The 89,872-nt window shown below is 67.4% G+C and carries 81 protein-coding genes; 41 read left to right on the top strand and 40 right to left on the bottom strand.

The genetic code is table 11. The features are described 5' to 3' along the window. Nucleotides 1-687 precede the first annotated feature (687 nt). The 5 genes from ACFWP0_RS00635 to argB all read right to left on the bottom strand — a co-directional run bounded on the left by ACFWP0_RS00635 (nt 688) and on the right by argB (nt 5,823). Nucleotides 688-1,737 (bottom strand): Ldh family oxidoreductase, encoded by a 1,050-nt coding sequence (locus ACFWP0_RS00635; RefSeq protein WP_377839022.1) that lies wholly within the window; start codon nt 1,735-1,737, stop codon nt 688-690. A gap of 12 nt (nt 1,738-1,749) precedes the next feature. Next, nucleotides 1,750-3,243 (bottom strand): DASS family sodium-coupled anion symporter, encoded by a 1,494-nt coding sequence (locus tag ACFWP0_RS00630; protein WP_377839021.1) that lies wholly within the window; start codon nt 3,241-3,243, stop codon nt 1,750-1,752. A gap of 303 nt (nt 3,244-3,546) precedes the next feature. Beyond that, nucleotides 3,547-4,122, bottom strand: a complete 576-nt coding sequence (slmA, locus tag ACFWP0_RS00625; protein ID WP_377839019.1) for a nucleoid occlusion factor SlmA — start codon at nt 4,120-4,122, stop codon at nt 3,547-3,549. A 52-nt stretch (nt 4,123-4,174) separates the two neighbouring features. Beyond that, nucleotides 4,175-4,921 carry a pyrimidine 5'-nucleotidase gene (locus ACFWP0_RS00620; protein ID WP_377839018.1) on the bottom strand — a complete coding sequence of 249 codons (747 nt, stop codon included), beginning with the start codon at nt 4,919-4,921 and terminating at the stop codon, nt 4,175-4,177. After that, a complete protein-coding gene (gene argB / locus ACFWP0_RS00615; RefSeq protein ID WP_057285706.1) occupies nt 4,921-5,823 on the bottom strand; it encodes an acetylglutamate kinase in 903 nt (300 codons plus the stop codon). Before argB ends, ACFWP0_RS00620 begins: the two co-directional genes overlap by 1 nt. Before the next feature lie 275 nt (nt 5,824-6,098). Between argB and ACFWP0_RS00610 the strand changes: the two genes are divergently transcribed. After that, the gene (locus tag ACFWP0_RS00610) at nt 6,099-6,887 is read left to right on the top strand and encodes a MetQ/NlpA family ABC transporter substrate-binding protein (RefSeq protein ID WP_377839016.1); all 789 of its coding nucleotides are present in this window, start codon (nt 6,099-6,101) and stop codon (nt 6,885-6,887) included. A gap of 111 nt (nt 6,888-6,998) precedes the next feature. Here the strand turns inward: ACFWP0_RS00610 and ACFWP0_RS00605 are convergent, their stop codons facing one another. From ACFWP0_RS00605 to ACFWP0_RS00590, 4 genes are all read right to left on the bottom strand, one after another. Further along, nucleotides 6,999-7,493 carry a peroxiredoxin family protein gene (locus tag ACFWP0_RS00605; RefSeq protein WP_377839015.1) on the bottom strand — a complete coding sequence of 165 codons (495 nt, stop codon included), beginning with the start codon at nt 7,491-7,493 and terminating at the stop codon, nt 6,999-7,001. Beyond that, the gene (locus ACFWP0_RS00600; RefSeq protein WP_377839013.1) at nt 7,490-8,227 is read right to left on the bottom strand and encodes a BON domain-containing protein; all 738 of its coding nucleotides are present in this window, start codon (nt 8,225-8,227) and stop codon (nt 7,490-7,492) included. The genes ACFWP0_RS00605 and ACFWP0_RS00600 overlap by 4 nt, the downstream gene beginning before the upstream one ends. Continuing rightward, nucleotides 8,224-8,817, bottom strand: a complete 594-nt coding sequence (locus ACFWP0_RS00595) for a phosphoheptose isomerase (protein WP_013396736.1) — start codon at nt 8,815-8,817, stop codon at nt 8,224-8,226. The genes ACFWP0_RS00600 and ACFWP0_RS00595 overlap by 4 nt, the downstream gene beginning before the upstream one ends. 83 nt (nt 8,818-8,900) lie before the next feature. After that, nucleotides 8,901-9,383, bottom strand: coding sequence for a YraN family protein (locus ACFWP0_RS00590; RefSeq protein ID WP_377839012.1), 483 nt, complete (start codon nt 9,381-9,383; stop codon nt 8,901-8,903). A gap of 66 nt (nt 9,384-9,449) precedes the next feature. Between ACFWP0_RS00590 and rsmI the strand changes: the two genes are divergently transcribed. After that, the gene (gene rsmI / locus ACFWP0_RS00585; protein ID WP_377839011.1) at nt 9,450-10,385 is read left to right on the top strand and encodes a 16S rRNA (cytidine(1402)-2'-O)-methyltransferase; all 936 of its coding nucleotides are present in this window, start codon (nt 9,450-9,452) and stop codon (nt 10,383-10,385) included. Between the two features lie 3 nt (nt 10,386-10,388). Next, nucleotides 10,389-10,973: a methylated-DNA--[protein]-cysteine S-methyltransferase gene (locus ACFWP0_RS00580; protein WP_377839009.1), complete on the top strand. Its 585-nt coding sequence runs from the start codon at nt 10,389-10,391 to the stop codon at nt 10,971-10,973. Nucleotides 10,974-11,003: 30 nt separating this feature from the next. Here the strand turns inward: ACFWP0_RS00580 and ACFWP0_RS00575 are convergent, their stop codons facing one another. Both ACFWP0_RS00575 and rapZ read right to left on the bottom strand, forming a co-directional pair. Further along, a complete protein-coding gene (locus ACFWP0_RS00575) occupies nt 11,004-11,966 on the bottom strand; it encodes a septal ring lytic transglycosylase RlpA family protein (protein WP_377839008.1) in 963 nt (320 codons plus the stop codon). Further along, on the bottom strand, nt 11,963-12,835 hold the full coding sequence (gene rapZ, locus ACFWP0_RS00570) for an RNase adapter RapZ (protein WP_377839627.1): 873 nt from the start codon (nt 12,833-12,835) through the stop codon (nt 11,963-11,965). Before rapZ ends, ACFWP0_RS00575 begins: the two co-directional genes overlap by 4 nt. 185 nt (nt 12,836-13,020) lie before the next feature. On the opposite strand from rapZ, the gene ACFWP0_RS00565 reads away from it, so the two are divergent. Together ACFWP0_RS00565 and ACFWP0_RS00560 are read left to right on the top strand one after the other, a co-directional pair. Beyond that, nucleotides 13,021-13,779 carry a c-type cytochrome gene (locus ACFWP0_RS00565; RefSeq protein WP_377839006.1) on the top strand — a complete coding sequence of 253 codons (759 nt, stop codon included), beginning with the start codon at nt 13,021-13,023 and terminating at the stop codon, nt 13,777-13,779. A gap of 12 nt (nt 13,780-13,791) precedes the next feature. Next, on the top strand, nt 13,792-15,075 hold the full coding sequence (locus ACFWP0_RS00560; RefSeq protein ID WP_377839005.1) for a c-type cytochrome: 1,284 nt from the start codon (nt 13,792-13,794) through the stop codon (nt 15,073-15,075). A 12-nt stretch (nt 15,076-15,087) separates the two neighbouring features. Here ACFWP0_RS00560 and ACFWP0_RS00555 read toward each other — a convergent pair whose 3' ends face one another. The 9 genes from ACFWP0_RS00555 to ACFWP0_RS00515 form a co-directional block, all read right to left on the bottom strand. Next, nucleotides 15,088-16,521, bottom strand: a complete 1,434-nt coding sequence (locus tag ACFWP0_RS00555) for a PLP-dependent aminotransferase family protein (protein WP_377839004.1) — start codon at nt 16,519-16,521, stop codon at nt 15,088-15,090. A 25-nt stretch (nt 16,522-16,546) separates the two neighbouring features. Further along, nucleotides 16,547-17,473 (bottom strand): HPr(Ser) kinase/phosphatase, encoded by a 927-nt coding sequence (gene hprK / locus ACFWP0_RS00550; RefSeq protein ID WP_006216298.1) that lies wholly within the window; start codon nt 17,471-17,473, stop codon nt 16,547-16,549. A 19-nt stretch (nt 17,474-17,492) separates the two neighbouring features. Then, nucleotides 17,493-17,948 (bottom strand): PTS sugar transporter subunit IIA, encoded by a 456-nt coding sequence (locus ACFWP0_RS00545; protein ID WP_377839002.1) that lies wholly within the window; start codon nt 17,946-17,948, stop codon nt 17,493-17,495. 342 nt (nt 17,949-18,290) lie between these two features. Further along, complete coding sequence (gene hpf / locus ACFWP0_RS00540; protein WP_006216296.1) at nt 18,291-18,629, bottom strand: ribosome hibernation-promoting factor, HPF/YfiA family; 339 nt, start codon at nt 18,627-18,629, stop codon at nt 18,291-18,293. Nucleotides 18,630-18,850: 221 nt separating this feature from the next. Next, entirely contained in the window at nt 18,851-19,645 is a 795-nt protein-coding gene (lptB, locus tag ACFWP0_RS00535) for an LPS export ABC transporter ATP-binding protein (RefSeq protein WP_377839001.1), read from the bottom strand. Between the two features lie 33 nt (nt 19,646-19,678). Next, nucleotides 19,679-20,317 carry a lipopolysaccharide transport periplasmic protein LptA gene (gene lptA, locus ACFWP0_RS00530; RefSeq protein ID WP_377839000.1) on the bottom strand — a complete coding sequence of 213 codons (639 nt, stop codon included), beginning with the start codon at nt 20,315-20,317 and terminating at the stop codon, nt 19,679-19,681. Further along, the gene (gene lptC / locus ACFWP0_RS00525) at nt 20,314-20,946 is read right to left on the bottom strand and encodes an LPS export ABC transporter periplasmic protein LptC (RefSeq protein ID WP_377838998.1); all 633 of its coding nucleotides are present in this window, start codon (nt 20,944-20,946) and stop codon (nt 20,314-20,316) included. Before lptC ends, lptA begins: the two co-directional genes overlap by 4 nt. Nucleotides 20,947-20,983: 37 nt before the next feature. Continuing rightward, complete coding sequence (locus ACFWP0_RS00520) at nt 20,984-21,592, bottom strand: KdsC family phosphatase (RefSeq protein WP_377838997.1); 609 nt, start codon at nt 21,590-21,592, stop codon at nt 20,984-20,986. Further along, on the bottom strand, nt 21,589-22,578 hold the full coding sequence (locus ACFWP0_RS00515) for an SIS domain-containing protein (RefSeq protein ID WP_377838996.1): 990 nt from the start codon (nt 22,576-22,578) through the stop codon (nt 21,589-21,591). The genes ACFWP0_RS00520 and ACFWP0_RS00515 overlap by 4 nt, the downstream gene beginning before the upstream one ends. A gap of 105 nt (nt 22,579-22,683) precedes the next feature. Between ACFWP0_RS00515 and purT the strand changes: the two genes are divergently transcribed. The 8 genes from purT (at nt 22,684) to ACFWP0_RS00475 (ending at nt 31,831) form a co-directional block, all read left to right on the top strand. Further along, nucleotides 22,684-23,901: a formate-dependent phosphoribosylglycinamide formyltransferase gene (purT, locus tag ACFWP0_RS00510; RefSeq protein ID WP_377838994.1), complete on the top strand. Its 1,218-nt coding sequence runs from the start codon at nt 22,684-22,686 to the stop codon at nt 23,899-23,901. 327 nt (nt 23,902-24,228) lie between these two features. Further along, complete coding sequence (locus tag ACFWP0_RS00505) at nt 24,229-24,774, top strand: GbsR/MarR family transcriptional regulator (protein WP_377838993.1); 546 nt, start codon at nt 24,229-24,231, stop codon at nt 24,772-24,774. Nucleotides 24,775-24,899: 125 nt separating this feature from the next. Beyond that, a complete protein-coding gene (locus ACFWP0_RS00500) occupies nt 24,900-26,474 on the top strand; it encodes a cytochrome ubiquinol oxidase subunit I (protein ID WP_377838992.1) in 1,575 nt (524 codons plus the stop codon). Nucleotides 26,475-26,486: 12 nt separating this feature from the next. Then, nucleotides 26,487-27,641 (top strand): cytochrome d ubiquinol oxidase subunit II, encoded by a 1,155-nt coding sequence (gene cydB / locus ACFWP0_RS00495; protein WP_377838991.1) that lies wholly within the window; start codon nt 26,487-26,489, stop codon nt 27,639-27,641. A 16-nt stretch (nt 27,642-27,657) separates the two neighbouring features. Then, nucleotides 27,658-27,783, top strand: coding sequence for a cytochrome bd-I oxidase subunit CydX (gene cydX / locus ACFWP0_RS00490; RefSeq protein WP_377838990.1), 126 nt, complete (start codon nt 27,658-27,660; stop codon nt 27,781-27,783). A 77-nt stretch (nt 27,784-27,860) separates the two neighbouring features. Further along, on the top strand, nt 27,861-29,528 hold the full coding sequence (gene cydD, locus ACFWP0_RS00485) for a thiol reductant ABC exporter subunit CydD (RefSeq protein ID WP_377839625.1): 1,668 nt from the start codon (nt 27,861-27,863) through the stop codon (nt 29,526-29,528). Then, nucleotides 29,525-31,222, top strand: coding sequence for a thiol reductant ABC exporter subunit CydC (cydC, locus tag ACFWP0_RS00480; protein WP_377838988.1), 1,698 nt, complete (start codon nt 29,525-29,527; stop codon nt 31,220-31,222). Before cydD ends, cydC begins: the two co-directional genes overlap by 4 nt. Nucleotides 31,223-31,276: 54 nt before the next feature. After that, entirely contained in the window at nt 31,277-31,831 is a 555-nt protein-coding gene (locus tag ACFWP0_RS00475) for an adenine phosphoribosyltransferase (protein WP_377838986.1), read from the top strand. Between the two features lie 10 nt (nt 31,832-31,841). On the opposite strand, the gene ACFWP0_RS00470 is transcribed toward ACFWP0_RS00475, so the two are convergent. Next, nucleotides 31,842-32,732, bottom strand: coding sequence for a LysR family transcriptional regulator (locus tag ACFWP0_RS00470; RefSeq protein WP_377838984.1), 891 nt, complete (start codon nt 32,730-32,732; stop codon nt 31,842-31,844). Nucleotides 32,733-33,113: 381 nt separating this feature from the next. Between ACFWP0_RS00470 and ACFWP0_RS00465 the strand changes: the two genes are divergently transcribed. Beyond that, nucleotides 33,114-33,494 carry a DUF4148 domain-containing protein gene (locus tag ACFWP0_RS00465; RefSeq protein ID WP_377838983.1) on the top strand — a complete coding sequence of 127 codons (381 nt, stop codon included), beginning with the start codon at nt 33,114-33,116 and terminating at the stop codon, nt 33,492-33,494. Between the two features lie 446 nt (nt 33,495-33,940). Then, entirely contained in the window at nt 33,941-35,053 is a 1,113-nt protein-coding gene (locus tag ACFWP0_RS00460; RefSeq protein WP_377838982.1) for a porin, read from the top strand. Between the two features lie 160 nt (nt 35,054-35,213). Here the strand turns inward: ACFWP0_RS00460 and ilvA are convergent, their stop codons facing one another. Next, nucleotides 35,214-36,722, bottom strand: a complete 1,509-nt coding sequence (gene ilvA / locus ACFWP0_RS00455) for a threonine ammonia-lyase, biosynthetic (protein ID WP_377838980.1) — start codon at nt 36,720-36,722, stop codon at nt 35,214-35,216. Between the two features lie 97 nt (nt 36,723-36,819). On the opposite strand from ilvA, the gene ACFWP0_RS00450 reads away from it, so the two are divergent. The 4 genes from ACFWP0_RS00450 to ACFWP0_RS00435 all read left to right on the top strand — a co-directional run bounded on the left by ACFWP0_RS00450 (nt 36,820) and on the right by ACFWP0_RS00435 (nt 42,529). Continuing rightward, nucleotides 36,820-37,356 (top strand): YqaA family protein, encoded by a 537-nt coding sequence (locus ACFWP0_RS00450; protein WP_377838979.1) that lies wholly within the window; start codon nt 36,820-36,822, stop codon nt 37,354-37,356. 130 nt (nt 37,357-37,486) lie between these two features. Continuing rightward, nucleotides 37,487-41,446, top strand: coding sequence for a DUF3683 domain-containing protein (locus ACFWP0_RS00445; RefSeq protein ID WP_377838978.1), 3,960 nt, complete (start codon nt 37,487-37,489; stop codon nt 41,444-41,446). Nucleotides 41,447-41,656: 210 nt separating this feature from the next. Further along, nucleotides 41,657-42,100 (top strand): Hsp20 family protein, encoded by a 444-nt coding sequence (locus tag ACFWP0_RS00440; RefSeq protein WP_377838976.1) that lies wholly within the window; start codon nt 41,657-41,659, stop codon nt 42,098-42,100. Nucleotides 42,101-42,133: 33 nt separating this feature from the next. Beyond that, nucleotides 42,134-42,529: an Hsp20/alpha crystallin family protein gene (locus tag ACFWP0_RS00435; protein WP_377838975.1), complete on the top strand. Its 396-nt coding sequence runs from the start codon at nt 42,134-42,136 to the stop codon at nt 42,527-42,529. Between the two features lie 97 nt (nt 42,530-42,626). Here the strand turns inward: ACFWP0_RS00435 and ACFWP0_RS00430 are convergent, their stop codons facing one another. Both ACFWP0_RS00430 and ACFWP0_RS00425 read right to left on the bottom strand, forming a co-directional pair. After that, nucleotides 42,627-43,595, bottom strand: coding sequence for a Bug family tripartite tricarboxylate transporter substrate binding protein (locus ACFWP0_RS00430; protein ID WP_377838974.1), 969 nt, complete (start codon nt 43,593-43,595; stop codon nt 42,627-42,629). A gap of 72 nt (nt 43,596-43,667) precedes the next feature. Next, on the bottom strand, nt 43,668-44,423 hold the full coding sequence (locus ACFWP0_RS00425; protein ID WP_377838972.1) for a YggS family pyridoxal phosphate-dependent enzyme: 756 nt from the start codon (nt 44,421-44,423) through the stop codon (nt 43,668-43,670). A 200-nt stretch (nt 44,424-44,623) separates the two neighbouring features. Between ACFWP0_RS00425 and ACFWP0_RS00420 the strand changes: the two genes are divergently transcribed. After that, nucleotides 44,624-45,865 carry a PLP-dependent aminotransferase family protein gene (locus ACFWP0_RS00420; protein ID WP_377838971.1) on the top strand — a complete coding sequence of 414 codons (1,242 nt, stop codon included), beginning with the start codon at nt 44,624-44,626 and terminating at the stop codon, nt 45,863-45,865. A gap of 182 nt (nt 45,866-46,047) precedes the next feature. Further along, nucleotides 46,048-47,064 (top strand): amino acid ABC transporter substrate-binding protein, encoded by a 1,017-nt coding sequence (locus tag ACFWP0_RS00415; protein ID WP_377838970.1) that lies wholly within the window; start codon nt 46,048-46,050, stop codon nt 47,062-47,064. Nucleotides 47,065-47,265: 201 nt separating this feature from the next. Here ACFWP0_RS00415 and ACFWP0_RS00410 read toward each other — a convergent pair whose 3' ends face one another. The 3 genes from ACFWP0_RS00410 to dprA form a co-directional block, all read right to left on the bottom strand. Continuing rightward, complete coding sequence (locus ACFWP0_RS00410) at nt 47,266-47,739, bottom strand: hypothetical protein (RefSeq protein WP_377838968.1); 474 nt, start codon at nt 47,737-47,739, stop codon at nt 47,266-47,268. Beyond that, on the bottom strand, nt 47,736-48,644 hold the full coding sequence (locus ACFWP0_RS00405) for a hydroxymethylglutaryl-CoA lyase (protein ID WP_377838967.1): 909 nt from the start codon (nt 48,642-48,644) through the stop codon (nt 47,736-47,738). The genes ACFWP0_RS00410 and ACFWP0_RS00405 overlap by 4 nt, the downstream gene beginning before the upstream one ends. A gap of 143 nt (nt 48,645-48,787) precedes the next feature. Further along, complete coding sequence (gene dprA, locus ACFWP0_RS00400) at nt 48,788-49,897, bottom strand: DNA-processing protein DprA (protein ID WP_377838966.1); 1,110 nt, start codon at nt 49,895-49,897, stop codon at nt 48,788-48,790. 217 nt (nt 49,898-50,114) lie between these two features. Here dprA and def point away from each other — a divergent pair, with 217 nt between their 5' ends. Beyond that, the gene (def, locus tag ACFWP0_RS00395) at nt 50,115-50,627 is read left to right on the top strand and encodes a peptide deformylase (protein WP_377838965.1); all 513 of its coding nucleotides are present in this window, start codon (nt 50,115-50,117) and stop codon (nt 50,625-50,627) included. A 105-nt stretch (nt 50,628-50,732) separates the two neighbouring features. Continuing rightward, nucleotides 50,733-51,674 carry a methionyl-tRNA formyltransferase gene (gene fmt / locus ACFWP0_RS00390; protein ID WP_377838964.1) on the top strand — a complete coding sequence of 314 codons (942 nt, stop codon included), beginning with the start codon at nt 50,733-50,735 and terminating at the stop codon, nt 51,672-51,674. Nucleotides 51,675-51,679: 5 nt separating this feature from the next. Here fmt and ACFWP0_RS00385 read toward each other — a convergent pair whose 3' ends face one another. From ACFWP0_RS00385 to ACFWP0_RS00365, 5 genes are all read right to left on the bottom strand, one after another. Then, a complete protein-coding gene (locus tag ACFWP0_RS00385) occupies nt 51,680-52,201 on the bottom strand; it encodes a class IV adenylate cyclase (protein ID WP_377838963.1) in 522 nt (173 codons plus the stop codon). Nucleotides 52,202-52,216: 15 nt separating this feature from the next. Beyond that, nucleotides 52,217-52,843, bottom strand: a complete 627-nt coding sequence (locus ACFWP0_RS00380) for a pyridoxamine 5'-phosphate oxidase family protein (RefSeq protein ID WP_377838962.1) — start codon at nt 52,841-52,843, stop codon at nt 52,217-52,219. Nucleotides 52,844-52,858: 15 nt separating this feature from the next. Then, a complete protein-coding gene (locus tag ACFWP0_RS00375) occupies nt 52,859-53,485 on the bottom strand; it encodes an HAD hydrolase-like protein (protein WP_377838961.1) in 627 nt (208 codons plus the stop codon). Between the two features lie 63 nt (nt 53,486-53,548). Next, nucleotides 53,549-54,115, bottom strand: a complete 567-nt coding sequence (locus ACFWP0_RS00370) for a hypothetical protein (protein WP_377838959.1) — start codon at nt 54,113-54,115, stop codon at nt 53,549-53,551. Between the two features lie 14 nt (nt 54,116-54,129). Next, nucleotides 54,130-54,744 carry a TIGR00730 family Rossman fold protein gene (locus tag ACFWP0_RS00365; protein WP_377838958.1) on the bottom strand — a complete coding sequence of 205 codons (615 nt, stop codon included), beginning with the start codon at nt 54,742-54,744 and terminating at the stop codon, nt 54,130-54,132. 234 nt (nt 54,745-54,978) lie between these two features. Between ACFWP0_RS00365 and ACFWP0_RS00360 the strand changes: the two genes are divergently transcribed. Then, on the top strand, nt 54,979-55,539 hold the full coding sequence (locus tag ACFWP0_RS00360; protein WP_377838957.1) for a bacterioferritin: 561 nt from the start codon (nt 54,979-54,981) through the stop codon (nt 55,537-55,539). 73 nt (nt 55,540-55,612) lie between these two features. Here ACFWP0_RS00360 and rimO read toward each other — a convergent pair whose 3' ends face one another. After that, nucleotides 55,613-56,941 (bottom strand): 30S ribosomal protein S12 methylthiotransferase RimO, encoded by a 1,329-nt coding sequence (gene rimO, locus ACFWP0_RS00355; RefSeq protein ID WP_377838956.1) that lies wholly within the window; start codon nt 56,939-56,941, stop codon nt 55,613-55,615. A gap of 347 nt (nt 56,942-57,288) precedes the next feature. Here rimO and ACFWP0_RS00350 point away from each other — a divergent pair, with 347 nt between their 5' ends. Further along, a complete protein-coding gene (locus tag ACFWP0_RS00350; RefSeq protein WP_377838954.1) occupies nt 57,289-65,163 on the top strand; it encodes an autotransporter domain-containing protein in 7,875 nt (2,624 codons plus the stop codon). Between the two features lie 36 nt (nt 65,164-65,199). On the opposite strand, the gene ACFWP0_RS00345 is transcribed toward ACFWP0_RS00350, so the two are convergent. Continuing rightward, nucleotides 65,200-65,832, bottom strand: a complete 633-nt coding sequence (locus tag ACFWP0_RS00345) for a LysE family translocator (protein ID WP_377838953.1) — start codon at nt 65,830-65,832, stop codon at nt 65,200-65,202. A 94-nt stretch (nt 65,833-65,926) separates the two neighbouring features. Here ACFWP0_RS00345 and rsmB point away from each other — a divergent pair, with 94 nt between their 5' ends. The 7 genes from rsmB to ACFWP0_RS00310 all read left to right on the top strand — a co-directional run bounded on the left by rsmB (nt 65,927) and on the right by ACFWP0_RS00310 (nt 75,377). Continuing rightward, nucleotides 65,927-67,264, top strand: a complete 1,338-nt coding sequence (gene rsmB, locus ACFWP0_RS00340) for a 16S rRNA (cytosine(967)-C(5))-methyltransferase RsmB (RefSeq protein WP_377838952.1) — start codon at nt 65,927-65,929, stop codon at nt 67,262-67,264. 39 nt (nt 67,265-67,303) lie between these two features. After that, on the top strand, nt 67,304-67,894 hold the full coding sequence (locus ACFWP0_RS00335) for a DUF4390 domain-containing protein (RefSeq protein WP_377838950.1): 591 nt from the start codon (nt 67,304-67,306) through the stop codon (nt 67,892-67,894). Next, on the top strand, nt 67,891-70,206 hold the full coding sequence (locus tag ACFWP0_RS00330; RefSeq protein ID WP_377838949.1) for an ATP-binding protein: 2,316 nt from the start codon (nt 67,891-67,893) through the stop codon (nt 70,204-70,206). The genes ACFWP0_RS00335 and ACFWP0_RS00330 overlap by 4 nt, the downstream gene beginning before the upstream one ends. Nucleotides 70,207-70,217: 11 nt before the next feature. After that, nucleotides 70,218-70,910: a response regulator gene (locus ACFWP0_RS00325; protein WP_377838948.1), complete on the top strand. Its 693-nt coding sequence runs from the start codon at nt 70,218-70,220 to the stop codon at nt 70,908-70,910. Next, complete coding sequence (gene trkA / locus ACFWP0_RS00320; protein WP_377838946.1) at nt 70,907-72,286, top strand: Trk system potassium transporter TrkA; 1,380 nt, start codon at nt 70,907-70,909, stop codon at nt 72,284-72,286. The genes ACFWP0_RS00325 and trkA overlap by 4 nt, the downstream gene beginning before the upstream one ends. A 52-nt stretch (nt 72,287-72,338) precedes the next feature. After that, nucleotides 72,339-73,808 carry a TrkH family potassium uptake protein gene (locus tag ACFWP0_RS00315; protein ID WP_377838945.1) on the top strand — a complete coding sequence of 490 codons (1,470 nt, stop codon included), beginning with the start codon at nt 72,339-72,341 and terminating at the stop codon, nt 73,806-73,808. Nucleotides 73,809-74,138: 330 nt separating this feature from the next. Then, nucleotides 74,139-75,377, top strand: coding sequence for a YbdK family carboxylate-amine ligase (locus ACFWP0_RS00310; protein ID WP_377838944.1), 1,239 nt, complete (start codon nt 74,139-74,141; stop codon nt 75,375-75,377). A 24-nt stretch (nt 75,378-75,401) separates the two neighbouring features. Here the strand turns inward: ACFWP0_RS00310 and ACFWP0_RS00305 are convergent, their stop codons facing one another. Continuing rightward, complete coding sequence (locus tag ACFWP0_RS00305; protein ID WP_377838943.1) at nt 75,402-76,337, bottom strand: methyltransferase domain-containing protein; 936 nt, start codon at nt 76,335-76,337, stop codon at nt 75,402-75,404. Between the two features lie 50 nt (nt 76,338-76,387). On the opposite strand from ACFWP0_RS00305, the gene ACFWP0_RS00300 reads away from it, so the two are divergent. Both ACFWP0_RS00300 and ACFWP0_RS00295 read left to right on the top strand, forming a co-directional pair. Next, entirely contained in the window at nt 76,388-77,137 is a 750-nt protein-coding gene (locus ACFWP0_RS00300) for a ComF family protein (RefSeq protein ID WP_377838941.1), read from the top strand. A 109-nt stretch (nt 77,138-77,246) separates the two neighbouring features. Next, a complete protein-coding gene (locus ACFWP0_RS00295; RefSeq protein ID WP_377838940.1) occupies nt 77,247-77,717 on the top strand; it encodes a tRNA (cytidine(34)-2'-O)-methyltransferase in 471 nt (156 codons plus the stop codon). An 87-nt stretch (nt 77,718-77,804) separates the two neighbouring features. Here ACFWP0_RS00295 and ACFWP0_RS00290 read toward each other — a convergent pair whose 3' ends face one another. Genes ACFWP0_RS00290 through ACFWP0_RS00270 form a run of 5 tightly spaced genes read right to left on the bottom strand, consistent with a single transcriptional unit; the run spans nt 77,805 to nt 81,253 of the window. Continuing rightward, complete coding sequence (locus ACFWP0_RS00290; protein WP_377838939.1) at nt 77,805-78,797, bottom strand: Bug family tripartite tricarboxylate transporter substrate binding protein; 993 nt, start codon at nt 78,795-78,797, stop codon at nt 77,805-77,807. A 57-nt stretch (nt 78,798-78,854) separates the two neighbouring features. Then, entirely contained in the window at nt 78,855-79,934 is a 1,080-nt protein-coding gene (locus ACFWP0_RS00285) for an NAD(P)H-dependent glycerol-3-phosphate dehydrogenase (RefSeq protein ID WP_377838937.1), read from the bottom strand. 17 nt (nt 79,935-79,951) lie between these two features. Further along, nucleotides 79,952-80,485: a protein-export chaperone SecB gene (secB, locus tag ACFWP0_RS00280; RefSeq protein ID WP_377838936.1), complete on the bottom strand. Its 534-nt coding sequence runs from the start codon at nt 80,483-80,485 to the stop codon at nt 79,952-79,954. 37 nt (nt 80,486-80,522) lie between these two features. Continuing rightward, the gene (gene grxC, locus ACFWP0_RS00275; RefSeq protein ID WP_377838935.1) at nt 80,523-80,780 is read right to left on the bottom strand and encodes a glutaredoxin 3; all 258 of its coding nucleotides are present in this window, start codon (nt 80,778-80,780) and stop codon (nt 80,523-80,525) included. Between the two features lie 50 nt (nt 80,781-80,830). After that, complete coding sequence (locus ACFWP0_RS00270; protein ID WP_377838934.1) at nt 80,831-81,253, bottom strand: rhodanese-like domain-containing protein; 423 nt, start codon at nt 81,251-81,253, stop codon at nt 80,831-80,833. A gap of 185 nt (nt 81,254-81,438) precedes the next feature. Between ACFWP0_RS00270 and gpmA the strand changes: the two genes are divergently transcribed. From gpmA to ACFWP0_RS00235, 7 genes are all read left to right on the top strand, one after another. Next, the gene (gene gpmA / locus ACFWP0_RS00265; protein WP_377838933.1) at nt 81,439-82,191 is read left to right on the top strand and encodes a 2,3-diphosphoglycerate-dependent phosphoglycerate mutase; all 753 of its coding nucleotides are present in this window, start codon (nt 81,439-81,441) and stop codon (nt 82,189-82,191) included. 7 nt (nt 82,192-82,198) lie between these two features. Then, the gene (locus ACFWP0_RS00260; protein WP_377838931.1) at nt 82,199-83,791 is read left to right on the top strand and encodes a peptidoglycan DD-metalloendopeptidase family protein; all 1,593 of its coding nucleotides are present in this window, start codon (nt 82,199-82,201) and stop codon (nt 83,789-83,791) included. A gap of 103 nt (nt 83,792-83,894) precedes the next feature. Beyond that, nucleotides 83,895-85,340: a S41 family peptidase gene (locus tag ACFWP0_RS00255; protein ID WP_377838930.1), complete on the top strand. Its 1,446-nt coding sequence runs from the start codon at nt 83,895-83,897 to the stop codon at nt 85,338-85,340. After that, entirely contained in the window at nt 85,337-86,095 is a 759-nt protein-coding gene (locus ACFWP0_RS00250) for a HesA/MoeB/ThiF family protein (protein WP_377838929.1), read from the top strand. Before ACFWP0_RS00255 ends, ACFWP0_RS00250 begins: the two co-directional genes overlap by 4 nt. Nucleotides 86,096-86,199: 104 nt before the next feature. Then, complete coding sequence (locus ACFWP0_RS00245) at nt 86,200-87,390, top strand: diguanylate cyclase domain-containing protein (RefSeq protein ID WP_377838927.1); 1,191 nt, start codon at nt 86,200-86,202, stop codon at nt 87,388-87,390. Nucleotides 87,391-87,488: 98 nt separating this feature from the next. Then, nucleotides 87,489-88,208, top strand: a complete 720-nt coding sequence (locus ACFWP0_RS00240; RefSeq protein WP_377838926.1) for a FadR/GntR family transcriptional regulator — start codon at nt 87,489-87,491, stop codon at nt 88,206-88,208. After that, nucleotides 88,205-89,617: an FAD-binding oxidoreductase gene (locus ACFWP0_RS00235; protein ID WP_377838924.1), complete on the top strand. Its 1,413-nt coding sequence runs from the start codon at nt 88,205-88,207 to the stop codon at nt 89,615-89,617. Before ACFWP0_RS00240 ends, ACFWP0_RS00235 begins: the two co-directional genes overlap by 4 nt. Nucleotides 89,618-89,872: the final 255 nt, after the last annotated feature.

Here is an 89,872-nt window from a genome sequence, read left to right as displayed (position 1 = left end):
TCATGGGTGTCAGACACCTATTCTGTGCGAGCCGCTTACGCCTGTAGACCTGTACGCGCGCGCCGCCCATCGGGCATTGGAGTTGAAATGGCGATTGGTGGCGGGCCAGAAAATTCTGGGCCTGTCACTGCTCTGCCGGTCTGCCGGTGTCTGACACCCGTGTGAGACGATCTCCAACTTGAGCCGCCGTCTCATGGGTGTCAGACACCTATTCTGTGCGAGCCGCTTACGCCTGTAGACCTGTACGCGCGCGCCGCCCATCGGGCATTGGAGTTGAAATGGCGATTGGTGGCGGGCCAGAAAATTCTGGGCCTGTCACTGCTCTGCCGGTCTGCCGGTGTCTGACACCCGTGTGAGACGATCTCCAACTTGAGCCGCCGTCTCATGGGTGTCAGACACCTATTCTGTGCGAGCCGCTTACGCCTGTAGACCTGTACGCGCGCGCCGCCCATCGGGCATTGGAGTTGAAATGGCGATTTGTGGCAGGCCGAAAATTCTGGGCCTGTCACTGCTCTGCCGGTGTCTGACACCCGTGTGAGACGATCTCCAACTTGAGCCGCCGTTTCATGGGTGTCAGACACCTATTCTGCTCGGCATCATCCATCGCAGGACATCGCCAAAGCCCCGGCCCGCCAGGCGTCTTGAGAACCCAACAAGAACGCCCACGAAAACACAAACCCTAAAGCGTCAAGGCAAAGCCTCAGGCACCCCAAGGTCCACCGCCAGCTTCGTCAAGCCATCCCAAATCCGGCTGTCGAACTCGACCGAGTCCGCATTGACCGCCCGATTCCGGGCCTCGTATTCGCCCGGATACTGCACCCCTTCAACACCAGGCTGCGGCTTGCAGGCATGCAGGTAGTCGATGAAAGCGCCCACCTCCATCGTCCGCCAATCCGTATTGAAGTCCACCTGCGGATCCAGCAGCAGCGCGAACATGTTGTTCGTTGCCACGCCGATGCGGGGATGTTCGGGCTGGATCGTGCCGCCGCCGGAAAGAACGCCGGCCAGCAGCTCGGCCACCAGGCCCAGCGCGTAGCCCTTGTGGCCGCCGAACGGCAGCAGGGCGCCGGGAGGATCCGAGAACAGGGCATTCGGGTCCGTCGTGGGATTGCCGTCGGCGTCGATCAGCGATCCCGGCGGCGCCTGCTCGCCTTTGGCGGCCAGCACCCGCGCCTTGTTCACGGCGATCGAGCTGGTGGCCATGTCCACGATGAAGGGCGGGCGGCCGCCCGGCAGCGGGCCGGCGAAGCACAGCGGGTTCGTGGTCAGGCATGCCTGGGCGCCGCCGAACGGGGCGACGGTCGGCGAGCGGTTGATCACGTTGGTGAAGGCCAGCAGGATCAGCCCCTTGGCCGCGACCATTTCCCCGAAGTGGCCCATGCGGCCCAGGTGATGGCTGTGGCGCAGGGTCAGGATGCACTGGCCGTGCTCCTGCGTGCGTTCGATCGCTTTTTCGATGACGACCTTGCCGACGTACTGGCCCAGGCCGTGGTGGCCGTCGTAGGCCAGCATGGCGCCCCGGTCATTGACCAGCTCGGGCCGGCCATCGGCCTGCGCCAGGCCCTCGGACAGCACGCGGCGGTAGTTCGTCAGGATGGACAGGCCGTGGCTGGTGTAGCCGACCCGGTCGGACTCGACCAGGTGCTCGGCTACATCGCGGGCGATGTCTTCGGGCACGCCTTGCGCCATCAGCACGCGGCGGCCGTATTCGTTGGCTTGGGCGATCGTGATTCTCATGATGCGATCTCCTTAGAGCCAGCCGAGCCAGCGCCAGTAGGTCATGCCCATCAGCAGCATCAGCAGATAGCCCACGATGGTGACGATGATGCCGACCTTGGCGAACTGCTTGGCGTTGAAGGTTTCCGTGCCCAGGCACACCATGTTCTGCGGCGCGTTGATGGGCAGGATGAAGCCATAGCTCACCACGAAGCCCAGCAGCATCGTCATGCCCAGGCGGCTGAAGTCGCCCGGCAGGGTGGCCAGCACCGAGATCAGGATGGGAAGCATGGCCGACGTCAGCGCGGTGGCGCTGGCAAAGCCCAGGTGGATGATGATCAGGAAGGCCGCCAGGATGGCGAAGATGGCCAGCGGTCCCAGGTGGTCCAGGCCGGTATGCATCACCACCTGGTTGCCCAGCCATTGGCCGGCCTGCGTCGTCAGCAATGCGGTGCCCAGGCTGATGCCCACGCCGAACACGATCACGGTGCCCCATGGGATGCGCGATTGCACGTCTTTCCAGGTCATCACGCCAAAGCGCGGCAGCATCAGCAGGACCAGGCCGAAGTAGGTGGTCGAGGTGGTGTCGAACTTGTGCAGCTTGCCTTCGGTCGACCAGAACAGCAGCAGCATGACCGACACGGCCATCAGGCGCTTTTGCGCGCCCGTCATGGGGCCCAGTTCAAGCAGCGACTTCTCGACCGCTTCCTTGCCTCCGGCGATGCTGTCGCTTTCCGGCGGCAGCATCTTGAGCACGATGATGATCAGCACGGCCGACATGATCAGCGACCAGGGGGCGCCGGCGATCAGCCAGTCCGACCACGCCACGCGTTCGCCCAGCATCTTTTCCATGAAGCCCACTGTCAGCAGGTTCTGCGCGGCGGCGGTCTGGATGCCGACGTTCCAGATGCTCGTGGCTTGCGCCACGATGATCATGATGCCGGCGGCGATGTTCGAACGCTTGTCCACGCCGAAGGCCGCGATGACGCCCATCATGATGGGCACCACGGCCGCGCTGCGCGCGGTGGCGCTGGGCACGACCAGGCTCAGCACGATCGTCACGGCGATGCATCCCACCAGGATGCGGCGCGTGCTGGTGCCCACCCTGGTCAGCGTCACCAGCGCGATGCGCCGGTCCAGTCCGGTGAACGTCATGGCCGCCGCAATGAACAAGGCGCCGGTGACAAGCGCCAGCGCCGAGTTTGCGAAGCCGGTCAGCGCCATGCTGATCGCGGCCGAGGTGCCGTAGAGCACTTGCGGGTCTTTGATTGTCGGAGCCGTGCCCAGCAGGAAGGCCATCAGCGTCGTGATCATGATCGCGCTGGCTTCGTAAGACACGGCTTCGGTAATCCAGACCACCACGGCGAACGCCAGGATTGCCAGCATGCGGTGGCCGGCGACCGGCAGGTCCGCGGGCAGAGGCATCATCAGCACGCCGATCATCACCAGGATGCCGGCGACGAGTCCGATGGGAATTTTGGCTTTCTTGGGGGCTTGCGAGGCAGGGACTGCGGTTTCCGCGGCCATATCCTTCTCCGGTTGAGGTCAAACTGACGAGACACCGCCCGCGAGCACGGGATCAATCAAAACGGTGTATCGACGCTACAGGATGATCGTGACGGCATTGAGGAAAACCCGTATTGATATAGGTCAAGCCGGTGGAGATTTGCGCTTGTGGAAAACCCATCTCGGGCATTATGCTCGTCGCCCCGCCCGGGCCGCAAGCCTTGGAATGTTGCATGGATGCACACCAATTGCGCCCGAGACTGGGCGGTTTGGGGGCGTTCCGGCGTTAATTCGCCCGCGCCATGCAGCGAATGATGGGCATCTTCAGCCCAGGGCCAGGCGCAGCTGTTCGTCCAGATGCAGCGTGGGCGCGACGCGCCAGCCGCTCTGGGCGTAGCGCAGCCAGCGGCCCAGCACCAGGTGCGTCAGCAGGCTGGCGTGCGCGGCCACGTTGGCCTCCTGAGGCAGGCCGCCGTCGGTGACGGCGATGCGCAGCGACTGCTTCAGCGACGCTTCGATCCGGTCGTTGATATGGTTGATGCGTTCCTGCAGCCGGTTGTCTTCCGTGACGAGCGCGTCGCCCGTCAGCACCCGCGTCATGCCCTTGTTGCGTTCCGAGAAGGTCAGCAGCATGGCGACGGTCTTGTGGGCCTGGACCAGGCCGTAGGGTTCGGCGGTGGCGATCTGGTTCACCAGCGTGAAGATGCTGGTCTCGATGAACTCGATCAGCCCTTCGAACATCTGCGCCTTGCTGGCGAAGTGCCGGTAAAGCGCGGCTTCCGAGACCTCAAGGCGCGCGGCGAGGGCGGCCGTCGTGATGCGGGACGCATGCGGCTGCTCCAGCATCTCGGCCAGGGTCTGCAGAATCTGGGTCTTGCGCTCGCCGGGTTTGCTCGCCATGGAAGGGTCTGCTCTGCGCAGGCTGACGGTGAAGGGGGGGAGGAGCGCGCCGCTACCCCCGCAAGGGGCGCCGGCGTAACAACAAATCACTGACGGAGTTTACCCGCAAGTCCACGTATGCCGGTCGATGGGACCGGCCGCGAGCGAAGGGCGTGCCGGGATGATACACATGGACGGTGCGCAAGCCCGCCTGGCGCGCGCCGCGCAGGTTGGCCAGCGTGTCTTCCACCAGCACCGCGCGGTGGGCCGGCACGCCTTCGCGGGCCAGCACGTAGCGCAAGAGGGCGGGCGAGGGCTTGGGCCGGAACTCGCCATGCAGCCGCATGTGCTCAATGGCCCACAGGCTGTCGAACTGGCGCAGGATGCCCAGGCGGGCAAGCACGGCGCGGGCGTAGTGCAGCGGCGCATTGGTCAGCAGCACCTTGCGGCCGGGCAGTTGCCGCAGCTTGTAGGCCAGCGCCTTTTCCGAGCGCACCAGCGGGTTGACGTCGAAGTCGTGGCTGCGGTGCAGGAAGTCATGGGCGTCCACGCCGTGATGCCGGACCATGCCGATCATCGTGGCGCCGTAGCGCTTCCAGTACTGCGAGCGCACGCGGTTCGCCGTGTCGATGTCGACGTTCAGCGCCTCGGCCACGGCCATGGTCATGCCGTGGTCGATCTTGGGGAAGATGGCGTGCGAGGTGTCGTGGAGCGTGTTGTCGAGATCGAACAGCCACAGGCGTTCGGAAACGCCCGTGGCGATGCGGCGGGAGCGGCGCAGGCGCACCGCCGGCCGCAGCAGGCAACGCTGCGCCCGCATCAGTGCGAGCTGATCATCGTGCCCACGCCTTGGTCGGTGAGGATTTCCAGCAGCAGGCAGTGCGGCACGCGGCCGTCGACGATGTGCACCGAGTTCACGCCGTTCTTGGCGGCGTCCAGCGCCGACGAGATCTTGGGCAGCATGCCGCCGGAGATCGTGCCGTCGGCGAACAGTTCGTCGATGGTCTGCGCCGACAGGCTGCGCAGGAGCTTGCCGGCCTTGTCGAGCACGCCTGGGGTGTTGGTCAGCATCAGCAGCTTTTCGGCGCCCAGCACTTCGGCCATCTTGCCGGCGACGACGTCGGCGTTGATGTTATAGGCCGTGCCGTCCTCGCCATAGCCGATGGGCGAGATGACGGGGATGAACTGGTCGTCCTGCAGCGCCTTCACCACGGCCGGCTCGACCATGGTGATGTCGCCGACGAAGCCGATGTCGATCGGTTCGGCGGGATTGTCCTTGTTGGCCATCAGTTTCTTCTGGGCCTGGATCAGTCCGCCGTCCTTGCCGGTCAGGCCCACGGCCTTGCCGCCGACCTCGTTGATCATCATGACGATGTCCTGCTGGACCTGGCCGCCGAGCACCCATTCCACCACTTCCATGGTTTCGGCGTCGGTGACGCGCATGCCCTGGATGAAGGTGCCCTGCTTGCCGATGCGGCGCAGCGCGTCGTCGATCTGCGGACCGCCGCCGTGGACCACCACCGGATTCAGTCCGACCAGCTTGAGCAGCACGACATCGTGCGCGAAGCTGCGCTGCAGGCGTTCTTCCGTCATGGCGTTGCCGCCGTACTTGACCACGATGGTCTTGCCGTGAAATCGTCGGATATACGGCAGTGCTTCAGACAGCACAGCGGCTTTTACAGCAGGAGACGAAACGGCGGCAGGGTCGGGGGTGTCGGTCATGGCAGCTAAGTCGGCAAATAAGTAGTCAGTAAGTTGATGGGCGGTAAAAAAATGCCTGCACAAAAACGCGTTCGGGACGCGGTAGCGCAAGCATACGACGGATTGTAGTACCCACGCGTTTCTTATGCTTTAAACCCATGTTCATATGCCCGACAAATAACCGGCATTCAGGTAAATTGGGGGCGTTTTCGCAACGGAGCGCTCCGCAAAAGGGGGCGAATCCGCACCGGCGGGGCATCGATCCCTGTTTTTTTTACCTATAAAAGAGGCAAGACATGCGTTTGAACTTCGTCCGTTCCGCCCTGGCGGCGTCGGCCTTCCTGGTGGCGGCCAACGCTGCCCATGCTGAGAAAGTGGTGGTGGGCGCCACGCAAGTCCCGCACGCCGAGATCCTGGAAGTGGTCAAGCCCCAACTCGCCAAGGACGGCGTGGAGCTCGACATCAAGGTGTTCAGCGACTACGTGCAGCCGAACCTGCAGCTGGCCGACAAGCAGCTGGACGCCAATTTCTTCCAGCACAAGCCCTATCTGGACTCCTTCAACAAGGACCGCAAGGCCACGCTGGTGCCGGTTGCCCTGGTCCACGTCGAGCCGTTCGGCGGCTACTCCAAGAAGATCAAGAGCCTGTCCGAACTCAAGGACGGCGCCACGGTGGCGATCCCCAACGATCCCTCCAATGGCGGCCGGGCGCTCGTGCTGCTGCAAAAGCAGGGCGTGCTCAAGCTGAAGGACCCGTCCAACATTCTGGCCACCGCCGCGGACGTGGTCGAGAACCCCAAGAAGCTGAAGTTCCGCGAACTGGAAGCCGCGATGCTGCCGCGCTCGCTGGATGACGTGGACCTGGCGCTGATCAACACGAACTACGCGCTGGAAGCTGGCCTGGTCCCGACCAAGGACGCGCTGTTCATCGAGGGCGCCGATTCGCCGTACGCCAACATCCTGGTGACCCGCAGCGACAACAAGGACGCGCCTGGCATCAAGAAGCTGGTCAATGCGCTGCACACGCCCGAGGTGAAGAAGTTCATCCAGGAAAAGTACAAGGGCGCGGTGATTCCGGCTTTCTGACGCCAGGTCCGATACTGCCCCCCGCGAACCGCCCGTTGACCGGGCGGTTTGTTTTTGGCGGGGCGAAAAAAACCGCCCTGCCGGGCGGTCTTTGGGCGGCGTGCCGGCGGGTTAGCCTGCTGCCAGGGCCTTTTCCACGGTCGCGTGGAACTCAGCCTTGTCGTATTCGCCCAGATAGCGCTTGATTATGCGTCCCTGTTTGTCGATCAGGAAGGCGGTGGGCGTGAGGCGGATGTCGCCGAAGGCGCGGGCGATCTCGCCCTTGGTATCGAGCGCGACGGGAAACGGCAGCTTGCGCGTTTCGGCGAAGTTCAGCACGAAGTTCGGGGGGTCGTAATTCATGGCGACCGCGATCGCCTCGTATCCCTTGCCTGCGTATTCCTTGTAGGCCGAGATCGTGTCCGGCATCTGCTTGACGCAGGTGACGCAGCTGGTTGCCCAGAATTTGACCAGCACGACCTTGCCGCGCAGATCCTGCATGGAGAAGGTCTTGCCTTCCAGGGTGGTGAAGGTGACGTCGGGGGCGGTCTGGGCGGGGCGCAGGACGAACCAGGCGCCGATGCCGACCGCCACCAGGACGGCCAGGGCTACGATGGCTTTCTTCATTTGATGGGCATGGCCTCTACGCCGCCGCTCGTGCCGGACGCGCTGTCGCTTGCCGCGCCGGCGCCGCTTTCGATGGGCGCCTTGGTTTCCGTGGAGTTGGACTTGGAGCCGCTGCCCGACAGCCGGATGGCTTCTTCGCGGCTGATGGTCTCGAACAGCTTGACCACCTTGGCCACGCCGCCGACATCCGCGGTGGCGTTGGCGGCGTATTCGCCTTCGGCCTGCGTGACCTTGCCCATCAGGTAGACGACGCTGCGGTCGGTCGTCAGCGCGATGGTGCCGGAGGGCACGTACTTGGTATTGATCAGCGCGGTCTTGACCTTGGAGGTGAGCCAGGTGTCGTTGGAGCGCACGCCGAACGAGGCGATGGGACCCACGTTCAATTGGTTGATGACCTGTTTGACGTTCTCGATGCCCTGGGCGATGGCGGTGGCCTGGCTCTTGGCTTCCTCGGTCGGCACGTCGCCGGTCAGCAGCAGGTGGCCGCCGTAGGCCATCGCGTTGACGCGGGCGGTGTCGCCCAGCTTCTGCGAGATCTGGCTTTGCGCCTTGAACGCCATGTTCTGGTCTTCGAGCTGGACGCCGGACGTGCGGCGATCCGTCACGACGACCGCCGTGGTGGCGGCGGCGCCGCCCACGATCAGGGGCGCGCAGGCCGACAGCGAGAGCGCCGCGGTGGATAGCGCGGCGGCGAGCATCAACGGGCGGACTGCGGTTCTGACGTCAGAAATCATTCGGTGTCTCCAAGCAGAAGAGCGTCTATGCCGTCGCACAGCGCGTGCAGCAGCAGAATGTGGACTTCCTGGATGCGCATGGTGCGATCGCTGGGAACACATAGATGGACGTCCATGGGCGTAATGAGTTCCCCCATGACCCCGCCGCCCTTGCCGGTCAGGGCCAGCACGTGCATTTCGCGCGCGCTGGCGGCTTCCATGGCGCGGACCACGTTGGGGGAATTGCCGCTGGTGGAAATGGCCACAAGCACGTCGCCGGCCTGGCCGAAGGCGTTGACCTGCCGCTCATAGATCTCGTCAAAGCCGTAATCGTTGCCGACCGCCGTGAGGATCGAGGTGTCGGTATTGAGCGCGATGCCGGCCAGGGGCAGGCGTTCGCGCTCGAAGCGGCCCACCAGTTCGGCGATGAAATGCTGCGCATCGGCGGCCGAGCCGCCATTGCCGCAAGCCAGAATCTTGCCGTTGTTTGCCAGGGCGCCGAATAGTACGTCCACCGCCACTGCCAGCGGTTCGGCCAGGACGTTCATACTTTGTTCGCACGCAGCCATGGCGTCGCGAAAGTGCGACGTCATACGAGAGGTCATATCCATGGGCGCGATTATCTCACGGGGCAGGGCTGCTGTTCTGTCCATGCGTAACGAGGCTGCGGCGGGGCGTTACGGGGGCGGCCAGGTCAGGGCAGCCAGAACGCCCCGCGCAGCCATTGGGGCTGGCCGGCGTCGAAGACGACAGCGTCGAACCGGGCGGCGGGCAGGGTGCCGCGCCAGTGCCGCCTTGCCAGTTCCGGCAGCCAATGCGCCGCGGCGCGGGCCAGCCGGGCCTGTTTTTCGCGGCCGATGCTGGCGGCGGCGCCGCCGAAGCGGGTCCGGGCGCGCGCCCGGACCTCGACGAAGACCAGCGTGTCGCCGTCGCGCATGGCCAGGTCGATCTCGCCCGCGCGGCACCACAGGTTGCGCGCCAGCAGCGTCAAGCCTTGGGCCAGCAGCAGGCGCAGCGCGGCCGCTTCGTGCTGGTCGCCGCGGCGCTGCGCGGGCGAACGCCGGGGAGGGGGGCGGTCGGCGGCCACGGCGCGGCTTGCGCGCCGCCGCCGCTTGTTGGCGCGGCGCCGGGCGGCCAGCGCCAGTTCGCAGGCCAGGCGCAAGGTGTCATCCGTCATGGGGGTTCCGAAAGCAGCGGGCATAGGCGGCTACACTGACATGGTTTTCCGTGTCAGTAGGCTGCAATGAATCAAAACGTCTCACCTCCGCCTGCCGGCGATGCCTGGTCCCGCGTTTCCGAACGCGTGGCGGGGCAGCATTGGCCCGTCTCGACGCTGTACGTCGTGGCAACGCCGATCGGCAATCTGGGCGATCTGGGGCTGCGGGCCTGGCATGCCCTGCAACGCGCCGATGTGATCGCCGCCGAAGACACGCGCGCCAGCCGCACGCTGCTGGACGCCTGGGGCGTGACTACCCCGCTCATGGCCGCCCATCGCCACAATGAGGCCGCGGCGGCCCAGGCCATCTGCGAGCGCCTGGCGCAGGGCCAGACCGTGGCGCTGGTGTCCGATGCGGGCGCGCCCGCGGTCAGCGACCCCGGCGCGCGCGTGGTGCGGGCGGTGCGTGCCGCGGGGTTCGCGGTGGTGCCGGTGCCCGGGCCCAGCGCGGTGATCGCGGCCCTGATGGGCAGCGGCGTCACCACGGATGAGAATCCCGCCTATGCCTTCGCGGGCTTTCCGCCTTCCAAGGCGGTGGCCCGGCAGCGCTGGCTGCGCAAGTGGTGCGCCTTGCCCGCGCCGGTCGTGATGTTCGAATCGCCGCACCGGCTGGCGGCCACCCTGGCGGACTTGCTGGAAGTCTGCGGGCCCGACCGCCAGCTGACCGTGGCGCGCGAACTGACCAAGCGCTTCGAGGAGATCGCCACCTTCGCGATGGGCGACGGGGCGGCCTGGCTGGCGGGGGATTCGCACCGCGAGCAAGGCGAATTCGTGCTGATCGCGCATGCCCAGGCCGGGCAGGAAGAGGACGAGGACGCGGACCCGCGCACCGATGTCTTGCTGGACGCGCTGCTGGAGTCGCTGTCGGTGCGCGACGCCGCGCGCGTCGCCGCCAAGGTCACCGGCCAGCCGCGCGACGTGTTGTACAACCGGGCCCTGGCCCGCAAGAAGCCGCTGGAATAAGACATGGTGTATTCAACGGTCGTGTCGAACAAGCCCGCCGATCCCCACGAGCCGATCGCCTACCGGGACATGCCCACGCCGCTGGGCGAGATGCGCCTGGTCGCCAGCCCCAAGGGCTTGCGCGGCGCCTGGTTTACCGACCAGTCGCTGCTGCCGTCCCCGGAGGGCTGGACGCACACGGAATCCGATCCCATCCTGGAGCAGGCGCGCCGCGAACTGGACGAATGGTTCGCCGGAAAGCGCCGCACGTTCGACGTCGCCCTGGACCCCGTGGGCACCACGTTCCAGCACGAGGTCTGGCATGCGCTGTGCGCGCTGGATTTCGGTGTGCTGACCAGCTATGGCGAAATGGCGCGCACGGTGGGGCGGCCCAAGGGCGCCCAGGCGGTGGGCGGCGCCGTCGGCCGCAATCCGATCATCATCATCATTCCCTGCCACCGCGTGATCGGCGCCGATACTTCGCTGACCGGCTTCGGCGGCGGGCTGCCGCGCAAGCAGGCGCTGCTGGCGCACGAAGGCAACCGCTACCTCAGCCGCAACCCGCGCGCGCGCCGCGTTTGCGATGGCCAGGCCGAACTGCCCTGGTAGGCCGGGCCGCCTTGCGGCGGGCGCAGTTCTTTACTGCGAGGCGATGCTGGGCAGGATGCCGATCCGGTCCGAGACCATCGGCACGGCGTTCAAGGCGCTTTGCCGGTCGGGGTAGGGCCCGATCCTGACGCGGTACAGGTTGTTGGCTTGTTCGACGGATGCCGGGGGCGCGCCTTCCGCGCCCAATTGCGTGTTGATACGGCTGACCAGCGACTGCGCGTTGGCGGGCTGGCTGAACGCGCCCACCTGCAGATAGATGCTGCCGGCGGCGCCGGCCGGCATTTGGCGAACCGGCGCGGAGCCGGGCGCGGGCGCGGTCGGCGGCTCTGCCAGCAGCGCCACGGGCACGGCGGCCGCGGGCGCCAGGACCGGCGTGGAGCCGGTCGCCGATGCCGGCTCCGGCGCGGGCGCGGCGGGCGCGCCCTGCGAGGCCAGGCGGCGGATCTCGTCTTGCGGGATGGCTTCCACGACCACCTGCCCGCTGCCCGGGCCGATGATGCCCAGCTTGTAGGCCGCGACATAGGACAGGTCCATGATCCGGTCGCTATGGAACGGCCCGCGGTCGTTCACCCGCACGACGATGGTCTTGCCGTTGACCAGGCTGGTGACCCGCGCATAGCTGGGAATCGGCAGCGTGGTGTGGGCGGCCGTCATGGCGTACATGTCGTAGGACTCGCCGATGGACGTGGAATTGCCGTGGAACTTCTTGCCGTACCAGGACGCGATGCCGCGCTTTTTGTAGGGCTGGCCGCTGGTGTCGGGCACATAGCGCTGGCCGAACACCACGTATGGCCGGTTCGCGCCGCTGGCGTAGGGTTCGATCCGGGGCACCGCGTCCGGCACCTGGTCCAGATTCGACGGCGGGTTGGCGTCCGGCCCATCGTCCTTGTAGTAGCCGCCGCCTTTCTTGCGCCCGCCGGTGGAAGAACAGCCGGCCACGGCAATGGCCAGCAGCAACATCAGGATCAGGTGGAGCGGACGGGACAGGGTCATGCGGATTCGTCGGGCAGTTGGGTGCGATGGCGCACCAGCAGCGGGTCGTGGTCGGCAAAGCGCAGCGCCAGTTGTTCGACCACATAGACCGAGCGGTGCTGGCCGCCGGTGCAGCCGATGGCGACTGTCAGGTAGTTGCGGGTGTCTTGCGTGTATTGCGGCAGCCAGCGGTTCAGGAAGCCGGCGATGTCGTCGATCATCTGGCCCACCTTCTCGTACCCGGCCAGCCACGTGGCCACGGGCTCGTCGCGGCCCGTCAGCGGGCGCAGGTTGCGGTCGTAGTGCGGGTTGGGCAGGCAGCGCACGTCGAACACCAGATCGGCGTCGCCGGGCACGCCGCGCTTGTAGGCGAACGATTCGAAGGTCAGCACCAGCGGCGCGCGGTCGGCCTTGATCAGGTCGCGGATCCAGGCGCGCAACTGGCCGGGCGTCAGGTCCGAGGTGTCGATGACGTGCTCCTGCTCGCGCAGCGGCGCCAGCAGTTCCCGTTCAAGGGCGATGCAATCGGTGAGCGAGGGGGCGGTGCCGCCGCGCTGCAGGCGGTCGGTCAGCGGGTGGCGGCGCCGGGATTCGGAGTAGCGCTGCACCAGCGTCGCCGTGCTGGCGTCCAGGAAGACCACGCGCAGGCTGGTGCCCATGGCGCGCAGCGCGGTGACCACGTCGGGCAGTTCGGCCAGTTCGCCGGGGGAGCGGACGTCGATGGCGACGGCTACCCGCTCCATGCCGTCATCGCGGGCGTTGGCGATGAACTCGGTCAGGAACCGGACGGGCAGGTTGTCGACGCAGGTGTAGCTGGAATCCTCGAGCATCCGGAGCGCGACGGATTTGCCTGAGCCTGAGATGCCGGTGACAAGGACGACTTTCAACATGGACATGATTGTGGCACGCTTTTCCAGGACGATGCCGGCGGGATGACATCTGATATGGCCATAAACTCGGAATCTGCGCCTGTACCCTTTCGCCCGGCCTGGCGTAAGCTGGGGGCCGGATACTTCACAGATTCACTTTACGCGCCCCGCCGTCATGCGATTCGGGGGATGGGAATTCGACCTAGATGTTAGCCCTCATTTCCTTTCGTCGTGTTTCACCGCCGCGGTTTTGGGCAATTTCCGGGTGGTTGGCGGTCGTGATCGTTGCCTTTTGGGCCGCGCCGGCGCTGGCCCAGCAGGCGCCGCAAGAGACCTTGCGGCCGGACACCATGGCCGCGCGCGTGGCGGCCTGTACGGCCTGCCATGGCGCGCAGGGCAGGGCTGGCGCCGACGGCTACTACCCGCGCCTTGCCGGCAAGCCGCAGGACTATCTGTATCACCAGTTGCTGAATTTTCGCGACGGCCGGCGCCAGTACCGGCCGATGACGCATCTGCTGGCCGGCCTGCCCGATGACTACCTGCGCGAGATGGCCGCGTATTTTTCCGGGCAGCGCGCGCCCTATCCCGCGCCGGCGCGCGCCGATGTTTCCAGCGCCACGCTCGAGGCCGGCCGCAAGCTCGCCATGGACGGCGACGCCGCGCGCGGCCTGCCCGCCTGCGCGTCCTGTCACGGCGCCGCCTTGGGCGGGATGCTGCCGGCCATCCCCGGCCTGCTCGGCCTGCCACGCGACTACATCGGCGCGCAGATCGGAAGCTGGAAGAACGGCCTGCGCCGCGCGGCCGCGCCGGACTGCATGGCGGACATCTCCAACAAGCTCACCCCCACCGACATCGGCGCCCTGGCGGCGTGGCTGTCGTCGCAACCCGTCGTCGAGCCCTACGCGCCCGACGCCGCGGGTTCGGTCCGGCTGCCTGCGGAATGCGGCAGCCAGGCGCAACGGTAAACGGGGGCCCGGATGAAGCTCATGAAGAAAGTCCTGTGGGTCCTGCTGCTGCTGGCGATCGTGGCGGCGGGCAGCCTGTACTGGCTGGGTACGCGCGACGATTCCAGCACCGGCCCCGCTGCCGCCGCGGCCGATGGCGCGACGCTGGTCGAGCGCGGCCGCTACCTGGCGCTGGCCGGCAACTGCATGGCCTGCCACACCAGCCGGGGCGGCAAGGCGCTGGCGGGCGGCACCCCTATCCCCACGCCGTTCGGCACGGTGTACGGGCCCAATATCACGCCCGACGACAAGACCGGCATCGGCGCCTGGACGGCCGACGATTTCTGGCAGGCGCTGCACAACGGCAAGTCCAGGGATGGCACGCTGCTGTACCCGGCGTTCCCGTACACCGAATACACCCGCGTCACGCGCGCCGACTCCGACGCGCTGTTTGCCTACCTGCGCAGTGTGACGCCCGTTAGCCAGCCCAGCCGGCCGCCCGAACTCGATTTCCCCTACGACCAGCGCGCCTTGCTGGCCGCCTGGCGCGCGCTGTATTTCAAGCCGGGCGTGCAGGAGCCCGACGCCAGCCAGTCGGTGCAGTGGAATCGCGGCCGCTACCTGGTCGAAGGCCTGGGGCATTGCGCCGCTTGCCACGCGCCGCGCAACAGCCTGGGCGCCACGCGCTCGGCCGACGCGCTGACCGGCGGCCTCATCCCGGGGCTCGACTGGTATGCGCCGCCGCTCACCAACGACATGCAAACGGGAATGGGACGCTGGACGGCGCAGGATATCGCCACCCTGCTCAAGACGGGCATCTCCAAGCATTCCACGGTCAGCGGACCCATGGCCGAAGTCGTGCTGGGCAGCACCCAGCACCTGACCGACGAGGACGCGCTGGCCGTCGGCGTCTATATCAAGTCCCTGCCGGCTACCCCAGCCACGACGCAGCGTCCGACGGCTGCCGCCGCGCCAGCGGCAATCGAACTGGGCGGCAAGATCTATCGCCAGCAATGCGTCCAATGCCACCAGTCCGAAGGCGAGGGCAGCGGCACGGCTTGGCCCGCGCTGGCAGGCAACCCCACGGTGACGGCGCCGTCGCCGGTAAACGCCATCCGCATGGTGCTGGATGGCGGCTATGCGCCTGCCACCGCCGCGAATCCCCGGCCTCACGGCATGCCGCCGTTCGGACAGGTGCTCAATGACAATGACATCGCAATGCTGGTGTCCTACATCCGCAACAGCTGGGGCAACGAGGCCGGCGGTGTGACGCCGCTGGAGGTCAAGCGCGCGCGCGCCTCATCGACGCTGAATTAGCGTGCGCGGGCGCTAACGCGCCTGCATGGCCTGCGCGCAGGCCTTGCGCGCCAATTCGCCCAGCACGCGGATGGCGGCCTCGGCGCCGGCATCCCAGGGGTGTCCGTAGTTCAGGCGCAGCGCGCTGCCGAACTGTCCGCTGGCGGAAAAAATCGGACCCGGCGCCACGCTGATGCCGCGCGCCAGCGCTTCGCGATGCAGCGCCAGCGCATCCACGGCTGCGGGCAATTCCAGCCACAGGAAGAATCCGCCTTGCGGGCGCGTTACGCGCGTGCCCGCCGGAAATTCATGAGCGATCGCGTCGGCCATGCGTTCCTGCTGCGCCTGCAGGGTTTCGCGCAGCCGGCGCAGATGGCGGTCGTATCCGCCTTGCTCCAGATACTCCGCGATGGCGCCCTGCGCGGGACCGGACGCCGACAGCGTCGACGACAGCTTCAGGCGCTGCACGCGCTGCGCATAGCGTCCCGCGCTAGCCCAGCCGATGCGGTAGCCGGGCGCCAGGCATTTCGAGAACGACGAGCAATGCAGCACCAGCCCCTGCGTGTCGTAGGCCTTGGCAGGCACCGGCCGCGCCGATCCGAAGTACAGCTCGCCGTAGACGTCGTCCTCGATCAGGGGAATGCCGTGGCGGGTCAGCAGCTGGACCAGCCGTCGTTTGTTGTCGTCGGGCATTAGGCAGCCCAGCGGATTCTGGAACTGCGTCATCACCCAGCAGGCGCGGGGCGCGTGGCGTTCGATGGCGGCTTCCATCGCGTCAAGGTCGATGCCGGTGCGCGGATGGGTGGGCACCTCCAACGCCTTCAGCCCCAGCCTTTCCAGGGCCTGCAAGGCGCCGTAGAACGTGGGCGCCTCGACCATGACGGTGTCGCCGGGCTGCGTCACCGCCTGCAGGCAGAGGTTCAGCGCTTCCAGCGCGCCGTTGGTGATGACGATGTCGCTGGCGGGGACAGTGATGCCGCCGATCAGATAGCGCAGGGCGATCTGCCGGCGCAGCCGCGGGTTGCCGGGCGCCAGGTCCTCCACCGTGTCCCGCGGGTCCTGGCGCTTGAGGTGCGCGGCCATGGCTTGCGCCAGCCGGGGCAGCGGAAACAGCAGCGGGGAGGGGAAGGCGGAGCCCAGCGGCGTCACGTCGCGGTTGCGCACGGACCCTAGGATGTCGAAGATCCGCTCGCTGATCGCGAGCTCCGTCGATTCGCCGTCGGGACACGAGGCGCCGGGTTCCGGCGGCAGCGATTCGGCGGGGGCGTTGACGTAGTAGCCCGAACGCGGCTGCGCGCGGATCAGGCCGCGCGCTTCAAGCAGGTAATAGGCCTGGAACACCGTGGAGGGGCTGACGCCCCGCGCGGAGCAGGCGTCGCGCACCGAAGGCAGCTTGTCGCCGGCGCGCAGCACGCCGGCGGCGATCGACTTGGCGATCTCGTCGGCCAGGGTCTCGTAAAGGCTCACGATGCCGCAGGGCGACGACCCGGGATCATTTGCTGCTTTGGAGGATCGCCATGGCCTGGCGCTCCATGAACTCGCCCAGCGTATCGATGCCGCGCAACTTCAGTATCGTGTTGCGCACGGCGGCCTCCACCAGCACCGCCAGGTTGCGGCCCGCGGCCACCTGCAGCATCACCTTGCGCACGGGCAGGCCCAGCATGTCCTGCGTGATGTCCTGCAGCGGCAGGCGTTCGAACTTGTCCTGCGCGGTGGCCCGCACCAGGTGCACGATGAGCTTGAGCCGCATCTTCCGGCGCACCGAGGTCTCGCCGAAGATGGTGCGGATGTCGAGCAGGCCCAGGCCGCGCACTTCCAGCAGGTTCTGCAGGAGCTGCGGGCAGTGGCCTTCGATCATGTTGGGCGCGGTGCGCGAGAATTCCACGGCGTCGTCGGCCACCAGGCCGTGGCCGCGCGAGATCAGTTCCAGCGCCAGTTCGCTTTTGCCCAGGCCCGATTCGCCGGTGATCAGCACGCCCAGCCCCAGCACGTCCAGGAAGACGCCGTGCACGGTCGTGGTGGGCGCCAGCTTCTTGCCCAGGTAGATGCGCAGCAGGTCGATCAGCTGCGCGGCGGCCACCGGCGTGGACAGCAGCGGCACCTGGTGCTGGTCGCATTGGTCGACCAGGTCTTGCGGCGGCGTCAGGCCGTCGGCCAGCAGGATGGCGGGCACGCCGCCGATCAGCAGCTCGTCCATGTGGTGCATGCGGCGGCGCAGATCGAAGCGCGTGTAGTACGCCAGCTCTTCCTGCCCGAACACCTGGATGCGGGATGGGTGGATCAGGTTCAAGTGGCCGACGAGGTCGGCGGCCGCCATGCCGTCATCGGGGATCGCGCGGTCAGCGGCGCCTTGGCCCGATATCCAGTTAAAGGGGATTTTGTCGGCGTTGTCGTCGACGAGTTCCTGCACCGTGAGCATGGCAGCGTTTCCGCGTGGGTCAGAGTTGGCCGGTCGTGAGCATCTTGTGGACGATGGCCGGATCGGGCTCCGTGGCCAGGGCCTCGCGCAATGCCTTGTTGGACATGAGCTGGGCGAGTTCGGCCAGGATGTCCAGGTGCTGCTGCGTGGCCGTTTCCGGCACCAGCAGGCACAGCAGCATCGACACGGGCTGCCCGTCGGGCGCGTCGAAGGAGATGGGCTGAGCCAGGCGCACGAATGCCGCCAGCGCCTGCTCCAGGCCCTTCACGCGGCCGTGCGGGACGGCCACGCCCTGCCCAAGGGCAGTGGAGCCTAAGCGTTCCCGGGCAAACAGGCTGTCGAACACGAGCGCGCGCGCCAAGCCATGGTTGTTTTCAAAAAGCAGGCCGGCCTGTTCGAACGCACGTTTCTTGCTCGTTGCGAGCATATCGAGCACGACGTTGCCGGCGGGTAGGATGCGCGACAAATGATTCATCGGATCATTATATGGTTTTATGACGCACTGCAATAATTGGCCTCCAGGGCGGTCCCGCGACAGGACGCCAAGGTAGCGGCAAGAGCGACAGCATAGACCGATAGCGCCCGATTGTGGGCATTCTCGCGCCGGGAGCGGCGTTGCGGTTCGGGAAATGCGTGGAAAAGGCGGATCCGCCGGCAGTGGCCAGGGATTTTGGGGTAGATACGGGGGAGGGGTACGGCAGGAGGGAGTTTGCCGATGCCCCGGCTGGACGTGAGGTCTAGCGGGACACCGGGACTTAGGCAGGATCCTAGGATCGCTGTTTAGCTCGTCGCTCAGGGCGAGTGGTCATGAAGCGCGTTACTGCTGGGGTGGCGAGAGGCTCGCCGCTTGCCGCTTCACGGACTCCGCTGAGTGACTTCTTACCTTGTCCTTGTGCTTGATGACCTGACGGTCGACTTTGTCAGCAAGAAGGTCTATCGCTGCATAGAGGTTTTCATCGGTTGCTTCACAATGAATGTCCTTACCGCTTAGACGCATGGTGATTTCGGCTCTATGCCGCAGGGGCTCTACCGAGAGCATGACCTGGGTATCGATGACGTGATCGAAATGCCGCAGCACTCGCGCCAATTTGTTCATGACATATTCCCGGATTGCCGGGGTGACGTCGAGGTGACGACCGCAGATGCTCAGGTTCATAGTGTGCTCTCCTTCTAAAAGAGGAAAAAAGTTGCGCAAAAGGCGCGTTCGATTCGTTAGGCGTTCTCCTTCAATAAGCAGGTTCGTTTAGTACTAGTGTATAGACTCGGGCCGATAAAACAAGCTGACCTAGCGCAAGAACATGGCATTTTTATGGCTGAACCCCTAGGGCGTATGAGCCCCGTCCGCCCAGGGCGCCTAGGGGTCTTCCCCAGGGCCTGTTACATGCGGAAGTGCTCGCCCAGATAGACGCGGCGCACGGCCGGATCGCCCACGATTTCCTCGGGATGGCCGTCGGTCAGGACCTTGCCTTCGCTGATGATGTAGGCGCGGTCGCAGATGCCCAGCGTTTCGCGCACGTTGTGGTCGGTGATCAGCACGCCGATGCCGCGGCCCTTGAGGAAGCGGACGATGCGCTGGATCTCGATGACGGCGATGGGATCCACGCCGGCAAAGGGTTCGTCCAGCAGGATGAAGCGCGGGCTGGTGGCCAGCGCGCGCGCAATCTCCACGCGGCGGCGTTCGCCGCCCGACAGCGAGATCGCGGCATTGCTGCGGATGTGGCCGATCTGGAGCTCTTCCAGCAGGGATTCCATCTGCTCGTTGATCTTGGGCGTCGACAGCGGGCGGCCATCCGGCCCCAGCTGCAGTTCCAGCACGGCGCGGATGTTCTGTTCGACCGTCAGGCGGCGGAACACGGACGCGTCCTGCGGCAGGTACGACAGGCCCATGCGCGCGCGCTTGTGGATCGGCATCGCGGTGATGACGGCGCCATCGATCTCGATGCGGCCGGCGTCCGCGGGCACCAGGCCCACGATCATGTAGAAGCTGGTGGTCTTGCCCGCGCCGTTGGGGCCCAGCAGGCCGACGACTTCGCCGCTGACCACGGACAGGGACACATCCTGCACGACGGTCCGGCCGTTATAGGTCTTGCGCAAACCGGTTGCGCGCAGGCTGCCCTGCTTGACGCCCGAGGGGGCGGAGGTCACGGGTGTCGGCACTGAGGGTTGGTTCATCGTGGCTGCGAGTGGTGTTGCATGGGAAGCGCTTTAGCGCCCTTTCTTGGCTGCCTGCTGCTTGCGGCATTCGGCGACGGCCGCGTCCGCCTTGGCGCGCGGTTCGGCCACCGAGCGCACCCGGCCGCCCGCGGCGGCGGAGTTGGGGCCGCCCTGGGCTTCGTACGTGCCGGTCTTCTCGTTGTAGCGCACCCGCTCGCCTCGAATGGTGTCGAACGGTTTCCCGCAGACGTAACGGACCACGACCGCCTGGCCGATCAGGTCGAAGGTGCTCTTGGTGCCGTCGTATTCGGCGCGCAGGCCCTTGCCTTCGATGAGTTCGAAGGTGTCCGGGCGCTCCTGGCGGATGGTGACGACCTTGCCCTTGTTGGCGGTGGCCGTGCCGTACTGGTTGCCCTGCGCGTCCTCGGTCATCTGCAGCGTGTCGGACGACAGGGTCATGAGGCCCCGCGTCAGGTTGACGTTGCCCGTGAACACGCTTTGCTTCTTCACGTCGTCGTAGTGCAGGGTGTCCGACAGGATCAGCGTGCTTGGCTCTTCGGCCGGCGTGGCGGGCGTGGCCGCCTTGGGCGCCGGGTCCGCCGCGTAAGCCGGCGCAAGCGCCGAGGCCGTCAACAGGACGGCGCCGATCAGGCGCGTTGTCGGGGCGAGGAGAATCCGAAGGTCGGTCATGGTTTCTTCTTGTCAGTGTTGTTGGCTGGAATCTCGGTCCGGCGCTGTTGCTTGCCTTCCGAACCGGCAATTTCCACATCGGTCGATGCCGATACCTGCAATTGGCGTGTCTTGTTGTTGTAGTGCATGCCCTTGCCGGTCATGCGCGAACGGCCCTTGAGGACGACCGCGGGCAGGTCGGTGTAGACCACGTCCTCGTCGGGCAGGATGATCAGTTGCTGGCTGCGCACGTCCAGCATGTCGTTGTTGGCGTCGGGCTGGCGCAGCACATGCGCGTCGCCGTCCATGACGATGCGCTTGCCGCCTTGCTCCATGACGGCCGTCTTCGAGACGGCGACCGTGACGGGGTTGGTCTCGCGCTGGCCCACGGCGCGCGGCGCGGTGATGTGATACGAATCGTCGTCGGGGAAGTGCTCCGCGTACGCGCCCTCCAGCCGGTTGATGGGCTTGCCGGTGGGGTCGGTGCGCAGCATGACGAAATTACGCGACCACGCGTCCATCTCGTGGGTGATGCGGCGCGGCGGGTCCACCTTGATGGCCCGCTGCGCGTAATCGGCCGCCCACCAGGAGCTGGAAACCAGCACCAGCAGCAGGAACAGCGCGATCAGTGAGGGAAAACGTTCTTTCATCAGGTTCGCCGCAAGGGCGTGTTCGTTGAGGGGACGATCATTGGATCGCCCCGGGGCCAAGCAGCCCCGGCGCCGCCAGGAACGCGCCGAGACGTCCTTGCGCGGCCAAGAGGAGGTCGCAGCATTCGCGCACGGCTCCGCTGCCGCCGGAGAGCGTGGATACCCAGTGCGCGGCCTGGCTGACATAGCCGGGGGCATTCGGCACGCTGGCCGCGAAGCCTGCGCGCTGCAAGGCCGGCAGGTCGATGACGTCATCGCCCATGTAGCCGGTCTGATTCAGTTGGACACCGGTGCGCTGCGCAAGTTCGGCCAGGGCTCCGCCTTTGTCGCGCACGCCCTGCATGACCTCGGCAATGCCCAGCTCGGCGGCGCGGCGCGCCACGATCGGGCCCGCGCGGCCGGTCATCAGCGCCACCTTCAGCCCGCCCTCCATGAGCAGGCGCAGCCCGTGGCCGTCCAGCGCGTTGAAGCGCTTTTGCAGTTCGCCGCTTTCGCCATAGTAGAGGCTGCCGTCGGTCAGCACGCCGTCCACGTCGAAAACCATCAGGCGCACGGCGGCGGCGCGTTCGCGCACGGCGGGGGAGATGCGGGCAAGCACCAGCGCTTCGGCCGGGTGCGTCACGGAAGCAGAAAGAGTCATAGTCATACCACTTTAGCGGCCATCAGATCATGCATATGCAGGGCGCCCAGCAGCGCGCCGTCATTGTCCATCACCAGCATCTGATTGAGCCGTTGTTCGTCCATCAGCCGGGCGGCCTCGACGGCGAGCGCGTCGGGGGTGATGCTGCGGGGCGACCGCGTCATGCCCGATTCGACCGTCAGGCTGCGGATATCGCCGTGCCGCGCGATCAGGCGGCGCAAGTCGCCGTCGGTGAAGATGCCCAGGGGGCGGTGCTGCGCGTCGGTCACGACTGTCATGCCCATGCCCTTGGCGGACATGACCTCCAGCGCCTGCGACACCGGGGTGCCGGCAATGACGATCGGCAGGGCGTCGCCCTGGCGCATGACGTCGCGCACGTGGGTGAGCAGGCGCCGGCCCAGCGCGCCGCCCGGATGCGAGCGGGCGAAATCCTGCGGACCGAAGCCGCGCGCTTCCAGGCAGGCGACGGCCAGGGCGTCGCCAAGGGCCAGGGCCGCGGTGGTGCTGGCCGTGGGGGCCAGGTTCAGCGGGCAGGCCTCTTGGGCCACGCTGGCGTCCAGGTGGATATCGGCCTGCTGGGCCAGTTCGGATTGCGGGTTGCCGGTAATGGCGACCAGCCCCGCGCCCATGCGGCGCACGACGGGCAGGATGGTCAGCAGTTCCTCGCCGGAGCCCGAATAGGAGATGGCGATGAGCACGTCGTCCCGGGTGATCATGCCCAGATCGCCGTGGACGGCCTCGGCGGCATGCACGAAGAAGGCGGGCGTGCCGGTCGAGGCCAGCGTCGCGGCGATCTTGCGGGCAATGTGCCCCGTCTTGCCGATGCCGCTCACGACCACGCGGCCGCGGCACGCCAGCAGCAGTTCGACGACCCGCACGAAGCTGTCGTCCAGCCTTGCGGAGAGGTCGATCAGGCCCTGGCTTTCAATTTGCAGCGTTCTGCGCGCAGATGCCAGCGCGGTGTCGGACGATGTGGTGGGATGGTCAGTCATGCATGGATTTTAATATCAGTATGCGGGTTTGCCCCGGGCGGGGGGGTATGGCATGCTGGCGGATCATTTCAACGGCTTTCAAACTTTCCTTTCCAGGCCCGCTCCATGTCCAGCATTCCCAGCCCCGTCCTTGGCACGCCACTGTCTCCCCTGGCCACCCGCGTCATGCTGCTAGGCTCGGGAGAATTGGGCAAAGAGGTCATCATTGCCCTGCAGCGGCTGGGCGTGGAGGTCATTGCGGTGGACAGGTATGCCGACGCCCCGGGCCACCAGGTGGCGCATCGGGCGCATGTGGTGTCGATGACGGACTCCGAAGCCCTGCGAAAGATCATCGAACAAGAGCGGCCGCACGTTATTGTCCCCGAAATCGAGGCCATTGCCACCAGTTTGCTGGTTGAACTGGAAGCGGCGGGCGTGGCGCGGGTGACGCCCACCGCCCGGGCCGCCCAGCTCACCATGAACCGCGAGGGCATCCGCCGCCTGGCGGCCGAGACCCTGGGGCTGCCCACTTCGCCCTACCGTTTTGTCGACACCGAGGAAGAACTGCGCCAGGCCATCGATGGCGGCATCGGTTATCCCTGCGTCATCAAGCCGGTCATGTCCTCGTCGGGCAAGGGCCAGTCGGTGATCAAAAGCGCCGACGACGTGGCCTCCTCGTGGCGCTACGCCCAGGAAGGCGGCCGGGTGGGCGGCGGCCGCGCCATCGTCGAAGGGTTCATCCGCTTCGACTACGAAATCACCCTGCTGACCGTGCGCGCGCGCGGCGCCGACGGCCAGGTCGAAACCCGCTACTGCGAACCCATCGGCCACAAGCAGGTCGACGGCGACTACGTGGAAAGCTGGCAGCCGCATCCGATGTCGCCCGCCGCGCTGGAGCGCGCCCGCGACATCGCCCTGGCCGTCACGTCCGACCTGGGCGGGCTGGGCATCTTCGGCGTCGAGCTCTTCGTGGCCGGCGATCAGGTCTGGTTCTCGGAAGTCAGCCCGCGCCCGCACGATACCGGCATGGTCACCATGATCACCCAGGCGCAGAACGAATTCGAGCTGCACGCCCGCGCGCTATTGGGACTGCCGGTGGACACCGGCCTGCGCCAGCCCGGCGCCAGCAGCGTCATCTACGGCGGCGTCGAGGCCGCCGCGGTGTCGTTCCACAACGTGGCCGAGGCCCTGGCCGAGCCGGGCACGGACATCCGGCTCTTCGGCAAGCCCGAATCTTTCGTCAAGCGCCGCATGGGCGTGGGCCTGGCCGTGGCCGACGACGTGGCCGCCGCCCGCGCCAAGGCCAAGCGCGTATCCGCCGCCGTGACCGTCAAGGCGGGCTGAGGCCGGTTCCTGGCCCGGCAGCCGCGGGCGTAACGCCTCCCGGCCAACCCGCGACCTTCCTTTCTCTTCAAAAAACGCCACCCGCCTATCGGCCGGTGGCGTTTTTTGTCGCCGGTGCGGGGCCTGTTCTGTTGCGTGGTTGTCACGCCGGAGCGCTATCTTGGGCTGCCGGCCGCCTGAATCGCTTCTGCTTGCGTCCTTGCCCCTGCCGCCTGTGTGGTTTGCGCTTTCTCATTGTTTGTTCGATAATTTCAGGAATTTCTGAAAACGGCGTAACTGTTCGTGTCTGACAGCGCGCCGCAGTCTCACCTGGCCGGCTGAACCACCATGGCGCTTTCCCCCCAAAACGAACGTTTCGTCCTGCACTTCGGCGAAATGGGCAGCCGTTGGGGCGTGAACCGCACCGTCGGCCAGATCTACGCCTTGCTGTTCCTGTCGCCGCAGCCGCTGAACGCCGATGACATCGCCGAAGCGCTGGGCTTCTCGCGCTCGAACGTCAGTCTCGGACTGAAAGAGCTGCAGTCCTGGCGCCTGGTCAAGCTGATCCATCAGGTGGGCGACCGCCGCGACTACTTCGAGACTCCCAAGGACGTCTGGGAGATCTTCCGCATCCTGATGGAAGAAAAGCGCAAGCGCGAAATCGATCCCACGCTCACCCTGCTGCGCGACACCCTGCTCGCGCCGCCGTCGGGGCCGGACGAGGCCTACGCGCAACACCGCATGACCGAAATGCTGGAGCTCATCGAACTTTCCACCGGATGGTTCGATGAGGTTCAACGGCTGCCGCCGGAAACCCTGCAGAGTCTGATGAAACTGGGCTCAAAGGTGCAGAAGGTGTTGGGTTTCGCCGGCAAATTGCGAGGCAAGGGCTGATCGGCTCTGCCTCGATTTTTAGGAAACCTCTATGAAGTTGTATCTAACGCCCCTAAGATGGCGCGAGGGACGGCCTGGGAACCATGCCGGTTGCTGTGGCGCGTCAACGCTTTGGGAGCCGCCCAATGATTGATCTCGACGTCGTGAACCTGTCGCGATTCCAGTTCGCCGCGACCGCGCTCTACCACTTCCTGTTCGTCCCCCTCACGCTTGGCCTGTCGTTCATCCTGGCCATCATGGAAAGCGTGTACGTCATGACCGGCCGCCCCATCTGGAAGCGGATGACCATGTTCTGGGGCACCCTGTTCGGCATCAACTTCGCACTGGGCGTGGCCACCGGCGTGGTCATGGAGTTCCAGTTCGGCATGAACTGGTCCTACTACAGCCATTACGTGGGCGACATTTTCGGCGCGCCCCTGGCGCTCGAAGGGCTGATGGCCTTCTTCCTGGAAGCCACCTTCGTCGGCCTGTTCTTCTTCGGCTGGAACCGCATGTCCAAGGTCAGCCACCTGATGGTGACCTGGCTGGTGGCGTTCGGCACCAACTTCTCGGCGCTGTGGATCCTGATCGCCAACGGCTGGATGCAGAATCCGGTGGGCTCGATCTTCAACCCCGACACGATGCGCATGGAGATGACCGACTTTGCGGCGGTGATCTTCAACCCCGTGGCCCAGGCGAAGTTCGTGCATACCGTCAGCGCCGGCTACGTGACGGGCGCCATGTTCGTCATGTCGATCAGCGCCTGGTACCTGCTGAAGGGCCGCCATACCGACCTGGCCAAGCGTTCCATGGCGGTGGCGGCAAGCTTCGGCCTGGCCGGCGCGCTGTCGGTCGTGGTGCTGGGCGACGAAAGCGGCTACCTCACCACCGAACACCAGAAAATGAAGATCGCGGCCATGGAGTCCATGTGGCACACCGAGCCCCCGCCCGCGTCCTTCAACCTGATCGCGATTCCGAACCAGGCAGAGCGCAGGAACGACTTCGCCATCGAGATCCCCTACGTCATGGGCATCATCGGCACGCGTTCGCTCACGACGCCGCTGCTGGGCATCAACGACCTGATCCTGCGCGCCGAGAACCGCATCCGCGACGGCATGGTGGCCTACGAGGCCCTGCGGAAGATCCGCGCCAACCCCAAGGACGTGGACGCGCGCATGGTGTTCGACAAGACCTGGCCCGACCTGGGCTACGCCTTGCTGGTCAAGCGCCACCAGCCCGACATGAGCAAGGTCACAGAGGCTGACATCAAGCAGGCGGCGATCGACACCGTGCCCACCGTGGCGCCGCTGTTCTGGGCGTTCCGCATCATGGTGGCGGTGGGCATGTACCTGATCCTGTTCTTCGGCGTGGCCTTCTGGCTGGCCTCGCGCGGCCGCCTGGACAGCCGGCGCGGCCTGCTGAAGGTGGCGGTGTGGAGCCTGCCGCTGCCATGGATCGCCATCGAAAGCGGCTGGTTCGTGGCCGAATACGGCCGCCAGCCCTGGGTGATCGAGGGCGTGCTGCCCACGTACTACGCGGCTTCCGGCCTGACCATGGTTGACCTGGCCATCAGCCTGTCGATCTTCCTGGTGCTGTACACGGTGCTGCTGATCATCGGCGTGAAGGTGATGCTGCATGCCATCAAGGCGGGACCGAAATCCGATGGGCCGGCGCCTGGCGACGCCGCCGCCGATCCTGTGCGCGCCGCCGTGCGCGCCTGAGGGAGAGACGCAATGGATACCCTGATTCCTTTTGACTACGGCACCTTGCGCGTGGTGTGGTGGGTGCTGCTGGGCGCCTTGCTCATCGGCTTTGCCGTCATGGACGGCTTCGACCTGGGCGTGGCCGCGCTGTTGCCGGTCGTCGCCAAGACGGACGCCGAGCGGCGCGTGGTGATCAACGTGGTGGGGCCGGTCTGGGAAGGCAACCAGGTCTGGCTCATTACCGCGGGCGGCGCGATTTTCGCCGCGTGGCCCTTGCTGTATGCCGCCTCGTTCTCCGGGTTCTACCTGGCGATGATGCTGGTCCTGATTGCGCTGATCCTGCGGCCGGTGGGCTTCAAGTACCGCAGCAAGATGGAAGGCACGCGCTGGCGCAACACCTGGGACGGCGTGCTGTGCTTCTCGGGCGTGGTGGCCGCGCTGGTCTTCGGCGTGGCCATGGGCAACATCATCCTGGGCGTGCCCTTCACCTTCGACGCGGAGTCGCTGCGGCCCATCTACGAGGGGCATTTCTTCCAGCTCTTCATGCCGTTCGCGCTCTTGGCCGGCGTGCTCAGCGTGGCGATGCTGACCATGCACGGCGCCGTGCTGCTGGCCTGGCGCACGGAAGATCCCATCTCGTCGCGGGCCCGCAACTGGGGGCGCCTCTGCGCCTTGCTGACCGCGGCGCTGTTCGCCGCGGGCGGCTTCTGGGTGGCGGGCGGCGTCGGCGGCCATACGATCACCAGCGCCGTGGACATGACGGGCCCGTCGGACCCCATGCTCAAGACGGTGACGGTGCAGACCGGCGCATGGATGGCCAATTACGCGAAGTGGCCGCTGATGTGGATCGCGCCCGCGCTGGGCGTGGCGGGCGCCGTGCTGGCGGCGCTGCTGCTGACCGTGCGCGCGAACATGCTGGCGTTCCTGGCGTCCGCGGTGTCGATCATCGGCGTGATCCTGACGGTGGGCTTTTCGCTCTTTCCGTTCATCATGCCCTCGTCGACGAATCCGAAGGCGGGCCTGACGGTCTGGGACGGTTCGTCCAGCCACCTGACGCTGTGGATCATGGTGATCGCGGTTGCGATCTTCCTGCCCATCGTGACGGTCTACACCGGCTGGGTGTACCGCGTCATGCGCGGCAAGGTCACCAATGATTCGGTGGGCGACACGCCCAACTCTTACTGATAAGGGAGCCTCCACCATGTGGTATTTCTCGTGGATACTCGGCCTGGGCCTGGCGTGCGCATTCGCCATCCTCAACGCAATGTGGTTCGAGCTGCGCGAGGGTCAGTCGCATGACCCCCGCGCCAGCCGCGAAGACGAGTGAGCGGCGGCGCCAGCAGCCTCGAGCACGATCCGTCGGCAACCCTGCAGAAGCCGCCGCGCGAGCAGTCGCGGTGGCTGATGGCCCTTGCCAGGAGCGCGCGGTTTCCGCTGATCCTGGCGGGCGCCGCGCCCCTGGCCAGCGGCGCCTTGCTGGTCGTGCAGGCCTGGTTGCTGGCCAGCGTGCTGGATTCGGCCATCGTCGGGCAGGCGCCGCGGCAGGAGCTGCTGGGCGGCATCTTCGGCATTGCCGGGCTGATGCTGCTGCGCGCCTGCATCAGCTGGGCGGGCGAGCGCGCGGGCGCGGATGCGTCCGAACGCATCAAGCGCCATGTGCGCGAATCTCTGTTCAAGCGGCTGTTGCAAAAAGGGCCTTACTGGAGCCGGGGCCGCGCCTCGGGCGAACTGGCCAGCGCGGTGGTCGATCAGGTGGAGGCGCTGGACGGCTTTTTCGCCAAGTATCTGCCCGCGATGGCCGCGGCCGCGATGCTGCCGGTCGCGTTCTCGGTGCTGCTGTTTCCGGTTGACGTGATCGCGGGCCTGGTGCTGCTGATCACCGCGCCGCTGATTCCGCTGTTCATGGCGCTGGTGGGGTGGGGCGCGCAAGGCGCCAGCCGCCGCCACCTGCGCGCCTTCGCGCGCCTGTCGGGATTTTTCGCGGACCGGCTGCGCGGGCTGTCGACCTTGAAGCTTTATGGCCGCGCCGAAGCCGAGGCCGCATCCGTCGTGGCCGCGAGCGACGCGCTGCGCCAGCGCACGATGTCGGTGCTGCGCATCGCCTTCCTGTCGTCCGCCGTGCTGGAGTTTTTCGCCGCGCTGGGCGTGGCGGGGGTGGCGGTCTATATCGGCCTGACCTACCTGGGCTTCCTGGACCTGCGCTGGACGCCCCTGACCCTGCAGGCTGGCTTGTTCTGTCTGCTGATGGCGCCGGAGGTCTATGCGCCGCTGCGCCAGTTCGCCGCGCACTATCACGACCGGGCCACGGCGCTGGCCGCCGTCACGCAGATCGCCGTCCTGTTCGAAGGCCTGCCGCAAGACGCCGCCGAGGGCGAGGGCGTCGACGGCCGTGCGCCTGCCCAGGCCGGGCGGGGCGCGGACGTCGCCATCGCGGACCTGCGCGTGGACGCGCCCGGCCGTGGCCAGGCCGTCTTGGCGGATGCCTCGCTTGCGCTCGCGCCGGGCGAACACGTGGCCCTGATGGGGCCCAGCGGCATCGGAAAATCCACCCTGATCGAAGCCATTGCGCGCCTGCGGCCTGCCCTTGGCGAGATCCGCATCGACGGCCTGCCCCTGGCCGAATGGAGCGAGGCGGCGCTGCGCCGGCGCGTCGCGCTGATCGGGCAGAAGCCGCAGCTGCTGGCAGGCTCCATCGCCGACAACATCCGCCTGGGCTGTCCCGCTGCCTCGGACTCGCAGGTGCTTGAAGCCGCCCGGCGCGCCTGCGTGCTGGAGTTTTCGGCTGCGCTGCCGCAAGGGCTGGACACGCCGCTGGGCAGCCGCGGACACGGCTTGTCCGGCGGGCAGGCGCAGCGCGTGGCGCTGGCCCGCCTGTTCCTGCGCGATCCGGGCCTGATCCTGCTGGACGAGCCCACGGCCCACCTGGACGAAGCCACGCAGGGCCGGGTCCTGGACGAAATCCTGCAATTCGCCGCGGGCCGCACCTTGCTGCTCGCGACGCATGCGCCCGCGGTCGCCGAGCGCTTTCCCCGGGTCGTGCGCGTGGCCGGCGGCAATGTGGAAGACGCATGAAGAACCTGTTGCTGCTCCTGCCGCTGTACGCGCGCCGTAAAAGCGGGCTTTTGCTCGCATTGTTCTGCGCGCTTGCGACGGTTGCCGCCGGCGTGGGCCTGCTGGGCGTGTCGGGCTGGTTCCTGACCGGCGCGGCCCTGGCGGGCGCCGGCGGTGTTTTCAATTTGTTTGCGCCTTCCGCGCTGGTGCGCGGGCTCTCCTTCCTGCGCATTGTGTCGCGCTATGCCGACCGCGTGGCCGGGCATGCCGCCACCCTGCGCCTGCTGGCCGACTTGCGCGCCACGGTGTTCGCGGCGCTGATCCGGCTGACGCCGCGGCAGCTTGCGCGCTATCGCAGCGGCGACCTGGTGGCGCGCATGACGGGCGACGTCGACGCGCTGGACACGGTTTTCCTGTTTGTGCTGGCGCCGCTGGCCACCGCCATCCTGGCGGGCGCGGTGTTGACCGCCGTGCTGGGGCTATGGATGCCCGCCGCCGCGCTGGCGTTCGCGCTGGCCTTGCTCACGGCCTGCGTGCTGGTGCCCTTGTGGCTGCTGCGCGCGGCGCGCAAGCCGGGCGCGGCGGCCCAGGAAAGCGCGGCGGGACTGCGCGCCGCCACGCTGGACGCGGTGGACGGCCACGCGGACATGGTGGCGCTGCACGCGCAGGCGCAGACCCTGGCGCATTTCGAACGCTTGTGCGAGGCCAGCGCGCTGGCGCGCCGCAGCCAGGCGCGGGTGGCGGTAAGAGGGCAGTGGTTCCTGCAGGCCGCGGCCGGGCTTGCGGTGCTGGCCCTGCTCTGGTTCGGCCTGGCGACGCATGAGGCCGGCCGCATCGAAGGGCCGGTGCTGGCCGGCCTGCTATTGGCCGTCATCGGCATCTTCGAGGTGGCCGGGCCCATCATGCGCGGGGCGTCCCGCATGGGGTCCGCGATGTCGGCGGCGGCGCGCATCCGCGAGGTGACGCAATGCGGGCCCGATATGCTGGACCCGGCGGCGCCGCGCGCGCTGCCCCCCAGCGGCGCGCTGGAACTGGACCGGGTGTGCTTTTCCTATCCCGCCCGCGTGCCGGGGGACAGCCCGCTGGTGCTGGAAGACATCAGCCTGCGGGTAGAACCCGGCGAACGGGTGGCCATCCTGGGCGCCAGCGGCGCGGGCAAGTCCACCTTGCTGCACCTGCTGTTGCGCCTGGAGGATCCCCAGGCCGGGCACGTGCGGTTTGGCGGGTGCGACGCCCGCGACTGCGCGCAATCCGACTGGCACCGCCGCATCGCGCTGCTGTCGCAGGACTCGCCGCTGTTTCTGGGCACCTTGCGCACCAATCTGCTGATCGGCGATCCCGGCGCGGACGATGCCGCGTTGTGGGGCGCCCTGGATGCGGCAAGGCTGGGCGACTTCGTGCGCGGGCTGCCCGACGGCCTGGACACCTGGGCGGGCGAGACCGGCTCGCAGTTGTCGGCGGGCCAGGCTCGCCGCCTGTGCCTGGCGCGCGCGCTGCTGTCGCCGGCGGCCGTCATCGTGCTGGACGAACCGACCGCGGGGCTGGACGCCGCGGCCGAGGCGGCGTTCTTCACGGACCTGGAACGGGCGGTGCGGGGACGCACCGTCGTGCTCGCCACCCATGCCGCCTTGCCGGAGGGCGCGGTGGATCGTTGCCATGTGCTACACGGCGGGCGGCTTCATGAATTGTCATCGCAGGCTGCAATCCTGGCTTAAGCGCGGTTGCGCGGTTATAGTTCGCCTTGCTTCAATTCTTCAGGGCCGTCTTCCATGCAGACCGACAACGCCGAGTACATCCGGCGCACCATCCGCAGCGTTCCGGACTGGCCCCAACCCGGTGTCATCTTCCGCGACATCACGCCGGTGCTGCAGGATCCCCGTGCGTTCCGGGTCCTGATCGATCTCTTCGTCTATCGCTACATGCGCCAGCGCCTCGATCTGGTGGCGGGCGTGGACGCGCGCGGCTTCATCGTGGGCAGCGTGCTGGCCTATGAGCTCAACCTGGGCTTCGTGCCGGTGCGCAAGAAGGGCAAGCTGCCGTACCGCACCGTCGCCGAGGAGTATTCGCTGGAGTACGGCAACGCGGCGGTGGAAATGCACACGGATTCCGTGCGCACCGGCCAGCGCGTCCTGCTGGTGGACGACCTGATCGCCACGGGCGGCACCATGCTGGCCGCCATCAAGCTGCTGCAGCGCCTGGGCGCCAATGTGGTGGAAGCCGCCGCCATCATCGACCTGCCGGATCTCGGCGGATCCGCCAAGGTCGCGGCTACCGGCACGCCGCTCTATACCGTCTGTCAGTACGGAACCGACGCCACGCCCTAGCAACGCGCGCTTACGCGTCCGACAACCGGGGCTGGATGAAATCCAGGAACGCCTTGGTCTTGGCGGGCAGCATGCGCGAGGGCAGCAGCGCGAACAGCGGCAGGGGCGTGAGGCTCCATTCCGGCAGCACGCGCACCAGGCCCGCTTGCTCAATGGCGCGTTCCATCGCGTCAAAGACCAGCAGCGGCGTGATGCCCAGGCCGTGTCCGGCCAGGCGCCCCAGCATGCCCACGTTGTTGGCGGACAAGCGGCCCGACACCTGCACGCGTTCCACCTTGTCGCCTGAATGGAGCATCCAGAAGGACGATTCGTCGCGCATCGTCGGGCGCAGGCATTCGTGGTGGGTGAGATCCGCCGGCACGCGCGGCTCTCCGTGGCGCGCCAGGTAATCGGGCGATGCGTACAGCTGGTGGGCCATCAGCACGATCTTGCGCGAGATCAGGCTGGAATCGGGCTGCTGCCCGAAGCGCAGGATCAGGTCGAACGGATTGCTGATGGGGTCGATTGGACGCATGCTCAGATCGAAGTCGCATTCGATATCGGGATGCTGCTCGCGGAATTCGCTGATGACGGCGGGCAGGAACAGCTGCGCAAGGCTGGTGGGCAGCGAAATGCGCAGGCGCCCCTTGGGCTGCACCGCCATGTCCAGCAGCTGGTCATGCGCGATGCGCGCTTCTTCCACGATGTGCCGGCAGCGCTCGAAGTAGATGGCGCCCGCTTCGGTGAGATCGATCTTGCGGGTGCTGCGGTTGAGCAGGCGCATGCCCACGCTGCGTTCCAATTCGCTGACACGGCGCGAGAGCGTGGATGTCGGAATATTCAAGGCTTCGGCGGCGTGGCTGAAATTCTTGCGCTTGGCGACCTCGACAAATAGCGCGATGTCGTTAAGCTGGATATCCATGGGGCCCTCGAGACTCAAAATTCCATTTCTGGCAGATTCATATGATAAATGGAATTATTGTCCCGCCAGCAGAAATGTCTATTTCTCCACGGCGCACAACCTTTCCATTACATGGCAATTGACGTTCCGTTACCCAGCTTGCTGAAGGCTGAATGCCTGCAAGGCTTGTCGGAGCTTGATCTACGAGGGCGCTGCCAAAAATATGCGCAAATCCGGCCGGATACGACTTGCAATTGTCCCATCCGTGCAAATATGTTCACCAAAATAAGGGTTTTTACTAGGCGGCAATCGCCAGATACTTCGTCCCAGCAATCAAACGCCACATCGCACCTGCCAATCCGGCAGAAGACGCTGTGCAAGGTTTAGGATGGAGTCATCGCAATGAAAGCCCTAGCTACCGCACTTATGGTTACCGCCACCCTCGTCGGCATGTCCGCCGCTCACGCCGATGGCAAGACGCGTGAACAGGTCCAGCAAGAACTGCAAGCCGCCAAGGCCGCAGGCCAGGTCACGTTTGGCGAACTGGATTACCCGCCCGCCACCGCCCAGCAAACCAGCCTGTCGCGCGATCAGGTCCAGCAAGAACTGCAAAGCGCCAAGGCCGCCGGCCAGGTGACCACCGCCGAATTGGATTACCCGCCCAAGACCGTGTCGCAATCCGGCGGCAAGACCCGCGAGCAGGTCCGCCAGGAACTGGCCGACGCCAAGGCGCGCGGCGAGTACACCTTCGGCGAACTGGACTACCCGCCCAAGGGCAAGTAAGTCCCAAGCGCCGGCTGCCGCCGGCCGCCCGGAGGTCATCGAAAACCCCTTGTGACGCCGAGGGGTTTTTTTATGCCGATGCGAGACGGCCGGGCGTGAAGTGTGGCGTTTATGCCGCAAGACTGTCCGCAAGGCACAACAACTGTTGTCGCGGGAATTGCGGCGGGATGGTCCCCCGCGGCAGCGCACGCCGGGATTGCGAGCAATGATTCATATTTGATATCAAGGCGTTAGCGCGAGTCTCCGAGGCTTGCGGGATGTAAGCGGCGAGTCATTATCCCAACCATGGAAAGTAGTTCGTCGAAATCCGGGTTACTACGGCTGGCCGCAAGCCGGACACTAGATTTAGTGCATGGCCGCTTGCTGTCCGCAGCGGCGCGCAAATACCCGTCATTCGCACGGCGTGCTTGCAATGTGCCTTTCATCTCGCCATTTTGGGGACTTATATGAAGAAGACGCTATTGGCCGTCACGCTGCTGACTGGCTTTGCCGGCGCTGCGCAAGCCGCCGACTCCGTGACGCTTTACGGTTTGATCGATGCCGGTGTCGGCTACGAGAAGGTGAAGTTCGACGGCAAGTCGCAAAGCCGCTTCGGCGGCGTGCAGGGCGTGAGCAGCGGCTCGCGCTTCGGCCTGCGCGGTACGGAAGACCTGGGCGACGGCCTGCGCGCCGTGTTCACGCTGGAAGGCGGGTTCGGTCCCATGAATGGCAAGTCGCTGCAGAGCAACCGTCTGTTCGGCCGCCAAGCCACCGTGGGCCTGGACAGCGATTCCTGGGGCCGCCTGGAATTCGGCCGCCAGACCAACCTGGCTTCGAAGTACTTCGGTTCGATCGACCCGTTCTCGATCAGCTACAACACCGCCAACATGGGCACGACGTTCGGCAGCGCCAACACGCTGCGCCTGGACAACATGGTCCTGTACCAGACCCCCAGCATGGGCGGCTTCAAGGTCGGCATCGGCTACTCGTTCAGCGCGGACGACGCCGTCAGCGACACGCAGCAAGTGGGCTTCCAGACCGGCAACAACAACCGCGTGCTGACCGCCGGCGTCCAGTACCTCAACGGCCCGCTGAACCTGGCCGCCTCGTACGACCGCTTCAATCCTTCGAATGACCGCGACGGCGGCAAGGATGCCGCGCGCATCCAGGCCTACATCGTCGGCGGCTCGTACGACTTTGAAGTCGTGAAGCTGGCAGCCGCGTTCGGCCAGACCCGCGACGGCTGGTTCCTGGGCCAGAACATGGGCACCACGCCGGAAGGCATGACGAACCTGGGCACGTTCAAGCTGGCTGACGGCTTCCGCGCCAACTCGTACATGATCGGCGCCACCGTGCCGCTGGGCCGCCACGCGGTGTTCGGCTCCTGGCAGCGCGCGACCGCCAGCAACGACAGGCTGACGGGCGACGACGCCACGTTCAACGTCTACAGCCTGGGCTACACGTACGACTTCACCAAGCGCACCAACCTGTACGCGTACGCCTCCTACGGCGACAACTACGCGTTCCAGCGCGATGCCCGCGACACCGCGGTTGCGATGGGTGTGCGTCACCGTTTCTAAGCGACAGGACGTCCGGCTGAACCTTGCTGAATGCGCGGCCCATTCTCCGTGAGCCGCCGAGTGACAGCGAACCCCCCCTACTTGGGTTCGGCCGGGCGTAACTTGAGCACAGAAGGGAAGGGCCTCCGCAAGGAGGCCCTCTCGCTTTGCGGCCGCGGCGCTACAGGAACAGCTTGTAGGCCGGGTTGTCGGTCTCGTTCCAGTGCGGATAGCCCAGTTCCGCCACGAAATTGCGGAACTGCTTCTTGTCCGCGGGCGGCACCTGGATGCCGACCAGGATGCGGCCGTAGTCCGCGCCCTGGTTGCGGTAATGGAACAGGCTGATGTTCCAGTCGGGATTCATCGCGTTCAGAAAACGCATCAGCGCGCCCGGGCGCTCCGGGAACTCAAAACGGTACAGCAGCTCGTTGCGCGCCAGCGCCGACCGGCCCCCCACCATGTGTCGCAGGTGGGTCTTGGCCATTTCATCGTGGGTCAGGTCCAGCGTGTCGAAGCCGTGGCGGCGGAAATTCGCGGCGATCTTGTCGGGCTCGGCGGCCGACGACACCTGGATTCCGACAAAGACGTGGGCGCGGTCCGCATCCGAGATGCGGTAATTGAACTCGGTGACGCTGCGTTCGCCGACCAGTTCGCAGAAACGGCGGAAACTGCCGCGCTGCTCCGGCATCGTGACCGCGAAGACGGCTTCGCGCATTTCGCCGACCTCCGCGCGTTCGGACACGAAGCGCAGGCGGTCGAAGTTCATGTTGGCGCCGCAGGCGATGGCCACCAGGGTCTTGCCCTTCAGGTGGTGTTCGGCCGCGTATTGCTTGGCGCCGGCCACCGCCATCGCGCCCGCGGGCTCCAGCACGCTGCGCGTGTCCTGGAAGACATCCTTGATCGCGGCGCAGATCGCGTCGGTGTTGACCACCACGAAATCGTCGACGTACTTGCGCGTGAGCTTGAAGGTTTCCGCGCCCACCATCTTGACCGCCGTGCCGTCGGAGAACAGGCCCACGTCGTTCAACTGCACGCGCCGGCCCGCGCGCACGCTGCGCAGCATGGCGTCGGAGTCCTCGGTCTGCACGCCGATGATCTTGATGTCGGGGCGCAACTGCTTGATGTAGGTGGCCACCCCGGCGATCAGGCCGCCGCCGCCGATGGCCACGAAGATGGCGTCGATCGGGCCGGGGTGCTGGCGCAGGATCTCCATGCCCACCGTGCCCTGGCCGGCGATCACGTCGGGATCGTCGAAGGGGTGGACGAAGGTCAGTTTTTCCTTTTTTTCCAGGATCTGCGCGTGCGCATAGGCGTCGGAGAAGCTCTCGCCGGCCAGCACGACCTCGCCGCCCAGGCGTCGGACCGCGTCGATCTTTACTTGGGGGCTGGTGGTGGGCATGACGATGACTGCGCGGCAGCCCAGGCGGCTGGCCGCCAGCGCCACGCCCTGGGCATGATTGCCGGCCGACGCCGCGATGACGCCGCGATTGCGGGCCGCCGGGGGCAGGTTCGCCATCTTGTTGTACGCCCCGCGCAGCTTGAAGCTGAACACGGCCTGGGTATCTTCACGCTTGAGCAGGATCGTGTTCGACATCCGCTGGGACAGCAAGGGCGCTATTTCAAGCGGGGATTCGACCGCGACGTCGTAAACCTTGGAGGTCAGGATGCGTTTCAGATAATCAGTGGACATGGACCGCGCGCGGGGGCAAGAGTGAGGACGTGGGCCAGATTATTGCAGGGAATTCCGTGTCGCCTTCCTGGTTACTCGCGGCTACACTCCCGCAACCATGGAAGAAAGTCTCTTAACCGCAGTTCATTGGCTCCTGGGGATGCTGGCGCTGCCCTCGGTGGGCTTGTCGGCCATCTTCACGGTGTCGCTGGTGTCCGCCACCTTGCTGCCCCTGGGGTCCGAGCCGGCGGTGTTCGGCTACATCAAGCTGGCGCCGGACATGTTCTGGGCCGCCGTGCTGGTGGCGACCGCGGGCAACACAGTGGGCGGCGCCATCAGCTACGCGATGGGCCTGGGCGCCGAACGCGCCGTTCACCGCTGGCACGAAAAACACCCCCATCCGCATCCCGCCGCCACCGCGAGCGGGCGAATGCGCGGCCGCTGGCACGAGCGCGCCCACGATTGGCTGCACCGGATGGGGCCCCCGGCCCTGTTGCTGGCCTGGCTGCCCGCCGTGGGCGATCCCCTCTGCGCGGTGGCCGGGTGGCTGCGCCTCTCTTTCTGGCCCTGCGTGTTCTATATGGCCATCGGTAAATTCCTGCGCTATCTGTTCATGACCGCCGGGCTGCTCTGGTTCTTCCCGGGTCAAATCTAACGCTGACATCGAATTAATAGGGGACGGTTCATGCCGTCTTCCTCGCGCTTTTGGGCCGCTTCCCAGGGGTATTAAGGGTCAAGTCGGGCCAATGGCATAAAATACTTTTTTATGGGCCCCTCTTGCCGCCATGAACGCCCCACTCGCTAGCCACATCTTGAACGGGGCGATGCCGCCCGCAGCACCCGCGCGATTGCGCGAAATACCCTACAACTACACGTCGTTTTCCGACCGCGAGATCGTCGGCCGGCTGCTGGGCGAAGACGCCTGGAGCCTGCTCACCGACCTGCGCGGCGAACGCCGCACCGGGCGTTCCGCCCGGATGCTGTACGAAGTGCTGGGCGACATCTGGGTGGTGCGCCGCAACCCGTACCTGCAGGACGACCTGCTCGACAACCCCAAGCGGCGCAAGCAGCTGATCGACGCCCTGCATCATCGCCTGGGCGAAATCGACCGGCGCCGCGAGCCCGACGTTCCCGCCGCGCAAGGCCACGACCCGCATCGCGACGAGAAGGTGGTCGGCCTGCTGGCGCGGGCGCGTTCCGCCATCGCCGCCTTCGAAGGCGAATTCGACCAGACCACCATGATGCGCAAGCAGGCGCAAAAGGTGCTGGGCCGCATCACGGCGCGCGACAACATCAAGTTCGACGGCCTGTCGCGCGTGTCGCACGTGACCGACGCCACCGACTGGCGAGTCGAGTACCCCTTCGTCGTGCTGACGCCGGACACCGAGGACGAGATCGCCGCGCTGGTCACCGCCTGTATCGAGCTGGGCCTGACCATCGTCCCGCGCGGCGGCGGCACCGGCTACACCGGCGGCGCGATTCCGCTGACCTGGAAGTCGGCGGTCATCAACACCGAGAAGTTCGACAAGCTGGGCAAGGTCGAGTCCTGTATCTTGCCCGGGCTCACCGAGCCCGTGGCGGTCATCCATGCCGGCGCCGGCGTGGTGACCAAGCGCGTGTCCGAAGCGGCCGAGGCGGCCGGCTTCGTATTCGCCGTGGACCCGACCTCGGCCGAAGCCTCGTGCGTGGGCGGCAACATCGCCATGAACGCCGGCGGCAAGAAGGCCGTGCTGTGGGGCACCGCGCTGGACAACCTGGCCTGGTGGCGCATGGTCGACCCGGACGGCAATTGGCTGGAAGTGACGCGCCTGGACCACAACATGGGCAAGATCCATGACGTGGAGCTGGCCCGCTTCGAGCTCAAGTGGTTCGACGGCAAGGGCAAGCCCGGCGAACGCCTGCTCAAGACCGAGACGCTGGAGATCCACGGCCGCGTCTTCCGCAAGGAAGGCCTGGGCAAGGACGTCACCGATAAATTCCTGGCCGGCCTGCCCGGCATCCAGAAAGAAGGCTGCGACGGCCTGATCACGTCGGCGCGCTGGGTGCTGCACCGCATGCCGCGCCACACGCGCACCGTCTGCATGGAGTTCTTCGGGCAGGCGCGCGACGCCATCCCGTCGATCGTCGAGGTCAAGGACTACCTGGACGGCGAGGGCAAGGAACGCGGCGCCATCCTGGCCGGCCTGGAGCATCTGGACGAACGCTACCTGCGCGCGGTGGGCTACGCCACCAAGAGCAAGCGCGGCGTGCTGCCCAAGATGGTCCTGATCGGCGACATCGTCGGGGACGACGAGGACGCGGTGGCCGCGGCCGCCAGCGAGGTCGTGCGCCTGGCCAATACGCGCCATGGCGAAGGCTTCGTGGCCGTTAGCGCCGAGGCCCGCAAGAAGTTCTGGCTGGACCGCTCGCGCACCGCGGCCATCGCCCGCCACACCAACGCCTTCAAGATCAACGAGGACGTCGTGATCCCGCTGCCCCGCATGGGCGAATACACGGACCACATCGAGCGCATCAACATCGAGCTGTCCACCAGCAACAAGCTCAAGCTGCTGGGCGAGCTGGACGCCTACCTGTGCACGCCGCTGCCGGTCGGCAAGACCGACGACGCCGACATCGAGACCTCGCGCGCCGAAGTGCTGGCCGACCGCACCCGCGAGGCGCTGGAACTGCTGGCGGGCACGCGCCAGCGCTGGCAATGGCTGCTGGACAACCTGGACCTGCCCCTGCCGCAGGCGCTGCCGCAACTGGAGGGGCTGGGCCTGGGCGGCCTGCATGCCGCGCTGTCGGACCGCCTGGCCGCGCAGCCCGGCGCGCGGGTCTTCGACGTGGTGCAGGACCGCACGATCCGCGTGTCCTGGAAGACCGAAGTGCTGGCCGGCATGCAGCGCACCTTCTCCGGCGCCGCCTACAAGAAGATCGTCGACGAGCTGGTGGCCATCCACGGCCGCGTGCTCAAGAGCCGCGTGTTCGTGGCGCTGCACATGCACGCCGGCGACGGCAACGTCCACACCAACATTCCGGTCAACTCGGACGACTACGAGATGCTGCGCGAGGCTCACACGGCCGTCGAACGCATCATGCAGATCGCCCGCGACCTGGACGGCGTGATCTCGGGCGAGCACGGCATCGGCCTGACCAAGTACGAATTCCTGACCGAAGCCGAATTGGCCCCGTTCCAGGACTACAAGCGCCGCGTGGACCCCAACGGCCACTTCAACGCCGGCAAGCTGATGCCCGGCGCGGACCTGCGCCACGCCTGGACGCCCAGCTTCAACCTGATGGGCCACGAATCGCTGATCATGCAGCAAAGCGATATCGGCGCCATCTCGGAATCCATCAAGGACTGCCTGCGCTGCGGCAAGTGCAAGCCCGTGTGCGCCACCCATGTGCCGCGCGCGAACCTGCTGTATTCGCCGCGCAACAAGATCCTGGCGACGTCGCTGCTGGTGGAAGCTTTCCTGTACGAGGAACAGACCCGCCGCGGCGTCAGCCTGAAGCACTGGGAAGAGTTCGAGGACGTGGCCGACCACTGCACGGTCTGCCACAAGTGCTACAACCCCTGTCCGGTCGACATCGATTTCGGCGACGTGTCGATGAACATGCGCGCCGTGCTGCGCCGCATGGGCCGCAAGTCGTTCAATCCGGGCACGGCCAGCGCGATGTTCTTCCTGAACGCCAAGGACCCGGCCACGATCAACGCCACCCGCAAGGCGATGGTGGGCGTGGGCTACAAGGTGCAGCGCGCCGCGCACGACCTGTTCTCGGGCCTGGTGAAGAAGCAGACCGCCACGCCGCCGGCCACCGTGGGCAAGCCGCCGCTGCGCGAGCAGGTCGTGCACTTCGTTAACAAGAAGATGCCGGGCGGCCTGCCCAAGCAGGCCGCGCGCAAGTTGCTGGATATCGAAGACGCGAACTACGTGCCGATCATCCGCGATCCCAAGGCCACCACGGCCGACACGGAGGCGGTGTTCTACTTCCCGGGCTGCGGTTCCGAGCGCCTGTTCTCGCAGGTGGGCCTGGCCACGCAGGCCATGCTCTGGCATGCGGGCGTGCAGACCGTCCTGCCGCCGGGCTACCTGTGCTGCGGCTATCCCCAGCGCGGCAACGGCATGACGGACAAGGCCGAGCAGATCATCACCGACAACCGGGTGTTGTTCCACCGGGTCGCCAACACCCTGAACTACCTGGACATCAAAACGGTGGTGGTCAGCTGCGGCACCTGCTATGACCAGTTGGCCGGCTACGAATTCGAGAAGATCTTCCCGGGCTGCCGCCTGATCGACATTCACGAATACCTGCTGGAAAAGGGCATCAAGCTGGAAGGCGCCAAGGGCGTGCGCTACATGTACCACGACCCCTGCCACACGCCCATGAAGCTGCAGGAGCCGATGAAGACGGTGCGCGCGCTGGTCGGCGACGACGCCGTCAAGAGCGACCGCTGCTGCGGCGAATCGGGCACGCTCGCGGTCAGCCGGCCCGACATCTCCACGCAGGTGCGCTTCCGCAAGCAGGAAGAGCTGCTCAAGGGCGACGCCGCGATCCGCAGCGACGGGTTCACGGGCGACGTGAAGGTCCTGACCTCGTGCCCCTCTTGCCTGCAAGGCCTGTCGCGCTATGAAGGCGACACCGGCATGGAGGCGGACTACATCGTGGTCGAGATGGCGCGCCACATCCTGGGCGAAGGCTGGATGGAAGACTACGTCCGCCGCGCCAACTCAGGCGGGATCGAGCGCGTGCTGGTCTGAGGCGCGTTCGGCAGACGGAAAACCGCGGCCAGCAACGGCCGCGGTTTTTTTTTGCCGGGCCGTACAAGCCCCTGTCTTTGCCTGGATTTTTCCCCTCTTGAAACCGGAAAAGTCGCGCCCATACTTGGATTGAAGCGATCAGACCCGCGGTCGCGGCTCTGGCGATTGCGTGTTGTCTTGATCGGTCCCTTTTTTACTCGGGAGACCAATATGAGCAACTTTCCCTTCAGCGACAGCGGCTTTAGCGCCGCGTTTGACGCCATCCAGGAACACATGGGGCGCGTGCTGCGCGGCGCCGGCGTGCCGGCCGCCCTGCGCGCCACGCCGCAGGCCTATTTCCCGCCGGTCAATGTCGGCGTGTCGGCCGATTCGATCGAGGTCGTCGCCTTCGTGCCGGGCATGGAGCCCGAGGCCCTGAACGTATCGATCGAAAAGCGCCTGCTTACCATCAGCGGCGAACGCAAGGCGCCGGACCTTCCTGAAAACGCCCGGTACTACGCGCGCGAACGCGTGGAAGGCCGCTACACGCGGGTGATCGAGCTGCCCGCCGACGCCGACCCCGACAACGTGCAGGCGCGCTACACGGACGGCTGCCTGGCCATTTCCATCAAGCGTAAGGAATCGGCCAAGCCCCGCGTCGTGACCGTGCAGTGACGTTCCACCGCAACCGCATAAGGAGGATCGATCATGAATGAACGCAAAGACCTGACCGTGCCCGCGGAAGCGTCCGCCGCCGACAAGCGCGACGCGCGCGGCGTCACCGTGCCCGCCGTGGATATTTTCGAGGATCCGGAAGGCATCACCCTGATTGCCGACCTGCCGGGCGTGTCCAAGGAACGGCTGCGCATCAACGTGGAGTCCGATGTGCTAGCGATCGAGGGCGAGGCGTCCGTCGCCACGCCCGCGGATCTGCGGCTGGTGCTCGGCGAGCTGCGCGCGCCCTTGTTCCGGCGCGCCTTCAAGCTGGGGCAGGAGTTTGACCGCGCCGAGATCAACGCCAGCCTGAAGCAGGGCGTGCTGACGCTGCGCATCCCGCGCGTGCGCGAAGCGCAGCCGCGGCAGATTCCCGTCGTCGCGGGCTGAGCCCGCGCCCCGCGGGGCGGTGCGTAAAGAAAAAGCCGCGGTCCGTTCAGTCGGACCGCGGCTTTTTTTACCGCCGCAGGCGAGCGCCCAGCGGCGATCATTCCAGCTTGATGTTCGCCTTTTTGATCACGTCCGCCCAGGCGCTGCGCTCTGCTTCGGCGTAGGCCTTGAATTCCTGGGCCGACATCGGCATGGGGATGACGCCCATGTCCAGCATCTTCTGCGACACGGCAGGGGTCTTCAGCGTGGCGTCCAGATCGGCCGACAGTTTCTTGACCACCGCTTCCGGCACGCCGGCCGGACCCACCAGGCCCTGCCAGGCATAGGCGGTGAAGTCGGCCACGCCTTGTTCGGCCATGGTGGGCGCATCGGGCAGCACCGGCACGCGCTCGGGCGTGGCGGCCGCCAGCACGCGCAGCTTGCCGGCCTTGACGTTGGGCAGGCCCGAAGCCAGGTCGATGAACATCAGGTCCACCTGTCCGCCCAGCAGGTCCTGGATGGCGGGGGCGGCGCCCTTGTACGGCACGTGCAGCAGGTTGGCGCCCGTGCGCTGCTTGAAGAGCTCCAGCGCCAGGTGATGCGGCGAACCCGCGCCGGCGGAGGCCGCCGTCAGCGTGCCCGGCTCTTTCTTGGCGGCGGCCAGCACGTCGGCCACCGTCTTGTAGGGCGAGTTGACGTTCACGGCCAGCAGCAGCGGGAACTTGGCGATGCCGCCGATGTAGGTGAACTTGGACGGATCGTAGGACAGCTTGGCGTACAGCGAGGAATTGAACGCGAGCGTGCCCGAGTCGGCGGTGCCGACCATGTAGCCGTTGGGCTCGGCTTGCGCGATGGCGGTGGCGCCGATGATGGTCGCCGCGCCGGGGCGGTTCTCGACCACGATGGTCTGGCCCAGGGGCTTTTCCAGGCCGCTTGCCACGGTGCGCGCCACCACGTCGGTGCCGCCGCCGGCGGGGTAGGGAACGATCCAGCGGATCGGCTGCGTGGGCCAGGATTGGGCGGCGGCCGCGGTGGCGGCCAGCGACAGGGCGGCAAGCGCCAGCAGGCGCCGTGCGTGCTTGTGCATGGGGTGTCTCCTCGTGCGGGATATCGTGAACGCGACGGTTGCGTCGTTGATCGCCGTCAACTTGCGTCGCAATTATTTTTGTGTCGCTATTATGCCTTGCGTCTCGGGCGATAGCGCATCGGGATAGGTGCGCGCGCCGAAGATGGCCGTGCCGATGCGCACTTCCGTCGAGCCTTCCTCGATGGCCAGCTCGAAATCGCCGCTCATGCCCATCGACAGGCGGTCCAGCGATATGCCGGCGATGCTTTCCTGGACCAGCTGGTCGCGCAATTCGCGCAGCGCGCGAAAGCATCCCCGCACTTCGGCGGGATCGGGGGAGTTCACAGCCAGCGTCATCAGGCCCTGCACGCGCAGGGTCGGGAACTCGGCGACGATCCGGCGCAGGAAGGCGGGCACGTCTTCCGGCGCCATGCCGTACTTGCTGGGTTCGGACGAGGTCTTGACCTGCACCAGCACGTCCAGGGTCCGGCCCTCGTTTTGCAGCCGGCGGTGCAGGGCCTCGGCCAGATCCGGGCGGTCCAGCGACTGCACCTCGGCGGCGTCGCGGGCGGCATCCTTGGCCTTGTTGGTCTGCAAGTGGCCGATCAGCACCCATTGCAGCCCCTGGCCGGCCAGGGCGGCGGCCTTCTGGCGGATTTCCTGCGTCTTGTTCTCGCCGAAGCGGGTCAGGCCCAGGGCCATGGCCTCGCGGATGGCCTCCACTTCGAAAGTCTTGCTGACGGGCAGCAGCGTCACGCTGCCGGGGCGCCGGCCGGCGCGTTCGCAGGCCTGGGCGATGCGTTGCTGGATCTGGGCAAGGCGCCCGGCCATGGTGTCGACGGCGGTCATGCAGCTCTCTTGCAGGAACAGGATGTCCCATAGTGTAGGACGCGGGGGGATCGTTTCACCACACCGCCCGCATCCGGCGTTGACCCTGTGTAATCGGCAGGCTTAGAATTTGCGGAGATTTGTTTATATTTCAAAGTTCTATGCCGTCCGGCGCCGCCCCTGCGGGCGACACGGTTTCCTCCTTTCCCAGCCCCTTCGCCATGTCTGTCGCCGCGCCCGAATACGCCTTTGCCACGCCGTTCCTGAATCCCCCCGCCTCGCCGATCCGATCGCTCATGCCCTACGCCATGCGCCCGGGCACCATTTCGCTGGCCGGCGGCTACCCGGCGCAAGAACTCTTCGACGTGGACGGCCTGTCGATCGCGTCGACGCAGGTCATGGCCCGCCTGGGCGCCTGCCTGCAGTATTCCAACATCGACGGCCAGGCCAGCCTGCGCCATGAGCTGGCGCGCCTGTCCGCGGCGCGCGGCCTGCATTGCAACGCCGACACCGAACTCGTCGTGACGGGCGGATCGCAGCAGGCCCTGGCGCTCCTCACCCGCGTCATGCTGCAACCCGGCGACCACGCCATCATCGAATCGCCCGCCTTCCCGAATTCCGTGCAGGCGCTGCGCTACACCGGCGCCACGGTGCACACCGTGCCCTCGGGGCCCGCCGGCATCGATGTGGACGCGCTGGACGAGCTGGCCGCCCGCGTCAAACCCAAGATCGTCTGCGTCGTCGCCTCGTTCTCGAATCCCTGCGGCGCCACCATCACGCGCCAGCGCCGCCTGCGGCTGCTGGAGCTGGCGGTCAAGCATCGCTTCCTCATCGTGGAAGACGACCCCTACAGCGAACTGCGCTTTGCCGGCGAAGCCGTGCCGCCCATCGCGGCCCTGGCCGAGGGCGAGGCCCGCCACTGGGCGGTGTACCTGGCCAGCATGTCCAAGACCATGGCGCCCGCGCTGCGCATCGGCTGGCTGGTCGCCCCGCCCGAAATCCGCCGACGCTGCGTCAGCGCCAAGGCGGCCGACGACATGGCCTCGTCCGCCTGGATCCAGGAAGTGGTGGCGCAGTACCTGGCCAACGGACGCTACGACGAGCACGTGCCGCGCATCCGCGCCGCCTACGGCCTGCGCTGCGACGCCATGGCCGTGTCGCTGGCCCGCGAGCTCAACGGCCGCGTCACCTTCAAGAAGCCCGAGGGCGGCATGTTCTTCTGGGCCCGCCTGACGGGCGACGTGGACGCCACGCGCCTGTTGCCCTATGCCATCGAGCACGAAGTGGTCTATGTGCCGGGCAAGGCCTTTTATGCCGATGCGGCGCAGGCCGACCTGTTCGCCATGCGCATGTCGTTTGCCACCATGAACGAAAGCCAGATCGCGCAAGGCATGGTCCGGCTGGGGCGCGCGCTGGATGCGTGCCAGGCCAACGAACCCGTGTCGATTTCGCTGGCGGCTTGACCGCGCGCATCCGCCCGCGCGCCGCGCATTGCTATCCTTGAGGATAGTCCGCCGCGGCGCGTCCGCGCGCGCCGGCGGACATACCTAAATAAGCGCTTGTTATTTGGCGCAGGCGCTTCATGTCTATAAGCTTCTTGCCTCGGCGCGTCCCCGCGCCCGGTAGCAGAACAGGAAACCAGGTCATGAACATTGCAAAAGGGTTGGCGGGCGCGGCGCTCTTGATGGCGGCGGCGCAGGGCGCGCAGGCGGCAACGTTGGACGTCGTGCGCCAGCGCGGCGCCGTGGCTTGCGGCACGACCACGGGCTTCGCGGGCTTTTCCGCGCCCGACGCGCAAGGCAAGTGGCAGGGGCTGGATGTGGACCTGTGCCGCGCCATCGCCGCGGCGGTCTTTGGCGACGCCAACAAGATCAAGGTGGTGCCGCTCAATTCGCAGCAGCGCTTCACCGCGCTGCAATCCGGCGAAGTGGATGTGCTGACGCGCAACACCACCGTGACGCAGCAGCGCGATACCGCGCTGGGCATCATCCATGCCGGCATCAACTTCTATGACGGCCAGGGCTTCCTGGTGCCGAAGTCGCTGGGCGTGAAGAGCGCCAAGGAGATCAACGGCGCGACGATCTGCCTGCAGACCGGCACTTCCAACGAGAACACGCTGGCCGACTGGGCGCGCGCCAACAACGTCACCTATAAGCCCGTCGTGATCGAGACTTTTAACGAGGTGGTCAACGCGTTTGCGTCCGGCCGCTGCGACGTCTTTTCGACGGACGCCTCCGGCCTGGCGTCCATCCGCATCTCCAAGCTGCAGAACCCCGACGACTACGTCGTGCTGCCCGAGATCATCTCCAAGGAGCCGCTGGGCCCGTTCGTGCGCCAGGGCGACGACGCCTGGCTGAACATCGTGCGCTGGTCGCTGTCGGCGATGATCGAGGCCGAAGAGTACGGCGTGTCGTCCAAGAACGTGGACGAACAGGCCAAGAGCGCCAACCCCAACATCGAGCGCATCCTGGGTGTGACGCCCGGCAGCGGCGCCAATCTGGGGCTGGACGAGAAGTGGGCCTACAACATCGTCAAGCAGGTGGGCAACTACGGCGAGAGCTTCGAGCGCAACGTGGGCGAGGGCAGCCCGCTCAAGATCAAGCGCGGCCTGAATGCGCAATGGACGCAGGGCGGCCTGCTGTACGCCTTGCCGATCCGCTGATCCAGGCTGTTTGGCCGGTGCTCTGACCGGTGTCTGACACCCGGCTAGAGATGGGCTTCGATCCGATCCGGCGTCTCGGGGGTGTCAGACACCTGCACCGGCGATGCTGTCCAAGAAACCCAAGCGGATCAAGCCTGGGCAACCTAGCCTTCTAAACTGTCCAACTTCTGGGGGTCAGTTCACAGGGGCGTTTTTTCTTGGCTATCCGCGCCGGTAAACCTGCGCGATCTTCACGAAGGCGGCGCGCAGTTCACGCGTGCCTCCCTGGAAGATCACCGGCTTTCCCCGGTGGGTAAAGATCACCAGCCGCTTGGAAAAGAGCATGGGCACGAAGCGCGCGTAGCGCACGTCTTCCCATGCCACCTCGCGCCGCGTGAACCAGGTCTGGCGCAGGCCGCGCTCGTCGATGGTGGTGATGGACGTCTGCATGTGCCAGGACACGAACAGGAGCGCCACGAAGCACAGCACCACCACCACGGCCAGCAGGGTGTCGAAAGGCTGCGAGGGCGCGCGGATCGCGGTGGTCACCACCTGCACGCCCAGAATGGCCAGGATCACCCAGGTCAGGATGCGTACCCAGTCGGGCCAGGCCTGGCCCGCCAGCGGCAGCGGGCCGATGGCGCGCAGCAGCGCCGCGTGGTCTTCGGGCGCGGGGTTGCCGTTGGTGGTGGTCATGCGGCCCGTTTGGCGGCGATCGCGTTGCCGGCGCGGCTCGAACCCTTGCGGTTCAGGTGCGCCGACATCCACTGGCCGATGTCCACCACGGCGTCGAAGTCCACGCCGGTGTCGATGTCCAGGCCGCGCAGCATGTACAGCACGTCTTCGGTCGCGACGTTGCCGGTGGCGCCCTTGGCATAGGGGCAGCCGCCCAGGCCGGCCACCGAGGTGTGGAATATGGAGATGTCCGTTTCCAGCGCCGCCAGGATGTTGGCCAGCGCCTGGCCATAGGTGTCGTGGAAGTGGCCCGACACGCGCGCCGGGTCCACCACGCGCGTGACGGCAGCCATCACTTCGCGCACGCGCTTGGGCGTGCCCACGCCGATGGTGTCGGCCACGTCGATCTCGTCGACCTGCATCGCCAGGTAGCGCTGCGCCACGTCCACCACGGATTCGACGGGAACCTCGCCCTGGTACGGACAGCCCAGCGCGCAGCTGATGCTGCCGCGCACGCGGATCCCGGCTTCGCGGGCGGCCTGCACCACGGGTTCGAAGCGCGCGATGGACTCGGCGATGGAGCAGTTGATGTTCTTTTGCGAGAAGGCTTCGCTGGCGGCGCCGAAGATCACGATTTCGTCCGCGCCGGCGGCCAGCGCGCCCTCGAAGCCCTTCATGTTGGGGGTCAGCACGGAGTAGATCGTGCCGGGTCGGCGTTCGATGCGCGCCATCACGTCCGCGCCGTCGGCCATCTGGGGCACCCATTTGGGCGACACGAACGACGCGGCTTCCACATTGGGGAAGCCCGCGGCGGCCAGGCGATTGACCAGGTCCACCTTGATGTCGGTGGGCACGAATTCCTTTTCGTTCTGCAGACCGTCGCGGGGCGACACTTCGACGATCTTCACGCGGGAGGGCAAAGCCATGTCTCTTCCTGTATCGGTATTGGGTGACCGGCGCTACAAGACTGCGGCGCTATTGCCAATATTAGCGCCATCGCCCATCGCGCCGCTCGGGCGAGGCCAAGGGACGGACACTGACGCGAGGCTCCCCGTCCTGCGGACCGGCCCTAGTTCAAACGCTGGTAGCGGCCATCGTCCAGCCGGGCGATGCGGCCCTGCAGTTCCAGCTCGACCAACTGCGTCTGCAGGGCGGCCGTGTCCAGGCCGCAGCGGGCCAGGATGGCATCCAGGTGCAGCGGATCGAAGCCCAGGGCGTCGAGCACGGGATGGGGCGGCGGGGCGGACGCCTCCGGGCGCGCGGCCGCGGCCGGGGTCGGGCCGCCGCCGAGTTCGTCGGTGATGTCCCTTGCGGTTTCCACCAGCTTGGCGCCCTGGCGGATCAGGGCATGGCAGCCGCGCGACAGGGGCGAATGGATGGAGCCGGGGATGGCGAAGACCTCGCGCCCGCTTTCGCCCGCCAGCCTGGCGGTGATGAGCGAGCCGCTCTGTTTGGCGGCTTCCACCACCAGGACGCCGCGCGCCAGCCCCGCCACGATGCGGTTGCGCTTGGGAAAATGCTGCGGCATGGCCCCGGTGCCCAGCGGCAGCTCGGACACCAGCGCGCCGTGTCCGGCGATGCGGTGCGCCAGCTCGCGGTGGCGGGCCGGGTAGATGCGGTCGATGCCCGTGCCCATGACGGCCACGGTGCCGGCGCCTTCGGGGCCCGCGTCCAGCGCGCCTTCGTGCGCCGCGGCGTCTATGCCCAGCGCCAGTCCGCTGACGACCCGCCAGCCGTGCGCGGCCAGGTGGCGCGCGAAGGCGCGCGCGTTCTCCTGGCCGCCAGGCGTGGCGTTGCGCGCGCCCACCACGGCCAGCGACGGGCCTTGCAGAAATGCGGGATCGCCCGCGACGTAGAGCAGGATCGGCGGATCGGCGATCGTCAGCAGGCTCTGGGGGTAGGTGGGGTCGACCAGCGTCAGGATGTGGCGGCCGGGCGCCTCCACCCATTCCAGCGCGCTTTCCACCTGTGCCGCCATGTCGGCCGGCATGGGCGCGGCCAATTGCCGCGCCAGCGCCTCGGGCACATGCCGCGACAGCGCCGTGGCGCGCTGCGCGTAGATCTGCTCGGGCAGGCCGAGCGCGGCGAGAAGCGTGCAGGCGGTGGCGGAGCCGATGTTCGGCTCCAGGGACAGCCGCAGCCAGGCGGACAGTTCGGCGGAGGATTGCGTAAGCGGCATGGAGCAGGCGCGTAAGAGGCGTCGGGGGTCCGAGAGTGTCGCATGCGGGAGGCGCCGGCGCTGGCGCGGGGTGGACCGATACGCGCAGCCGCAGGGGCGCGAAAATGCGGGGACGCAGCAATGCCCGCAATCCTTGAGTTAGCCGAAAACTATTAGAAATCAAGACTCTAATGAATTAAACTCTTAACCAAGCATCACTACTGGCGATTCCCTTTCAATGGCTTTACTTCCCATCCTTCGCTACCCGGACCCGCGCTTGCACAAAAAGGCCAAGCCGGTCGCCGAGGTCGATGACCGCATTCGTCAATTGGTGCGCGACATGGCCGAGACCATGTACGACGCGCCGGGCGTGGGCTTGGCCGCGACCCAGGTCGACGTCCATGAGCGCGTGGTCGTGATCGACGTGTCCGAGGAAAGCAATCAGCTCCTGGCCTTGATCAATCCCGAGATCACATGGCGCAGCGACGACCACAAGATCTACGAAGAAGGCTGCCTGTCGGTGCCGGGCGTGTACGACGAAGTCGAACGCGCCTCGCGCATCCGCTGCAAGGCGCTCGACATCGACGGCAAGCCGTTCGAATTCGAGGCCGACGGTCTCCTGGCCGTGTGCGTGCAGCACGAGCTCGATCACCTGGAAGGCAAGGTGTTCGTGGAATACCTGTCCAGCCTGAAGCAGAACCGCATCAAGACCAAGCTGAAAAAGGCCGAGCGCGAAGCGCTGCGCGTGTAGAAGGGCCCACCCCCTACCCGCTGGCGCCCCGGATTGGCCAGACTCCCTGCTTGCGGGCACAGCGCCATTGCCTGGCCATCCTTTCAATCCTTTGCTCTTCACACCATGCGCATAGTCTTTGCCGGCACGCCGGAATTCGCCCGTATCGCGTTCGACGCCCTGCGGGCCGCCGGCCATGAGATTCCCCTGGTCATGACGCAGCCCGACCGCCCGGCTGGACGGGGGCTGAAGCTCACGCCCAGCCCGGTCAAGCAGGCGGCGCTGGACGCGGGCATCGCCGTGGCCCAGCCGCGCAGCCTGCGCCTGGACGGCCGCTATCCCGAAGAGGCCGCACAGGCCCGCGCGCTGCTGGAAAGCGTGGCGCCCGATGTCATGGTGGTGGCCGCCTACGGCCTGATCCTGCCGCAGTGGGTGCTGGACCTGCCGCGCCTGGGCTGCCTGAACATCCACGCCAGCCTGTTGCCGCGCTGGCGCGGCGCGGCGCCGATCCAGCGCGCGATCGAGGCCGGCGATGCGCAAACGGGCGTGACCATCATGCAGATGGATGCAGGCCTGGACACCGGCGACATGCTGCTGGAGCGCGTGGTGCCGATCACCGCCGAGACTAGCGCTGCCCAGTTGCACGACGCGCTGGCGCTGGCGGGCGGCGAGGCCATCGTCCAGGCGCTGGATGCCCTGGCGCGGGGCGGACTGACGCCGCGCAAGCAGCCGGAAGAGGGCGTGACCTACGCGGCCAAGCTGGACAAGGCCGAAGCCGCGCTGGATTGCAGCCAGCCGGCTGAACTGCTGGCGCGCCGCGTGCGGGCGTTCAATCCCGTGCCCGGCGCCAGCATCCGCCTGCCCGGCCTGCCCGACGCGGTGAAGGTCTGGCGCGCGCAGGCGCTGGACGAGGCCGCGACGGCCGAGCCCGGCAGCGTGCTGCGGGCGGACGGCGCGGGGATCGATATCGCCACGGGCCGTGGCGTGCTGCGTCTGCTGGAGCTGCAGAAGGCGGGCGGCAAGCGCCAGCCGGTGGACGTGTTCGTGCGCGGCTGGCAGCCGGCCTGAACGGTTCAGGGCTTGCGGCGTTCGGCCAGCAGGTCCAGGTAGGCGCCCGACAACAGCTGTCCGGGCGCGACCCCCAGCCCCGCCATCAGGGTGCGGGCTTCTTCCATGCCGGCCTCCGCGGTTTCGTGGTCGCGCAGCACCACTTCAAGTTCCAGGAATTCGCCCAGGTCCTCCACGCGGTCCAGGTGGATGCGCGTGCGCCCGGCCATGAACACCATCCGGTGCTTCTTCACGCGGCCGATCACGCCGTAGGCCAGGGCCAGCGCATCGCGCAGCGTGTCGGGCGAATCCGTGGGCGAGATCACGTAGAAGCTCTCTTTCGGGCCCGACTCGTCGGCGCGGCGATAGAAGATCAGTTCGCCCGAGCCGTCCACGAAGGCGCGCAGCTTGAGGCGGCCGCTGGCGCACGCGAAGAACGTGTCGTCCTGGTCGATCAGGACGGGCTCCTGCCCCGACAGCGCCGCCGCCAGGGGTTCGATGGCGGCCAGGCTGTCGACCCGCGCCTTGATTTCCACGTTGCGAGCCATGCGCGCGTCCCCCGATCAGTACAGCGAGCCGGCCACGCGGGCGGGCAGCTCGCGGTCGTAGGCGGCGCCGTCGAAAGTGCCCGCCGTCAGGTCGGACAGGATGCGGCCCACGCTGGGCAGCGCGCTGCGCGGCACCTGCGTGTCCGGGTCCCACAGCCTGGAGCGCAGCAGGGCGCGCGAACACTGGAAGTACACCGTGTGCACGTCGATGACCAGCACCGAGCGCGGCAGCTTGCCGTCCATCTCGAAGCGCGCGAGCAGGGCCGGATCCACGCTGATGCGGGCCTCGCCGTTGACGCGCAAGGTCTCGCCCACGCCAGGCACCAGGAAAAGCAGGGCGACCCGCGGATCGGCCAGGATGTTGAGCAGGCTGTCGATGCGGTTGTTGCCGCGGCGGTCCGGCAGCAGCAGCGTCTTTTCGTCTTCCACCACCACGAAGCCCGCGGGGTCGCCGCGCGGAGAGGCGTCCAGCCCGCCGGGCGCGGCTGTCGCCAGCACCGCGAACGGCGCGGCCTCGATGAACGCGCGGTAGTGCGGATGCACGTGGTTCACTTCCTTCTTCATGGAAGCTTCGCCGGGCGAACCGTAAAGCGCCTGCAGGGCGCTGGCGTCGGTGACGAGATGGGCGGGATCGGTGTGCATGGAGGGGTCCAGGTTTCAGGCCAGGGCGTCGGGCAGGTCGGCGACCGTCAGGAACAGTTCGTCGGGGCTGCGGTCGCGCAGGGCCTCGACATGGTTGTAGCCCCAGGCGACCGAGCCCACGCGCACGCCGGCCTTGCGGGCGGCGTCGATGTCGCGCATTTCGTCGCCCACCAGCAGGAAGCGTTCGGGGGCAGTGCCATGCTGCTTCAGCAGGCGGTCGATCTTGGCGGCCTTGCCGAACAGGTCGGTACCGCATTCATAGTCGTCGAACAACGCGGCGGTTTGATCGCCCAGCACGCGCTGCACGTTCTCGATGGAGTTGGAGCTGACCACCGCCAGCCGCAGGCCGCTCGCCTTCAGGCGAGCCAGCGCATCGGGGATGCCGTCGAACAACTGCACGCTTGGGTCGATCTCCTGCATCAGCGTGCGCACGTGCGCCATGATCGCCGGCAGCTTCCACAGCGGAATGTTCAGGAACTTCAGTATCTCGGACGCTTCGCGGCTGCGCAGTTGGTCGCGTTCCGACGCGTCGATCTTGCGGAAGCCGTATTTGTCGGCCACCGTGTTCAGAATGGAGTTGAACCAGGGCATAGTGTCTGCCAAGGTCCCGTCGAAGTCGAAAGCTGCAATGTCGTATTTCAAGTCTGGAATCCAATGCCGGGCGAGCTAGGGCCTGTTCACACTAAAAGAAGCCTCGCGCAGGCCCTACATGCCGTGGGGGTGAAGCAGATATTGCACGACCGGCGCCAAGCCTTCAAGCGGCGGGGCGCCGGCGACCACGCGAGCCGCGCTGGTCCAGGGGTAGTCCAGCGACAGCAGCCAGCCGAACACCTCGGCCAGGTCGTGGGCGGGCAGGGTCACCATGGTTTCGATGGTGATGGTCAGGCGCGTGGCGCGATAGGGCTCGGGCTGGAACGTCCATTCATACCTGCCGCAGCCTACCCGCACGTTGCCGGTGGCCTTTTCGGTCATGCCGACGAGCCAGTCGCACTGGTACTCGGGCAGGCAGGCATCCGGTTCCGGACGCGACAGGTAGAAGGTGTAGACGTTGTCGTAGGTCTGGCCGAATTTGCGCACGAGCGTGTCGGTGATGGCGGCCAGGCCGTGCGATTCGGGCGGAAACGCGATGGCCTGCGTGCGCAAGGCCATTTTCAGCGCCGCATCGGGCGCGAACGCCCGCGCCATGAAATGCGGGCGGTTCTCGTCCTTGGCGTGAAAGTAGTCGCGCAATACGGACTCGGTGCAGGAGGGGGACAACGAATCGGTGGGCATTGCGAGGGCTTCCGTTAAGGTGTCAAAGGGGCTGCGGCGGGTGCGGCCTTGACCGGATCGAACCATTTCGAGACGTTGGGCGGCTCGTAGATGGCGTAGCGGTCCAGCAGCAAGGCGGGGTCTTTTTCCACCACCAGCATGTCGCGATGCTGGGGGCGGATGAATGCTTCGTCGACGGCATGATCCACGAACTGGATCAGCGCATCGTAATACCCCGCGATGTTGAGCAGTCCGCAGGGCTTCTGGTGCATGTTCAGCTGCGCCCAGGTCCAGACCTCGAAGAACTCTTCAAGCGTTCCCGCTCCGCCCGGCAAGGCGATGAAGCCGTCGGCCTTTTCCATCATCATGGCCTTGCGTTCATGCATATTCTGCACCATGTGCAGCTCGGTCAGGCCGAGGTGCGCCTGTTCCTTCTTCAGCAGCAGTTCCGGGATCACGCCGATCACGCGGCCGCCGCCGGCCAGCACTTCATTGGCCACCACCCCCATGATGCCGACCACCGAACCGCCGTACACCAGGCCCAGATCGCGCTTGACGAGTTCGCGGGCCAGCACGCGGGCCTGCTCGATGTACTCGGGCCGGCTGCCGGGGTTGGAGCCGCAATACACGCAGATGTTCTTCAGAGTCATATCAAGGTCGGAGGTTGCCGGTCCCGTTACAGAATGCGTCGCGGGGCTTTTCGGGAAGCCGATAGTTTACGCAAGGTTGGGTAGGGCCACATCGGGCCGCGCGGAAGCGGGATTCGGGGTCGGGAGCAATGTTTGGACACAGCATGTTCCGCCACGATGGGTAGACTGGATTGTGCGAAAACGACTGGAAGTCCAGCGTCGTACTGCTTTCACTAACCTAGAGGAGCTAACGATATGGAACAAGCAACCCGCACCCCGCAGCAGGCGAGCCGCCCGTTCGACATGGACGTGAAGGCGATCCGCGCGAAGGCGCGCCAGGACATCGAGTCCGGCGCCGTCACCGACTCTTATCGCGCCGACCGGGAAACGGTGCTCAAGCTGCTCAATGAAGCGCTGGCCACCGAAATTGTCTGTGTGCTGCGCTACAAGCGCCATCACTTCATGGCCCGCGGCCTGAACGCGGAGCCGGTGGCCGCGGAATTCGCCGCGCACGCCACGCAGGAACAGGAACACGCCGACATGCTGGCCGAACGCATCGTGCAGCTGGGCGGCGAACCGAACCTGTCGCCCAAGGGGCTGCTGGACCGCAGCCATTCCGAGTATGTCGAAGGCAGTTCGCTGGTGGACATGATCAAGGAAAACCTGATCGCCGAGCGCATCGCCATCGACAGCTACCGGCAGATGATCGAGTATCTGGGCGAGCAGGATTCCACCACGCGCCGCATGCTGGAAGAGATCCTGGCGGTGGAAGAGGAACACGCCGACGACATGTCGGATTTCCTGGCCAAGACCTGATGGCTGCAGGCCGCGGGCGGGGGCAGGCGCCGGCAGGCGCGGACCCCGCCCGCGGCGCTGCCCGCGCGAACGCTTACAGCGCGTCGGCCCAGAGGTCGTATTCGTCGGAGTCGGTGACGCGCGCGCGCACCATGTCGCCCGCCTTGAGCGGCTTGTCCGAGCTGACGTAGACACAGCCGTCGATCTCGGGAGCGTCGCCGCTGCTGCGGCCCACGGCGCCGTCTTCGTCCACTTCGTCGATCAGCACGTCGATCTCGCGGCCTACCTTCATGGCCAGGCGCGCGGTCGAGATGGACTGCTGCAGCGCCATGAAACGCTCCCAGCGGTCTTGCTTGACGTCGTCGGGCACGGGGTTGTCCAGCAGGTTCGCGGGCGCGCCTTCCACCGGCGAATACTGGAAACAGCCGACGCGGTCGAGCTGCGCTTCCTGCATCCAGTCCAGCAGGTACTGGAAGTCTTCCTCGGTTTCGCCGGGAAAGCCCACGATGAAGGTCGAGCGGATCGTCAGGTCCGGACAGATCTCGCGCCAGCGCTTGATGCGCGCCAGCGTCTTGTCTTCAAAGGCCGGGCGCTTCATGGCCTTCAGGATGCGCGGGCTGGCGTGCTGGAACGGAATGTCCAGGTAAGGCAGGATCTTGCCTTCGGCCATCAGCGGAATCACTTCGTCCACGTGGGGATACGGATACACGTAGTGCAGGCGCGTCCAGACGCCCATCTCGGACAAGGCCATACAGAGCTCGGTCATGCGGGTCTTGACCGGACGGCCGTTCCAGAAGCCGCTGCGGTACTTCACGTCCACGCCATAGGCGCTGGTGTCTTGCGAGATCACCAGAAGTTCCTTCACGCCGGCCTTCACCAGGCGCTCGGCTTCGCTCAGCACGTCGCCCACCGGACGGCTGACCAGGTCGCCGCGCATCGAGGGGATGATGCAGAAACTGCAGCGGTGGTTGCAGCCTTCCGAAATCTTCAGGTAGGCGTAGTGGCGCGGCGTGAGCTTGATGCCTTGCGGGGGCACCAGGTCCAGATAGGGGTTGTGGTCCTTTTTGGGCGGCGCGGCCTTGTGCACGGCGCGCACCACCTCTTCGTACTGCTGCGGGCCCGTCACCGACAGCACGCTGGGGTGCACGTTGCGGATCACGGATTCCTCGACGCCCATGCAGCCGGTGACGATGACCTTGCCGTTCTCGGCGATGGCCTCGCCGATGGCTTCCAGCGACTCCGCCTTGGCGCTGTCGATGAATCCACAGGTATTGACGACGACGACGTCCGCGTCGTTGTACTCGGGCGTGACTTCGTACCCTTCGGTGCGCAACTGGGTCAGGATGCGTTCGGAGTCGACCAGGGCCTTGGGACAGCCGAGCGAAACAAACCCCACGCGCGGGGTGTGGTCTTTAGAGTTCATTGATTTTGAAGGGCTTTTGATGAGATGGCCGTGGGAGGCGCTGGCGGGCGCATTGGGCGCCCAAAGGTACGAAGCCAATGGGCAATTTTAGCGCGTCGCGAAAATTCCCAGGAAAAGGGGGCTTTCGCTATGTCCCTTAGCGCCGGTTTTCGCCTGCACGCGAAGGGGGCCGCCATGTCGTGGCCGCATCGGTGGCCGCGCCTATGCGGTCGTGCCGGGGATCAAAAATTGGCTTTCGCACTCGTGTTGTCGAGGAGTATCGTGGACACCTCGGGTGTTTTCTCTCTCATGTGACATGCCTGCCACCGATCCGGGTCCGGCTCTGCATGTCGAGTGCGGAGCCTGGCATGAATCACTGCGAGCTGCGTTGCGTCTACCTGGCCTTCGGCCTGACGGCGTTCGAGGCGGGGGCCCAGGCCGTCCCGCCGGGCGGCAACCTGTTCAGCCTGCCCGCGCCAACCGCCGCCACCGTCTGGACCTTGCAGGGGCCCGCCGTTCTCTACAACAGCGCATCCACGTCGCAGCTGCTGACGCTGCCGGCCGGAGCGCCCGGCCTGACGCTGGCGGGCAATGGCAATACGCTGACGCTGAATGACGGCGCCGGCCACTTCGGCTACTTCTCCGGCGCAACCGTCGCGTTCAACCTGTCCGACATCACCATCACCGGCGGCACCCGGTCGATCGCCGGCAGCGCGCTGACGGCCAGCGCCTTGACGCTCAACACATCCGGAACGGTCGCCTTCACCAACAACAATGCCACCGGCGTGGCCGTGGGCGGCGCAATCCTCTCCGCCGGCACGACGATCATCACCGGCAACGGCCTCACCTTGTCGGGCAACCAGGCGACGACGGGCGGCGGCCTGTACTCGGCACAGGCAGCGACGGTGGCCGGCGGCATGACGTTGACCGGCAACACGGCCCGGACCAATTCAGGCGGGGCGGTCTACGTCGTCGCCGGCGGCTTTGGCGTGACCGGGAACCTTGCCGCCAGCGGCAATACGGCCGCGACCAGCGGCGGCGCGATCACGGCAGCGGGCGGGATGACGGTGAACGGCGGCGTCGCCATGGACATCAACCGCGCCCTGAGCGGTTTTGGCGGCGCGTTGAACGTCACCAGCGGCAATACCAGCCTGGCGGCGTCGGCCGGCAATGTTTCGCTGACCAACAACAGCGCCACGGCCGCGGGCGGCGCGATCTACACCACCGGCGCGGTCACGATCGGCAATGCCGCCGGCACGGTGGGGGCCAGCGGCAACCGGGCCGGGTTCAACAGCGCGGGCGCGCTGGTCACGTCCACCAGCGACGGCGGGGCGATCTACGCCAGCGGCTCCGCCGCCACGACGACGCTCAATGGGGCGGTCGCGCTGTCCAGCAACCTGGCGACGAGATCCGGCGGCGCCCTGTGGTCGGGGCAGGCGATCACGGTCAACGGCGCCCTGGCGGCGAATGGCAATTCGGCGCTGAACACCCACGGCGGGGCGATCTATGCGACCGGGCCTTTTACGCTCAACGCCAGCAGCGCCTCGACGATCAGCGGCAACGCGGCGCGTGTCCAGGGAGGGGCGATCTGGGCCGCCAACACGGTCAACCTGAATGCGCTGGGCGGCGACATCGCCTTTCAGGGCAACCGTCAGGGGGCCGCGTTCGATGCCGCCTTCCAGCCGGCGCCCGGCACCGGCACGCCCAACGCGATCTATTTCGCCACCACCGGCAGCACGCTGAACCTGAACGCCGCCGCGGGTTCGCAGATCCGGTTCTTCGATCCGCTGGCAGCCGTGGGCACCTTGAACGTCGTCAAGACCGGCGATGGCGATGTGGTGTTCCGCGGCGACGGCGGCGCGACGAACACGTTCGATACTTTGATTCCGCTGACGACCAGCGTCCTGGGCGGGACGTTGACGCTTGCCGACGGCGTGAACTACGGCGTCGGCACCGCCGGAACCCTGACCGTCGCCGCGGGCTCGGGGACGGCGGGCACGCTGCGCGGCGGAGACGGCGCCAGCGCGCGCGCACTGACGATCAACGTGGCCAGCGGCGGCACCGTCGCCGTCACGGGCGGCGCGTTCACCCTGGGGGCCGGGAACATCAACCTGCAAAATGGCGGCCGTCTGGCCGGCAACGGCACGCTGGCCACCACGGTCAACCCCAGCCTTACCGGCACGGTCACGGCCGATGTCCAGGCAGGCGACGTGCTCACGGTGAGCAGCCTGCTGACGGGCAGCGGCGGGCTGGCGGTGCAGGGGGATGGGACGCTGGCGCTGACCGCTGCCAATACGTATACCGGCGGCACCGCGATCAATGGCGGGACGCTGCGGCTGGGCAATGGGGGGACGACCGGCGGCATCTCCGGCAACGTCGCCAACAACGGCACGCTGGTTTTCAATCGCTCCGGCAGCGCGATCTTCGCCGGGGTGATCTCCGGCGGCGGCGCGGTGAACCAGCTCGGGCCGGGCTCCACCGTGCTGACCGCCGACAGCGCCTACACCGGCGGCACGACGATTGCGGCCGGCGCCTTGCAACTGGGCAATGGCGGCGTGGCCGGGTCCATCGCCGGAGATGTGCTGAACAACGGCGCGCTGACCTTCAATCGCCTGGGCAGCTTCACGTTCGGCGGGGCGATCTCGGGCGTCGGCGCGGTGTCCAAGCTCGGGCCCGGCATCGTGGTCCTGACCGGCGCCAGCACGTACGGCGGCGGCACGACGATCGCGGGCGGCAACCTGCAGATCGGCAATGGCGGCGCGACGGGGTCGATCACCGGCAACGTGCTCAACAACGGCGTGCTGGTGTTCAACCGTTCCGGCGCGCTGGCGCTGGACGGCGCGATCACCGGCAGCGGGCCGGTGTCGCAGATCGGGTCCGGCACGACCACGCTGTCCGGCGCGGGCTCTTCGGCCGGCGCGGTCAATGTGCAGGCGGGCACGCTGGCCTTCGCGCAGCCGGGGGTATTCACCGCCGCCAGCCACGCGACCCAGGGCGGGGCGGCGACCACGCTCGGCGCGGCGTCGCGGCTGAATGTGACCGGGACGTTGACGCAGGCGCCGGGCTCGGTGCTGGAGGTGGCGATCGGCGGCGCGCTCCCCCCTCCGGCGATCACGGCGCAGGCGGCGACGGTCACGGGCAGCACACTGAACATCAACGGCTTCGCGCCGACCCTGCCGGCGTCGGCGACCGCGATACCCGGATCCCGGTTCACGGTGCTGGGCACGACCGGCGGGATCACCGGCGATTTCGCCGCGGTCAATCTCGGGGGCTCGACCAGCGCGGTGGACTATCTGACCCTGTCCAGCCAGAAGAGCGCCGACGGCCGGGAATACGCCGTGGGCCTGGGCCTGACCTGGCTGGCCGGGCCGGCGCTGGGCAATGGCGAGTTCACGCTGGCCGATCCCGCCGACACGTTCGACATGGATGTGGTGCTGGCCGACCAGGCCGCCGCGGCCACCGGCTGGAATGGCCGCGACCTGACCAAGAACGGCGCCGGCACGCTGATCCTGTCGGCGGCCCATGTCTACACCGGCCAGACGCTGGTCAACGGCGGCGTCTTGCGGACCGGCGTGGGCAGTGCTTTCGCCGGCAGTTCCGAGGTCACCGTCGGCGCGGGCGCAACGCTGGACCTGGACGGCTTTCCCCAGCTCGCCAATGCGCTGTCGGGCGCGGGCGCCGTGACGCTCGGCGCCGGCACGCTGACGGCGAACAACGCGGCGGCCGGCACCACGTTTGCGGGCGTCATTAGCGGGGGCGGCTCGCTGAACAAGACCGGCGCCGGCGCGTTGACGCTGACGGGCGCCAATACTTACGGCGGCGGCACGACTATCGCCGCCGGCACGCTGCAGCTGGGCGACGGCGGCACGGCAGGCAGCGTCGCCGGCGCCGTGTCCATCGCCGGCACCCTCGCGTTCAACCGCTCGGACGTCTGGTCCTTCGATGGCGCAATATCGGGCGGCGGCGCGGTCGCGCAGATCGGCCCAGGCACGACGGTGCTGACCGGCGACAGTTCCGCATTCGCGGGCCAGACGCGCATCGAGGCCGGCGCCTTACTGGTGAACGGGACGCTGGGCGGCGATGCCCAGGTTCTGGCGGGCGGCACGCTGGGCGGCGGGGGCGCGCTGACGGGGGCGGTCGCCGTCGATGGCCGGCTGTCGGCCGGCCAGAGCCCGGGCACGCTGAGCGTGGGCAGCCTGGTGCTCAATGCCGGCTCCACCACGCTGTTCGAATTCGGCGCTCCCGGCGTGGTGGGCAGCGCCGCCAACGACCTGGTCAATGTGACGGCGGATCTTGCCCTGGGCGGCGCGCTCGACGCGCGCGTTGGCGCCGCGGGCTATTACCGGCTGTTCAACTACGGCGGCGCGCTGACCGGCGCCTTCGGCAGCGAGGCGGTGACGTCGACCCAGGCCGGCTTCACGCCCGACCGGCATGCCGTCCAGACGGGCATCGCCAGCCAGGTCAACCTGTCGGTGCTCGGGGCGGGGCAGAGCCTGCAGTTCTGGGACGGCGGCGACGCCACCGGCAACGGACTCGTCGACGGCGGCGCGGGGACCTGGAGCGCGAGCGGCACTAACTGGACCGGCCAGCCGGGGCAGGCCGGCATCAACGGGCCCTGGGCCGGCTCGGTGGGCGCGTTCGCGGGCGCGGCGGGCGGCGCGGTCGCGGTCGATGGAACGCAGGCCTTCGATACCCTGCAGTTTTCCGCCAACGGCTATGCGCTTGCCGGCGGCAGCCTGGCGCTGGCCGCGGCCGGGACCCTCAATATCGATACCGGCGTGTCGGCCACGATCGGCAGCGCGATCGTCGACGGGCCGGCGAACGCGTTGACGAAAGTGGGCGGCGGCACGCTGGTGCTGAGCGGGGCCAACAGCTACACCGGCGGCACGGCGATCCGCGACGGCGTGCTGGCGATAGCGGGCGACGTCAACCTTGGCGCGGCCTCGGGCGGCCTGAGCCTGGACGGCGGCGCGCTGCGGACCAGCGCGGACCTGGCGACCGCGCGCCTTACCTCGCTGGGCGCCGGGGGCGGCGCGTTCGAGACGCAGACGGGCACGCGGTTCACGCACGCGGGCGCGATCTCGGGCGCGGGCGCGCTGACCAAGCTGGGCGACGGCACGCTCGTGCTGGCCGGCCTGAACACCTACGCCGGCGGCACGACGATCTCGGCGGGCACACTGCAACTGGGCGCGGGCGGCGCCACCGGCAGCATCCTCGGCGCAGTCGAGAACAACGGCGCGCTGGAATTCAATCGTACGGACACTGTCGTCCTCGATGAGCCGATTTCGGGCACGGGCAGGGTCGCGCAGCTGGGCGCCGGCACCACCGTGCTTGCGGACGACAACCACTACAGCGGCGGCACGGCGATCTCCGCCGGCACCCTGCAGATCGGCAACGGGGGCGCCGCCGGATCGATCACCGGCAATGTGCTGAACGAGGGCGCGCTGGCCTTCAACCGCTCGGACGGCATGGCCTTCGCCGGCACGATTTCCGGCAGCGGGGCGGTGTCGCAGACCGGCTCCGGCGTCACCACGCTCTCGGGCGCCGGTTCCTCGGCCGGCGCGGTCGAGGTGCGGGCGGGAACGCTGGCCTACGCGCAGAACGGGGCGTTCGCGGCGGTCAGCCACGGCACGCGCGACGGCGCCGTCACGGCCATCGGCGGCGCGTCGTGGCTGAATGTGGCCGGCGCGTTCACGCAGGAGCCGGGCTCGACGCTGGCCGTGGCGGTGGGCGCAAGCCAGCCGGCGGTCGCGGCGCAGACCGCGGCCATCGGCGGCAGCCACCTGGACATCACCGGCTTCGCGGCCGCCGCTCCTTCTTCGGCCAGCGCGTTGACCGCCAACCCGTTCACGGTGATCGGCACGACGGGCGGGATCAGCGGCGAGTTCGCCACGGTCGACCTGGGCGGCGCGGCCAGCGAGGTCGACTACCTGATCCTGGCGGGCGGCAAGAGCCCCGACGGACTGGCCTATCAGGTGGCGTTCGGCCTGACCTGGCTGGCGGGGCCGGCGCTGGGCGATGGCGCGTTCACCCTGGCCAATCCGTCCGATGGCTTCAACGTCGATGTGGCCTTGCCGGACCAGGCCGCCTCGGCGAGCGGCTGGAACGGCCGCGACCTCACCAAGAACGGCGCCGGCACGCTGATCCTCTCGGCTTCCAACCGCTACACCGGCCAGACGCTCGTCAACGGCGGCACGCTGCAAGCCGGCATCGCCAATGCCTTTGCCGATAGCGCCGCGGTGGTGGTGAACAGCGGCGCAACCCTGGCGCTCAACGGATTCTCCCAGCGGGCCAACCAGCTGTCCGGAGCCGGCACCATCTCGCTCGGCGCCGCCACGCTGACGGCGAACAACCCTGCCGGCGGCACCACCTACGCCGGCGTCATCAGCGGCCCCGGCGCATTGAACAAGACCGGGGCCGGCACGCTGACGCTGACGGCCGCCAACACCTACAGCGGCGGCACGACGGTGGCGCTGGGCACCTTGCAGATCGGCGATGGCGGTGCGAGCGGCAGCATCGTCGGCCCCGTGCTGAACAACGGCACGCTGGCCATCAACCGTTCGGACAGCGTGGCGTTCGACGGCGCGATCGCCGGCAATGGCGCGATCCGGCAGATCGGCGGCGGCGTGACCCGCCTGACCGGAGACAATCGCGCCTTCGCCGGCACGACTACGGTCGCGGCCGGCACGCTGGCCGTCGACGGGCCGCTCGGCGGGGCGCTCGATGTGCTTGCCGCGGGGCGTCTTCAGGGCGGCGGCGCGATCGGCAGCGCCACGATTTCCGGCACGGTTGCGCCGGGAAGCTCCATCGGCACGCTGAACGTCGCCGGCAATCTGCGATTCGATCCGGGTTCCATCTACGAAGTGGAGGTCGATGCCGCCGGCCGCGGCGACCGGATCGCCGCGACCGGAGTCGCGACCATCAACGGCGGCACAGTGCGCGTGCTGGCGGGCGCGGGCGACTACGCCCCCGCGACCACCTACACGATCCTCGCCGCCGATGGCGGGCGCAGCGGGACGTTCGCGGACGTCAGCTCGAACCTCGCCTTTCTCAGTCCCGCGCTTGGCTACGACCCCAACCATGTCTACCTGACGCTGACGCGCAACACCACCAGCTTTGCCGGCGTGGGGCTCACCCGCAACCAGATCGCCGCCGGCGGCGGAATCGAAAGCCTGGGGCCCCGGAACCCCCTCTTTGACGCCGTGCTCGACCTGTCCGCCGTCCAGTCCCGCGCCGCCTTCGACCGCCTGTCCGGCGAGATCCATGCCTCGGCCGCCGGCGCGCTGATGGAGGACAGCCATTTCGTGCGCGACGCGGCGGCCAGCCGGCTGCGCTCCGCCTTCGGCGCCGTGGCGGCCCCGCCGATGCCGGTGGTGGCCTATGCCGGAGGCGGACAGGCGATGGCCGCGCCAACGGCCGATCGCTTCGTGGCATGGGGCCATGCGTTCGGCGGCTGGGGCGATATCGACAGCGATGGCAATGCCGCGAGCCTGGACAGCTCGACGAGCGGCTTCCTGCTGGGCGCCGATGTCCCCGCGTTCGACAACTGGCGGCTGGGCGTGCTTGCCGGCTACAGCCGCACGCGTTTCGACGTCGACGACCGCGCCTCGTCCGGCAACAGCGACAACTATCACCTGGGCCTCTATGGCGGCGCGCAGTGGGGCGCGCTGGGCCTGCGTTCCGGGGTTGCCTACACCTGGCACAACCTCTCGACTTCGCGCTCGGCGGCCTTCCCCGGCTTTGGCGACAGCCTTCGGAGCAAGTACGACGCGGGCACGACCCAGGTCTTCGGCGAACTCGGGTACCGCCTTGACACGCCCCACGCGGCCTTGGAGCCCTTCGCGGGCCTGGCCTATGCGCGCGTGCGCACCGACGGCTTTACCGAACAGGGCGGCGCGGCGGCGCTCAATGCCCGCGTCCAGACCATGGAGACGACCTTCTCCACGGTGGGGCTGCGGGCTTCGACCCGCTTCATGCTGGGCAAGGTCGACACGACCGCGCGCGGCACGCTGGGCTGGAAGCATGCCTTTGGCGATGTCGCGCCGACGTCGACGCAGGCCTTCGCCGGCGGCAGCGCCTTTGTCGTCGGCGGGGTGCCGATAGCCAGGGACAGCGCGGTGATCGAGACGGGGCTGGATTTTGAATTTTCGCCCAGGGCCAAGCTCGGGGTGTCTTACCAGGGCCAGATCGCGAGCAGCGCTCGGCAGCACGCCGTCATGGTGAACCTGGCGGTCAGGTTCTGAAGGGGGTGTGTCCCCGTTGTCTGGCGGATTGCCGGGTCAGGGCGCGGCCCGGCGGTATAGCGCCAGCGTGCCCGCCAGCCCGATCAGCAGGCCGCCGCAGACGCGGTTCAGCCAGCGCAGGCCGGCGCCCTGGAAGGCGCGCACCATCTGGGCGCCCAGGGTCGCATAGGCCAGCATCACCGCGATATTCATCAGCGCCATGACGCCGGCCAGGATGGCGTACTGCGCCGGGAGCGGCGCCGCCGGGTTGATGAACTGCGGCAGGAAGGCGGACATGAAGAGCAGCGCCTTGGGATTGGTCAGGGCGACGACGAAGCTGCGCAGCCCCAGGGCCAAGCCCGCCGGCCGCGCGGGGCCGGCCGGCGCCGAGGGCATCACCAGCGCCGCGTCCGAGCGCAGCATCTTCCATCCCAGCCAGGCCAGGTACGCCGCGCCCGCCCATTTGATGACCTGGAAGGCGATTTCGGAGGCCGCCAGCACCACGCCCAGGCCGGAGGCCACCGCGCCGATCAGGATCAGGTCGGCCAGCACCGCGCCGCCCATGCCCCAGCAGGCCGCGCGCACGCCGTGGCGCGAGCCGTTGCTCATGGCGAGCAGCACGGTGGGGCCCGGCGTGATGATGGTGACAGCCGAGGCCAGGACGAAGAGCAGCAGCGTGGCAAGGGTCATGAGAGGGCTCCGTGGCAGGGGGCCAGTTTGCCGCGACCGCCGCCGTTCGTCCAGGTGCGGCTACCATAGCGGTCTTATCCTTTGATTCCGCACCATGTCCACGCGTTCCGACTCCCCCCATCTGGCCCCCCCGCTTTCCTCCGTCCTTCTTTCCAGCGCGGGGGTGGTGGAGGGCGTGCTGGACGGCCGTTCCCTGACGGACGCGCTGACCGGGGTCGAATCCGCGCTGCGTCCCGCCACCCAGGCCGTGTCCTTCCATGCGATGCGCTATCTGGGCTGGGCCGACGCCGTGGGCCGCGAGCTGGTGCAGCGCTACCCCAGCGTCCTCTTCGAATCCCTGTTGCTGGTGTCGCTGACCCTGCTGAAGGAAGAGGGCGATGCCGCCTCCGCCTTGCCCGGCATGCCGGTCTACGCGCCGCACACGGTCGTGGACCAGGCGGTGACGGCGGCCTCCAATACGCGCAGCCTCGCTTCCTTCAAGGGCATGCTCAACGCCTGCCTGCGCCGCTTCCTGCGCGAGCGCGCGGCGCTGGAAGCCGCGGTGGCCGACAGCCCCGAGGCGCAATGGAACCACCCTGGCTGGTGGGTCAAGCAACTGGCCGTGGCTTATCCGCAGCAATGGCGCGAGATCCTGGCCTCGGCCAACGTGCCGGCCCCGCTGACCTTGCGCGTCAACCGCCGGCGCGCCACCCGCGAGCAGGCGCTGGCCGCGTTCCAGGACGCCGGCCTGGGGGCCGAACCGGTCGGGCAGTCCGGCCTGGTGCTGGCCACGCCCAAGCCCGTGACGCAATTGCCGGGCTTTGCCGAAGGCTGGTGGTCGGTGCAGGACGCGGGGGCGCAATTGGCGGCCGAGCTGCTGGCGCCCGCCGACGGCATGCGGGTGCTGGACGCCTGCTCGGCGCCGGGCGGCAAGACAGCGCATCTGCTGGAACTGGCCGATATCGACCTGCTGGCGCTGGACACCGATGCCGAGCGCCTGGCGCGCGTGGAACAGAACCTGGACCGCCTGGGCCTGGCAAGCAAGCGCGTGAGCCTGAAAGCGGCCGATGCCGCCGACCTGGACGCCTGGTGGGACGGCAAGCCCTTTGACGCAGTGCTGGCGGACGTGCCCTGCACGGCCTCGGGCATCGTGCGCCGGCACCCCGACATCCGCTGGCTGCGCCGGGAAAACGACGTGCGCCGCACCGCCACCCTGCAGGCCAGGATCCTCGACTCGCTGTGGACCACCGTGGCGCCCGGCGGCCGCCTGCTCTATGTGACCTGCTCGGTATTTCCGATCGAGGGCGCGCGCCAGGCCCTGGAATTCCTGCAGCGCCACCCCGAGGCGACCCGGCTGGACGCGCCGGGCCAACTGCTGCCAGTTGCGGTCGATGCAACACCCGCGGCGCAACATGACGGGTTTTTCTACGCCTTGTTTGCCAAGCAGTCCTGAATCGCCAAGAATAGGGCCATGACGTAGTTTCGGTGTCGTATGTCCATTATTTCGCGCTTATTTCTTGGGTTGTTGCTGGTATCTGCCTTGCTTTCCTTTGCGCCGGGTGGCGAAGCGCATGCGGCCGAGCCCCGCGTCACGCGGGTGGACCCGGTGGTGCGCGGGGGCAATCTCGAAATCGACGCGGACATCGAATTCGAACTGAATCAGCAGTTGCGGGACGCCGCCCAGCGCGGCGTGCCGCTATATTTCACAGCCGACCTGACCATCACTCGCGAGCGCTGGTACTGGTTCGACGAGTCCCTGGTGGATACGTCGCGGACCTGGCGCGTGGTCTACAACGCGCTGACCCGCCAGTGGCGCGCCGGCGTGGGCGAATTGTCCTTCCCGGTCGCCTCGCTGGATGACGCCATGAGCGTCATCCGCCATATCCGCAACTGGCGGGTGGCGGATGCCGGCGATCTCAGCGAAGGGGTGGTCTACGGCGGGCAGTTGCGTCTGCGCCTGGACACCTCGCTCTTGCCCAGGCCGTTCCAGGTCAATGCCCTGAACAGCAGTTCTTGGGCGCAGGGCACCCCGTGGATGGAGTTCTCGTTCATGCTGGGCGACAAGGAGAAGAATCCCTCATGAGGCGTTTGCTTCGGCTGGCCCTGATGGTCGGCGCCGTGAGCGGCCTGGCGCTGCTGGGCCTGTTGGCATGGTCCACCGGCAATGCCTCGCGCTTTGCGCGCTATTACGACACGCTGCTGGTCCTGAACGGCATTTTCGCGCTGGCGCTCTTCATCTGGGTGGTGGCGTTGACGGTGCGCCTGGCGCGGCAGATCCGCCGCCGGCAGTTCGGCGCGCGGCTGACGGCGCGCTTTTCGCTTGCATTCGCCCTGATCGGCGTCGTGCCGGGCGCCCTGATCTACACCGTGTCCGTGCAGTTCATGTCGCGCTCGATCGAATCCTGGTTCAACGTGCGCGTGGACACGGCGCTGGAAGCGGGCCTGAACCTGGGCCGCGCCGCGCTGGATTCCCTGCTGGCCGACCTGGACGCGCGCGCGCGGTCCATGGCCGTGGAACTGAACCGCAGCACCGACAGCGGCGTGATGCTGGCCTTGACGCGCCTGCGCGAGGCCAACGGCGTGCAGGAAGCCATGGTGTTCACCGGCAGCGGCCGCATGGTGGCGTTTTCGACCAGCCAATATGGCCAACTGCTGCCCGCCATGCCGCCCTCGACCGTCATGAACCAGTTGCGGCTGGCCCGCGGCTATTCCGCCGCCGAAGCCGATGACCCCGTTACGCCGGGCGCCGAAGGCGGGCTGCACCTGCGCGTGGTGATCCCGCTGAGCGGGCCGGACCGCTACGACAACTTGCTGGGGCCGGCCTCGGAGCCGCGGTGGCTGCAGCTGCTGCAGCCGGTGCCCGAGCAGATCGCGCACAACGCCAACCTGGTGCAACAGGGCTTTCGCGACTACCAGGAGCTTGCGCTGTCCCGGCTGGGCCTGCGCAAGCTGTACGGCATCACCCTGACGCTCGCCCTGCTGCTGGCCGCCTTCGGCGCCATCGCGGTCGCGCTGTCCCTGTCCAAGCGCCTGGTGCGCCCGCTGCTCAGCCTGGCGGGCGGCACGCAGGCGGTGGGCGTGGGCGATTACCGGCCGTTGCCCGAGCCTCCCGAGCGCGACGAAGTCGGCCAGTTGACCCGTTCGTTCAACGCCATGACGCGCCAGCTCGACGAGGCGCGCCGCATGGTCGAGAGCAACCGCCAGCAGCTCGAACGCTCCAACGTCTATCTGGAAAGCGTGCTGTCCAACCTGTCTTCCGGGGTGCTGGTGTTTGACGAGTCGTTCCGCGTCACCACCGTCAACCAGGGCGCCCAGACCATCCTGGGGGCGGACCTGCGCTCGGTCATCGGCCGTCCGTTGGAGACCGCGGACGGGATGCTGGAGTTCGCCAACATCGTGCGGCAGGCGTTTTCCACCCACGCGGCGGTCGGTTCCGAGCGCCAGCATTGGCAGCAGCAGTTCGAGATCGGTCCGGCCCAGGGCGATGCGCCCACTGCCCCGCAACCCCTCACGCTGCTGGCGCGCGGCACGCATTTGCGGGTGGACGGGCGCGGCAACGGCTATCTGGTGGTGTTCGACGACATCACCGAAGTGATTTCCGCGAACCGGACCGTGGCCTGGGGCGAGGTGGCGCGCCGCCTCGCACACGAGATCAAGAACCCGCTGACTCCGATCCAGCTGTCCGCCGAGCGCCTGGCCATGAAGCTGGAAGGCAAGCTGCCGCCGGCCGAGGCCCAGATCGTCGCGCGCTCCACCAACACCATCGTCAATCAGGTGGCTTCGCTCAAGCAGATGGTGGACGACTTCCGCGAGTACGCCCGCACGCCGCCGGCCGTCATGCAGCGCATCGACTTCAACGCCCTGGTGGCGGACGTGCTCTCGCTGTACGGCTGGGAGCCCGACGGCGGCTCGCCGCGCCTGACCGAAAAAGCGCTGAACCTGGACGTGACCCTGGGCCCCGACCTGCCCGATATCGAAGGCGATCCGACCCAGTTGCGCCAGGTGATCCACAACCTGCTGTCCAACGCCCGCGATGCGATCGCGGAACTGGGCGGCCAGGGGCGGGTCAGCGTGACGACCCAGCTCATGCGCAGCGAGCAGCCCGACCGCGCGGAGCACCAGGCTTTGCGGTTCACGGTTGCCGACACCGGGCCGGGTTTCCCGCCCCAGGTCATGCAGCGCGCGTTCGAGCCCTACGTAACCACCAAGTCCCACGGGACTGGGTTAGGATTGGCAATCGTACGCAAGATTGTGGAAGAGCATGGCGGGCGTATCGACCTTGCGAACCGCAAGGAAGGGGGCGCGCGGATTTCCATCTTGTTGACCCGGCTGGCTCCCGGGGCCGACACTATGGACGCGACCGCGCAAGAAAAGGATAATGCGGCTACGCAATAGGTGGATGCTTTATGGCCAGAATTCTGGTGGTTGACGACGAAGTCGGTATACGCGAGCTTTTGTCGGAAATCCTTTACGACGAGGGACACACGGTCGAGTTGGCCGAAAACGCGGCGCAGGCGCGCGCCGCGCGCCTGCGCATGCGTCCTGACCTGGTGTTGCTGGACATCTGGATGCCCGACACCGATGGCGTAAGCTTGCTGAAAGAGTGGGGCTCGCAGGGCCTGCTCGACATGCCGGTGATCATGATGAGCGGCCACGCCACCATCGATACGGCGGTCGAGGCCACGCGCATCGGCGCCATGGATTTCCTGGAAAAGCCCATCACGCTGCAACGTCTGCTCAAGACCGTCGCCGCGGGATTGGCGCGCGGCCGCGCCCCGCATCCGGCGCCTGTCGCCGCGCATCCGGCCGCGGCCAGCCCCGTGGTGGCGCTGGAAGACGAGCTCGACCCTCCCACCCTGGCCGCGGCGCCCGCCAACGAGGTCCCGGTCACGTCCAACGGCCAGCTGGGCAGCATCTCGCTGGACCAGCCGCTGCGCGAAGCGCGCGACGAGTTCGAGCGCATCTATTTCGAGTACCACCTGGTCAGGGAAAGCCACAGCATGACGCGCGTGTCCGAACGGACCGGGCTGGAGCGCACCCACCTCTATCGCAAGCTCAAGCAATTGGGCATTGAGTCGGCGCGCAAGCGCAGCACATGAAGATCCTGATCATGGGCGCTGGTCGCGTAGGCACCAGCGTGGCGGAAAACCTGGTGTCCGAGCAAAACGACATCACGGTCATCGATTCCGATCCTGCCCAGCTTCAGTATCTGCAAGAGCACTTCGACCTGCGCGTCGTCCTGGGCGACGGCTCGCAGGTGTCGGTGCTTGAAGCCGCCGGCGCCGCCGACACCGATCTCCTCATCGCCTGTGCGGCCTCCGACGCCGCCAACATGGTGGCCTGCAAGATCGCGCGCCAGCTGTTCAACATCCCCCGCCGCATTGCCCGCATCCGCTCCGCCGAGTTCCCCGAACACCCGGAACTCATGAGCGAAGACGGCTTCTGCATCGACGCGCTGATCAGCCCCGAGCGCAGCGTCACCACCTATCTGCACAGCCTGATCGAATTCCCGGAAGCCTTGCAGGTGGTGGAGTTCGCCGAGGGGCGCGTCTGCGTCGTGACCGTGCGGGTGGGGCATGGCAGCCCGATGGCGCATTCGCCCGTCGACAAGCTGCGCGACGTCTGGCCCGACGTGAAGGCGCGCGTGATCGACGTGCTGCGCGGCGGCCGGCCGCTGCGGGCTGGCAGCGGCACCGTCGTCGCGCCGGGCGACGAGGTGGTGCTGGTGGTGGATTCGCGCGATGCGCGCCGCGCCGTGAGGCAGCTGCGCGAGGCCGAACGGGCCGTGCGCCGCGTGATGATCGCGGGCGGCGGCAACATCGGCCTGCGGCTGGCGCGCCAGCTTGCCGAGGAAAAATACAGCGTCCGCATCGTCGAGCACGACCTGAAGCGCTGCGAATACCTGGCGACCCAGCTGCCCGACAGCGTGCTGGTCCTGCATGGCAGCGGCACGGACGAAGCCCTGCTGGAGCGCGAGAACATCGAGGACATGGACACGTGGCTGGCCCTGACCAGCGACGACGAGGACAACATCATGTCCTCGCTGCTGGCCAAGCGGCTGGGCGCGCGCAAGGTGATCGCGCTGATCAACCGCCAAGCCTACGGCGAACTGATGCAGGGCAGCCATATCGACATCGCCGTGTCGCCGTCGCAGGCCACCATGAGCGAACTGCTGCGCCACGTGCGCCGCGGCGACGTGGCCGCCGTCCACCGCCTGCGCCAGGGCGTGGCGGAGGCCGTGGAGGCCATCGCCCACGGCGACCGCTCCACCTCCAAGGTGGTGGGCCGCAAGGTGGGGCAGATCAGCCTGCCCAAGGGCGCCAGCATCGGCGCGCTGGTGCGCGGCGATGAAATCATCTTGCCGGACGCCGATACCGTGATCGAGACCGATGACCACGTCATCGTCTTCGTGCCTTCGCGCCAGCAGATGCCGCGCGTGGAAAAGCTGTTCCAAGTCTCGGCGTCCTTCTTCTGATGCGCGGCCGCCCCGTTCCTCCCCGCGGGCCCCGCGCGGCTGGTTAAGCCCCATGAAGCGCATCCTGGCCACCCTGTATATCCTGGGCCTCACCATGGTGATGTTCGCCCTCACCATGCTGATCCCGCTGCTGATCGCCTATGTGGGCGGCGACGCCGCCCGCGAGGCTTTCCTGCACGGCTTCCTGATCTCGGTGGGCATCGGCGGCGGCCTGGCCGCGCTGACCCGCCGCAACCGCAGCGAACTGCGCCCGCGCGACGGCTTCGTGCTGGTGTCGGCGGTCTGGGCCGGCCTGCCCTTGCTGGCGGCGATCCCGCTGCTGCTCTATTTCCATGGCGCCGGGCTGCCGCTGTCGTTCACCGGCGCGTACTTCGAGGCCATGTCGGGCCTGACCACCACCGGCGCCACGGTGCTGACCAACCTGGACGCCTTGCCGGCGTCGATCAACCTGTGGCGGGCGACGCTGATCTGGATCGGCGGCATGGGCATCCTGGTGCTGGCCGTGGCTATTCTGCCCCTGCTGGGGGTCGGCGGCCACCAGGTGGTGCGGGCCGAAACGCCAGGGCCGATGAAGGACGAGCGGCTGACGCCCCGCATCGCCAGCACGGCCAAGGCCCTGTACGCGGTGTATTTCGTGTTTTCGATCCTCTGCTTTCTGGCCTACCGCGCGGCCGGGCTGTCCTGGTTCGAGGCCTGGTGCCACATGGCCACCACCATGGGCCTGGGCGGGTTTTCCACCTGGGACGACGGATTCGCGCATTTCGACTCGGTAGCGGTGGAAATGGTGGCCATGGTGTTCATGCTGATCGCCGGCATCAACTTCGCCACGCATTTCAACGCGTTCCGCCAGCGCAGTCCGCGCGCCTACGTGCGCTGCCCGGAAGCCATTCCCTACCTGGTTGTCGTGCTGGGGGTCGGGCTGGTCATTTCGGTCTTCCTGCTCCTGAAGGGCGTCTACACCGAACCGCTGGAGGCGCTGCGCTACGGCATGTTCAACACCATCTCGATGGCCACGACCACGGGCTACGCCAATACGGACTTCGCGCAGTGGCCGCTGTTCGCGCCGCTGACGATGCTGCTCCTGTCGGGCTTTGCCACGTCGGCGGGGTCGACGGGCGGCGGGATCAAGATGATCCGCGCGATCCTGCTGGTCAAGCAGGCGCGCAACGAGCTCGTGACGATGTTGCACCCGCATGCGGTCAGTCCGGTCCGGATCAACGGCCGCGCCGTGGAAACCCGGACCATGTCGTCGGTGCTGGCCTTCATGCTGTTCTACGGCCTGTCCATCGCCGTGTTCACCAGCCTGCTGCTGCTGTCCGGCCTGGACCCGATCACGGCCTTCTCGGCCGTTTTCGCCAGCATCAACAACACCGGCCCGGGGCTGGGGCCGGTCGGCCCCATGGGCAACTTCGCCGTGCTGTCCGATTTCCAGATCTGGGTCTGCACCTTTGCGATGTTGATCGGGCGCCTGGAACTGCTGACCGTGCTGGTCCTGTTCACGCCGATTTTCTGGCGCAAATAAACGGCTGCGAGGCCTGATTTTCGTCAGGGATAACCCTAATCAGGGTTATCCCGCCCCTTCCCGAAATCCCCTTCCAGACTGGATCAGCGGACGCCGCTGGCCGGGAAGCCCCGCCGTTTCTATGTTGTAAGCACTCGCTCACTTTCTCTCAGGGGGCAAAACCGGATGCTTCGCGATGTTGCACACAAATGTCACGATTTTCAATCGTTTTGCCACAAAGCTGCGGCTATCATGCGTTCACAAGTCGCCGTCTAGCGCCCCCCGGGAAGTTGCCGGGCTTCAAGGTCGAACGGCGCGTACCCTCATCCAAACATTCCAAAGGAGTCCGAGATGGAACAGATCCCGTTCATTTCGTCGGCCCCCAACACCCTGGGCATCGAACTCGAGCTGCAACTGATCGACCCGCGCAGTTTTGACCTTACCGCAGCCTCTGACGAACTGTTGGCCCAGATGGCCAACCACCCCATCGCCGATCGCGTGAAACCGGAAATCACGCGCTCCATGATTGAACTGAACTCCTCGGTGCACGAGCACCCCATGGGCCTGTTGGCCGAGATGCGCGAAATGCGCGATGCGCTGGTCGAAGCCGCCGACGCGGTCGGCGTGTCGGTCGCGGGCGGAGGCGCCCACCCCTTCATGCGCTGGCAAGAGCGCTCCATCTCGGATACCCCGCGCTTCCAGTACCTGGCCGAAATGTATGGTTACCTGGCGCGTCAATTTACCGTGTTCGGCCAGCACATCCACCTGGGCGTCAAGAGCGGCGACGACTCCATCAAGCTGCTGCGCCGCCTGTCGCCCTACGTGCCGCATTTCATCGCCCTGTCGGCCTCGTCGCCGTACTGCGAGGGGGTGGACACCCTGTTCTCGTGCTCGCGCCTGAATGCGGTCAACAGCTTCCCGCTGGCCGGCCACATGCCGCCCGAGGTGAAGGACTGGTACCAGTTCGAAGCGCATCTTGCCCAGCTCCGGGCCTATGGCTTGGCGGAAAGCATCAAGGACCTGTATTGGGATATCCGCCCCAAGCCCGAGTTCGGCACGGTCGAGATCCGCGTCTGCGACACGCCGTTGACGGTGGAGCGCGCCTGCCAGATCGCCGCGTTCGCGCAGGCCCTGGCCGTGCTGCTGATGCGCGAGGGCGATCCCAGCGACAACGCCTGGCTCTCCTACCGCAGCAATCACTTCCAGGCCTGCCGTTTCGGCCTGCAGGGCAGCTACGTGACGCCGGACGGCCAGCGCTTGCGCCTGATGGACCATCTGCGCGCCTTGTTCCAGCGCCTGATGCCCGTGGCGGAAGAGCTGGGCACGGGCGACATGATCGCCGCCCTGCGCGACGAAGCCATGCGCAGCGGCAACGATTCGCGCTGGCTGCGCAGCCAGTACCATCGCCTGCGCGACCTGCCGCTGGTGGTGGAATCCATGGCGAATGTCTGGCGCGGCGAAGCGGCGCCTGCCGCGGCCCCCGCCGAACCCACGGCCGTGCTGCGCCGCCGGATCCGCGCGACATCCGAGCCCATGCAGGCCCTGTCGGCCTCCGAGCCCGGGGTCAGCGTGCCGGAACGCCTGCACTAGGCAGGCAAGTCGCGGGGCTCCGGGTCAGGGGTTCCCGCGGTGCCGGCCGCCGATCGCGCTGACGGACAGCCGGGTCTCGCCGGCCACCGTCCGATGCGCCGCGGCGCGCCAGGCGTGGCCATAGGCCACTTCAATACTCAGGGCAATGAGGCCGTCCGGCCGGCGCTGCGCTTCCAGCGCGGCGCACAGGCGCGCGCGCCAGTCGCGGCCCACCAGCCCGCCGCGGCGGCCTTCGGCGGGGTTGCCGCCCAGCGCCCGCACGTCTTCCAGCAGCTTTTCCGGGCTGCGGTAGGTCAGGGTCAGGAGTTCCTGGTCCATGACGGGGTCCGCGAAGCCGTTTTCCACCAGCAGGTCGCCAAAGTCATGCATGTCCACGAAGGACGGCGTGGCCGTGCGCAAGCCCGCGTCGGCCAGCGCCTGGCGCAGCTCGCGCAGCGTGGCCGGCCCCAGACAGGAGAACATCGCCAGCCCGCCCACTTTCAGGATGCGGCGCCATTCGGCCAGCACGGCGTGCGGCGCCCGGTGCCAATGCATGGCCAGGTTCGACCAGACCAGCTCCAGCGATTCGGGCGCCAGGCGCGTTTGCGCCAGATCGGCGTTCACAAAGGCTGGGGCGGCCGGGCCGCGGCGGGCCAGCTTGCCGATCCAGGCCGACAGGCCGGCGGGCGCATGGCGCTTGCGGGCCCGCTCCAGCAGCGGTTCGCAATTGTCCAGGCCGGTGTAGGCGGCCTCGGGATAGCGCTCGCGCAGCAGCGGCAGGTTGTCGCCGGCGCCGCAGCCCGCGTCCAGCATCGCCTGGGGCTGCACCCGGATGTACTGCAGGCGTCCCAGCATGCGGCGGGCCACCTCGCCATAGAGGAACTGGGCGTCGGACAGGTCGCCGCGGCGGGCGAATTGCCGGGGGACGTCGGCGCTGACGATGGGCAGGGGGGGAAGCGTTGCGGATTCTGGCAGGGACATTTCGGTCGCGCCCGGGCGTCGCCGCGGGGCGGAACATGGTTTCATGAGGGATGGCACACATTATTGCGCATCCCGGCCCCAGGTTCCGATTGCCCCTACTGGGCATGGGGCGGCGGCTGCTGTCTCGGGTGGGCTGCGATTGCCCGCTGTGCGGCGGCCGGGTGGCGGGCGCGCGCCTGTGCCGGGGCTGCCAGGCCGATATCACCGCCGCGCCTCCAGGGGCGCCGCTGCGTTGTTCCCGGTGCGCCCTGCGGCCGCCCGCCGGCGTGCCGCACTGCGCCGCCTGCCTGGGCGAGGCTCGGGCTTTCACCCGCGCACTGGCGGCGTTCGACTACGAGCCGCCCGCGGACACCCTGATCCTCATGCTCAAGACGCAGCTGCGGCTCAGCATGGCGCCGGTGTTGGCCCGGCTCATGGCGGCGGCGGTCCGCGCCGACGCGCCGTTGCCAGCGGACGTCCTGCTTGTCCCCATTCCCGCCAGCCGGGCGTCCCTGCGCCAGCGCGGCATGAACCCGGCGGCCGAAATCGCCCGCAGCCTCGCGGCGGAGCTGAACCTGCCCGCGCCGCGCCACGTGCTGGCGCGGCGGCGCGAGACGCCGCGGCAAGCCACCCTGGGCCGGCGCGCCCGGCAGCGGGGCGCGGCCGGCCTGTTCCTGTGCGCGGGGCGGGTGCAAGGGCGGCATGTGGCCGTGGTCGACGACGTCATGACCACGTGCAGCACCGCCAACGCCGCGGCCGTCGCCTTGCTGGCCGCGGGCGCGGCCAGCGTAACGGTGCTGGTGGCTGCGCGCACGCCGTGAGTTCGCCACGGCCCGGTCCGCGCAGCGGGGCGGCGCCGCGGCAAATCGGCGACAATCCCGGCATTGCGGCCACTCCCGGGCCGCCGGCCTCTCCAGCGTCCTATCCGCCATGTTCCACGTCATCCTCGTCTGCCCCGAGATCCCTCCCAATACCGGCAACGCCATCCGGCTGTGCGCCAATACCGGCGCGCAGCTGCACCTGGTGCGTCCCTTGGGGTTTGAACTGGATGACGCCCGCATGCGCCGGGCGGGGCTGGACTATCACGAATGGCAGCCAGTGCGCGTTCACGACACGCTGGAAGAGGCGCTGGCGGATACGGGCGCGGCGCCGTCCAGCATTTATGCGCTGACCACCCAGGCCCAGCGCAGCGTGGCCGACATCAGCTTCAAGCCGGGCGATGTGTTCGTGTTCGGCCGCGAAACGGCGGGCTTGTCGAATGAGCACCAGGCAATGTTCCCGCCCCAGCAGCGGCTGCGGCTGCCGATGCGCGCCGGCCAGCGCAGCCTGAACCTGTCGAACGCCGTGGCCGTCACCGTCTTCGAGGCCTGGCGCCAGCAAGGCTACGAAGGCGGCGTCTAGTACGACGCCGGTGTCTGACACCCGTGAGAGGTGGGCGTCAGCTTGTAGCGCCGCTTCAAGGGTGTCAGACACCGGCCAAATTGACGCTCAATCGAGCGACAGCTTCAGCTTTTCGATCACCTGGTCCCAGCGCGCCTTTTCGTTCTTGATGCGGGCGGTCAGGGCTTCCGGCGTGGATGGCGCGGGCGTGAAGTACTGCAGCGCCAGCTGCTTGCGGACGGCCTCGCTGCCGATGACGCGCGCCAGTTCGCTGTTGAGGCGTTCAATGACGGGCGTGGGCGTGCCGGCGGGGACCAGCACCGCGTTCCACGAAATGGCTTCGAAGTCCGGGTAGCCCTGCGAGGCCATCGTGGGAACGCCCGGCAGCGCTTCGCTTGGCTGCAGGCTGGTCACGGCCAGCAGCTTCACCTTGCCGTCGCGCGCCTGGGGCACGGCAATGGCCGGCACCATGAAGCCCGCCTGGACGTCGCCGCCGATGATGGCGGTGATGACCTGCGGAAATCCGGAGTAGGGGATGTGGGCCAGGTCGATGCCGGCGCTTTCCTTGAACATCTCCATCGCCAGGTGGGCCGAGCTGCCGGCGCCGACCGAACCGTAGTTCAGCGAGTTGCCGCGGCTCTTCACCAGCTTGACGAAGTCCTGCAGGTTATCGACCGGCAGGCTGCCCGGCACCACCAGCACGTTGGGGCTGGTGCCCACCAGGGAGACCGGATCCAGGTCGGCCAGCGGGTCGTAGCCCAGCGTCTTCTTATAGAGCGTGGGGGCGGTGACCAGCGGGCCGTTGATCGTATAAAGCAGCGTGTAGCCGTCGGGCTTGGCCTGCGACACCATGCGCGTGCCGATGTTGCCGCCCGCGCCCGGCTTGTTGTCGATCACGATGGGCTGGCCCAGGGCCTGGGACAGCGGTTCCGAGATGGTGCGGGCCAGGATGTCGGGAGACGAGCCGGGCGGGAAGGGCACGACCATGTGGATCGGACGATCGGGCCAGTCCGCGTGGGCGGCGGCGGGCAGGATTGCGGCCAGGCTCAGGCACAGGCCGCGCAGCAGCGGGCCGACCCGGAACTTGCGGGTTTGCGTCATGAAGGATGTCTCCTCGGGGTAGTGTGCGTCGTGTCTTGTTGTTGGTCAGGGGGCGGGTCAGGCGGGGCCAGCCGCGTCGTTCAGCGGGTCGTTCGAGTCGGACCGTTCATAGCGGGCGTCCCGCGCCAGCAGCGCGGATACCGCCGTCATGGGCGCCACGCCTTCGAACAGCACGGCGCACACGGCTTCGGTGATCGGCAGTTCGACATTGATGGCGCGGGCGCGTTCCAGCGCGGCGCGCGCGCAGCGCACGCCCTCGGCGGTGATGCCGCTGGCCAGGATGTCGGCCAGCTTGCGGCCGGCGCCGATTTCCAGGCCGACGCGGCGGTTGCGCGACAGCTCGCCGGTGGCGGTCAGGACCAGGTCGCCCAGGCCGGTCAGGCCGGCGAAGGTTTCGGCCTGCGCGCCCAGCGCCACGCCAAAACGGGTCATCTCGGCCAGTCCGCGCGTGATCAGCGCGGCGCGGGCATTGGTGCCCAGCGCCAGGCCGTCGCAGATGCCGCAGGCAACGGCGATCACGTTCTTCAGCGCGCCGCCCACTTCCACGCCGACCAGGTCGGTGCTGGCGTAGACGCGCAGCGCCGCCCCGTGGAAGGCTGCGGTGGTGGCCTCGCGCAAGGCGGCGCTGGCGCTGGCCACGGTCAGCGCCACGGGCAGGCCCTGCGCGACTTCTCGCGCGAACGACGGGCCGGACAGGGCGCCGCCCGTCGCGCCGGGCAGGGCCTCGCGCATGATTTCGTGGGGCAGCCTGGCCGTGTCGGCTTCAAAGCCCTTGCACGTCCAGACGATGGGGGTGTCCTGCAATCCCAGCCCGGGCAGGCGGCGCGAAAGCTCGCCGCAAATGGCGGTCAAACCGGCAACGGGCACGCCCAGCACGATCAGGCGGCGCGCGCCGTCTTCTTGCAGGCTGCGCAGCGTGGCGTCGAGATCGGAGGAGAGGTTCAGCGCCTGGGGCAGGGAAACGCCAGGCAGATAGCGCGCGTTTTCGTGCGTGGCGGCCATGGCGGCGGCCTGCGCGGGGTCGCGCGCCCAGAGATGGGTGGGGTGGCGGCGGCTGGCGGCCGCCGCCAGCGCGGTGCCCCAGCTGCCCGCACCCAGGACGGCAACGCGCAAGCGCGGCTCAGCGGGTTTGTTCATGGGGCGCCGCGGCGTGCTTACTGGCGCGTGGCGCCGGGCGGCAGGATGATGCCCGAGTCGCTGCCGTTGCCGTTGGCGCCGCTTTGCTGCTGCTGCAGCTCGGCCAGGCGTTGTTCGTACAGGGCCTGGAAGTTCACTTCGGTCAGGTGCAGCGGCGGCATCGAGGTGCGGGTGATCGCGTCGGCGATGTTGGCGCGCAGGTACGGGTACAGCATCGTCGGGCAGACAATGCCCAGCAGCGGATCGAGCTGCTCTTCGGGGATGTTGGCGGCTTCGAAGATGCCGGCTTGCGTGCCTTCGACCAGGTACACGACCTTGTCGCTGATGCGCGTGGTGACGGTCACGGTGACCGTGGTTTCGAACACGGTTTCGGCCAGGCGCTGGCCGCCCACGGTGATGCTCACTTCAACCTGGGGCGCTTCCTGCTCCAGGAAGATGTGGGGCGCATTCGGCATTTCCAGCGAAAGGTCTTTCAGGTAGACGCGCTGCAGATTGAACGAGGGCGCGTCGTTGCCGCCTTCTTGCTGGGTGTTTTGGTCTTGATCAGCCATGAGTGTTTCCGTTGGAGGGAGGGGCAAAAAGGGGCGATTAGCCGTTCAGCAGGGGGGCAAGGCCACCCGAGCGGTCCAGGGCCATCAGGTCGTCGCAACCGCCGACATGGGTATCGCCGATGAAGATTTGAGGCACGGTGCGCCGGCCGGTGCGTTCGATCATGACGTCGCGCTGGGCCGGTTCCCGGTCGATCTGGATGATTTCCAGGTCGGACACGCCGCGCTGCTCCAGCAGAGCCTTGGCGCGCGCGCAATAGGGACAATAGTCCTTGCTGTACATGACAACTTTATTCATAGGCGCTCCGGTGGGTACAAGAATAGGTAGATGGGGGCGCGGCCCCGGGTTCAACCCTTCTGGGTGACCGGCAGGCTGGCGGCCGACCAGGCGCGCATGCCGCCGTCGAGCGGCACCACGTCGGCGAAACCCTGGGCGCGCAGCTTGGCGGCGGCGCGGGCCGAATCGCGGCCATTGTCGCAAACCACGACCAGCGGCTTGTTCTTGGGCAGCGAGCTGGCCTTCTGTTCCAGATCGGCTGCCGGCACGTTGCGTGCCTGGGCGATGTGGCCGGCCTGGAATTGCTCGGCGGGACGCACGTCGACCCAGACGGCGTTGCGCTGGTTGACCATCTGGATGGCTTCGGTCGTGCTGACGGCGGATCCGGTCCGGCCCTTGCGCAGGGCGGGAATGGCCAGCATGACGCCGGAAATCACGGTAACGGCGACAATGAAGACGTTGTTTTTATCGAGCAAGAATTGCAGAAGATCCACGGGGCATCCTGTAGTGCGTCGACTAGTGCGGCGACTAGCCTGGGATAGGCGAACCCTGATGCGCCGCGTCCGGGAAGTGGACGGGTGCGCCGGGGCAAAATCAAGGGCAAAATCGCTCAATTATAAAATGAGCGCATTCCTTAACCATCCTCTAACTTTAACCCGCGCCGCAAGCGTGCCAAACCATGCATAAACTCGTTCTGATGCGCCACGGCGAAAGCCAGTGGAATCTTGAAAACCGCTTTACCGGCTGGACCGACGTCGATCTGACCGAAACTGGCCGCGAACAGGCCCGCAAGGCGGGCGAATTGCTGAAGAAAGAAGGCTACACCTTCGACCTGGCCTACTCCTCGGTGCTCAAGCGCGCCATCCGCACCCTGTGGATCGCGCTGGACGCCATGGACGCCATGTACACGCCCGTGGGCGTGACCTGGCGCCTGAACGAACGCCACTACGGCGCGCTGCAAGGCCTGAACAAGTCCGAAACCGCCGCCAAGTATGGCGACGAGCAGGTGCTGGTCTGGCGCCGCGCCTACGCCATCGCCCCGGAACCCTTGTCGCTGGACGACGAGCGCCACCCGCGCTTTGACAGCCGCTACGCCAAGATCCCGGCCGACCAGCTCCCCGCCACCGAGTGCCTGAAGGACACCGTGGCCCGCGTGCTGCCCTTCTGGAACGAATCCATCGCCCCGGCCATCCGCTCGGGCCGCAAGGTGCTGGTCGCCGCTCACGGCAACAGCCTGCGCGCGCTGATCAAGCACCTGGACAACGTGTCGGACGACGACATCGTCAACCTGAATATTCCGACCGGCCAGCCCCTGGTCTACGAATTGGATGATGACCTGCGTCCCATCCGCCACTATTATCTGGGCGATGCCGCCGAGATCGAGGCGGCCATGGCTGCGGTCGCAGCCCAGGGCAAGGCTAAGAAGGACTGATATCTCTATGCGTCGCACGGCAGGGTTGTTGTTGGCGGTCATGTTGACCGGTGGGGCGCTGTCGGCTCGCGCCGCGCCCAACGACCTTGCCGGACGCCAGTCCGACGCCGAAAAGCAGCAGGCAGCCCTGCGCGACCGCATCGAGAACCTGCAAAAGGATATCGATGGCCGCGAGGCAGCCCGCAAGGAAGCGGCCGATGCGCTCAAGCAGTCGGAATCGGCCATTTCCAAGATCAACCTGCGCCTGAAGGAGCTGGCCGATGCCAACCGCCAGGCGCAGGCGGACCTGACCGGGCTGGAAAAGCAGATCGGCGCCCAAGAGCTGGCGCTGGCCAAGCGCCGCGTGGAGCTTGCCGACCAGCTGCGCACCCAGTACACCAGCGGCCTGTCGCCGTGGACGGCGCTCCTGTCCGGCGACGATCCCCAGGTGCTGGGCCGCAACCTGGGCTACCTGGATTACGTATCGCAAGCGCGGGCCAGCGCCGTGCAGGCGCTGCGGGCGGATATCGACCGCCTGGCGGCCCTGCAGGGCCGCGCCGACGCCCGGCGCGCCGAGATCGAAAAAGTCGTGGCCGAGACCTCGGAGCAGAAAACCGAGCTCGTCGGACAGCAGAAAGCGCGCGCGACGCTGCTGGCGCAGCTGGAAGGGCAGATCGCGGCCCAGCGCGCCGAGGCCAACAAGCTGGGGCGCGACGACCAGCGGCTGTCGCGCCTCATCACAGATCTGGACGCGGCCATCGCCAAGCAGATCGAAGAGGCCCGCAAGGCCGAAGAGGCGCGCAAGAAGGCCGAGGAAGCCCGCCGGGCCGAGGAAGCGCGCCGCGCCGCCGAAGAAGCCAGGAAGCGCGCCGAGGCCGAACGCCGGGCTGAAGACGCCCGCAAGAAGGCCGAGGCCGACCGCAAGGTCGCTTCGGACAGCGCCGCCCGCCGCGAGCGTGACGCCCGCGAGGCCCGTGAAGCGGCCCAGGCGCGCGAACAGGTCGAAGCGGCGGCGCGCCAGGGGCGCGGCCCCGTCGCCGTGGCCGACCCGGACGCCGCCGGATTACGCCCGGCTGAACAAGGACAGACCCGCCTGAGCGGTCCGGCCGAGGCGCCGCCCAAGGTAAAACCCGCGGATCCCCCAAAAAAGGCGGAACCCGCCGAGGAACCCGCCACTCAAACCCGCAGCGCGTCCGCCCAGCAGGCCCCGCGCGCGGCGCCGGTCGGCGGCGGCAACGGCCTGCGCCATGGGCTGACCATGCCGGTGCGCGGGCAAATACAGGGCAGATTCGGGGTCGACCGCCCGGACGGCGGCGTGTGGCGGGGCGTGGTGCTGCGCGCAGCCGAAGGGACGCCCGTCAAGGTGGTGGCCCCCGGCACGGTGGTCTACGCCGATTGGCTGCGTGGTTTTGGCAACCTCATCATTGTGGATCATGGGCAGCAATACCTGACCGTCTATGCTTACAACCAAAGTCTGCTCAAACGGGTGGGAGATTCGGTGACAGGTGGCGATACTATTGCTACGGTAGGGGCAACCGGCGGCCAAGTGGAATCCGGCCTATACTTTGAAATTCGCCATCGTGGCGCTCCTGTGGACCCGGCCCAGTGGCTGGCGCAGTAGATTGATGTCGTTGGCGGATACGTCGTGGCAAATACATGTCGTTGGTAAAAGCCATTGGTAAATTACCAAACCCATCGGCGAAAACAAAATTCGGGAAGTGTGCATGGGCACTCGTAAGTTTCGCGGTTTCGGTCTGATTGCCATCGGTGCGGTGGCTGGTGTGTTGCTAAGCGTAGGCGTGACCGCGGTCGCCCAGCGCGGCAGCCCCCTGCCATTGGACGAGCTCAGGCAACTGAGCAATGTGTTTGCCGCCATCAAGAACAACTACGTCGAGGCCGTCGACGACAAGACCCTGATCGACAATGCCATCTCCGGCATGGTGTCGAACCTGGATCCCCACTCCGCCTACCTGGATGCCGACGCGTTCCGCGAAATGCAGACGGCGACGCAAGGCGAGTTCGGCGGCCTGGGCATCGAGGTCGGCGCGGAAGACGGCTTCGTGAAGGTGATCTCGCCCATCGAAGACACGCCCGCCGCGCGCGCTGGCGTCATGGCCGGCGACCTGATCATCAAGATCGACGACACGCCCACCAAGGGCATGACCCTGAACGACGCGGTCAAGCTCATGCGCGGCGCGCCCAAGTCGCCGATCACGCTGACCATCATGCGCGCCGACCGTCCTCAGCCGATCGTGCTGAAGATCGTGCGCGACATCATCAAGGTGCGCAGCGTGCGCAGCAAGATGCTGGACAACGGCATCGCCTACGTGCGCGTCGCCCAGTTCCAGGAAAAGACCGGCGCCGACCTGGCCAAGCAACTGAAGGAACTGGGCGCCAAAGAACCGCCCAAGGGCCTGGTGCTGGACCTGCGCAACGACCCGGGCGGCCTCCTGACCAGCGCCATCGGCGTGTCCGGCGCGTTCCTGCCGCCCGACGCCCTGGTGGTGTCCACGGACGGCCGCACGCCGGACGCCCGCCACAAGTACATGGCCACGCCTTCGGAATACGCCCGCGGCGAAAGCAACTACCTGTCCGGCCTGCCGGCCTGGACCAAGACGGTGCCGATGGTCGTGCTGGTCAACGTCGGTTCGGCCTCGGCCTCCGAGATCGTGGCCGGCGCGCTGCAGGACCACAAGCGCGCCAAGGTGCTGGGCAACCGCACGTTCGGCAAGGGCTCGGTGCAGGTCATCCTGCCGCTGTCCGAAACCACCGCGGTCAAGCTCACCACGTCGCGCTACTTCACGCCCAGCGGCCGTTCCATCCAGGCCACCGGCATCGAACCGGACTACGTCGTTGCCGATACGGCCGACGGCGACCTGTTCCGCCTGCCGCGCGAAGCCGACCTGCAACGCCACCTCTCCAACCAGCAGACCGCGAACGAAGTGAAGTCCAACGCCGAACAGGACAACGCCGACCTTCCGGCCAAGGTGTTCGAATTCGGCGGCAAGGACGACTTCCAGCTGCAGCAGGCCCTGAACCTGCTGGCCGGCAAGCCGGTGCAGAAGGGCTCTGCCCGCGCGCAGGCCAAGGCTGACGCCAAAGCCGGCGGCGGCCCCGCCCAGCGCATGAAGATCACGCCGACCGGAGTCGAGCCCAGCAAGGACAAATGAACGACGAGCAACTGCTGCGCTACGCCCGCCACATCCTGCTGGACGAACTCGGGATCGAAGGGCAGGAAAAACTGCTGGCGGCGCGTGTGCTCATCGTGGGGGCGGGTGGACTGGGTTCGCCCGCCGCGCTCTATCTGGCGACCGCCGGCGTGGGCGACATCACCCTGGCCGACGACGACGTCGTCGAACTGAGCAACCTGCAACGCCAGATCCTGCACACCACCGCCAGCGTCGGCCGCCCCAAGGCCGAGTCCGGCCGCGACATGCTGGCGGCGTTCAATCCCCAGACGCGCGTCCATGCGCGCGTCGAACGCCTGAAAGACCAGGCCCTGTCCGACGCCGTGGCGCAAGCGGACCTGGTGCTGGACTGCACCGACAACTTCACGACCCGGCACGCCATCAACCGCGCTTGCGTGCAGCATCGCAAGCCGCTGGTATCCGGCGCCGCCATCCGTTTCGATGGCCAGGTCAGCGTCTATGACCTGCGCGACGACAACGCCCCGTGCTACCACTGCCTGTTCCCGGAAGCCGACGACGTCGAGGAAGCCAACTGCGCCACCATGGGCGTCTTTGCGCCGGTCGTCGGGATCATCGGCAGCATGCAGGCCGCGGAAGCGCTCAAGCTGCTGTCGGGCGTGGGCGAAAGTCTGTCCGGCCGCCTGCTGTGGCTGGACGTGCGCACCATGCAATGGCGCAGCGTCAACGTCCAGCGCGACCCCGAATGCGCGGTTTGCGGCCATCGCGGAAACGGCTGAATCCGGGCCGTATTGCCCTCTGGGACAATACTAAAGGCTTGAAATACCTGCTATAACGCCAGCCAGCCTACTGAAATCGGGTAGATGGCCATGGAATCGACGGCGTGGATACAGGACTGAAGTTCAGCTTGCCCAAGTGGCGGCTGACGCGTTGGTTGACGCATTCCGGGCATGACACGCCCGCGGATATCCGCGCGGCGCTCATCGCCAGTCTGTTCGGCACGCTCCCCATTTTTGCCGGCGGGGTCATCAACACCTTGATGATCTCCGGCGTGGTCACCTGGCGCCGCCCCGAACCGCTGTATATCTCGTGGCTGATCCTGGAGCTGGTGCTGGCCATCGTCCGCGTCACCATCCTGCGGATCGCCCTGCGCGCGGCGCGCACGGGCGGCAATACCTACACCGACATCTACATCCTGCTGGCGCTGCTGTGGGCGTTCAGCGTGGGCTATGGCGTCTTCATCACCTTCATCAACGGCGATTGGCTGGCCGCCACCCTGGCGGGGGTGTCCTGCGGCGCCATGGCCGGCGGCATCTGCTTTCGCAATTACGGGGCGCCCCGGCTGGTCGGGGTCATGATCTTCCTGAGCCTCGGCCCGATGTGCCTGGGCGCGCTGTTCACCGGCGAATACGTGACGGCCATCGTTTTCGTCCAGATTCCCTTCTACCTGATCAGCATGAGCATCGCCTCGCACCGGCTCAACCGCATCCTGGTGTCCACCATGCTGGCCGAACGGGACAGCGACCGCCGCGCCAGCGAAGACGCGCTGACGGGCCTGGCCAACCGCGCGGGCCTGCAGGCGGCCCTGGAGCGGGTTTGTTCCAGCGCGCGCGGACACGACAGCGCCGCGGCGCTGCTGTACATGGACATGGACGATTTCAAGCGCATCAACGATACCCACGGCCACGCCGCGGGCGATCAGGTGCTCAAGACCATCGCCGAGCGCATGCGCGCCATGCTGCGCGTGGATGACGTGGCCGCCCGCATCGGCGGCGACGAGTTCATTGTGCTGGTGACCGGCATCGATGCCACCGCCGCCCTGCGGCTGGGCGAACACCTGCTGCGCGACGTCTCGCAGCCCATCACGCTGGCGGACGGCACGCGCGTCAGCGTGGGCCTGTCCATCGGCATCTCCATCATGTCGGGCGCCAACCGGACGCCCCAGGCGGCGCTGGATTCGGCGGACGCCGCGCTGTACCGGGCCAAGGCGCAAGGCGGCCGCCGCTGCGTGGTCGACGCGGCGGACGAGCCAGCGGACCAGGCGGTGCCCGGCGGCGCATCCGTGGCGGCCTGAGGGGGCTTCAAGGCGGGTTGCGCCGGCCCGTGCGGATTTCGGCCCTAGTTCCGCCAAAAGTTATCAGATAACCTGAAAAGTCTGCTTATAATCGGCTCATGTTGACCAAGAGCCTTACCCTCACCGAGCAGGTTGCCCGTCAGATCGCCGCGGAGATTGCCGACGGCGCGCATCCCGTCGGCGCCAAGCTGCCGCCCGGTCGCGTCCTGGCCGAACAGTACGGCGTCAGCGCCGCCGTGATCCGCGAAGCCACCGAGCGCCTGCGGGCGCAGGGGCTGATCCAGAGCCGCCAGGGTTCCGGCTGCACCGTGGTGTCGCGCACCGGCGCGCAGGGCTTCCAGGTGTCCTCGGGCATCGCCGTGAACCGGGAACAGCTGGCCAGCGTCTACGAGCTGCGGATGGAGCTGGAAGGCGGCGCGGCCGCGCTGGCGGCGGTCCGCAGCGACGCCTCGGACCTCGCCGCCATGAAGCGCGCCCTGGCCGATCTGGAAGCGCATCTGGAACATCCCGAGCAAGGCGTGGAACACGACATTTCCTTCCATGTCGCCATCGCCGCCGCCACGCACAACCGCCATTACCAGGACCTGCTGCAGTACCTGAACCTGCAGCTGCGCCTGGCCGTCAGCACCGCGCGGTCGAACAGCCGCCTGCAAGAGGGGCTGACCGCCGCCGTACACCAGGAACACGTGGCCGTGTTCGAGGCCATCCGCGCGCGCGACCCCGAAGGCGCCCGGCTTGCCGCCATCCGCCATCTGCAGCAGGCGGCAAGCCGCCTGCAACTCGATCTACTCTTTCCCGCCGCAAAGCAAACATCATGAGCGCATCCGACTTCTCTCAACGGCTGGTCCAGGCCCTGGGCCCCGATACCGTCTTCACCGCCGAGGCGGACATCGCCCCCTGGCTGTCCGATTGGCGCGGCCTGTACAACGGCCAGGCCCAGGCCGTGGTGCGTCCGCGCACAACCGCCGAAGTCGCCACCTGCCTGGCGCTTTGCCAGGAGGCCGGCGTCCCGGTCGTGCCGCGAGGCGGCAACACCGGCCTGTGCGGCGGCGCCACGCCGGACGGCGGCGCCAGCAACGTGGTGCTCAGCCTGGACCGCATGAACGCCGTGCGCTCCATCGACACCGTGGCCAACACCATGGTTGCCGAAGCCGGCGCCATCCTGGGGAATCTGCGCCGTGCGGCGCAGGACGCCGGGCGCCTGCTGCCGCTCAGCCTGGCCGCGGAAGACTCCAGCCAGATCGGCGGCAACGTGGCCACCAACGCCGGCGGCGTGAACGTGGTGCGCTACGGCATGGCGCGCGAACTCGTGCTGGGTCTTGAAGCCGTGCTGCCGACAGGCGAGATCTTCCACGGCCTGCGCACCCTGCGCAAAGACAACACGGGCTACGACCTCAAGCAGCTGCTGATCGGGTCCGAAGGCACGCTGGGCGTGATCACCGCGGTGGCGCTGCGCCTCTTCCCGCGCACCGATGTGCGTTCGGTGGTGCTGGCGGCGGTCGAGTCGCCCGCGCAGGCCTTGCAGCTGTTCGAGATCCTGTTCGAGCAATGCGGCGCGCGCCTGCAGGCGTTCGAGTACTTCTCGGGCGATTGCCTGGACCTGGTGCTGACGCACGCCGAGGGCGTGCAGGAACCGTTCGACCAGCGCTATCCGGCCTACGTGCTGGTGGAGCTGGCGGACACGGCCGACGAAGCCGGCCTGAACACGCTGCTGGAAAACGTGATCGGCACCGCGCTGGAACGCGGCCTGTGCCTGGACGCCGCGGTGTCGGCGTCGCTGGCGCAATTGCAGACGCTGTGGAAGCTGCGCGAAGAAATCTCCGAGGCCCAACGCGCCGACGGCCCGCACCTCAAGCACGACGTGTCGCTGCCGATCGAGCGCATCCCCGACTTCATGGTGTCCGCCGAAGCCCGCGTGCGCGCGCTGTACCCGGACATCCGCCCCTTCATCTTCGGCCACTTCGGCGACGGCAACCTGCACTACAACCTGTCCCGCCCGGCGGGCGCCGCACGCAACTGGGTGTCGGAGCATGGGGCGGCGATCACGGATGCGGTGCTGGATGAGGTGAATCGTTATGGCGGAAGTATTTCCGCGGAACATGGGATCGGGCAGTTGAAGCGGGAGCATTTCTTGCATAGCAAGGATGCTGTTGAATTGAGGCTGATGCGGGAGATCAAGAAGGTGATGGATCCTGCTGGGATCATGAATCCGGGGAAGCTGCTGTAGGGGGTGTCGGTGCTGCCTTAAGGCATCGTGGGCGCTGCGTTGGGTTTTCGTAGGTGGCCACGTTAGCGCTTCGTAGGTCGCCCGGCGCTGCGGGCGCCCGCAGCCCCACCGCCCGCGTCGCCCATCGGGCAGTGGAGTTGAAATGGCGACTAGTGGCGAGCCGAAAATTCCGGGCCTGTCATTGCTCTGCCGGTGTCTGACACCCGTGTGAGGCAACCTTCAGCTTGAGCCGCTGTTTCATGGGTGTCAGACACC

The organism is Achromobacter sp. NPDC058515 (assembly GCF_042721735.1).
Lineage (GTDB): Bacteria > Pseudomonadota > Gammaproteobacteria > Burkholderiales > Burkholderiaceae_B > Achromobacter.
The sequence above is the reverse complement of the archived record's forward strand: the minus strand, read 5'-3'. Positions and strand labels throughout refer to the sequence as shown.

Bases quoted from the DNA above. Each gene is read 5' to 3' on its own strand.
- ACFWP0_RS00635 (WP_377839022.1), bottom strand. From the start codon at position 1,737: ATGAGAATCACGATCGCCCAAGCCAACGAATACGGCCGCCGCGTGCTG.
- ACFWP0_RS00630 (WP_377839021.1), bottom strand. From the start codon at position 3,243: ATGGCCGCGGAAACCGCAGTCCCTGCCTCGCAAGCCCCCAAGAAAGCC.
- slmA (WP_377839019.1), bottom strand. From the start codon at position 4,122: ATGGCGAGCAAACCCGGCGAGCGCAAGACCCAGATTCTGCAGACCCTG.
- ACFWP0_RS00620 (WP_377839018.1), bottom strand. From the start codon at position 4,921: ATGCGGGCGCAGCGTTGCCTGCTGCGGCCGGCGGTGCGCCTGCGCCGC.
- argB (WP_057285706.1), bottom strand. From the start codon at position 5,823: ATGACCGACACCCCCGACCCTGCCGCCGTTTCGTCTCCTGCTGTAAAA.
- ACFWP0_RS00610 (WP_377839016.1), top strand. From the start codon at position 6,099: ATGCGTTTGAACTTCGTCCGTTCCGCCCTGGCGGCGTCGGCCTTCCTG.
- ACFWP0_RS00605 (WP_377839015.1), bottom strand. From the start codon at position 7,493: ATGAAGAAAGCCATCGTAGCCCTGGCCGTCCTGGTGGCGGTCGGCATC.
- ACFWP0_RS00600 (WP_377839013.1), bottom strand. From the start codon at position 8,227: ATGATTTCTGACGTCAGAACCGCAGTCCGCCCGTTGATGCTCGCCGCC.
- ACFWP0_RS00595 (WP_013396736.1), bottom strand. From the start codon at position 8,817: ATGGATATGACCTCTCGTATGACGTCGCACTTTCGCGACGCCATGGCT.
- ACFWP0_RS00590 (WP_377839012.1), bottom strand. From the start codon at position 9,383: ATGACGGATGACACCTTGCGCCTGGCCTGCGAACTGGCGCTGGCCGCC.
- rsmI (WP_377839011.1), top strand. From the start codon at position 9,450: ATGAATCAAAACGTCTCACCTCCGCCTGCCGGCGATGCCTGGTCCCGC.
- ACFWP0_RS00580 (WP_377839009.1), top strand. From the start codon at position 10,389: ATGGTGTATTCAACGGTCGTGTCGAACAAGCCCGCCGATCCCCACGAG.
- ACFWP0_RS00575 (WP_377839008.1), bottom strand. From the start codon at position 11,966: ATGACCCTGTCCCGTCCGCTCCACCTGATCCTGATGTTGCTGCTGGCC.
- rapZ (WP_377839627.1), bottom strand. From the start codon at position 12,835: ATGTTGAAAGTCGTCCTTGTCACCGGCATCTCAGGCTCAGGCAAATCC.
- ACFWP0_RS00565 (WP_377839006.1), top strand. From the start codon at position 13,021: ATGTTAGCCCTCATTTCCTTTCGTCGTGTTTCACCGCCGCGGTTTTGG.
- ACFWP0_RS00560 (WP_377839005.1), top strand. From the start codon at position 13,792: ATGAAGCTCATGAAGAAAGTCCTGTGGGTCCTGCTGCTGCTGGCGATC.
- hprK (WP_006216298.1), bottom strand. From the start codon at position 17,473: ATGCTCACGGTGCAGGAACTCGTCGACGACAACGCCGACAAAATCCCC.
- ACFWP0_RS00545 (WP_377839002.1), bottom strand. From the start codon at position 17,948: ATGAATCATTTGTCGCGCATCCTACCCGCCGGCAACGTCGTGCTCGAT.
- hpf (WP_006216296.1), bottom strand. From the start codon at position 18,629: ATGAACCTGAGCATCTGCGGTCGTCACCTCGACGTCACCCCGGCAATC.
- lptB (WP_377839001.1), bottom strand. From the start codon at position 19,645: ATGAACCAACCCTCAGTGCCGACACCCGTGACCTCCGCCCCCTCGGGC.
- lptA (WP_377839000.1), bottom strand. From the start codon at position 20,317: ATGACCGACCTTCGGATTCTCCTCGCCCCGACAACGCGCCTGATCGGC.
- lptC (WP_377838998.1), bottom strand. From the start codon at position 20,946: ATGAAAGAACGTTTTCCCTCACTGATCGCGCTGTTCCTGCTGCTGGTG.
- ACFWP0_RS00520 (WP_377838997.1), bottom strand. From the start codon at position 21,592: ATGACTATGACTCTTTCTGCTTCCGTGACGCACCCGGCCGAAGCGCTG.
- ACFWP0_RS00515 (WP_377838996.1), bottom strand. From the start codon at position 22,578: ATGACTGACCATCCCACCACATCGTCCGACACCGCGCTGGCATCTGCG.
- purT (WP_377838994.1), top strand. From the start codon at position 22,684: ATGTCCAGCATTCCCAGCCCCGTCCTTGGCACGCCACTGTCTCCCCTG.
- ACFWP0_RS00505 (WP_377838993.1), top strand. From the start codon at position 24,229: ATGGCGCTTTCCCCCCAAAACGAACGTTTCGTCCTGCACTTCGGCGAA.
- ACFWP0_RS00500 (WP_377838992.1), top strand. From the start codon at position 24,900: ATGATTGATCTCGACGTCGTGAACCTGTCGCGATTCCAGTTCGCCGCG.
- cydB (WP_377838991.1), top strand. From the start codon at position 26,487: ATGGATACCCTGATTCCTTTTGACTACGGCACCTTGCGCGTGGTGTGG.
- cydX (WP_377838990.1), top strand. From the start codon at position 27,658: ATGTGGTATTTCTCGTGGATACTCGGCCTGGGCCTGGCGTGCGCATTC.
- cydD (WP_377839625.1), top strand. From the start codon at position 27,861: ATGGCCCTTGCCAGGAGCGCGCGGTTTCCGCTGATCCTGGCGGGCGCC.
- cydC (WP_377838988.1), top strand. From the start codon at position 29,525: ATGAAGAACCTGTTGCTGCTCCTGCCGCTGTACGCGCGCCGTAAAAGC.
- ACFWP0_RS00475 (WP_377838986.1), top strand. From the start codon at position 31,277: ATGCAGACCGACAACGCCGAGTACATCCGGCGCACCATCCGCAGCGTT.
- ACFWP0_RS00470 (WP_377838984.1), bottom strand. From the start codon at position 32,732: ATGGATATCCAGCTTAACGACATCGCGCTATTTGTCGAGGTCGCCAAG.
- ACFWP0_RS00465 (WP_377838983.1), top strand. From the start codon at position 33,114: ATGAAAGCCCTAGCTACCGCACTTATGGTTACCGCCACCCTCGTCGGC.
- ACFWP0_RS00460 (WP_377838982.1), top strand. From the start codon at position 33,941: ATGAAGAAGACGCTATTGGCCGTCACGCTGCTGACTGGCTTTGCCGGC.
- ilvA (WP_377838980.1), bottom strand. From the start codon at position 36,722: ATGTCCACTGATTATCTGAAACGCATCCTGACCTCCAAGGTTTACGAC.
- ACFWP0_RS00450 (WP_377838979.1), top strand. From the start codon at position 36,820: ATGGAAGAAAGTCTCTTAACCGCAGTTCATTGGCTCCTGGGGATGCTG.
- ACFWP0_RS00445 (WP_377838978.1), top strand. From the start codon at position 37,487: ATGAACGCCCCACTCGCTAGCCACATCTTGAACGGGGCGATGCCGCCC.
- ACFWP0_RS00440 (WP_377838976.1), top strand. From the start codon at position 41,657: ATGAGCAACTTTCCCTTCAGCGACAGCGGCTTTAGCGCCGCGTTTGAC.
- ACFWP0_RS00435 (WP_377838975.1), top strand. From the start codon at position 42,134: ATGAATGAACGCAAAGACCTGACCGTGCCCGCGGAAGCGTCCGCCGCC.
- ACFWP0_RS00430 (WP_377838974.1), bottom strand. From the start codon at position 43,595: ATGCACAAGCACGCACGGCGCCTGCTGGCGCTTGCCGCCCTGTCGCTG.
- ACFWP0_RS00425 (WP_377838972.1), bottom strand. From the start codon at position 44,423: ATGACCGCCGTCGACACCATGGCCGGGCGCCTTGCCCAGATCCAGCAA.
- ACFWP0_RS00420 (WP_377838971.1), top strand. From the start codon at position 44,624: ATGTCTGTCGCCGCGCCCGAATACGCCTTTGCCACGCCGTTCCTGAAT.
- ACFWP0_RS00415 (WP_377838970.1), top strand. From the start codon at position 46,048: ATGAACATTGCAAAAGGGTTGGCGGGCGCGGCGCTCTTGATGGCGGCG.
- ACFWP0_RS00410 (WP_377838968.1), bottom strand. From the start codon at position 47,739: ATGACCACCACCAACGGCAACCCCGCGCCCGAAGACCACGCGGCGCTG.
- ACFWP0_RS00405 (WP_377838967.1), bottom strand. From the start codon at position 48,644: ATGGCTTTGCCCTCCCGCGTGAAGATCGTCGAAGTGTCGCCCCGCGAC.
- dprA (WP_377838966.1), bottom strand. From the start codon at position 49,897: ATGCCGCTTACGCAATCCTCCGCCGAACTGTCCGCCTGGCTGCGGCTG.
- def (WP_377838965.1), top strand. From the start codon at position 50,115: ATGGCTTTACTTCCCATCCTTCGCTACCCGGACCCGCGCTTGCACAAA.
- fmt (WP_377838964.1), top strand. From the start codon at position 50,733: ATGCGCATAGTCTTTGCCGGCACGCCGGAATTCGCCCGTATCGCGTTC.
- ACFWP0_RS00385 (WP_377838963.1), bottom strand. From the start codon at position 52,201: ATGGCTCGCAACGTGGAAATCAAGGCGCGGGTCGACAGCCTGGCCGCC.
- ACFWP0_RS00380 (WP_377838962.1), bottom strand. From the start codon at position 52,843: ATGCACACCGATCCCGCCCATCTCGTCACCGACGCCAGCGCCCTGCAG.
- ACFWP0_RS00370 (WP_377838959.1), bottom strand. From the start codon at position 54,115: ATGCCCACCGATTCGTTGTCCCCCTCCTGCACCGAGTCCGTATTGCGC.
- ACFWP0_RS00365 (WP_377838958.1), bottom strand. From the start codon at position 54,744: ATGACTCTGAAGAACATCTGCGTGTATTGCGGCTCCAACCCCGGCAGC.
- ACFWP0_RS00360 (WP_377838957.1), top strand. From the start codon at position 54,979: ATGGAACAAGCAACCCGCACCCCGCAGCAGGCGAGCCGCCCGTTCGAC.
- rimO (WP_377838956.1), bottom strand. From the start codon at position 56,941: ATGAACTCTAAAGACCACACCCCGCGCGTGGGGTTTGTTTCGCTCGGC.
- ACFWP0_RS00350 (WP_377838954.1), top strand. From the start codon at position 57,289: ATGAATCACTGCGAGCTGCGTTGCGTCTACCTGGCCTTCGGCCTGACG.
- ACFWP0_RS00345 (WP_377838953.1), bottom strand. From the start codon at position 65,832: ATGACCCTTGCCACGCTGCTGCTCTTCGTCCTGGCCTCGGCTGTCACC.
- rsmB (WP_377838952.1), top strand. From the start codon at position 65,927: ATGTCCACGCGTTCCGACTCCCCCCATCTGGCCCCCCCGCTTTCCTCC.
- ACFWP0_RS00335 (WP_377838950.1), top strand. From the start codon at position 67,304: ATGTCCATTATTTCGCGCTTATTTCTTGGGTTGTTGCTGGTATCTGCC.
- ACFWP0_RS00330 (WP_377838949.1), top strand. From the start codon at position 67,891: ATGAGGCGTTTGCTTCGGCTGGCCCTGATGGTCGGCGCCGTGAGCGGC.
- ACFWP0_RS00325 (WP_377838948.1), top strand. From the start codon at position 70,218: ATGGCCAGAATTCTGGTGGTTGACGACGAAGTCGGTATACGCGAGCTT.
- trkA (WP_377838946.1), top strand. From the start codon at position 70,907: ATGAAGATCCTGATCATGGGCGCTGGTCGCGTAGGCACCAGCGTGGCG.
- ACFWP0_RS00315 (WP_377838945.1), top strand. From the start codon at position 72,339: ATGAAGCGCATCCTGGCCACCCTGTATATCCTGGGCCTCACCATGGTG.
- ACFWP0_RS00310 (WP_377838944.1), top strand. From the start codon at position 74,139: ATGGAACAGATCCCGTTCATTTCGTCGGCCCCCAACACCCTGGGCATC.
- ACFWP0_RS00305 (WP_377838943.1), bottom strand. From the start codon at position 76,337: ATGTCCCTGCCAGAATCCGCAACGCTTCCCCCCCTGCCCATCGTCAGC.
- ACFWP0_RS00300 (WP_377838941.1), top strand. From the start codon at position 76,388: ATGGCACACATTATTGCGCATCCCGGCCCCAGGTTCCGATTGCCCCTA.
- ACFWP0_RS00295 (WP_377838940.1), top strand. From the start codon at position 77,247: ATGTTCCACGTCATCCTCGTCTGCCCCGAGATCCCTCCCAATACCGGC.
- ACFWP0_RS00290 (WP_377838939.1), bottom strand. From the start codon at position 78,797: ATGACGCAAACCCGCAAGTTCCGGGTCGGCCCGCTGCTGCGCGGCCTG.
- ACFWP0_RS00285 (WP_377838937.1), bottom strand. From the start codon at position 79,934: ATGAACAAACCCGCTGAGCCGCGCTTGCGCGTTGCCGTCCTGGGTGCG.
- secB (WP_377838936.1), bottom strand. From the start codon at position 80,485: ATGGCTGATCAAGACCAAAACACCCAGCAAGAAGGCGGCAACGACGCG.
- grxC (WP_377838935.1), bottom strand. From the start codon at position 80,780: ATGAATAAAGTTGTCATGTACAGCAAGGACTATTGTCCCTATTGCGCG.
- gpmA (WP_377838933.1), top strand. From the start codon at position 81,439: ATGCATAAACTCGTTCTGATGCGCCACGGCGAAAGCCAGTGGAATCTT.
- ACFWP0_RS00260 (WP_377838931.1), top strand. From the start codon at position 82,199: ATGCGTCGCACGGCAGGGTTGTTGTTGGCGGTCATGTTGACCGGTGGG.
- ACFWP0_RS00255 (WP_377838930.1), top strand. From the start codon at position 83,895: ATGGGCACTCGTAAGTTTCGCGGTTTCGGTCTGATTGCCATCGGTGCG.
- ACFWP0_RS00250 (WP_377838929.1), top strand. From the start codon at position 85,337: ATGAACGACGAGCAACTGCTGCGCTACGCCCGCCACATCCTGCTGGAC.
- ACFWP0_RS00240 (WP_377838926.1), top strand. From the start codon at position 87,489: ATGTTGACCAAGAGCCTTACCCTCACCGAGCAGGTTGCCCGTCAGATC.
- ACFWP0_RS00235 (WP_377838924.1), top strand. From the start codon at position 88,205: ATGAGCGCATCCGACTTCTCTCAACGGCTGGTCCAGGCCCTGGGCCCC.